This window comes from Paenibacillus sp. FSL A5-0031, assembly GCF_001956295.1.
Classification (GTDB): domain Bacteria; phylum Bacillota; class Bacilli; order Paenibacillales; family Paenibacillaceae; genus Pristimantibacillus.
Genome location: NZ_MRTD01000023.1, coordinates 1 through 105,256 on the forward strand (window position 1 = coordinate 1; position 105,256 = coordinate 105,256).

98 protein-coding genes and 2 pseudogenes are annotated in these 105,256 nt (G+C 45.2%); 76 read left to right on the forward strand and 24 right to left on the reverse strand.

Annotated elements, in window-relative coordinates; genetic code table 11:
• Positions 1-235 precede the first annotated feature (235 nt).
• The 11 genes from BK120_RS28915 (at position 236) to BK120_RS28965 (ending at position 12,784) form a co-directional block, all read left to right on the forward strand.
• On the forward strand, positions 236-1,192 hold the full coding sequence (locus BK120_RS28915; protein ID WP_083682591.1) for an ABC transporter ATP-binding protein: 957 nt from the start codon (positions 236-238) through the stop codon (positions 1,190-1,192).
• Complete coding sequence (locus tag BK120_RS28920) at positions 1,185-1,937, forward strand: ABC transporter permease (RefSeq protein ID WP_076270973.1); 753 nt, start codon at positions 1,185-1,187, stop codon at positions 1,935-1,937. Before BK120_RS28915 ends, BK120_RS28920 begins: the two co-directional genes overlap by 8 nt.
• A gap of 45 nt (positions 1,938-1,982) precedes the next feature.
• A complete protein-coding gene (locus BK120_RS28925; RefSeq protein WP_076270974.1) occupies positions 1,983-2,363 on the forward strand; it encodes a GntR family transcriptional regulator in 381 nt (126 codons plus the stop codon).
• A 7-nt stretch (positions 2,364-2,370) separates the two neighbouring features.
• The gene (locus BK120_RS28930) at positions 2,371-3,069 is read left to right on the forward strand and encodes an ABC transporter ATP-binding protein (RefSeq protein WP_076270975.1); all 699 of its coding nucleotides are present in this window, start codon (positions 2,371-2,373) and stop codon (positions 3,067-3,069) included.
• Entirely contained in the window at positions 3,066-3,821 is a 756-nt protein-coding gene (locus tag BK120_RS28935; RefSeq protein ID WP_076270976.1) for a hypothetical protein, read from the forward strand. Before BK120_RS28930 ends, BK120_RS28935 begins: the two co-directional genes overlap by 4 nt.
• Before the next feature lie 166 nt (positions 3,822-3,987).
• Positions 3,988-5,739 carry a sensor histidine kinase gene (locus BK120_RS28940; RefSeq protein WP_076270977.1) on the forward strand — a complete coding sequence of 584 codons (1,752 nt, stop codon included), beginning with the start codon at positions 3,988-3,990 and terminating at the stop codon, positions 5,737-5,739.
• A complete protein-coding gene (locus BK120_RS28945) occupies positions 5,732-7,345 on the forward strand; it encodes a helix-turn-helix domain-containing protein (RefSeq protein WP_076270978.1) in 1,614 nt (537 codons plus the stop codon). The genes BK120_RS28940 and BK120_RS28945 overlap by 8 nt, the downstream gene beginning before the upstream one ends.
• A 174-nt stretch (positions 7,346-7,519) precedes the next feature.
• Positions 7,520-8,443 carry an ABC transporter permease gene (locus BK120_RS28950; protein ID WP_076271054.1) on the forward strand — a complete coding sequence of 308 codons (924 nt, stop codon included), beginning with the start codon at positions 7,520-7,522 and terminating at the stop codon, positions 8,441-8,443.
• A 50-nt stretch (positions 8,444-8,493) separates the two neighbouring features.
• Positions 8,494-9,432 carry a carbohydrate ABC transporter permease gene (locus BK120_RS28955; protein ID WP_076270979.1) on the forward strand — a complete coding sequence of 313 codons (939 nt, stop codon included), beginning with the start codon at positions 8,494-8,496 and terminating at the stop codon, positions 9,430-9,432.
• Positions 9,433-9,518: 86 nt separating this feature from the next.
• Entirely contained in the window at positions 9,519-11,066 is a 1,548-nt protein-coding gene (locus tag BK120_RS28960) for an ABC transporter substrate-binding protein (protein WP_076270980.1), read from the forward strand.
• A gap of 134 nt (positions 11,067-11,200) precedes the next feature.
• Positions 11,201-12,784: an ABC transporter substrate-binding protein gene (locus BK120_RS28965; protein WP_076270981.1), complete on the forward strand. Its 1,584-nt coding sequence runs from the start codon at positions 11,201-11,203 to the stop codon at positions 12,782-12,784.
• Between the two features lie 75 nt (positions 12,785-12,859).
• On the opposite strand, the gene BK120_RS28970 is transcribed toward BK120_RS28965, so the two are convergent.
• Positions 12,860-13,408, reverse strand: a complete 549-nt coding sequence (locus BK120_RS28970; protein WP_076270982.1) for a C40 family peptidase — start codon at positions 13,406-13,408, stop codon at positions 12,860-12,862.
• Positions 13,409-13,670: 262 nt separating this feature from the next.
• Between BK120_RS28970 and BK120_RS28975 the strand changes: the two genes are divergently transcribed.
• The 6 genes from BK120_RS28975 (at position 13,671) to BK120_RS29000 (ending at position 17,724) form a co-directional block, all read left to right on the forward strand.
• Positions 13,671-13,967, forward strand: coding sequence for a LiaF transmembrane domain-containing protein (locus BK120_RS28975; protein ID WP_076271055.1), 297 nt, complete (start codon positions 13,671-13,673; stop codon positions 13,965-13,967).
• A gap of 75 nt (positions 13,968-14,042) precedes the next feature.
• A complete protein-coding gene (locus BK120_RS28980; RefSeq protein WP_076270983.1) occupies positions 14,043-14,729 on the forward strand; it encodes a PspA/IM30 family protein in 687 nt (228 codons plus the stop codon).
• Positions 14,717-15,196 carry a PspC domain-containing protein gene (locus tag BK120_RS28985; RefSeq protein ID WP_179089920.1) on the forward strand — a complete coding sequence of 160 codons (480 nt, stop codon included), beginning with the start codon at positions 14,717-14,719 and terminating at the stop codon, positions 15,194-15,196. Before BK120_RS28980 ends, BK120_RS28985 begins: the two co-directional genes overlap by 13 nt.
• 1 nt (position 15,197) lies before the next feature.
• Positions 15,198-15,905 carry a PspA/IM30 family protein gene (locus BK120_RS28990; protein ID WP_076270985.1) on the forward strand — a complete coding sequence of 236 codons (708 nt, stop codon included), beginning with the start codon at positions 15,198-15,200 and terminating at the stop codon, positions 15,903-15,905.
• A 101-nt stretch (positions 15,906-16,006) separates the two neighbouring features.
• Positions 16,007-16,993 (forward strand): sensor histidine kinase, encoded by a 987-nt coding sequence (locus BK120_RS28995; protein ID WP_076270986.1) that lies wholly within the window; start codon positions 16,007-16,009, stop codon positions 16,991-16,993.
• 80 nt (positions 16,994-17,073) lie between these two features.
• Positions 17,074-17,724 carry a response regulator transcription factor gene (locus tag BK120_RS29000; RefSeq protein ID WP_076271056.1) on the forward strand — a complete coding sequence of 217 codons (651 nt, stop codon included), beginning with the start codon at positions 17,074-17,076 and terminating at the stop codon, positions 17,722-17,724.
• Between the two features lie 8 nt (positions 17,725-17,732).
• On the opposite strand, the gene mobB is transcribed toward BK120_RS29000, so the two are convergent.
• Positions 17,733-18,233: a molybdopterin-guanine dinucleotide biosynthesis protein B gene (gene mobB / locus BK120_RS29005; protein ID WP_179089921.1), complete on the reverse strand. Its 501-nt coding sequence runs from the start codon at positions 18,231-18,233 to the stop codon at positions 17,733-17,735.
• Positions 18,234-18,354: 121 nt separating this feature from the next.
• Here mobB and BK120_RS29010 point away from each other — a divergent pair, with 121 nt between their 5' ends.
• On the forward strand, positions 18,355-19,746 hold the full coding sequence (locus BK120_RS29010; protein WP_256711057.1) for a molybdopterin molybdotransferase MoeA: 1,392 nt from the start codon (positions 18,355-18,357) through the stop codon (positions 19,744-19,746).
• Between the two features lie 135 nt (positions 19,747-19,881).
• On the opposite strand, the gene BK120_RS29015 is transcribed toward BK120_RS29010, so the two are convergent.
• Together BK120_RS29015 and BK120_RS29020 are read right to left on the reverse strand one after the other, a co-directional pair.
• Positions 19,882-20,658 (reverse strand): hypothetical protein, encoded by a 777-nt coding sequence (locus BK120_RS29015; RefSeq protein ID WP_076270988.1) that lies wholly within the window; start codon positions 20,656-20,658, stop codon positions 19,882-19,884.
• 139 nt (positions 20,659-20,797) lie between these two features.
• Positions 20,798-21,166: a hypothetical protein gene (locus BK120_RS29020; protein WP_076270989.1), complete on the reverse strand. Its 369-nt coding sequence runs from the start codon at positions 21,164-21,166 to the stop codon at positions 20,798-20,800.
• 180 nt (positions 21,167-21,346) lie between these two features.
• Here BK120_RS29020 and BK120_RS29025 point away from each other — a divergent pair, with 180 nt between their 5' ends.
• The 8 genes from BK120_RS29025 to BK120_RS29060 all read left to right on the forward strand — a co-directional run bounded on the left by BK120_RS29025 (position 21,347) and on the right by BK120_RS29060 (position 31,165).
• Positions 21,347-22,186, forward strand: coding sequence for a YwmB family TATA-box binding protein (locus BK120_RS29025; RefSeq protein ID WP_076270990.1), 840 nt, complete (start codon positions 21,347-21,349; stop codon positions 22,184-22,186).
• 140 nt (positions 22,187-22,326) lie between these two features.
• A complete protein-coding gene (gene zwf / locus BK120_RS29030) occupies positions 22,327-23,883 on the forward strand; it encodes a glucose-6-phosphate dehydrogenase (protein ID WP_076270991.1) in 1,557 nt (518 codons plus the stop codon).
• Between the two features lie 39 nt (positions 23,884-23,922).
• Positions 23,923-25,509 carry a peptide chain release factor 3 gene (locus tag BK120_RS29035; protein WP_076270992.1) on the forward strand — a complete coding sequence of 529 codons (1,587 nt, stop codon included), beginning with the start codon at positions 23,923-23,925 and terminating at the stop codon, positions 25,507-25,509.
• A 159-nt stretch (positions 25,510-25,668) separates the two neighbouring features.
• Positions 25,669-26,736 (forward strand): undecaprenyldiphospho-muramoylpentapeptide beta-N-acetylglucosaminyltransferase, encoded by a 1,068-nt coding sequence (locus BK120_RS29040; protein WP_076270993.1) that lies wholly within the window; start codon positions 25,669-25,671, stop codon positions 26,734-26,736.
• 194 nt (positions 26,737-26,930) lie between these two features.
• The gene (locus BK120_RS29045; RefSeq protein WP_076270994.1) at positions 26,931-27,965 is read left to right on the forward strand and encodes a LacI family DNA-binding transcriptional regulator; all 1,035 of its coding nucleotides are present in this window, start codon (positions 26,931-26,933) and stop codon (positions 27,963-27,965) included.
• Positions 27,966-28,070: 105 nt separating this feature from the next.
• Positions 28,071-29,234, forward strand: coding sequence for a Gfo/Idh/MocA family protein (locus tag BK120_RS29050; RefSeq protein ID WP_076270995.1), 1,164 nt, complete (start codon positions 28,071-28,073; stop codon positions 29,232-29,234).
• A gap of 60 nt (positions 29,235-29,294) precedes the next feature.
• A complete protein-coding gene (locus tag BK120_RS29055; protein ID WP_076270996.1) occupies positions 29,295-30,017 on the forward strand; it encodes a ThuA domain-containing protein in 723 nt (240 codons plus the stop codon).
• A gap of 47 nt (positions 30,018-30,064) precedes the next feature.
• Complete coding sequence (locus BK120_RS29060) at positions 30,065-31,165, forward strand: Gfo/Idh/MocA family protein (RefSeq protein ID WP_179089922.1); 1,101 nt, start codon at positions 30,065-30,067, stop codon at positions 31,163-31,165.
• A gap of 473 nt (positions 31,166-31,638) precedes the next feature.
• On the opposite strand, the gene BK120_RS29065 is transcribed toward BK120_RS29060, so the two are convergent.
• The 3 genes from BK120_RS29065 to BK120_RS29075 form a co-directional block, all read right to left on the reverse strand.
• A complete protein-coding gene (locus BK120_RS29065; protein WP_305953912.1) occupies positions 31,639-32,505 on the reverse strand; it encodes a glycine betaine ABC transporter substrate-binding protein in 867 nt (288 codons plus the stop codon).
• A gap of 105 nt (positions 32,506-32,610) precedes the next feature.
• Entirely contained in the window at positions 32,611-33,447 is an 837-nt protein-coding gene (locus tag BK120_RS29070) for an ABC transporter permease (protein WP_076270998.1), read from the reverse strand.
• A complete protein-coding gene (locus tag BK120_RS29075; protein ID WP_076270999.1) occupies positions 33,434-34,642 on the reverse strand; it encodes a quaternary amine ABC transporter ATP-binding protein in 1,209 nt (402 codons plus the stop codon). Before BK120_RS29075 ends, BK120_RS29070 begins: the two co-directional genes overlap by 14 nt.
• A gap of 240 nt (positions 34,643-34,882) precedes the next feature.
• Between BK120_RS29075 and BK120_RS29080 the strand changes: the two genes are divergently transcribed.
• Together BK120_RS29080 and BK120_RS29085 are read left to right on the forward strand one after the other, a co-directional pair.
• A complete protein-coding gene (locus BK120_RS29080) occupies positions 34,883-35,440 on the forward strand; it encodes a GbsR/MarR family transcriptional regulator (protein ID WP_076271000.1) in 558 nt (185 codons plus the stop codon).
• A gap of 233 nt (positions 35,441-35,673) precedes the next feature.
• The gene (locus BK120_RS29085) at positions 35,674-36,879 is read left to right on the forward strand and encodes an alpha-D-ribose 1-methylphosphonate 5-triphosphate diphosphatase (RefSeq protein ID WP_083682596.1); all 1,206 of its coding nucleotides are present in this window, start codon (positions 35,674-35,676) and stop codon (positions 36,877-36,879) included.
• On the opposite strand, the gene sspI is transcribed toward BK120_RS29085, so the two are convergent.
• On the reverse strand, positions 36,873-37,106 hold the full coding sequence (sspI, locus tag BK120_RS29090; protein WP_144376885.1) for a small acid-soluble spore protein SspI: 234 nt from the start codon (positions 37,104-37,106) through the stop codon (positions 36,873-36,875). The two genes, BK120_RS29085 and sspI, sit on opposite strands and share 7 nt — an antisense overlap.
• 79 nt (positions 37,107-37,185) lie before the next feature.
• On the opposite strand from sspI, the gene BK120_RS29095 reads away from it, so the two are divergent.
• Both BK120_RS29095 and BK120_RS29100 read left to right on the forward strand, forming a co-directional pair.
• The gene (locus BK120_RS29095; RefSeq protein ID WP_076271060.1) at positions 37,186-37,908 is read left to right on the forward strand and encodes a potassium channel family protein; all 723 of its coding nucleotides are present in this window, start codon (positions 37,186-37,188) and stop codon (positions 37,906-37,908) included.
• A gap of 8 nt (positions 37,909-37,916) precedes the next feature.
• A complete protein-coding gene (locus tag BK120_RS29100) occupies positions 37,917-38,741 on the forward strand; it encodes a TrmH family RNA methyltransferase (protein ID WP_076271002.1) in 825 nt (274 codons plus the stop codon).
• Between the two features lie 563 nt (positions 38,742-39,304).
• Here the strand turns inward: BK120_RS29100 and BK120_RS29105 are convergent.
• Positions 39,305-39,841, reverse strand: coding sequence for a superoxide dismutase family protein (locus BK120_RS29105; RefSeq protein WP_076271003.1), 537 nt, complete (start codon positions 39,839-39,841; stop codon positions 39,305-39,307).
• Positions 39,842-39,953: 112 nt separating this feature from the next.
• Between BK120_RS29105 and BK120_RS29110 the strand changes: the two genes are divergently transcribed.
• Complete coding sequence (locus BK120_RS29110) at positions 39,954-40,424, forward strand: GNAT family N-acetyltransferase (RefSeq protein WP_076271004.1); 471 nt, start codon at positions 39,954-39,956, stop codon at positions 40,422-40,424.
• 23 nt (positions 40,425-40,447) lie between these two features.
• On the opposite strand, the gene BK120_RS35580 is transcribed toward BK120_RS29110, so the two are convergent.
• Positions 40,448-40,606, reverse strand: coding sequence for a hypothetical protein (locus BK120_RS35580; protein WP_179089923.1), 159 nt, complete (start codon positions 40,604-40,606; stop codon positions 40,448-40,450).
• 40 nt (positions 40,607-40,646) lie between these two features.
• A complete protein-coding gene (locus BK120_RS29115) occupies positions 40,647-41,066 on the reverse strand; it encodes an NUDIX hydrolase (RefSeq protein ID WP_076271005.1) in 420 nt (139 codons plus the stop codon).
• Between the two features lie 138 nt (positions 41,067-41,204).
• Here BK120_RS29115 and BK120_RS35585 point away from each other — a divergent pair, with 138 nt between their 5' ends.
• The 9 genes from BK120_RS35585 to BK120_RS29155 all read left to right on the forward strand — a co-directional run bounded on the left by BK120_RS35585 (position 41,205) and on the right by BK120_RS29155 (position 52,505).
• Positions 41,205-41,348 carry a hypothetical protein gene (locus BK120_RS35585; protein WP_179089924.1) on the forward strand — a complete coding sequence of 48 codons (144 nt, stop codon included), beginning with the start codon at positions 41,205-41,207 and terminating at the stop codon, positions 41,346-41,348.
• Positions 41,349-41,454: 106 nt separating this feature from the next.
• Positions 41,455-43,371 (forward strand): ribosomal protection-like ABC-F family protein, encoded by a 1,917-nt coding sequence (gene abc-f, locus BK120_RS29120; protein WP_076271006.1) that lies wholly within the window; start codon positions 41,455-41,457, stop codon positions 43,369-43,371.
• A 269-nt stretch (positions 43,372-43,640) separates the two neighbouring features.
• Positions 43,641-44,513 (forward strand): alpha/beta hydrolase, encoded by an 873-nt coding sequence (locus BK120_RS29125; protein WP_256711058.1) that lies wholly within the window; start codon positions 43,641-43,643, stop codon positions 44,511-44,513.
• Between the two features lie 161 nt (positions 44,514-44,674).
• Positions 44,675-45,691, forward strand: a complete 1,017-nt coding sequence (locus BK120_RS29130; RefSeq protein WP_076271007.1) for an HD-GYP domain-containing protein — start codon at positions 44,675-44,677, stop codon at positions 45,689-45,691.
• Positions 45,692-45,866: 175 nt separating this feature from the next.
• A complete protein-coding gene (locus tag BK120_RS29135) occupies positions 45,867-47,669 on the forward strand; it encodes a sensor histidine kinase (protein ID WP_076271008.1) in 1,803 nt (600 codons plus the stop codon).
• A 30-nt stretch (positions 47,670-47,699) separates the two neighbouring features.
• Entirely contained in the window at positions 47,700-49,037 is a 1,338-nt protein-coding gene (locus tag BK120_RS29140) for a response regulator transcription factor (protein ID WP_076271009.1), read from the forward strand.
• A 106-nt stretch (positions 49,038-49,143) separates the two neighbouring features.
• The gene (locus BK120_RS29145; RefSeq protein WP_144376886.1) at positions 49,144-50,064 is read left to right on the forward strand and encodes a carbohydrate ABC transporter permease; all 921 of its coding nucleotides are present in this window, start codon (positions 49,144-49,146) and stop codon (positions 50,062-50,064) included.
• On the forward strand, positions 50,064-50,936 hold the full coding sequence (locus BK120_RS29150; protein ID WP_076271011.1) for a carbohydrate ABC transporter permease: 873 nt from the start codon (positions 50,064-50,066) through the stop codon (positions 50,934-50,936). The genes BK120_RS29145 and BK120_RS29150 overlap by 1 nt, the downstream gene beginning before the upstream one ends.
• A 111-nt stretch (positions 50,937-51,047) precedes the next feature.
• On the forward strand, positions 51,048-52,505 hold the full coding sequence (locus BK120_RS29155) for an ABC transporter substrate-binding protein (protein WP_076271012.1): 1,458 nt from the start codon (positions 51,048-51,050) through the stop codon (positions 52,503-52,505).
• 66 nt (positions 52,506-52,571) lie between these two features.
• On the opposite strand, the gene BK120_RS36170 is transcribed toward BK120_RS29155, so the two are convergent.
• The gene (locus BK120_RS36170; protein WP_256711064.1) at positions 52,572-52,769 is read right to left on the reverse strand and encodes a YiaA/YiaB family inner membrane protein; all 198 of its coding nucleotides are present in this window, start codon (positions 52,767-52,769) and stop codon (positions 52,572-52,574) included.
• Positions 52,770-52,853: 84 nt separating this feature from the next.
• Positions 52,854-53,069 (reverse strand): annotated as a pseudogene (locus BK120_RS36320) (YiaA/YiaB family inner membrane protein); the annotation flags it as partial.
• 427 nt (positions 53,070-53,496) lie between these two features.
• On the opposite strand from BK120_RS36320, the gene BK120_RS29165 reads away from it, so the two are divergent.
• The 3 genes from BK120_RS29165 (at position 53,497) to BK120_RS29175 (ending at position 63,584) form a co-directional block, all read left to right on the forward strand.
• The gene (locus BK120_RS29165; RefSeq protein WP_076271013.1) at positions 53,497-55,446 is read left to right on the forward strand and encodes an AraC family transcriptional regulator; all 1,950 of its coding nucleotides are present in this window, start codon (positions 53,497-53,499) and stop codon (positions 55,444-55,446) included.
• A 168-nt stretch (positions 55,447-55,614) separates the two neighbouring features.
• Positions 55,615-56,655, forward strand: a complete 1,041-nt coding sequence (locus BK120_RS29170) for an NAD(P)/FAD-dependent oxidoreductase (RefSeq protein WP_076271014.1) — start codon at positions 55,615-55,617, stop codon at positions 56,653-56,655.
• Positions 56,656-56,906: 251 nt separating this feature from the next.
• Positions 56,907-63,584, forward strand: coding sequence for an S-layer homology domain-containing protein (locus tag BK120_RS29175; protein WP_076271015.1), 6,678 nt, complete (start codon positions 56,907-56,909; stop codon positions 63,582-63,584).
• A 69-nt stretch (positions 63,585-63,653) separates the two neighbouring features.
• On the opposite strand, the gene BK120_RS29180 is transcribed toward BK120_RS29175, so the two are convergent.
• On the reverse strand, positions 63,654-63,869 hold the full coding sequence (locus BK120_RS29180) for a hypothetical protein (protein WP_076271016.1): 216 nt from the start codon (positions 63,867-63,869) through the stop codon (positions 63,654-63,656).
• 156 nt (positions 63,870-64,025) lie between these two features.
• On the opposite strand from BK120_RS29180, the gene BK120_RS29185 reads away from it, so the two are divergent.
• Positions 64,026-65,501, forward strand: a complete 1,476-nt coding sequence (locus tag BK120_RS29185; RefSeq protein WP_076271017.1) for a sensor histidine kinase — start codon at positions 64,026-64,028, stop codon at positions 65,499-65,501.
• The gene (locus BK120_RS29190) at positions 65,498-66,190 is read left to right on the forward strand and encodes a response regulator transcription factor (protein WP_076271018.1); all 693 of its coding nucleotides are present in this window, start codon (positions 65,498-65,500) and stop codon (positions 66,188-66,190) included. Before BK120_RS29185 ends, BK120_RS29190 begins: the two co-directional genes overlap by 4 nt.
• A gap of 14 nt (positions 66,191-66,204) precedes the next feature.
• Here BK120_RS29190 and BK120_RS29195 read toward each other — a convergent pair whose 3' ends face one another.
• Positions 66,205-66,588, reverse strand: coding sequence for a SpoIIAA family protein (locus BK120_RS29195; RefSeq protein ID WP_076271019.1), 384 nt, complete (start codon positions 66,586-66,588; stop codon positions 66,205-66,207).
• Positions 66,589-66,738: 150 nt separating this feature from the next.
• Here BK120_RS29195 and yunB point away from each other — a divergent pair, with 150 nt between their 5' ends.
• The gene (gene yunB, locus BK120_RS29200) at positions 66,739-67,869 is read left to right on the forward strand and encodes a sporulation protein YunB (RefSeq protein ID WP_305953913.1); all 1,131 of its coding nucleotides are present in this window, start codon (positions 66,739-66,741) and stop codon (positions 67,867-67,869) included.
• Positions 67,870-67,937: 68 nt separating this feature from the next.
• Here yunB and BK120_RS29205 read toward each other — a convergent pair whose 3' ends face one another.
• Entirely contained in the window at positions 67,938-68,993 is a 1,056-nt protein-coding gene (locus tag BK120_RS29205; protein ID WP_256711059.1) for a M23 family metallopeptidase, read from the reverse strand.
• 132 nt (positions 68,994-69,125) lie between these two features.
• Here BK120_RS29205 and lipA point away from each other — a divergent pair, with 132 nt between their 5' ends.
• On the forward strand, positions 69,126-70,061 hold the full coding sequence (gene lipA, locus BK120_RS29210; protein ID WP_076271021.1) for a lipoyl synthase: 936 nt from the start codon (positions 69,126-69,128) through the stop codon (positions 70,059-70,061).
• Between the two features lie 26 nt (positions 70,062-70,087).
• Complete coding sequence (locus BK120_RS34710) at positions 70,088-70,822, forward strand: YutD family protein (protein ID WP_256711060.1); 735 nt, start codon at positions 70,088-70,090, stop codon at positions 70,820-70,822.
• 45 nt (positions 70,823-70,867) lie between these two features.
• Here the strand turns inward: BK120_RS34710 and BK120_RS29220 are convergent, their stop codons facing one another.
• Positions 70,868-71,665: an NAD kinase gene (locus BK120_RS29220; RefSeq protein ID WP_076271022.1), complete on the reverse strand. Its 798-nt coding sequence runs from the start codon at positions 71,663-71,665 to the stop codon at positions 70,868-70,870.
• A 77-nt stretch (positions 71,666-71,742) separates the two neighbouring features.
• On the reverse strand, positions 71,743-72,753 hold the full coding sequence (ylbJ, locus tag BK120_RS29225; RefSeq protein WP_372239032.1) for a sporulation integral membrane protein YlbJ: 1,011 nt from the start codon (positions 72,751-72,753) through the stop codon (positions 71,743-71,745).
• A 497-nt stretch (positions 72,754-73,250) separates the two neighbouring features.
• On the opposite strand from ylbJ, the gene BK120_RS29230 reads away from it, so the two are divergent.
• Both BK120_RS29230 and BK120_RS29235 read left to right on the forward strand, forming a co-directional pair.
• On the forward strand, positions 73,251-73,640 hold the full coding sequence (locus BK120_RS29230) for a globin domain-containing protein (protein WP_076271024.1): 390 nt from the start codon (positions 73,251-73,253) through the stop codon (positions 73,638-73,640).
• A 4-nt stretch (positions 73,641-73,644) separates the two neighbouring features.
• Positions 73,645-74,385, forward strand: coding sequence for a DUF2225 domain-containing protein (locus BK120_RS29235; protein WP_076271025.1), 741 nt, complete (start codon positions 73,645-73,647; stop codon positions 74,383-74,385).
• Here BK120_RS29235 and BK120_RS29240 read toward each other — a convergent pair.
• Positions 74,382-74,624 (reverse strand): hypothetical protein, encoded by a 243-nt coding sequence (locus BK120_RS29240; RefSeq protein WP_076271026.1) that lies wholly within the window; start codon positions 74,622-74,624, stop codon positions 74,382-74,384. The two genes, BK120_RS29235 and BK120_RS29240, sit on opposite strands and share 4 nt — an antisense overlap.
• Complete coding sequence (locus BK120_RS29245; protein ID WP_076271027.1) at positions 74,621-74,785, reverse strand: YycC family protein; 165 nt, start codon at positions 74,783-74,785, stop codon at positions 74,621-74,623. Before BK120_RS29245 ends, BK120_RS29240 begins: the two co-directional genes overlap by 4 nt.
• 112 nt (positions 74,786-74,897) lie before the next feature.
• On the opposite strand from BK120_RS29245, the gene BK120_RS29250 reads away from it, so the two are divergent.
• The 15 genes from BK120_RS29250 (at position 74,898) to BK120_RS29315 (ending at position 90,485) form a co-directional block, all read left to right on the forward strand.
• Positions 74,898-76,682 (forward strand): M3 family oligoendopeptidase, encoded by a 1,785-nt coding sequence (locus BK120_RS29250; RefSeq protein ID WP_076271028.1) that lies wholly within the window; start codon positions 74,898-74,900, stop codon positions 76,680-76,682.
• A gap of 219 nt (positions 76,683-76,901) precedes the next feature.
• Complete coding sequence (locus BK120_RS29255; RefSeq protein WP_076271029.1) at positions 76,902-77,792, forward strand: NAD(P)-dependent oxidoreductase; 891 nt, start codon at positions 76,902-76,904, stop codon at positions 77,790-77,792.
• 125 nt (positions 77,793-77,917) lie between these two features.
• Positions 77,918-78,553 (forward strand): CBS domain-containing protein, encoded by a 636-nt coding sequence (locus tag BK120_RS29260; RefSeq protein ID WP_076271030.1) that lies wholly within the window; start codon positions 77,918-77,920, stop codon positions 78,551-78,553.
• Positions 78,550-79,350: a pyruvate, water dikinase regulatory protein gene (locus BK120_RS29265; RefSeq protein ID WP_076271031.1), complete on the forward strand. Its 801-nt coding sequence runs from the start codon at positions 78,550-78,552 to the stop codon at positions 79,348-79,350. Before BK120_RS29260 ends, BK120_RS29265 begins: the two co-directional genes overlap by 4 nt.
• A gap of 35 nt (positions 79,351-79,385) precedes the next feature.
• Complete coding sequence (ndk, locus tag BK120_RS29270) at positions 79,386-79,784, forward strand: nucleoside-diphosphate kinase (RefSeq protein ID WP_076271032.1); 399 nt, start codon at positions 79,386-79,388, stop codon at positions 79,782-79,784.
• A gap of 181 nt (positions 79,785-79,965) precedes the next feature.
• Complete coding sequence (locus BK120_RS34715) at positions 79,966-81,141, forward strand: P-loop NTPase family protein (RefSeq protein ID WP_083682602.1); 1,176 nt, start codon at positions 79,966-79,968, stop codon at positions 81,139-81,141.
• The gene (locus BK120_RS29275) at positions 81,131-82,366 is read left to right on the forward strand and encodes a TadA family conjugal transfer-associated ATPase (protein WP_076271064.1); all 1,236 of its coding nucleotides are present in this window, start codon (positions 81,131-81,133) and stop codon (positions 82,364-82,366) included. The genes BK120_RS34715 and BK120_RS29275 overlap by 11 nt, the downstream gene beginning before the upstream one ends.
• Positions 82,363-83,235 carry a type II secretion system F family protein gene (locus BK120_RS29280; protein WP_083682604.1) on the forward strand — a complete coding sequence of 291 codons (873 nt, stop codon included), beginning with the start codon at positions 82,363-82,365 and terminating at the stop codon, positions 83,233-83,235. The genes BK120_RS29275 and BK120_RS29280 overlap by 4 nt, the downstream gene beginning before the upstream one ends.
• An 18-nt stretch (positions 83,236-83,253) precedes the next feature.
• On the forward strand, positions 83,254-84,138 hold the full coding sequence (locus BK120_RS29285) for a type II secretion system F family protein (protein ID WP_076271033.1): 885 nt from the start codon (positions 83,254-83,256) through the stop codon (positions 84,136-84,138).
• Positions 84,139-84,163: 25 nt separating this feature from the next.
• Entirely contained in the window at positions 84,164-84,349 is a 186-nt protein-coding gene (locus tag BK120_RS29290) for a Flp1 family type IVb pilin (RefSeq protein ID WP_076271034.1), read from the forward strand.
• Between the two features lie 12 nt (positions 84,350-84,361).
• Complete coding sequence (locus BK120_RS29295; protein ID WP_076271035.1) at positions 84,362-85,087, forward strand: TadE/TadG family type IV pilus assembly protein; 726 nt, start codon at positions 84,362-84,364, stop codon at positions 85,085-85,087.
• A 52-nt stretch (positions 85,088-85,139) separates the two neighbouring features.
• Positions 85,140-87,404 (forward strand): hypothetical protein, encoded by a 2,265-nt coding sequence (locus BK120_RS29300; protein ID WP_076271036.1) that lies wholly within the window; start codon positions 85,140-85,142, stop codon positions 87,402-87,404.
• 55 nt (positions 87,405-87,459) lie between these two features.
• The gene (locus tag BK120_RS29305; RefSeq protein ID WP_076271037.1) at positions 87,460-88,341 is read left to right on the forward strand and encodes a hypothetical protein; all 882 of its coding nucleotides are present in this window, start codon (positions 87,460-87,462) and stop codon (positions 88,339-88,341) included.
• A gap of 33 nt (positions 88,342-88,374) precedes the next feature.
• On the forward strand, positions 88,375-88,887 hold the full coding sequence (locus tag BK120_RS29310; protein WP_076271038.1) for an A24 family peptidase: 513 nt from the start codon (positions 88,375-88,377) through the stop codon (positions 88,885-88,887).
• Positions 88,888-88,916: 29 nt separating this feature from the next.
• Positions 88,917-90,485: a DUF6382 and FHA domain-containing protein gene (locus tag BK120_RS29315; RefSeq protein ID WP_076271039.1), complete on the forward strand. Its 1,569-nt coding sequence runs from the start codon at positions 88,917-88,919 to the stop codon at positions 90,483-90,485.
• 9 nt (positions 90,486-90,494) lie between these two features.
• Here the strand turns inward: BK120_RS29315 and BK120_RS29320 are convergent, their stop codons facing one another.
• The 3 genes from BK120_RS29320 to BK120_RS29330 all read right to left on the reverse strand — a co-directional run bounded on the left by BK120_RS29320 (position 90,495) and on the right by BK120_RS29330 (position 92,520).
• A complete protein-coding gene (locus BK120_RS29320; RefSeq protein ID WP_076271040.1) occupies positions 90,495-91,397 on the reverse strand; it encodes a TIGR01777 family oxidoreductase in 903 nt (300 codons plus the stop codon).
• A 43-nt stretch (positions 91,398-91,440) separates the two neighbouring features.
• Positions 91,441-91,926 (reverse strand): hypothetical protein, encoded by a 486-nt coding sequence (locus BK120_RS29325; RefSeq protein ID WP_076271041.1) that lies wholly within the window; start codon positions 91,924-91,926, stop codon positions 91,441-91,443.
• Between the two features lie 156 nt (positions 91,927-92,082).
• Complete coding sequence (locus tag BK120_RS29330; protein WP_076271042.1) at positions 92,083-92,520, reverse strand: DUF2621 domain-containing protein; 438 nt, start codon at positions 92,518-92,520, stop codon at positions 92,083-92,085.
• 101 nt (positions 92,521-92,621) lie between these two features.
• Between BK120_RS29330 and BK120_RS29335 the strand changes: the two genes are divergently transcribed.
• The 5 genes from BK120_RS29335 (at position 92,622) to BK120_RS29355 (ending at position 97,978) form a co-directional block, all read left to right on the forward strand.
• On the forward strand, positions 92,622-93,752 hold the full coding sequence (locus BK120_RS29335) for a deoxyribonuclease IV (RefSeq protein ID WP_076271043.1): 1,131 nt from the start codon (positions 92,622-92,624) through the stop codon (positions 93,750-93,752).
• A 52-nt stretch (positions 93,753-93,804) separates the two neighbouring features.
• Positions 93,805-94,707 carry a formyltetrahydrofolate deformylase gene (gene purU / locus BK120_RS29340; RefSeq protein WP_076271044.1) on the forward strand — a complete coding sequence of 301 codons (903 nt, stop codon included), beginning with the start codon at positions 93,805-93,807 and terminating at the stop codon, positions 94,705-94,707.
• A 164-nt stretch (positions 94,708-94,871) separates the two neighbouring features.
• The gene (gene tkt, locus BK120_RS29345; protein ID WP_076271045.1) at positions 94,872-96,890 is read left to right on the forward strand and encodes a transketolase; all 2,019 of its coding nucleotides are present in this window, start codon (positions 94,872-94,874) and stop codon (positions 96,888-96,890) included.
• A gap of 62 nt (positions 96,891-96,952) precedes the next feature.
• Positions 96,953-97,270: a pyrimidine/purine nucleoside phosphorylase gene (gene ppnP / locus BK120_RS29350; protein ID WP_076271046.1), complete on the forward strand. Its 318-nt coding sequence runs from the start codon at positions 96,953-96,955 to the stop codon at positions 97,268-97,270.
• A gap of 186 nt (positions 97,271-97,456) precedes the next feature.
• The gene (locus BK120_RS29355; protein ID WP_076271047.1) at positions 97,457-97,978 is read left to right on the forward strand and encodes a DUF420 domain-containing protein; all 522 of its coding nucleotides are present in this window, start codon (positions 97,457-97,459) and stop codon (positions 97,976-97,978) included.
• 65 nt (positions 97,979-98,043) lie between these two features.
• Here the strand turns inward: BK120_RS29355 and BK120_RS29360 are convergent.
• Positions 98,044-98,955 (reverse strand): annotated as a pseudogene (locus tag BK120_RS29360) (NAD(P)-dependent oxidoreductase); the annotation flags it as partial.
• A 160-nt stretch (positions 98,956-99,115) separates the two neighbouring features.
• On the opposite strand from BK120_RS29360, the gene BK120_RS29365 reads away from it, so the two are divergent.
• The 6 genes from BK120_RS29365 (at position 99,116) to BK120_RS29390 (ending at position 105,154) form a co-directional block, all read left to right on the forward strand.
• A complete protein-coding gene (locus tag BK120_RS29365; protein WP_076271049.1) occupies positions 99,116-100,465 on the forward strand; it encodes a glucose-6-phosphate isomerase in 1,350 nt (449 codons plus the stop codon).
• Positions 100,466-100,501: 36 nt separating this feature from the next.
• Positions 100,502-101,134, forward strand: a complete 633-nt coding sequence (locus BK120_RS29370; RefSeq protein ID WP_076271050.1) for a YigZ family protein — start codon at positions 100,502-100,504, stop codon at positions 101,132-101,134.
• Positions 101,135-101,422: 288 nt separating this feature from the next.
• Positions 101,423-102,184 (forward strand): sulfate ABC transporter permease subunit CysT, encoded by a 762-nt coding sequence (cysT, locus tag BK120_RS29375; RefSeq protein WP_076271066.1) that lies wholly within the window; start codon positions 101,423-101,425, stop codon positions 102,182-102,184.
• The gene (locus tag BK120_RS29380; protein WP_076271067.1) at positions 102,184-102,981 is read left to right on the forward strand and encodes a sulfate ABC transporter permease; all 798 of its coding nucleotides are present in this window, start codon (positions 102,184-102,186) and stop codon (positions 102,979-102,981) included. Before cysT ends, BK120_RS29380 begins: the two co-directional genes overlap by 1 nt.
• Positions 102,982-102,984: 3 nt before the next feature.
• A complete protein-coding gene (locus BK120_RS29385) occupies positions 102,985-104,049 on the forward strand; it encodes a sulfate/molybdate ABC transporter ATP-binding protein (protein WP_076271051.1) in 1,065 nt (354 codons plus the stop codon).
• 34 nt (positions 104,050-104,083) lie between these two features.
• Positions 104,084-105,154, forward strand: coding sequence for a sulfate ABC transporter substrate-binding protein (locus BK120_RS29390; RefSeq protein ID WP_076271052.1), 1,071 nt, complete (start codon positions 104,084-104,086; stop codon positions 105,152-105,154).
• Positions 105,155-105,256: the final 102 nt, after the last annotated feature.

The window sequence follows — 105,256 nt, forward strand, 5'->3', positions numbered from 1 at the left end:
TGTGGCGGAATGGCAGACGCGCGCGACTCAAAATCGTGAGGGAAACCGTGGAGGTTCGAGTCCTCTCATCGGCACCAACTTTTCTAACACAAACTCTTAAGATCATAATGATCTTAAGAGTTTTTTTGTGTTTTAGTTTCATAATAGGTAAAATCGACCTGAAAATTGCCCCTTTACATCTGTTTAGACCTAGCGTACTATTTAACTAGAACACTAAGACGATGGAGGTAAGGAAATGATGAAATCATCTTCTGAAATAAAGGGAACAATCCCCGTACTTTCTTTAAAAAATGTAACCAAACGTATTGGAGGCAAGGCAATTGTAGATCGAATGTCATTTGATATTCACAAGGGAGAAATCGTAGGGTTGCTTGGGCCAAATGGTGCAGGTAAAACGACGACAATCCGAATGATTGTGGGTTTGATTCAAATGTCCGAGGGTGACGTGCTTATTCAAGGAAAAAGCATACGTAATGATTTTACAGGTGCCATAAGGCATATCGGAGCTATTATAGAAAATCCCGAGTTTTATCCATATATGACTGGGTATGATAATCTAAAGCAATATCAGAGAATGTCATCAGGCATTACGGAAGAACGGATAAAAGCAGTTACGGAGCTGGTAGGTTTAGAGGCAGCAATGAATAAGAAAGTAAAAGCATACTCTCTTGGAATGAGGCAGCGTCTAGGCATTGCACAAGCACTGTTAGACAATCCATCGTTATTAATACTGGATGAGCCAACTAATGGTTTAGATCCAGCAGGCATTCGCGAAATGAGACAATATTTGCAAAGAATAGCAGTCCAAGAAGGGATATCGATTCTTGTATCGAGTCATCTACTCTCAGAAATGGAGCTCATGTGCAGCAGAGTCGTTGTTATTCAGGAAGGCAAATATGTGACTCATCGTTCACTAAGCGATAAGGAAGAGCAATCCAAGCAACTATCCGTTGTTGTTCGTGTAGATGATATTGAGCGAGCAAGCCAGATTTCTACAAGTATAGATGGGGTTGAAGTTATTCAGCTTTTAAAAGATAGCAGCGAGCTTGTATTAGCTCTTCAGAATGAACTTATTCCTCAGGTTGTAAGCAAGCTAGGGGAAGACAATATTAAAATTTATCGAATCACTGAAACGAAGATATCACTGGAAGACGAGTTTTTGAAATGGACTGGAGGTAGTCGCATTGCTTAATTTTAACGGACTAGTATTAAACGAATGGTTGAAAATGTCAAAGAAACGAAGCTTCTTCATTGCATACGCAGTAATGCTCCTTACGATTGTAGGTTTCACCTATTTAGTTTGGAAAATGTCTGGCGATCAATATCCAACTATGCTAGAATTTGCTGGATCGATCATGGCAAATGGAGTCGGACAGATCGTAACGATTGTAGCCATTATTTTCACAGCTGGTATCGTTGCAAAGGAACATCAATTAGGAACCGTTAAGTTTTTGCTCATACGAGCTCATGGTAGAAGCAAAATTTTAGCATCAAAATATACAGCAGTTATATTGTTTGTTTGTTCGCTCATCATTTTCACAATAGCTACTGCTCTTGCAGCAGGAGGAATCGCATTTGGATTTGAAGTGACTGGGGAAGTATCCTGGTTGGATGTTGCGAAATCAATGTTATTTCAAACGGTTTATACAACCATCTATGTAACTTTAACGTTTATGTTCGGCATTTTAACAAGATCATCTGGAGCGACAATAGGAATAGGCATGACTGCTGTCTTATTGGAAGGCTTAATGAAAATGTTATTATCAAGCTACGATTTCTCCAAATATCTACTCTTTATGAATACAGATCTATCATTATTTACAGGTAATGAATCGTCATCTGGCGGAATGTTATTCCCGAGTGTTGTGTGTGCAGCATATGTGTGTTTGTTTTTGGTCATTAGCTTTGTTACGTTTAAAAAACGGGATATTGCCTAACATGCAACGTTTTCAAGTGGGCAGTTGAAGGGAGAAGGACATATTGTGAGCATAGAATTTGATAATAATTTGCCAATCTACTTGCAGATCATGAATTATATTAAGAAAGAAATTGTCATTGGCAAGTTGAAGGCTGGGGATAAAATACCAGCGGTACGAGAACTTGCATTAGAGCTACAAATCAACCCGAATACGATACAACGAACCTTTCAGGAGCTTGAGCGAGAACAAATCGTTGAAACGAAGCGCGGGCTTGGCCGATATGTCACTAGTGAGGAGTCGAAAATAATGGATATCAAAAAAGAAATGGCAGGAGATTTGCTAGGTCGCTTTATTCAAGGGATGCAGGAGCTGGGCTTTGCAAATAACGATATCATAACGATCGTTTCACAAGCGGTAAAAGAAGAAGATAAAGAAAAGGAGTGATAGGACTGTGGAAAGCATTTTGAAGCTGACAGAGGTATCAAAGTCATTCGCCGGCAAGAAGGCATTAGACCAAGTATCACTCACGTTGGCGCCTGGCAAGATTGTTGGTCTGTTAGGAAGCAATGGCAGTGGCAAAAGCACATTGATGAAAATAGCTGCAGGACTCATTCATCCAGGTTCAGGTACGGTAACGATTAACGGGCAGCTTGTAAGCAATGAGACAAAAGCAATTACATCTTTTATGCCAGATCAACCGCTCACAGAGAGCTGGATGCGCGTAGAGGACGCAATTGATTTTTATAAGGATTTTTATGCCGATTTTGATCATAAGAAAGCAGATGAAATGCTTGCTTTCATGAATTTGAATAAACGCGATCGGGTAAGCGCGTTATCTAAAGGGATGAATGAACGTCTTCAGCTTACACTCGTATTATCACGAAATGCGAGGCTGTATTTGCTTGATGAGCCAATCGGAGGCGTAGATCCAGTAGCAAGAACGAAAATTTTGGATGCGATTGTTAACTACTATAACGAAGAAAGCAGCTTAATCATTTCAACCCATCTTGTACGCGATATTGAGCGGATCTTCGATGAAGTTGTCTTCATACGCGAGGGTAAGATTGTATTGCAGGATGAGGTAGAAAATATACGACTGGCTCACGGTAAAAGCGTTGATGAAATGTTTAAGGCGGTGTTTGGGGAATGATTAAGCTGTTGAAATACGATTGGAAGCGAAGCAACGATGGTATCCTCAGCACGCTTGCAATCTTTATCATACTAGAAGCAGCGTTCAGTATCACGGGATTGACGCGCAACTGGGATGAAGGTCTTATTACAGCGTTTAGTATTTTCGGCTATGTAATGGTCTTTATCTTGTTGTTCATCCATTGCTGCCGGACGTATGAACGAAACATTAAATCCTACAGCCGGCGCTTACTGCCGCTGCACCCAATCAATGGAATAGGTGCTGCTATCCTTTTAGGCTGGATCATCATGCTGCTCGTTTTGATTATAGCAGCTATTCATATCGCGATCTTCATAGCATTTTCGGATATGGATATTCAATATTTCAAAGAACATATTTCTTTAGAGAACGGCGCTGTATTCGGAATGGTAATAAGCTATATTTGGATGTACACATCCTTTATGCTCTCGATTCTATGTTCCATTACAGTGGCGCGCAGCTTCCGAGTGAAGCATTCTACATGGATCGGGATCGTCTTTTTCTTTGGAGTACAAAGCATTGCTTCTTGGTTAACGTATCAGTTATTTGACCAAAAAGAAGGGATGATGGGTATAGTTTCAGTCAATGTACCTCAATCGAATAGCGGATCTGTTACCTTTGGTTCATCATTTAATGTAGATTTTTTATTCGGACCATTTTTACTGGATTTAGCGTTTACTTTAGGTTACTTGTTTCTAATGATTTATTTGTTAAAAAAGAAAGTCGAGATTTAATAAAGAATGACGATAGCGCATGTGGGGTGAAAATCCTATATGCGCTTTTTTATGTTTTAAATAGATTTGAAAAAAAGGGTCGGCGTATCGATTTTAAGTGATTTCAAGAAAACGCTTTAAATGGTAATATGATTATGATTCAATCGATATTAGGGGGAAGCGGAGCGTGAGGTTCGGTAAATCGATTAGAACTCGTCTTATTATTGGGTTTATGGCAGTTATGCTGCCGGTAGTTATTTATATGCTCATTAACAACAGTTACTCACGTGAGATCGTTCGAGAGAAAGTATCTGAGACCTATCGAAACACACTCGATATTTACGTGGGGCAAACGGATCAAAATCTATTGCAGATTAATGATTATCTTTATAAAATGTCAGTGCTTGATACCGACGTAGGCTTGCTAATGTCCTTTCCGATGGATAGTGACGGTTATACGTTAACGAAAATTAGAATTGATGGGAAGCTAAATCGCGACGTTGGTGTCTATAATCTGATTGATGCTGTATTTCTATATCACGATAAAGATATTATTTTTGGAACAAAAAGCGTATATAATGATACAAAAAAAATAATAAAAACGCATATGGATTCAATGACAAAGGAAGAAAATCTGCTTATGAATGATCAACATTTATGGGAGGTCAGAGCAGATGAGCGGTTGCCAGGGAAGTTTTTTTTGATCAATTTCATTAAGGTGTCAGATGATTTATACGTCGGCGCAATCATTAAAGTACAGGATATAAACAGAATGTTATCGATTCAATGGAGTGACGGTGATATCGGCCATAACGGCATTTATTTACGCGCTGGCGATCAACTTGTTCAGTCATTGACGGAAAACTTAGCGCCGCTGGAACTCAGCTATAAAATATCGAAGAAACCGTATGAATCGTTGACTGATCGAAATACAGGCGAAACCTATCTTGTTATGAATAGAATGAGCGAAATGGTGGATATCGCTTATCGAGTCGTTATACCTGAGCGGACGCTGCTGCGTAATTTATTATTTTTTAGAAATGCGACGTTGTTTGCTCCAATTGGGTTTCTAGCTATTTTGCTTATTTATTTGTTCTTTATGAGGAATATGCTGTTTAAGCCGCTGCATGAGCTTATTCTAGGAATGAAGAAAATCTCTTTAGGAATGCTGGATGTTAGATTGAAGAAAAACAAATCGCTTGAATTTGAGTTTCTAGGAAACACCTTCAACATCATGGCTGAACAAATTAAAACCTTGAAAATTGATGTTTACGAGGAGCAGCTCCGCGTGAAGCAAGGAGAGCTTAAGCAGCTCCAAGCGCAAATTAATCCGCATTTTTATATGAACAGCTTAAATATTATTTATAATTTAGCAGCATTAGGCGATACAGAGTCGGTGAAAAAGATGTCGCTGCATCTTGCTGATTATTTCCGCTTTATTATGAAAGCCAATCGGGATACGATCACACTTAAGGAAGAACTAATGCATATCGAAAACTATATGACGATTCAAAAAATTAGGTTCCCTGAGAAGCTGCAATGTACCTATGAGGGAATCGAAGACATTTTGCATTATCCTATTGCGGCATTAACCATTCAGCCTTTTGTAGAGAACTCCATCATTCATGGGTTCAAAAACAGGAGGCAGCTTTTCCAAATCAAAATATGTGCGGAAATGGACTCCGAGCATGGATTTACGTTATCGATCAGCGACAATGGTACGGGCTTTAGTCCTGAGGTGCTGGAGAAGCTGCAAAACAAAGAACCGCTGCAGGAAGGCGAATCGAGCAGCTTAGGCATTATGAATGTCATTCATAGACTACAGCTGCTGTATGGCGAACGGACATCAATTACTTTCCGCAATCAAGCGGAGGGCACCGGAGCAATTGTCGTTATCGTATTTCCTAAGCTTACAGAGGGAGTGAGAGCAGTTGTATAACTTATTGGTTGTAGATGATGAGGAGATAGCCATTCGAGGCATCGTGAATGGCATAGACTGGTCAACGCTGCCGATTGCGAGCATTTATACGGCTATAGATGCGGAAGAGGCTCAGGCTTTGCTGACTGAGCATACGATTCACATTATGATATCGGATATTGATATGCCAAATCAAAGCGGTATCGAATTGCTAGAGTGGGCGAATGAGCATTCCCCTTCCAGCGTAACAATCTTTTTGACCGGTCATGCGGATTTTAAATATGCGCAGCAGGCGGTTCAGCTTGACTGCTTCGATTATTTGCTCAAGCCAATTGATCATAACGCTCTAAAAGCATGTGTGAATGAGGCGCTGGAAAAAGCTCGTGATTTGGAGCAGCTGGCAAAAATTCGCGGGACATACAACTTATTTTATGAGCAATGGAGCAAGCAGCAGCCTATATTAATTGAGCGTTTCTGGCAAGATGTCATTCACTACCGTTTATCAGCGGCATCGCAACAGCTCAATTTCTCATTGCAAACCTATGGTTTACCGCTTGAAGCGGACAGCTTGATTCACGTCGTGCTTATTAGCATCGAGCAGTGGCGGGAGGAATGGTCGGCCCGTGATGAGGAGATCATGACATACGGAATTAAGAATGCAGCTGAAGAGATCGTGCTTCAAGGTGAATCTGGCCATATTGTGCAAGATGGCAGCGGGATTTTATATGCAATATTTTATAGTGGAGCGTTAGGTGACAAGCAAGGCAATAATGATCTGCATGCCAGATGCAAAACATTTATTGATCAATGCAAAACGCTGCTGAATTGCTCGTTATCCTGTTATATAAGCGAAGCAGCGGAGGTGAAGCAGCTCCGTACTACAATACAAACGCTGCTTACCTTAGAGAGAAGCAACGTCAGCAATACTTGTGCGATTATAATGGAGCGTGATTATACTCAGAAGCAAGGACTGAATACACTTCAGCAAGCCCCCTTCGCTGACTGGGCACTATTGCTGGAATCCGGCAAGCAGACGGAGTTGTCCTTGCGAATAGATGAATGCTTTGACCAAATGTTAGAGCTGAAAGTTGATTATACCTATATGGCATCGTTTTATTATGGGTATATGAATATGGTGTTCCAATGGTTGAATAAAAAGTCGGTTCAAATGACGGACGTGTTTGTACATAGAGAATGGGAGGTAGGCGAGAACATTCTCAAATCATTGCCGCGCATGCGAACATGGACACAGCAATTGAGCCAGCAGATTACGGACTATGCCAACCAGAACGGCAAGGACGTGTCACAAGTAGTGGAGAAGGTTCAGCGCTACATGGAAGAGCATATGGGAGAGGAATTCAGCCGTGAGCAAGCGGCCGAGTCTGTTTATTTGAATCCAGCTTATTTATCTCGTTTATTCCGTAGGGAAACGGGTTACTCGTTAACGGATTATTTGGTTCGAATGCGTATAGCCAAGGCGAGAATCGAGCTTGAAAAAACAAATAACCGAATAAGTGATGTTGCCATAAACGTAGGATATAGTAATTTCTCGCACTTTTCTAAGCTGTTTAAGAAAACGACGGGGCTTACACCGCAAGAGTATCGTAAAAACTTTCAGGATGTATGATTGAAAAGTCACTGTACCGTTAATATGGTCACGGCGCCGACAGATGTCGGCGTCTTTTTTTTATACAATTATACCTAGATGGAACACAAGAGTTTTAGAAAGAGGAGGGGGAAGGCGTTGGCGAAACATACGACGGAAGCGATAACAACAGCTGCCTATATTCCGAAGAGTTCAATGAAAAAAATGTCTCAGCTCCGTATTTTTCGCAAGTATTGGATGTTCTACCTAATGATGCTGCCAGCCATCGTATTGCTGCTGCTGAACAATTACATTCCGATGTTCGGAATCATAATTGCTTTCAAAAACATTAATTACGCGGATGGAATATTTGGAAGCGCCTGGAGCGGGTTGAGAAATTTTGAGTATTTGTTCAAAACATCAGACGCTTGGATCATTACAAGGAATACGCTGCTGTACAACTCAGGTTTTATCGTATTGAACTTGGTATTCCCGCTCTCTTTTGCGATCATGCTTAATGAAATCAGAAGCCGTTTTCTCGCAAAGCTTCATCAAACGATTATGTTTCTGCCCTACTTTTTATCGATGGTCGTCATTAGTTATTTGGTCTATGGCTTCTTGAGCGATCAGCATGGGTATCTGAACACTTCGCTGCTGCCGGCGCTTGGACTTGAACAGGTTCAATGGTATTTCACGCAGGAGGTATGGCCTTATATTTTGCCAATCGTTAACACCTGGAAAAGCATGGGGTACTTTACCGTCATTTATATGGCAGCCATCATTGGCATAGATGATGAGTATTACGAAGCTGCAACCATAGACGGAGCAAGCAAGTGGAAGCAAATGACGAGTATTACGATCCCGCTCATCATGCCGATCATTACGATTATGACACTGCTGCAAATCGGAAAAATATTTAACGCGGATTTCGGTTTGTTTTTCCAAGTGCCAAGAGAATCGGGTGTGTTGTTCCCGGTAACAAATGTTATCGACACCTATGTTTATCGCACATTCCTAACGGTTGGTGATATTGGTTTATCCTCAGCGGCAGGATTGCTGCAATCCGTAATCGGCTTCGCATTAGTATTTTTCTCGAATTGGGTGGTCCGCCGAATTAATAAAGATAATGCGTTATTTTAGAGTCTTGCTATCGAAGGATATTTACGAAAATTTTGTTTGGAGGTGATCCTATGGAAGCAGCTGAGATTGAGAAAATACCTTCCGGATCTAATATTAAAAACCAATTATCACTTCCGGCTTCTCTAGGCATCAATATATTTTTTATAGTGTATTCGTTGCTTTGTATCGTACCGCTCATTTTAATTATTATGGTTTCGATCTCCGATGAAAGTACAGTTGTCAGGGAAGGGTATCAATTTATTCCTTCAAAATTTGATTTGGCAGCGTACCAGTTCCTATTCAAAGATGCGACCCAGATTTTTCGATCCTATGGTATCTCTATCTTTGTAACGATTGTCGGAACTTCACTTAGCTTAATGATCATGGCGCTGTACGCTTATCCAATATCCAGATCAGATTTTCCTCATGCCAAGTTTTTTACCTTCTTCGTATTTTTTACGATGCTTTTCTCAGGGGGCTTAGTTCCTTGGTATCTCGTATATGTTCAAATGCTCGATTTGAAGGATACGATAATGGCTCTTATTGTACCGCTTTTAGTTGCTGCGTTTTTTGTTCTAATCATTCGAACGTTTTTCCAAACGACCATTCCTGTAGCCATACTGGAGTCTGCAAAAATTGATGGAGCGGGAGAGCTGACGATCTTTTTCAAAATCGTTTTGCCGTTATCGCTTCCGGTACTTGCCACAGTAGCACTCTTCCAGACGTTAACGTATTGGAATGATTGGTTTCTCAGCCTTGTGTTCATAACGAAGGAATCGAACATAACTGTTCAATACCTCATGTATAAGACGATGCTGAACATTCAGTTTTTAGCTAATAACAGTACGGCGGCGGCAGCTATTATTGCGGCTGGAGGAACCTTTAAGTTTCCGAGCGAGACAGTTCGTATGGCTATGGTTGTTGTTGGAATCGGTCCTATCATTTTTGCCTACCCGTTCTTTCAAAAATATTTTGTAAAAGGGCTGACTGTCGGCGCTGTAAAAGGTTGAACTCATGACTGTCAGCAATCATACGGCTGTAATCGGCAACGCCGATTTAGCATATAATCCAAATTTTTGAGGGAGGTCCACCCGCTATGAAGCAAGTTAAACAAAAAACATCGATGCTTCTTCTCATGCTGATGTCCATCGTACTGATTGTATCCGCATGTTCAGGAAACAACGGGAAAAACAACGCAGAGCCAACAAAAGCGCCAGCTGCCGAAACGGATAAACCAGTCACTACGGATGAAGAGCCGCCAGCATCAGATTTGAAGCCATATCAAGTTTCTCTCGTATATCCTGGCACACCGCAAACAGATGAGAAAAAAGTAGAAGAAGCACTCAATAAGCTGCTTACTGAAAAAATCAACGCAACGATTGATCTCAGGCCAATCGATTGGGGTGCATGGGATGATAAAATCAATTTGATGGTTGCTTCGAGGGAAGAAGTGGACATTGTGTTCACGGCGCAGTGGAATGGTCATGCTAAATATGTTGCCAAAGGCGCATTTCTGGATCTAGGTGACCTGATTGATAAATACGGTCAAGGCATTAAAGATTCATTAGACCCTGCGTTTCTGGAAGGGGCAAAAATTAGCGGCAAAAACTACGGTGTTCCAACGAACAAGGAGCTCGCAGCTGCTGGCGGAATCGTCTACCGCAAAGATGTTACCGATGAGCTTGGCATTGATATGAGCAATGTGAAAACACCAGAAGATCTTGATGCTGTATATGCCGTCGTTAAGGAGAAAAAGCCGGAATTAATTCCGCTGTATACAACGGCAGGCGCTTTCAACTCGCACTTCTTCGCCAATTACGACTTCTTGGGCGATTCAACGATTCCTGGCGCCATTCTTAAAGATAAAGACGATACTAAAGTGATGCCTATGGAGCAGCTTGACCGCTACAAGCAATATTTAAATCTGACTCGTGACTATTTCAAGAAAGGCTACATTAATGCAGATGCTGCGACTACACAAGTTGCTTCAGCAGACGCTTGGAAGGCAGGCAACGTATTCTCTACGATTGAGCCAATGAAACCAGGCAAGGACGCAGAGATTGCAAGCGCTTCTAACCTGACTGGGAAGCTTGCTCAAATCATGATGACAGAAAAAACAGTCGCCACATCTGAAACTGCTGGTTCGATGCTAGGTATCTCTTCCACTTCTAAGGACCCAGACCGTGCGATGATGTTGATTAATTTACTTCATACAGACAAGGAAATCAATAACTTGCTTAACTTCGGTATTGAAGGCGACCATTATACACGCAGTGGAGAAATCATAACAGCTACAGGAAATACAGCTAACTATAACCCAGGCTCGGCTTGGATGTTCGGCAGTCAGTTCTTGAACTATGTTTGGAATACAGAGGACCCAGATAAGTGGGCCAAATTTAAAGAGTTCAACCAAAATGCGAAGGTTTCTCCAGGCCTTGGTTTCGTATTCGACAGCGAGCCAGTGAAATCGGAAGTTGGAGCATTGGCAAACGTAATCCGTCAATATCAAAGAGCGCTTGAAACAGGCTCGGTCGACGTCGATAAAACGTTAGCTGAATATGATAAGAAATTGAAGGAAGCAGGCGTTGATAAAGTGGTTGCGGAGAAACAAAAGCAATTTGATGCGTTCCTAGCCAGCAAGTAAACAACCTGTGATTACGTACAATGAAACCCGCGCCTTCTAAAGGCGCGGGTTTTTCTTGCTTGCAATTTTTTGTGTATTCCTTACAATTAAGCTAACAAATGCAATTCATCCATGCAGTAGGGGGCTAAGCGGGTATGACTCGATCGAATTACCATTTGATGCGTGCAAGGATGCTCCTGCTGACCTGCTTCTTTCTAATCATAGCTTGTTCAAATGAGTCAGGCACAGAACCGGCATGGAACAACAGTGAAGCCAAGAGCCAACTTGAATTCAATAATGAAAGCGTTTCAATGGATTCAGGAGAAATGGATGAAGCCGACAACTCTGACATTCTTCAATTAAAAGCGTATACGCTAAAGTTTGTATATACAGGTGCACCGCAGAAAGATGAAGAAGAAATAGAAGCGGCCATGAATGACTACTTATTAACGAAAATAAATGCAAAAATAGACCTTATTCCAATTGACTGGGGACCGTGGGACGATAAAGTCAATCTGATGATCGCATCACGTGAAAAGATTGATATTTTATTTACAGCGCAATGGAATAAACACGCGATTAATGTGTCAAAAGGTGCTTTTTTAGTCGTTGATGAGCTTCTAGATCAGTATGGCCAAGGCATTTTGCAATCGCTTGACCCTGTATTTCTGGCAGGCGCCAAGATTGAGGGACATAATTATGCCGTTCCAACAAACAAGGAGCTTGCTGCGCAGGGAGGCATTATCTATCGGGCGGATATAGCTGAAGAGCTTGGAATAGATATGACTAAGGTGAAAAGTATAGAAGACTTAGATGAGGTTTATCAGATTGTCCGAGAGAAAAAGCCGGAGATCACACCCCTTTATCTGAAGATGGGGGAATCGTTTAATACACATTACATTGGGAATTTTGATGCATTAGGAGATACATCGATTCCTGGGGTCATTTTGAAGGATGGAGAAAGCACTAAGGTTTTGCCTGCCTATGAAGTGGGCCGTTATATAGATACACTTCATATCACACGCAAGTTTTTTCAGAAAGGGTACATTAATAAAGATGCGGCTACGAATCAGACGATGAACAGCGAGGCGCTGAGATCCGGAGATGTTTTTTCAATAACTGGCGCATTAAAGCCCGGCAAAAGTGAAGAGCTGGCGATTCAGACGGGGATGATCGGAAAGCTTGCGCAGCTGCCGTTAAATGTGAAGACGATAGCAACGTCAGAGACCGCGGGGTCCATGCTGGCTATCTCTTCGACCTCACAAGATCCAGCGCGAGCGATGATGTTTATTAATCTGCTGCATACAGATGTTTACTTAAACAATTTATTGAACTACGGGATTGAAGGCAGGCATTATATAAAGGTTAGTGAGAATGTGATCAGGCCTACCGAGTATACCCAAAATTATAATCCAGGAACCACGTGGATGTTCGGCAATCAGTTTTTAAATTATGTATGGGAAAGTGAAGACCCAATGAAGTGGAATAGCTTCAAGCAATTTAACCAAGAGGCAAAAATTTCACCAGGTCTTGGCTTCGTATTTAATGGGGATACGGTAAGGGCTGAAGTAGCTGCGGTCGGCAATGTGGATAGGCAGTACCAAACTGCGCTTGAAACAGGATCTGTAGATGTGGATAAAATACTGCCCGAGTATATCGAGAGGCTGAAAGCGGCAGGTATCGAGAAAATAATAGCGGAGAAGCAAAAGCAATTCGATCAATTTCTTGCAAGCAAATAAGCTTCAAAGCTTATAAGTTGTGCCGGCCATGCGCTTTCGTAGCTGGACCGGCACTTTTTAATGATAAGAAAACGGCTAGAGCGCGCTTCCGCCAAAAACAAAACGGTATTCCCAGTGTGTATTGTCGATGTTGTCGATTCGTACGCCGCCGCTTTCCTTCGAATAAGTATCGAGCATTTTTCCATTGCCTAAATAAACGCCTACGTGAGTTATCGTTTGTTTTGACTTCGTTAAACGCGAATAACCTGCCGTACTGCTGCCGTGATAGGACATAAAGAACATGAGGTCACCGCGCTTTAGGTTTTTCCAGTCTGTTTGAATCGCTGAATTTTTCTTAATATAAGCTGCTTGCAGAGCAGAGGTAGAAGGAAGCGTTACGCCCGCTGCTTTTTCAAATATGTGTTTGGTGAAATCTGAACAATCAAATGTTTTCGTTGTGCTTCGATCAGAGCCGAACTCATAGGGTGTCCCTAAGTATTTCATTCCTGTTGCAATTATTTTCTCCACCGATGATGATGCTGCATAGACATGTCCATTTGTTTGGAAAGGAATGGTTCCAGTATTTAATAATACGGTAGTCAAAAAGCCAGCTACAATGAGTTTCTTAATCGAATAGTTTTTCATTGGCAGCGTATACACCTCCTGTGTGATAATAACGTAACACAGGGATATTAGTAGTTTAAGCTGTAAAATATGGGTATTAACCCGCATTTGACCCTAGAGGCGGGCTGCCCACTCGACCTAAGTCTAGTGAGAAAACCGCCGAAAGTCCGTTTTATAAAAGGAGAAATTGATCTAAACTAAGTACATAAGCAAGAGCAACACACGTAAGGCAAGAAAAGAAAAATGAATAAATTCTAATAGTCGAAAGGAGTTGGAAATGGAGATGAATGGAAAAAGCGCTTTGGGCGTGTTGCTTGTCATCGTCGGCAGTATCGCGGTACTTAATTTTGTCGGAGTTCATTTTGGTGCAATATTCGGATTTTTGCTCCCGTTCATACTAATCGGATTGGGGGTTGTCGGTTGGTCGAACAATAAGAAATGGATTGGCGGAATACTTATTGCAATCGGCGGCATGATGATTTTCGGTAAACTCGGCGGTATCATCTTACTGCTTCTAGCAATCGGCTTAATCGTTGCTGGTGTGAGCCTCTTTAAGAAAGACAAACGCAGAGCATTTTAGTTGCTGCGAATCATTATAAAATGTAAAGATAGATGAAGCTGGTTTTGCACCGCAAAACGTTAAGGAGGACATTGAATGAGCATTATGAAGCGAGTTCGCGACATTACTGTCGCTACATTAAATGAACGGCTTGAAAAATCAGAGGATCCAGTACGGTTGATTGATCAATTCCTCTGGTCGACAAGAGAAGATATTATCCAAGCTGAGAAATTATATCAGCAGTATGCAGGACATAGCAATCACTTGAAAGCACAATGGCTGCAAGCTGAAGAGCAAAAGGAACGCCGTGAGAATCAAGCGTTGACAGCTCTGAAGGCTGGCGAGGAGCAAATGGCAAGAATCGCATTGCATGAGAAAGCTAGCTGCGAAGAGCGTTCAATTCAATACCGTGAGCTGTTCGAGCAAAGCCGTCAAAACACGCTTGATCTTGAAGAACAGCTGCGCGAGATGCGCAGCGAATACCAATCGGTATATGACAAGCGTGAATATTATGCAGCTCGTATGGAATCACTAAGGCTTCAACAACGAATGAACGCTCGATATACGAGCGGCTTCGGTGATCAAGGCATTCAATCGGGTTCTGTGTTTAGAAAGCTGGAGGATCGTATAAGCGGCATGGAGCATGAAGCAAAGAGTCTTCGCGACATTCGCAAAATGGGTCAAGAATTCGTATCCGAAGCGGGCAACACATTGCAATCGGTTATTGAACGAGAGCTTGAGCAGCTGAAACGTAAGCTTGAGAAAGAGGGATGGTCGTCTTGAAAAAACTGTATCGATCTTCTCGAGACAAAAAATTATTCGGTCTTTGCGGTGGATTAGCGGAAATGTTAAATGTGGATGCGACGCTGCTGCGGATTCTACTTATAGTCGTTACGATCTTCACAAGCGGAGCTGTTATTCTGATCTATATTATTGCAGGCATGGTTGTTCCTAAAGAACCGCCTGTCTACTCCGGCTTCGGTCCAAACGGCTTTGGTAACGGAAACGGAAACGGTTATGGCGGAGGTTATAACCCAGGATTCGATCAACATACAAATTCGCCTTTCGGTGGTCCTTACAAAAACCCGCCGCAAGCGCCAGGCTCTTGGAGTGCACCGGCACCTTCATCCCAGCCTACAACATCGTCACAGTTCGATAGCATGATGGATGATTTGGAGAAAAAAGCACTACGTCGTGAAATTGAAGAATTGAAAGCCAAAATTGCTAAATACGAGAAGGGGGATTTTTAATATGGGAATTTTCAAACGCATGAAAGACATGACTAAGGCATCGGTAAATGAGGCATTGGACAAAATTGAAGATCCGATTATTATGTTAAATCAATACTTGCGTGACATGGAATCTGAAATTCATCAAGCTGAGGTTACAGTAGCTAAACAAATGGCGAATGAGCGCCGGATGAAGCAGCGCTTGGAAGAAACAGTACGCAGCGCGGCAGATCGTGAATCAAAAGCAGAAGCGGCTCTAAGAGCTGGACAAGAAGAACATACGCGCAAGCTGCTTGAAGAGAAGCTTTATTTTGACCAAAAGGTAACAGAATATACTGATTTGCACGCACAATCGAAGACACAGGCTGAGGAATTGATGCAACAGCTGCACGCAATGAAAGAAGAGTTCTACCAGCTTCGCAACAAGCGCAATGAGCTTGCTTCCCGTGCACAAGTAGCAAAAGCTCAAAAGCAAATGGCGCAATTGACTACTAACAACACGATTGATAGCGGTTCGGCATCACGCGGCTTCTACCGGATGGAAGAGAAAATTATGCAGCTAGAGGCTGAAGCAGATGTTTTGCGCACGCCTTACTCCTATAACAGCTCTTCGAACAGCTTTAATGCAGCAGATGCTGAGAAAAAAAATAAAGTGGATGAGCAGCTGCAAGCACTTAAAAACAAGCTAAACCCAACAACTTCATTAACAAAGGCTCCGACTGAGGAATAAGACTATAGGCTATGAAGGAAGCGGACCGTTTTGCGGTCTGCTCTTTCATATGTTTTTTGCTTCATCGTGGTTAAAATAGCGAAGAGAAGGAAGTGAGCCGTATGGAGCAAGGCAATAAGAGCGACCATTCGAATCATGCGGCCCGCAAGCGTCTTGTAACGGAAACCATATTGTGGCTGCTGATCATTGTCAGCTTGGTTGTTATCATATTGCAAGGAATCGGTTATGTTGATCTCTTCACGCTTCAAGGGAAATGGGCAATTATCGGACTAGCTTTCGTTGGTGCAGGTTTAGCGGCTGCTACATTAAACGGTTATTTGCAAAACTCCAAACTAAAGGAATCGCTGAAGCGGCTGACCGAGCAGCAAAAAAAACGTCGATTTACAGTTACGCTAAGCAATGGGGAGACGACGGAAAACGAAATTTCAGAACAAGAGCAGGTTGATCCTAACTGGGCGAAGAAGGTCAAGTTCACCGCAGTAATCGAAGAGCGCCAGCGGCTTGCACGCGAGCTGCATGATGCAGTAAGCCAGCAGTTATTCGCCATATCGATGACAGCGACTGCAGTTAGTCGAACGATTGAGCGAGATTGGGAGCGAGCCAAACGTCAGGTACAGCTTATTGAGGAAATGGCTGCTGTTGCTCAATCAGAAATGCGCGCGTTGCTGCTACATCTTCGGCCCGTCCACTTGGACGGAAAAAATCTGGGGCAGGCGCTTACTGTTCTAGTGGATGAGCTGAAGCAGAAAGTACCGATGAAGATTACACTTGAGGTTGATGATACGATCCTGCTTCCTCCTAATGCTGAGGATCATCTGTTCCGCATCGCTCAGGAGGCATTATCGAATACGCTCAGGCATTCGAAAGCGGAAAGCATGGATATCAAATTGCTTCAATTCGGCAACCAAGTACACATGAGTCTAAAGGACAGCGGCGTTGGATTTGATCTTGAGGCGAAGAAGCAAACGTCCTATGGCTTGCTGACTATGGAAGAGCGGGTAATTGAAATTGGCGGCTCCCTGCAGATGATTTCGAGACCTGGCGAGGGAACTGTCATTGAAATTTGGGTGCCCACTGATGTTTCATAAGAGAATGTAATATAATTAGAGATAATGATGAGCTTTACGAAAAAATGAGGGCGGTGTAAGGTGTGGAAGCAACCCAGCAATTGAGTCGGCCTATAAAGGTTCTGCTTGTAGATGATCATGAAATGGTGCGCATCGGACTTGCAGCGGTGCTTGATACCGAGGATGGAATTGAGGTTGTCGGTGAAGCGAGCAACGGCATGGACGGCATTCGATTAGCACAGGCATACAGACCGGACGTTGTACTTATGGATTTAGTTATGGATGGCATGGATGGAGTCGAGACGACAGCCAAGCTGCTCGAGCTGTACCCGGAATGCAAGGTAATTGTATTGACGAGCTATTTGGATGATAGCAAGCTCTACCCTGTTATTGAAGCAGGCGCATTCAGCTATTTGCTGAAGACGTCGCGAGCGACCGAGATCGCGGATGCGATAAGGGCCGCTGCTCGCGGACAATCGGTACTGGAGTCGCAGGTAGCAGCTAAAATGATGAATCGCTTCCGGCAGCCAAAGCAGCAAGAGCAAGCTCCGCTGCATGATGAGCTGACTGAGCGCGAGATGGATGTATTGAAGCGGGTTGCACAGGGACGCTCCAATCAAGAAATTGCCGATGAGCTGTTCATTGGAGTTAAAACAGTAAAATTTCATATTACGAATATTTTTAATAAGCTTGATGTGGATGATCGTACGCAAGCAGCCATTTATGCTCATAGACAAGGAATTGCCGAATAAGTGTAGGGCTACTGCTTAGCGGATATCGATAATACTTTTTGGTGTAGCTGTTCAATATCATCCACATCGATTAGTGGGATGGATGGGTGAACTATTGTTCCACGGTTGGGATCATTCCAAACTGCGGCTGCAAGAGGGTTGGGTACGCTGTGGAGCAGTTCGGAATCAACTGCAGTTCGAATCATAATGATTTTTGGGTATGAGGCATCTTTGAAACCTTCGATAAGAATAACGTCGGCCTCGGTCATTTGTGAAATTAACAGCTGAAGCGGTTCAGCATGCTGTTTCATAATTGCTGTGCGCTTTGAGGATGTGATAGCTGTTATATCAGCTCCTGCCTCTTGATGTCTCCATGTATCCGTCCCTGGTGTATCGATCTGAAAATCATGCGCGTCGCGTTTGATTGTCCCAACTTTATATCCTGCTTGTTTGAAGCGTTCTGTTAGCCGGCAAACCAATGTGGTTTTGCCGGTATTTTTGTATCCAACGATTTGAACGATTAATGGCATGGGCTTCTCCTTCATGGCGCTTGATGACCGTAATTGCCAATAGTTTAACATACATTGTAAAATGGATGCTGAACAAGCTGCCGAAGGTTATGTAAGGCGGCGAGATGAGCGGAGGGTGAATATGACTGAGAGTGGCGGGGCGAGCGGAAGTAGGGATAAGGCCGATCGCGTTGAGGTGAGCGGGAGTAGAGATATGGCTAATCGCGGTGAGGCGAGTGAGAGGAAACAGATAAGCCGGTTCAAACGGCAGGCTGTGAAGGTGGAAGAAGCGCAGCAGCGGCTGCTTGCTGCTGCGGATGGGCTAGCTCTCGGCAGCGAGCTTGTGCCGCTGCGGGCTAGCGGCGGCCGATGGCTTGCGCAGACGGTAGCTGCGACAAGCGACTGGCCGCCCTTCGCGCGCTCGGGCCTCGACGGCTACGCCGTGCGCGCGGCAGATATCGCGTCAGCGTCGCCAGGTACGCCGGCGACGCTGCGCGTGGTTGATTCGGTTGCAGCGGGCGAGCTCGCCCTTGCGACCGTGCAGAAGGGCACTGCCGTGCGCATCATGACTGGCGCGGCTGTGCCTATGGGGGCTGACGCGGTCGTCATGCTTGAGCAGACCGCGGAAGCGATGCTGGCCGACGGCGCGCCGGCGGTGCTGATTAAGCACGCCGGCGCGGCAGGCCAGCACATTGCGCCCCAAGGCGAGGAGTTTCGCCTTGGGGGCGCTTTGGCATGTCCCGGGACGCTTGTGCGACCGGGACATATTGCGCTGCTAGCCACCTTCGGCTATGCCGAGGTGGCGGTTGGCAAGCGCCCGCGCGTAGCGATATTTGCAACCGGCAGCGAATTGCTGGCGGTCGAGGCTCCGCTGGCGGCAGGACAGATCCGCGACAGCAACAGCTTTATGGTCGCTGCTATGGTGGAGCAGAGCGGCGGAGTAGCGGTTATGTGCGGATCATTGGAAGACAAGCCTGATGCCGTTGAGGCTGCTTTGGCGAGTGTATGGGATGATGTTGATTTGATTGTCACAACAGGCGGTGTATCTGTAGGGGACTTTGATGTCATGTCAGACATCATAAGGACGATAAAGAACAATAGGGTATCTGGCAGCGAAGATGGAAACCGGGTGCTCTTCGACAAAGTTGCGATGAGGCCGGGCAGTCCAACGTCAGCAGCAATGTTTAACGGCAAGCTGCTGCTCGCCTTGTCGGGCAATCCCGGTGCTTGTTTTGTCGGATTTGAATTATTCGTTCGTCCGGTGCTGCTGCGATTGCAGGGAGCAAGTAAAGCATTGCCTCGTAAAGTAAAAGCAAACCTGCGGACAGCTGTGAATAAGCCAAGTCCCCATGATCGTTTTGTGCGCACAACACTCATCAGCACGGAAGATGGAAGCCTGCATGCTGACCCGCTAGCCTTTTCCAAATCGAGTATGATGGCTTCCATTGCGGATGCAGAAGGATTAGCAATCATTCCATCAGGCTCGAGAGGAGCGGAAGCGGGTGATATCATTGAGGTCATTCTTATCCCTTAACATGGAATTTGATGAAAATAAAGGTTTTTATTATATAAAACGGGAGGATATAGCCGGAACGGAGCCGAATATATCACTTACATAGAGTGGCAAACAGCAGCTTTGCTAACGTAGCATGCTCCTTCGGATTTAACTTTAAAGAAACCGATTCAAGACTAATCCAACATATGGAATTGGCGAATAGGTTTGCATAGAACTGTAGTAAGCAGCGTAAGGAAGAGTTGATGTAAGAGGTGACTGGAGCAGATCAACGGCCTTATGCTGCTCGGCATAAGTAAGTGCATATTTTATGCCAGTAAGCATACCTTCTGATCCAAGCATTAGCCTCTGCATACGGCTGGAAGAGTACGACAGCTCTTGTTTTTGCTCCATATGGATGGTAGTTGGCAGCAAACTCTTGCTGATTTCGTTCTGAACAGAAATAAGGCTAGCTGTTCGATCTCTATTTTCTGAAGAAATGGTATAGGTAGAATCCGCAATCCACTTGCCGTTTGTTGTACTGCGTCGCAGTCCGATCTCCTCCGCTGCGGGATGCCTCAAAGCCAGCTCAATACTCTCCCACAGCTCTGGTTTCAAATCATCAGCATGTGCTCTGTAATGATCCTCCAACTGATTGAGCACCGCAGTAAGGCGATGCAAGCTGCCTGCAATTGGCTTGTCCGTGTACAATTCGTTACTTAATTGCTTGTTTATCTGCTCAATGTCGGACTGCGCCTTTTTAGCCTTACTAAGCCAAGAAGCAGCACTGTTTGCAGCTTGCTGGAAATCGCGCGTTAAGCTTTTGTTATATTCTGGGGCTTGCTGAGCCTCGCCATCCCGATAAGGATAATAAGCATAAGGGCTAACGGCTTGTACGGTGGAGTATGCATAGGATCGTTCTATGCCTCGAATGGAACGTATCGATGTGCTCATTAGAAAACCCCTTTCTCACTCCATTGGTATATGTTGTGTCAGCGTACTATAAGGTGATTAAAAAGACTGGCGAAAGCTGTCAGCAGCATCAATTAAATAAAAAAGCGGCGCATCTCCGCTGAGCTCGCCGCTTTGCCATTTACAGCAATAGAAACAAGAATGCGATTGATGCCAAATCAAGAGCGAGCGCTTCGCCCCATGGATAATAAGGCCGTTCTCCATAATAATAAGGATCATAAGGGTAAGCCTGTGTTTGAACTTGCGTTGAAGATGATTTATGAGCCATCTCTTTTTTACCTTTACCGCCTTTTTTGTTTTTTGAAACTTGCGGCTTTGCATTTGCGGTCGCGGCTTCCGTTTCGCCGGAACCTGCGTTTAAATGCAATCTGCCGCTCTCGCAGGAGCTAAGTATGCCAAAGTGGCGCATGCCGTCATTCATAATCACACATACTGGATACCCGCAAAAACGACTGACGACTTCTTCGTGCAATGGATAAATGCGTTCCATTTGCTGATGACACCTCCAAAGTGTAATTGGAATAAAGCGCTTGAGCGTGTTGTATTGGCATTTTGCTATAGAGGCTAGACTCAAAGCATTTATTCCAGCATTCCTGCAACCAGTGTATTCACCTACAGGCAAACGTGTATGGATGTTTACCCATTTGGAAGAGGACAGGAGTGAATAATAATGTATATTCCGAAAAACACACCTCCCGCTCGCCACCGTAAGTCAGCAAAGCAGCGAGCCAAACAAACGAAGGTTGGGATCATGCTAGCGATGCTCGTGATTTTGATATGTGCAGCATGGGCGATGTGGCAGGCCGACAGGGAACCGAAGGAAGCAACTTCAGCGGAACAGCTTCTTCAGCATGATTTGGGAGAGCTTTGGTTATGGAGCGACGACCAAATGAAAAGCAGCTCTGAGGAAGCGCAGTGGTCGATTCGATGGAATGTAACGGGCAAGGAAGGAGCCATGGAGGAGCTTACTCAGCAAATGTTTTCACAGGAACCGGGAAAAGCTAGCAGCATACTGGTGCAGAACCAGAATGAGGGCAAAACAGTCACTGGCGTTATCCCGTCATACGGCGGACAAGTTTCAATTAGTCTCACGCAGATAGACAGCAATGGCGAGCAGCTTATGGTTATATTAGAAACTAATCCAACTGAAATGACCAAAAAAAATAAGCTGTTGCAAGTGACAGCAGAAATTTCCGCGCAGATCGCACGTATTTCCCCTGCGTTTACGACGAGTATGAAAGTACAAGGTTATACGAAAAATAGTCAAGCCATTCAGCGTTTGGTTAGGCTCACAGATGCCAAAGCAGTGGATCATTATGAAGATAAAGGCACGACAAGCGACATGTTTTATACCCGAATGCTGCATTCAGCCATCACCGTTGAAAATGGGAAAACAGCCAATCTTCAAATCGCTTTGCATAAAGAGACAAATTCGGATCAAACGGCATTGACGATCGGTGTGCCTGTCATTACGGGTGAATACAGTGCCAATGCGACAGCGAGCCCATAGATGGGTATACTTTGATTAGAATTAGTAACGGATCTTATCAGTATTTTTTATGACATGTTGAATAGCGAATTAAAGTTGAATATGCTAAACTACATATCATGTAAAGTTGTATAAAAATACATAGGGAAAGAATGAGGCAAATGACATATAATAATAATCTTGAATCCGTCTCTGCAGAAGGTGCTGTATATTACCTCTTCGGAGCAACGGGCGATTTGGCTCGGCGCAAGCTGTTTCCAGCCCTTTTCAGTTTATATAAAGAAGGCAAGCTCACGGAAAACTTTGCCGTCGTTGGTCTAGCAAGACGTCCTCGTACGAATGAACAATTTCGTGCTGACCTTTATGAATCTATTGTAGAGTTTTGTCGTTACAAAGCGGACGATGCTGAGCTTTGGAATCGTTTTGCAGAACATTTCGTATATATGTCACTCGATATTAACGATGTAGAAGGCTTCCGCGAGCTTAGCAAATTGTCTGAGCAGCTTGACGTGAAGTTCAACATTCCGGGCAACCGTCTTTTTTACTTGGCCCTTGCGCCTTCACTTTTCGGTCCGGTATCATTCAATTTGCGCGACGGCGGATTGCTTGAATCAAACGGTTGGCATCGCGTTGTAATCGAGAAGCCATTTGGCTACGATCTTCCATCGGCTCAGAAGCTGAATGAGCAGATTAACCAAGTGTTTAAGGAAGAAGAAATATACCGTATCGATCATTATCTAGGCAAGGAAATGGTTCAAAACATTCAAGTTATTCGTTTTGCTAATGCTTTTTTTGAGCCTTTGTGGAATAATAACCATATTGCCAATGTTCAGATTACATTATCCGAAACGGTTGGCGTTGAGGATCGCGGAGGCTATTACGACAAATCGGGAGCTTTGCGCGACATGGGTCAGAACCATATGCTGCAAATGCTAACGATGATTGCTATGGAGCCGCCAAGCCGCTTGCACGGAGAAGATATTCGTGACGAGAAGGTAAAGGTGCTTCGTTCACTGCGCAATTATACGTCAAGTGATGAGGTTCGCTCGCACGTCGTACGCGGTCAATACAGCGAAGGCAGCCATCATGGCAAAGAACTTCCGGGATACCGCCAAGAGGATTCTGTTGGCGAGGACTCCACGACTGAAACTTATTTTGCTGCCAAAGTATTAGTGGACAACTTCCGCTGGGCTGGCGTGCCTTTCTATATTAGAACGGGCAAACGTCTACCTGTAAAAACAACGGAGGTCGTCATCGAGTTTAAATCGATGCCGCAAAATGTTCTATTTGCCCAGCGTCATGATTTGGCGCCGAATTTGCTCGTTATTCGCGTAAACCCGCTTGAGGGCATATATATTAAAGTAAACGCAAAGACACCTGGTCAAAACAATTCGGTACAGCCAGTTGCCATGGAGTTCTGCCAAAGCTGCCAAATCGGCTTAAATACGCCTGAAGCGTATGAGCGCCTCATTCATGATGCGGCACGCGGCGACTCTACTTACTTCACGCGCTGGGATGAAGTATCCCAAGCATGGGCTTTCGTGGATCGTATTGCACAAGCTTGGCGTGAAGAGAAAAGTGATTTGAAGCTGTATCCAGCGGGATCATGGGGTCCAGAAGCTGCGGATGAAATGCTAAAAGAAGATGGTTTCCATTGGTGGCCGGTTAACGGACAAGAGGAAGATAACGTCATTTGGGTTTCGAACAGCGGAAAATAATCGCTGCCGCATACCTTACGTAATGAAGGGAAGACAAGCATGAGCCAATCGTTAAGTGAAGAAATTAAACAGGAAGTAGATAAGCGCCGTACATTCGCGATTATCTCTCACCCGGATGCAGGAAAAACGACCCTCACTGAGAAGCTCCTCCTATTCGGAGGAGCCATTCGGCTTGCAGGGTCAGTTAAGGCGCGCAAAGCGAGCCGTCATGCAACATCCGACTGGATGGAAATTGAGAAACAACGTGGTATCTCGGTAACGTCCAGCGTAATGCAGTTCGATTATCTAGGACATCGCGTTAACATTCTTGATACGCCTGGTCACCAAGATTTCAGTGAGGACACGTATCGTACGCTTACCGCAGCCGACAGCGCCGTCATGCTTATTGACGTTGCCAAAGGTGTCGAGGCACAAACGATCAAGCTGTTCCAGGTTTGCCGCAAACGCGGCATTCCGATTTTTACTTTTATTAACAAGCTAGACCGTGAAGGGCAAAGTCCATTTGAATTAATGGAGGAGCTTGAGCGTGTCTTAGGCATTCGCGCTGTTCCAATGAACTGGCCAATCGGCATGGGACGTGAGCTTTGCGGTGTTTATGACCGAATGAAAACACAGGTCGAGCTATTCCAAGGAAATGACCACTCGACAATCGAGGTTCGTCCCGTTAGCGATTATAATGATCCTGTCATTCGTGAGATGGCTGGAGATTATTTAACAGATCAGCTTATTGGTGATCTTGAGCTGCTGGATGTCGCTGGTGATCAATTTGATTTTGAGAAAGTGCAAGCGGGTGAACTGACGCCTCTTTTCTTCGGAAGCGCGGTTAATAACTTTGGCGTGCAAACTTTTCTAGAAAACTTCCTTCAGCTGGCTCCTAAGCCGACCTCGCGCAACAGCACGACAGGTCAGGTTGATCCGACGAATGAGAAATTTACAGGATATGTTTTCAAAATTCAAGCGAATATGAACCCGGCCCATCGTGACCGAATTGCTTTCCTTCGGATTTGCTCCGGCAAATTCGAGCGCGGAATGAGCGTTCGTCATGTGCGTAATGGCAAGGACATTAAGCTTGCGCAACCGCAGCAGTTTCTAGCGCAAGACCGTGATATCGTGGATACGGCGTATCCGGGCGATATTATCGGTTTGTTTGATCCAGGCATTTTCCGAATCGGCGATTCATTATCACAAGGCGGCGAAGTTGTGTTCGATGAGCTTCCAACGTTCTCGCCTGAAATTTTTGCTAAAGTAACCGTTAAAAATGCGTTGAAGCACAAGCAGTACCAAAAAGGCATTGATCAGCTCACGGAGGAAGGCACGATTCAAGTGTTCCACTCCACAGGCAACTTCGATGAGACAATTCTCGGCGTTGTTGGTCATTTGCAATTTGAGGTATTTGAGCATCGAATGAAAGCGGAGTACGGCGTAGATATTCAATTGCACCGGATGCAGTTCCAATTTGCCCGCTGGATCGTTGATGATAATATTGACCCTAGCAAATTCCGAATCAATACGACGCTCGTAAAGGACAAGAAGGGCAACTATGTCGTCTTGTTCGAGAACGAATATGCGATGCGTACGGCAGTAGACAAGAATCCAACGTCTAAGTTTCTGGAAACTGCGCCTTAAGGGTAGGGATATAGGCACGTTTAAAGCATCCTCGGCCAATCGCGCAGCAGCGCTTGCGGCTGGGGATGCTTTTTATATCCATCTCCTTGAATTTCAGTGCTAAAATGAATCTTTACCCGTATAATAAATGGATAAAAAACGATAGGTGGCTAGTCATTCATGAAAACAATCATGTTCACCGGGGGAGGCTCAGCCGGACACGTTACCGTTAATATGGCCTTGATCCCGCATTTTTTGGAAGAGGGCTGGTCAGTCCAATATATCGGATCGGAGAGCGGTATTGAAAGGCAGCTTATCGCAACGATTCCAGAGGTTAAGTATTTTCCGATATCGACGGGAAAGCTGAGAAGGTACATGGATATTCAGAACATTAAGGACCCGTTCAAGGTAGTAAAAGGTCTTTATCAAGCTTATCGCCTCATTAAGCAAAATAAACCGAACGTCATTTTCTCCAAAGGCGGATTTGTATCCGTACCTGTCGTTATTGGCGCATGGCTAAACAAGGTGCCGCTGCTTATTCATGAATCCGATCTGACGCCGGGTCTCGCCAATCGGCTATCGATTCCTTTTGCTACAGGAGTATGTACGACTTTTCCTGAGACGGGCAGCATGCTGAAGGCAGATAAAAGCAGGCATGTAGGGGCAGTTATACGTGAGGAAGTGAAGCAGGGCAACGCGGATAGAGGCAGAACCTTTTGCGAATTTACTAAAAACAAACCTGTCATCTTAATTATGGGTGGAAGCTTGGGTGCACGCAAAATTAATCAGGCGGTCAGACAGTCATTAACAAGCCTTACCAAAAGCTTTCAAATCGTTCATCTCTGCGGTAAAAATCAAGTTGACCCGTCGCTTGCTATGCCTGGCTATAAGCAATTCGAATTTGTGAATGAGCAATTGCCGGATGTTTTGGCGATGACGGACCTTGTGATTTCACGAGCAGGCTCTAATTCCATATTTGAATTTTTATCTTTAAAGAAGCCGATGCTGCTTATTCCTCTAACACGGGAACAGAGCCGAGGCGATCAAATTTTGAATGCTCAGTCATTTGAGAAATCTGGTTATGCCGACGTTTTGTATGAAGAGAAGCTGACGGCAAGCACGCTTGTTGAGAGCGTCGAGCGTTTGTACCAAAACCGTAAATCCTATATCGATAGGATGAACATGAGTGAGGAAGCAAATGCGCTGTCCGCTGTTTTTGAATGGATTAATGAAATAGCGAAGAAGTAAGTAACTGTAAGAGACAACGAGAAAAAACGATCTGGGACGCCGATGCAAGCGTTCTGGATCGTTTTTTTGTAAAGAGGGCAACGATAGAAAAATATGCAAAAAGTTTATTGACGCTAAAACGTTTTCATGCAATAATGTACGCGTGTACATTGAAATGAAATGACAACTTAGCATATTAGTTTTTCAGGAGGAAAATGATTATTAGCAGGAAAGAAGTTGCGAAACTAGCTGGTGTTTCAGAGGCGACTGTTTCGAGAGTGATGAACAGCGTCGGCCCTATCAAAGAGGAAACGCGTGAACGTGTATTACAAGCCGCGGCTGAGCTTGGATACGTACCGAATGCGCTTGCTCAGCAATTTGCTCGAAGGAAGAGCGGGAATATTGGCGTCATATTGCCATTCGTGCCAAAGGTTCATTTATTTTCCACTTACTATTTTTCGGAAATATTAAGTGGAATCGGTGAAACAGCGAAACGCTGCGGCTATGACCTGCTTCTTATTTTTAGAGAACCGGATGGGGCGAGAGATTACGCTAAGCTATTTCGCACGCATAAGATTGATGCTTGCATCGTTTTAGGCTCACAAAATGTGCCTGAGGAAAGAGCCGCCCTTGCTGAGCTGAAGGCTGAGAACTTTCCTTTCTGCCTCGTGAATCAGCGGTTTGATGCGGAGCATTATCGTACTGTCGATGCTGACCATGTTTCAGGCAGCAAGGCAGCCGTATCGCATTTGTTGAGTCAGGGCAGCCGCAGAATTGCTTTTGTTAACGGCCCGCTGCAATATTCCAATAGTGCCGATAGGCAGGAAGGCTACAAAGCGGCTCTAATGGAAGCGGGACTTGCTTATGAGCCGAGTCTAATCTATCACGGTAATTACAGCCGGAAGAGCGGAGCGGAGCTCGCTGAGCAATTGGCGGAACAAATTAAAGAAGGCAATATCGATGCGGTATTTGCGGCTAATGATCGAATGGCAATCGGCCTGATGCAGCGCTTGCGGGAACTGGGAGTTGAAGCTGGCGAGCATTATGCGCTAGTTGGATATGATGACTCAGACGGCTCGCGCATCATTAGTCCAAGGCTTTCAACCGTTGCTGTTCCTTTCTATGAAATGGGTAAGCTTGCAGCTGCTAGATTGCTGGACCCGGATCAGAAAACGGAAACGACAGATTCACAAACAGATGTTTTACCGGTCAGCCTGATCACAAGAGAAACGTCAAGACTCAAACGTTAAATCCTGAATACGAGTTTTTCTGCTCCATTCTATTTCAATTGCGGGACGCGATCTTATTGCTTAGAGGCAGCATAAGGCGTTTACGCTTAAGAGAGGCGGATTTTTATGGATAAAGTAAGAGTTGGCATGGTTGGTTATAAGTTTATGGGGAAGGCACATAGCAACGCATACCGCGCGCTTCCGATGTTTTTCCCGAATGCGATTAAGCCGGAGATGACTGCCATTTGTGGTCGCGATCCAGAAGGCGTTGAGCAAGCACGGTCACAATTCGGCTGGGAAAGTGCTGAAACGGACTGGAAAGCACTCGTTAACCGTGAGGATATTGATCTGATCGATATTAATGCACCAAGTGATGCACATAAGGCTATCGCTCTAGCAGCAGCGGCAGCTGGCAAACATATCTTTTGTGAAAAGCCGCTGGCGCTTACTCTCGAAGACTCCCGTGAAATGCTTGATGCTGCAGAAAAAGCAGGCGTGAAGCATATGGTAGGTTTTAATTATCGATTTGCACCTGCTGTACAGCTTGCCAAAAAATTAGTGTCTGATGGCAGGCTCGGTGAAATCTATCATTTCCGTGCTGTGTTTTTGCAAGATTGGATTATCGATCCGAGCTTCCCGCTCGTATGGCGTCTTCAGAAGGAAATTGCAGGCTCCGGCTCCCATGGTGATTTAGGAGCACATTTGATAGATATGGCGCGTTTTCTCGTTGGAGAATTCAATGAGGTTATCGGCATGAGCGAAACTTTCGTTAAAGAGCGTCCGATTGCTTCAGCTATGACAGGCCTCAGCGCAAAGGGAAGCGAGGGTGGACCGCTCGGAGAAGTAACAGTGGATGATGCAACCATGTTTATGACACGCTTTGCTAACGGAGCGCTGGGCAGCTTTGAGGCGACTCGCTTCGCAGCCGGCCATCGCTGTACGAACGCTTTTGAAATTAACGGCAGTAAAGGAAGCATCAAGTTTGATTTTGAGCGGATGAATGAGCTTCAAGTTTATTTCACCGATGATGCTGAGGATGTTCAAGGCTTCCGCCGCGTACTCGCAACCGATCCATCGCATGCGTATATGGACGCTTGGTGGCCAGCTGGACATACCATTGGGTACGAGCATACGTTTACACATGAAGTGCATGAGCTGATGCAAGCTTTTGCTGAAGATCGTCAGCCTGTACCGAACTTTGTAGATGGCGTGAAATGCCAAGAGGTTCTGGAGGCGGTAGATCGTTCGATTGCAGAACGCCGCTGGGTAGCAATTAGCGAATTATCGTAAGCCATATAGGGTTATTAGTTAGGAGATTACTTAGCGCTTGGAGAGAGGCAGGAGAAGGTAATGAAAAAAGCACTAATCGTATGGGGCGGCTGGGATGGACATCAGCCGAAAGAGGTAGCAGAAATTTTTCGTGAGGTGCTTGCAGCTGAGGACTTCGAGGTAGAGGTGTCCGACACATTGGAAGCATTTGCGGATGCAGAAAAACTGTTGGGACTTGATCTTATCGTACCCGTTTGGACGATGGCACGGATCGAGCAGAAGCTTGTCGATAATGTATCCGCAGCTGTTCAAAGCGGCGTAGGTTTGGCAGGATGCCATGGCGGAATGTGCGATGCGTTCCGTGAAAATGTAGACTGGCAGTTTATGACCGGCGGACAATGGGTAGCTCACCCAGGCAATGACGGGGTTGAATATACGGTTAATATTAATAATTCATCCAGTCAGCTGACAGAAGGCATTGAAGATTTTGTTGTAAGCTCTGAGCAATATTATTTGCATGTGGATCCGGCGGTTGAAGTGCTGGCGACAACACGTTTTCCGCTGACACCGGGACCGCATTCCCTTAACAAGGCAGTCGATATGCCGGTTGTATGGACGAAGCGCTGGGGTGTTGGACGCGTATATTACAATTCGCTTGGCCATCAAGCTAATATTATCGAGATTGAAGCGGTGAAAGAGCTTATGAGACGCGGCTTCTTGTGGTGTGCTGAAGGTAAAGCAAATGCGCTGGCAGCAGGCAAAACAGCTTCTGCTTATAGCGGTATGGCAGATAATCAATTGTAAATCGCAATCATAATAATCTTAGGATATGAGAAGAGGGACTAGAGATTATGGAAAAGATCAAAGCAGGCATTATAGGAACAGGCAATATTAGCGGTATCTATTTTGAAAACGGCAACCGTTTTGATGCTTTGCAGGTTGTAGCTTGCGCAGACTTAGATGTGGAGAGAGCCAAAGCAAAAGGCGAGCAGTTTGGCGTTCGCGGTTGTTCGGTTGAGGAGCTGCTTGCTGATCCAGAAGTTCAGATGATAATCAATTTGACGATCCCGCAAGCGCATGCATCGGTATGCTTGCAAGCTCTTGAAGCAGGCAAACATGTTTATGTTGAGAAGCCTTTTGCAGTTACTCGTGAAGAAGCGCAGCAGGTACTTGAGCTTGCTGAGAAAAAAGGTCTCTATGTAGGAAGCGCGCCTGATACATTCCTTGGCGGCGGCATCCAAACGAGCATTAAGCTGCTTGAGGATGGTTGGATTGGTACGCCAATTGGCGCGACTGCATTCATGGTGTGCGGCGGGCATGAATCATGGCATCCGGCTCCTGAATTTTATTATCAAAAGGGCGGCGGCCCGATGTTTGATATGGGACCATACTATTTAACCGCGCTTGTAGCGCTGCTTGGACCTATCACTCGTGTAACGGGTTCGGCACGTATCTCCTTCCCAGAGAGAACGATTACAAGCAAGCCGAAATACGGTCAGCAGGTAGAGGTTGAAGTACCAACTCATATCGCTGGAGTGATGGACTTTGCATCGGGTCCTATCGGAACATTGCTCACAAGCTTTGATGTGAAAGGCGGCTCAACGCTTCCTCGAATCGAAATATATGGCAGCGCGGGCACACTTCTTGTCCCAGATCCAAACGGGTTTGGCGGTCAAATTAAAATTTGGCGTGCGGGCTCAAACGAATGGTCAGATATTCCGCTCGCTTACGGATACACAGAGAACGCTCGTGGTGTCGGTGCAGCAGACATGGCCAAAGCGATTCAAACCGGCCGTAAGCATCGCGCTAATGGCGAGCTTGCTTATCATGTACTCGAAGCTATGCATGGTTTCCATGACGCGTCGGAACAAGGCGTGCATTATGTTATGAAAAGCACTTGTGAGCGCCCAGCGCCATTGCCGCTTGGTTTGCAGCCATTCTGTTTGGATTAATAAAGGTTGAAGAGCATTAACGGCTAGAATGTAAAGCCATTAATAAATAACTTTAAAAAAGAGCTGTCCCAAAAGTAGATGTATCTACGATTGGAACAGCTCTTTTTGATGGAGCTAAGGCAGAACGATGTTCTTACCTTATCAAACCTATAGCTAACGAACCCAGCAGGTCTTATTTAAACGATTCGTAATGGAATTAAATTTTAACGAACTCCAGAATCGTTATTTCGAGAAAACTAGCGCGGAACACCATGTAAAACATGATATAACGTTTATCAGGTTCGTTAAAATGAAAGAAGAGTCGTTTTCTTCACGATAAGCATGATACAGTTCGTTAGAGAAATGATTAAGGTATTATGCAATGTCGGTGAGAGCAATAATTGAATCCGCCGGGAATAGCTTTTGATGCGCTATTTTTTCATGCTCTCCAACATTTTGTCCAAAGTGACCTATTGATCCATCGAAGTTGACTATTATTTTATCCAAGCTGCAACCTTGTCAGGATTTTGCTCAACCCATGCTTTGGCAGCTGCTTCTGGCGTCTCGCCTTCTTGGATTTTGATCATAACGGAAGCCATATCATCTGGCGTCCAATTAAACTGATCGAGGAATGCATAAGCTTCAGGCAAATCATCCTTTAGGCCTTGACGGGCGATTGTATGAATTTGTTCGTCTCCGCCATATACATTTTTAGGATCTGCCAAATATTTCAGCTCCATCTTTGCGAACATCCAGTGCGGTGTCCAGCCTGTCACAACAATCGGCTCTTTGTTTGCATAAGCCTTCTCGAGCTGCTGAGTCATTGCTGCGGAGGAGCTCTCAAGCAGCTTCCATTTATCTCGCAGATTATATTGATCTAATACTTTTTCTGTCGACATCATAAGACCGGCACCCGGCTCAATACCGATAATCGTATGATCTACTTCAGCGCCAACGGCATCGTTAAGCTCGTCAATGCTGTTAACATCCATATATTTAGGAACGACTAGACCAATTTTTGTTCCTTCTAGATTTGGTCCTAGATCATCAAATTTACCGTTATATTTTTCGATGTACGATGCATGTGTTGTAGGAAGCCATGCAGCTACCATCGCATCTGCACTGCCGTCAGAAATACCAGCCCACATAGGCCCCGCATCAACTTGCATCATATCAACTTTGTAATTAAGCTTCTGCTCAAGTACTTCCTTCACAACATACGTGCTCGCTATCTCAGAATCCCAAGCCACGTAAGCAAGCGTTACTTTTTTCTTAGCGCCTTCATTGTTTGAAGAGCATCCAGCGACTAAAGCCATGGTCATAACAGCAGCAACAATTACACTCATTTTATTAAATTTCAAAAAATCACTCCTCAAATTTTGCGCAGCAAAATACTTCGTAAGCATACGCTCAAATTTTGCGCAGCAAACTAACATCGAGCATGCGCTTAACGTTTATAAATTAGTTTAGGTGGTTTTGCTTTTACGAATAATTTGTTGGGTCAGTCGGTCTAAAATAATGGCTAATATAACAATGGCAAGACCAGCTTCAAATCCAACGCCGGTATTTCCTTGCGTGACTGCACGATATACATAAGCTCCTACGCCTTGAGCACCAATCATGGATGCAATGACGACCATCGATAGTGACAACATAATGGTCTGGTTAATGCCGGCCATAATGGTTGGCATGGCAATAGGAAGCTGCAGCTTGAACAATTTTTGCGTTGGCGTAGAGCCGAAGGCATCTGCTGCTTCTACTAATTCGGCAGGGACTTGGCGAATGCCAAGATTCGTTAATCGTATCGTTGGCGGGATTGCAAAAATAATCGAAGAGATCACGCCAGGAACAACACCCAAGGAGAAAAACGTTACAGCTGGGAGCAAATAAACGAAGGCTGGCATCGTCTGCATAAGATCAAGCAGTGGTGTAATGATTTTTTGGAAATTGGTGTAGCGAGCACACAAAATTCCAATAGGAACGCCAATCAGCACGGATATGAAGGCTGCAGTCAAAACGAGAGCTAGTGTCTGCATCGTTTGGCTCCATAAGCCGAGGTTTTCTATGATTAACAATCCGATAAGTGTGAATATTCCCATTTTCCACTTGCCGATGAGCCAAGCCAAAATAGTGAATATCAAAATAAGCACTAGCGCTGGAAACCAATTGAGAGCGACATCCAAGCCATTTACAGTTTCGCCGACAACTGTGCGTATTAATTTGAAAAAAGGGTCGAAATGAGCTTCAAACCAAGCTTCCAGCCATTCGATCCAGTCAGCTAATGGGATTTTAGGTAGATTCAATACGTTCACCAGCCTCTAATACGGAATTTCCAGCTAATGCGGCTAGAACCGCGCCCTTGATGACGATGCCTTTAAGGCGCCCGTTTGCATCAATAATGGAAATGGGGAATTTCGAATTACTCATTAATTCAAACAACTCATTAAGCAGCGTATCCGGCTGTGCGAATGGCGCTTCTCGCTCCATTGCATCTTCAAGCTTTTGGCCGTTTTTAATTGCATTCGCTGCTTCTTCTGCCGTTATAACGCCAAGCAGGCGCATACCTTTGTCGACAACGTAAAGGCTCGATACTCCGCGGTCACGCATAAATTGCAAAGCAACACGCGGACCTTTCTCGATCGTTATCGTTTCAGGTTTAATCATGACATGTGATGCTGTAAATACTTTGGATAAATCAACGTCCTCGACGAAACGCTCAACATATTTGTTCGCTGGCTGCATCAATATTTCTTCAGGTGATCCAATTTGGACGATGCTTCCATCCTTCATCAAAGCGATTTGATCACCGATCCGCAGTGCTTCGTTTAAGTCATGGGTAATGAAAACAATTGTTTTTTTCATTTTGGATTGAAGCTCAAGCAGCTCATCCTGCATATCCTTCCGAATTAAAGGATCGAGTGCGCCAAATGCTTCATCCATAAGCAGAACATCCGGATCGTTGGCAAGTCCTCTTGCGAGTCCAACGCGCTGCTGCATACCGCCGCTTAATTGGTCAGGATAGCTGTCTGCCCATCCTTTTAATCCAACAAGCTCTAGCGAATGCATCGCCATTTCTCTGCGTTTTTTCTTATCGATGCCCTGTACCTCTAGTCCGTATTCAATGTTTTGAATAACGGTGCGATGCGGAAACAGTGCGAACTTCTGAAATACCATACCTACATTTTTTCTTCTAAATTGCCGCAGACGCTCTGGTGACATCTTAAGCACATCTGTCCCGTTAAACAGGACTTGACCTAGAGTAGGTTCAATTAATCGATTGAGAAGACGTATAAGTGTCGACTTGCCGCTACCGGACAAGCCCATAATAACAAATATTTGTCCCTCTTCAATCGAGAAATTTGCTTGGTTCACCCCAACCGTAAGCTTTGTTTCTGCAAAAATTTTCTCTTTAGACCATCCTTTATCCAGCAGCGGGATCGCCTTTTTCGGATCTGTCCCGAAAATTTTGGTCAGCCTCTTGGCTTCTATAATCGCCATGTTGTGCCCCCTTTGGAATATTTCGACTCCCATAAGTTTAGTTGGTTATGTTTGTTATGGTCAAAAGGCGTGAGACTCTGTATACTACGTACAGTTATAACTTTACGAACTTTACATACTGTATACTCTGGATAACTCCCTTTTTCGTATCAAACGTGTTCTTTACATATGGATGGTCATTTGATTACAATAATTGATGTAAGAATGATAGGGGGAAAGACACTCCTCAGGAGGAACGACATGAATGAGCTTGCAGCATTAACAGATGAGCAGCTAACCAAGCTGCATAAAGCAAGGCGCCGCGTCATTGAATCAATAGGTGAAAACATGGATTTGTACGGCATTACGTTATCCATTGGTCATTTGTACGGCAATATGTACTTTAATCGTGAGCCAGTTACACTTGATGAGATGAGCCAGACGATGGGCATGAGCAAGACTTCAATGAGTACTGGCATGCGTACGCTGCATGATCTGAAGATGATAAATAAAGTATGGGGTAAAGGCTCAAGAAAAGACTTATATGAAGTAGAGCCAAACTGGCATCAAAACTTTACTGACTACTTCTCCATTAAATGGAGAAAAGCTGTCGAGCAAAATATGAGTGCTCTAAACCGATCAATGAAGGAAATTGATGCTCTAAAGCTTCAATACGAAAGCGAACAATCTTTCCTTGATGTGCTTGATAATGATACACAAAAGATTGATGAGGCTTTAAAATATTACAAATGGCTGGATCGTTTAATCGATTCTTTTGAAAATGGAGATATTTACAAGCTAATACCTCTTGAAGAATAAAATGAGAAACGAAAGGCAACGCTTCTTGCCTTTATTATGCTTCAAAGCCGCGAGGAATTATTCTTGCGGTTTTTTTGATTGTTTCGAGCATAATATAGAAGCTTTAGATCTGTATAAAAGAGGAATTAATGTCTTTTTTACAAATATCAAGGATCTAACTCCTAGGTATGTTTTTCTAAGTAAAATATGGTAAAATCATTACAATCATTTTAGAGCGGGGGAAGTGTATATCGATGGATAATCGCTTGAGAGCCAGCACTGAGCCTATGATCATTACGAACGGAAAGATCGTTTTGCCTGGCCAAATGGCTGAAGGGGCAATTGCTATTATCGATGGACGAATAACTGCTGTGCTGCACGATGAACTCGCAATCAGCAATTGGATAAAGCTGCACCCCCAGTCTATAAACATAGATGCGAAGCAGCAATACATCCTTCCAGGTCTAATTGACATTCATTGCGATGCGATTGAGAAAGAAGTGCAGCCGCGTCCCAATACATTGTTTCCTTTGGATATGGCATTGCTGGAGTTTGAACGGAAGCTTCCGGTGCATGGCATAACTACGATGTATCATTCATTATCGCTTGGCGTAGGGCTTAGTTTGCGAGGAGATCATTTGCTAACGGGGATGATTGAGTATATTAACAGCTACCGCAATAAACGATCGATGATTCGCAATCGTATACATTTGCGCTTTGAGATATCACATTTGGCAGGTATGCCAATAGTTGAACGGTTTTTGAATGAGAAAGCGATTGATTATTTATCGTTTATGGATCATTCACCTGGGCAAGGCCAATATCGTGAGCCCGGCTCTTTTGAGCGTTATGTAATGAAGAATCAGGGTGTAGGCGTCGTAGAGGTACGTGCAATTGTTGATAATCTCATTCAGCAAAGGCAACTGGTAAACGGTGACCATTTGAAGAATCTGAGCAAACTAGCAGCTAAAGCTGGCATAGCCGTTGCCTCACATGACGATGATTCGGTGGAGAAGGTAGATGAGTCGCTTGATTATGGGGTTTCTGTCTGTGAGTTTCCAATTAATATGGTTACGGCAAAATATGCTTCTAAGCGAGGGCTTCGTGTTTGTGTAGGTGCTCCTAATGTTGTTAGAGGTGCGTCTCATGATAACAATTTAAAGGCGGTCGACGCAATTGCTGCTGGTGCTGCCCATATTTTATGCTCAGACTATCATCCATCTTCTATGCTGGCAGCTGTGTTTAAGCTTGCAGATGAAGGGATTGCCGCTTTGCCAGCTGCGGTACGGATGGTCTCATTACATCCAGCGCAGGCATTGGGCGTGGATGGTGACATTGGTTCCATAGAGCTTGGCAAAGCAGCGGATTTAATTATTGTGGATCGTTATGATGGCCTGCCTTGGGTAACAGCTACCATTATCGGAGGCCAAATTGTTTATTCTGCAGCTGTGCGTTACTGAGACGGATTAGCATGCTCAGAATGATGAAGATGCCTATATAAGGAATCAACCATTCGCTCTTGCTCTAGCTCAGTGGATTGCTGCCAGATCATCTCAAAAAGTACACCAAGCCCTGGCAAAGCACGCTCATCCGCGCCAATTGAGTCTTCAATGACTTCCGATAGATCTTTCGCAGAGTTATCCTGCACACGCATAACGATTGCTTGACGCAGATCAATTTCTTTCAAACTAAACAGCCTCCTGCCCATTGGGATTTACTTATTTACTATGTCCAGTGTATGCTTCTTTCATCCGAATGAGCAAGCTATGGTATACTGTCTAAATAACTGCAGCAATCATCCGCGTAAGGAGGATTATGTATCGATGGCAAAGAAGCAATACGCAGTAATTGGAATGGGGCGTTTTGGCTCGAGCATTGCAAAAGCTTTGACAGATATGGGCTTTGAGGTATTAGCTATTGACTCGAACGAACAGCGAGTACAAGAAGTCGTTAATTTTGTAACTCATGCAGTATCCGCTGATTCTACGGATGAGGAAGCGCTTCGAGCGCTCGGTATTCGGAATTTTGATGTTGTTGTCGTAGCGATAGGACAAGACATTCAGTCAAGCATTTTGACGACGCTCATTTTGAAGGATCTAGGAGTAAAAACGTTAATCGTCAAAGCTCAAAACGAGCTTCATGGTAAAGTTGTAGGCAAAATTGGTGCCGATAAGGTCGTTTTCCCCGAACGGGATATGGGCCTGCGCGTTGCGCATCATCTTGTGTCGCCTAACATTCTTGATTATATCGAGATATCAGACGATTACAGCATCATTGAAATTAAAGCTCCCGAGCCAATGATTGGACAAAGCTTAAAGAAGCTCGATATTAGGGCGAAGTATAAATGTAATGTTATGGCTATCAAAACAGGGTCTACCATGAACATCGCTCCATATGCGGACGATTTAATTGGCAGGGACGATATTCTTGTTATTGTAGGTAAAAACTCAGATCTAACAAATTTAGAAATTGCATATTCGGAAGGTTAAATCAAACTATGAATGAAAATTTTGATTCTTTGCTATCATCTGTACAAAATGACAGAGTCAAGCAGTGGGCATCGCTGCTAGACAAAAAATACCGTGATCGCAGCGGCCAATTCCTAATAGAAGGCGTTCATCTCGTATTGGAAGCGCTGAGAGGTACAGCAAAAGTTACGACGATAGTTTATGATGCAGAACGTGGTATTCCCGGAGAGCTTAAGCTGGAGCGAGAAACGAATGATACGGATGCGACACTCGGTTTAGAGTGGGTTCAAGCTTCTCGATCGGTCATGTCAAAATGCACAGGAACGGATACGCCTCCACCTGTATTTGCTATTTTGTCAAAGCTGTCTGTACATAAAGAGGCATTATATCGCAAAAACGGGCTTGTCGTTGTGCTTGACGGCGTACGAGATCCTGGAAATGCAGGAACGATCATCCGCAGCGCGGATGCGGTTGGCGCAGATGCTGTTATTTTGGGCAAAGGCTGCGTGGACCTCTACAATCCGAAAACCGTAAGATCTACGATGGGTTCTTTATTCCATCTGCCTATTATAGAAGCGGATTTAAAAGAACTTCTGCCCGAAGCGAAAGAAAAAGGCATGAAGCTTATTGGGACAAGCCTGCAAGCAGAGCATACCTGCTATGGCTACGACTGGACACAGTCAACATGGCTGCTGATGGGAAGCGAATCAGAAGGACTGTCTCCTGAAGTTCGCGCGCTCGTGGACGAATCGGTCATTATTCCGATGGTTGGACAAGCAGAGTCGTTAAATGTTGCGATGGCAGCTACGGTTTTGCTCTATGAAAGCTTGCGTCAGCGGGCTTATAACAAATAAATAATTCCTGTCCAAATTTCAAATTTATCGTCCCTAACTAAAATTAACTGTCCCAAACCACCAAAGGCTGGAACCTGGTTGACGATTGCCCCAACCATTTCTCCAGTCTTTTTCTCTCCTCTTAAAACATCACAGCAGGGATTTCCTATTCAAATCCCGAATAGGTAATCAAGTAGAAACCCAGTCTACTCAAGGCTTTTGGAGTAAGCTGGGACGGTTTTACTCAGACATTCCCAGACTTTTATCCATGCGATTTAACTGCTGATACCTTCTTTTCTCAAGCATTTCTCTGCCCATTTAGGGACACGAATTATTATTCGTTTTCGATCACAATTGAGCCAGTCCTCTTCCAGTTTTCAGGTCTTTTCCCCCTCATTTTTGGGACAGGAATTTTTATCTCAGAATTGGCGGTGAGACCTTGTGGGGTAAGGGATTGGGGGCTGGTGTTTTGGGGACAGTTATTTTTAGTTTTCTACAGGGCTTATAACAAATAAATATCGAAATCAAAAAAAGGCTGCTACAAGGTTATTTCCTTGTGACAGCCTCTCGTTTTTCACGCTAGCTTATTGGATAACTCCGCAAGCGATACGATTACCAGAATTTCCGGATGGATCGGTAACATAATCATCTTCTTTTTCATGGATGATAATGGATGTGCCGCCGTCCTTTAATAAGGAATTTGGTTTGCCTTTCAAGAGCGTCACATCGCTGCTTACGATATCAGCCTTCACTTTGCCATCGGCATCTACCGTAATATTGGGGAGGTCACCGTTATGGTAGCCTTTTGGATTGTTAAAGCCATGCTGCTTATTCACTGGATTGAAATGAGCTTCAGCTGTTTTGAAATCAGGAGTATCGCATTTGCCCACGCTGTGAAAGTGAATACCATGCTTGCCTGGAGCAAGCTTCTCCGCTTCAATGTGCAAATATACTTTGTCAGCTTTTTGGGTGAGCTGAGCTGATCCAATATGTTGGCCTTCGCTGTTAATTATAGTGACAAGTACTCCAGCAGGTTCAGCATTTGGATTTGGATGTGCTAATACAATTCCAAATGTTTGGGTCAGGAATAGCAAACAGACTAACATAGATATTTTTCTCATCGTATTCTCCCATTCATCATGTTTTTGTTTTGGCCGCATAGAAAACGGCAATATGCTTATAGTGTGCAAAACGATTACTTTTATACATAAAAATCCAGCTGGAGGAATGAGTATGAATATTAGAAGGTTCCTTAAAGAGGATATTAGTGAGGTTGTTTCCTTATTCTATGAAACGGTGCATGAAGTAAACAAACAACATTATTCACAAGATCAGCTTAACGCTTGGGCTCCACAAGATGAGACAGACCAAAAAATCGAAGCTTGGAAGGAATCCATGGTTCGAAATATTACTTTTATCGCTGAGAACAGCGGTCAAATTGTAGGATTTGCTGACATAACCTATGGAGGGGAACTGGATCGAATGTATGTCCATAAGGATTATCAGAGAAGAGGCGTAGCTTCAGCCCTATTGAAAAAACTTGAAGCTGAAGCTGGTCGACTAGGGGTAAATGAGATAAAAACAGATGCGAGCATAACAGCAAAACCATTTTTTGAACGTCATGAATACCGGGAAGTTGAGTCACAAGTCGTGGAACGGAGAGGTGTGAAATTAAACAATTTTAAAATGATCAAAAAGCTTTAAGAATACTCATACGAAGAAGAATACTATGTAGCCGCTGTGTTTGTCGCTTCGTTCTGAATGCTATGAACACCCATCACAACTGCAATAAGCTCAAAGTCTATAGTTCCAGCAGAGGCTCCATTTGCATCCATAATCGTTGTTTCACCAGCACTAAAGAAGTTGTCTTTAAAATAAAGCTCCACTTGAATACCACCTTTCCGTTTAAGAATAAGGAATGTCCGGCTAGCCAAATATATTTTTTACAAACGGAGTTACGGGCATATCTATTAAATCACGCATAGGAATCCACTTTGCGCCTAACGAGTCTTGGCCATCGCCATCCGTTTTTAGATTGAATGTTTCATCTACTAGGTTTACATCATAAATAATGCCGATATGATGCATCTCTTCTAATTTATCCGTTTTAAATGGCCAGATCAGCGTATATGACATTGTCGTTTTGATGGTGCCAGTTAACGCTGTAATTCCTGTCTCTTCTTCAAACTCTCTAATGAGTGTTTGATCAGGCTCTTCTCCAAATTCAATTGACCCTCCCGGGAAATCCCACTTCCCTGTATGCGGCCCTCTGCCTTTTTTGATGAGCAATACTTTATCGTCTTTCCTCAAGACGCCGTACACCCCAAGATGTGTAAATCTATCCATATATAAGCCTCCTTCACAATATCATCTTCGACATCATATATGCTCACTCCTTGTAAATACAAAAATTGGTTTGGCTATTGCAATAACACTTGCCCTTATGTTATTTTAAAAAGAATGAATGAAAGGGAGGTGAAGTAGGTGAATCACGAAATGGTTAATAACCGTATTAGCCAGCTGCCGATTGCTATGGCTGGCATTGTTCATACATTTTCCGCGAACGGGAGAGGTCTGTCCAATTATGCTCATACGATTAAACCATTCGCGAGAAGACGCCTACTTTAACCACTACGGATAGCTTTACCATCCGAAGGGTCGCAGGCTTGTTGCTGCGGCTCTTTTTTTGTTGTGTTTGAGAGTCAGGGTCTTCATCTAACAGGAGGCTCTTCACATGATTATTGTTAATATACAGGAAATAAAGAAATACCACGCCGCAAATCTGATATTTGATGGACTAACGCTGCAAATACAAGCAGGCGAGAAGATCGGGTTGATTGGCCGCAACGGAAGCGGAAAATCGACATTGCTTCGCCTAATTTCAGGTCATGATCAGGTAGATGAGGGAATGCTTACGGTACAGAAGGAGCTGGCAATCGGATATTTGCCGCAGACACCTGCCGAATTTGATAAGCTGACCGTGTATGAAGTTTTGGCTTATGGCTATCAAGACTTAATGGCGTGCAAGCATCAGATGACGCAGATGGAAACAGAGATGTCGAGTCCGCAAATGCTTGCTGATTCAGCTGCTTTGGAGCGTTTGCTGAAAACATACTCGCTGGCTCAGGAAAGATTCGAGAGAAGCGGCGGTTATGAGATGGATACGGCAATTGAGCAGGTCGCAACGGGTTTGCGTATCGATCGAGCTGTTTATTCACGAGGCTTTGGCAGCCTGTCCGGCGGTGAGAAAACGCGAATTGCACTTGCCTCCCAGTTGATTGTCCGACCGGCTTTGCTGCTGCTTGATGAACCTACGAACCATCTGGATTTGCGGGGGATGGAGTGGCTGGAGCAATTTATTCAGCAATATGATGGCGCATGTGTCATCGTATCGCATGATCGTTATTTTCTTGATGAGGTGTGCTCCAAAATAATCGAGCTTGAGGACGGTACAGCACAAACCTTTCTTACAAACTATAGCGGATATGTGAAGGAGAAAGAGGAGCTTCTCTTGCAGCAGTTTGCGAATTTTCAAGAGCAGCAGAAGCAGATAAAGAAGATGAAGGAAACGATTAAGCGCTTGGAGGAATGGGGGCGTATCGGCGACAATGAGAAGTTTTTTAAACGCGCCGCTTCCATGCGCAAAGCTTTGGAAAAGCTGGAAATGATTAAACGACCGGTTCTTGATCCGAAGACCGCTGATTTCGAGCTTACAGCGCTTGATCGCTCTGGTCGTAAGGCAATTACCTTTGAGAATGTAACTAAACAATTCGGTGATCGGGTTATTTTGGAAAAAGCAGAGGGCAGCTTGTTCTATGGTGAGAAGGTTGTGCTGGTTGGGGACAATGGCTCAGGCAAAACGACGTTGTTTAAGATGCTGCTTGGCGAGCTTCAGCCAGATGATGGACAGCTAGTCCTTGGAGCTCGCCTTCATATCGGCTATTTGGCTCAAGAAGAGAAGGTTGACGATAAGCAGCTCAGCGTACTTGAATTTTTTAAAACGGAGGGCGGTTTAGAGGAAGGCGAGGCAAGGAATATACTGGCTAGCTATTTGTTTTATGGAACGGATGTATTTAAACCACTTCATTTGCTGTCAGGCGGGGAATGGTCACGCCTTCGCCTCGCGCTGCTTATTCGTAAAAAACCGAATTTATTGCTGCTGGATGAGCCAACGAATCATCTTGATGTCAGCTCCCGCGAGGCGCTGGAGGAAGCTTTGGAAAACTATGATGGAACGGTGCTGGCAATCTCGCATGATCGGTATTTTATCAATCGGCTGGCTAAACGAGTTTGGGAGCTTAATGAGGGAGCCATTCACACTTACTTGGGCAATTACGATGACTTTAAGTCAAAGCGGAAGCCTTATAAAACGAACGAGAACATTGTTACCGTTAAAACGGAGCAGGTTGTGCGAGATCCGAAGCAATTAGCTATCCATTCAAAGACAAAACAAGGTGGAAGACTGGAGCGTACGAAGGAGCAATTGGAACAAGAGATTGCGAGGCTTGAAGCAAGTCTGCTAGAGGGCAATATGGAAATGGAGCAAATCGCGACAATGGGTGATCCAGCTGCGCTTGAATCCATTTGGAATATGCAGGAGGAACGGCAAAAGCAGCTGGATCAGCTAATGGAAGTATGGTTGGAACTATAATTTATAAAATGTTTCTACGCTAAATATAACATGCTGTTATGTGTAACCCATGGTGAGATTCTCGTTTTGTAATGGTTGTAGTACATTGTAGTTAACCATTTTATGAGAATCTCCCTTGGGTTATTTCTTTTTTTTATGTGCAGCTAGCTGCGTTCACGATTTCAGTCGCTAGACGTATTGTTAATTAAAATTACAGGATGTATGATTATTTTGCTATATAAATAAGGTTAAGCAGGTGGAAAATGGTAATAAAGGTAAGGAGGTTTATTTTGAATATATTTCTTGTGAGTATGATATTGTGCAGTGTTTTAACGAATTCCGGTTGTACTGCAGCCACTAGCGAAAATAATGCCGTGTCCTCGAAAGCTCTTCCAGCAGCACGTGTGGAGAAAAGGACGATGAACAGTGAAGCATTACATAAAGATATGAAACTGCAAGTTTATTTACCTGCTGGATATACGGAAACCGTTGACTATCCTGTCCTTTATTTGCTGCATGGTCGAGGTGGTAATGAGAAAACGTGGAATAAAGATATGAATGTGTCCGATAAGGCGACACAATTGATCAAGCTTCAGAAAATCAAGCCATTAATTATAGTGATGCCTCAGTATGACAACAGTTATGGCACGAATTACGCTGATCAAACGTATTCCAAGGATGGACGTCAATACGGACGATATGAGGATTACTTGATCAAGGATTTGATCGGATATGTGGATTCCCATTACAGTACGATCGCCGATAGAGAAAGTCGATATATTGGAGGACTCTCCATGGGCGGCTTTGCAGCGTTGTTTTTAGCATTTACGCACCCGGACTTATTCAGCAAAAGTGGTGGACATAGTCCAGCCATGTTTATGGATTCTACGGAGAAGTTGGGCTGGTTATTCAAGGATGAAGAAATGAGAAAGCGGACAGATCCGCTTTATCTTGTAGACCAGCTGGAATTGAAAAATTTAAATATTTATTTGGATTATGGTAATAAAGATATGATACATGTTATTAATTCTACTGATCAATTGTATGCAAAGCTTAAAGCAAAGGGCATCGATGTACAGTTCCAAACCTCATCTGGCGGCCATGACCGTAATTACTGGAAAGCGAATACAGATCAATATTTAATGTTTTATGCTGGATTTTAAGATAGCTGTACAGGTCTTGATTCTGAAAAAGCCAACGGATTAGTTTTCCTAATCCGTTGGCTTTTTCTAGATATTCTCATCTTTCTAATTTTAATAGACCCTTCCTAAATAAGATATGGTAAACTAAAAGTTGGAAACGTCAAGTCCGAGGGAGTGAAGTCATGGAACAGTTGATCGGGAAAAAAATGAAATATGATATTTTGAACGCTTATGGCGTTACGATTGTACCTGCTGACTCTGTTCTGACTCGTGAATCAATACAAATATTAATAAACCATCGGATAGATTTATCATCGATTGCCCTTGCTTATGAGGATAAGCCGATTCAGCAATCAAGCATTCAAATTGGTGAGCTTGTTCAGCAAACGGTTAATATCTCAAAAGAGCTCTTTGAATCGATATTAGTATCACGTAAGGTCCCGTTAATGGAGATTCGCAATGAGGTGCTGCCAGCTATTTTGCAGCTATCCAAAAATCAGGATATTTTCGAATTATTCGAAGCGGTGAAAGCCAAGGATGATTATGTATATGAGCATAACGTAGGTGTGGGCGTCATATCGACGCTTATCGGAAGATGGATGAATCTGGACAATTCAGAGCTTTCGATTTTGTCGCTTGCTGCTACCCTGCATGATGTTGGCAAAGTAAAGCTTCCGTTAGAGGTTTTAAACAAGCCGGGCAAGCTGAATGAAGTTGAATTCCAATTAATTAAGAAGCACACCATTTACGGTTATGAACTGCTCAAGGGTACGACGGGCTTAAGCCTCCGAATCGCTCGTGTTGCGCTTCAGCATCATGAACGCGAGGACGGGAACGGCTATCCACTCGGACTGAAAAAGGAAAATATTGATTTATTCAGCTCTATCGTAGCAGTTGCGGATATTTTTCATGCGATGTCCTCCAAGCGTCCTTATCACGAGCCATTATCCTTTCATGAAATTGTTAATCAGATGACAGATGGGAAGTTTGGCGTTCTTAACCCGCAAATTATCTCGGTATTTATTGAAAACCTGATGAAGCGATTAGTCGGCAAACAAGTGCTTCTGACCGATGGCCGAGAAGGCGAGGTCGTGTACATCAATCCGCACAATATTGAGACGCCTCTTATCAAGCTGGCAGATTATTTCTTGGATTTAAGCCAGGAGAGAAATATACATATCAAATCTATTATCGCTTAAAATATACCATCCTAAGTGCTGCTAACCAACATCTGTTGACTAGCAGCATTTTTTTGTATGAAGTATGTGTATTTCTACGATTATGCTCCATTGCCTCTTTTGAAAAGGGTAGATCTAGCCACTCTGTTTGGCTGTTTTTTTTGCTATAGTACAATTATTAACCGGAGGTGCCTGCATGCAATCGGGTCTTAGCAATCCTTTGACAAAATTGAACATAAAGCAGCAATTGATACTTTTGTTTCTCGTGATGGTGAGTCCGATTTTTCTACTGCATTGGTACGGCAATATGAAAGCAGAGCATTTGCTTAAAAACCATGTGACGAGCGCATATGTGGAGCTCATTAAACAAAACGATACCGTCATTAATCGTGACATGGATACGATCAGCAAAATAACGACGACGATTATTCAAAATCCAATTACGCAGCAGCTTGTCCCTACAGGGGCAGAAACGGTGATTGAAAGAGTAAGGAAATACGATAAGGTCGACAAGCTGCTTGCGAGTAATTCGATTCCCCTTAATGGAGGAGAAGCCGTATATTATTCGCTGTATATTTATGACCCGAATGATTACTATTTTTTTGCACCGAAGCGTCAGTTGACACAAACCGGGGTTTATTTTTTCTCCGATGCAGAGAAGCCAAGCTGGTACGATGATGCGGTCAGTTATAAGAGCAAAGGTTACATGGAAATTATTGATTCAAATGTAGGGTTATCGCAGATCAGCACGCTTGCTTATATTCGTGCCGTCAGCAATGTATCTATTGGAAACGGTATCATTGGCGTTTTGGTCGCAACAAAGATGGATATGAAAATTAGCGAATCGCTGAAATCCGTTTCACTGCCAGACGGCAAGATCATGTTTATGGATTGGTCGAACCGCGTGCTCGCAGCAACTGATTCAAGTCTGATGGGGAAGACGTATGTACTGCCGCCTGCAACAGAGATTAAGGATGGGATGGAAGCGGTGGGCACTTTTGATGTCATGACCTCTGATTACATCTATGTGGTCAATTATAACCGCAACTTGAACAATAAACTTGTCTATCAAATTCCGATCAGCTCGTTATTAAAGCAGCAAAGCGAGCTCAAGCATGTCATTCAGCTCATTTCTATTGCTTATATATTGTTCGGCTGCGTTGTTGTTGTTTATTTCTGGCGCTCGCTTATGACGCCTCTTCAGAAGCTGGCGCAGTTTGTTCGCACCTATGAGCCAGGCAGGCTAGTGCCGGAGACGCCGGGAAAAGGCCGGAATGACGAGGTCGGCGTACTCTTTGCCGCTTTGTATGACATGGCCCGCAGGCTGAATGTGCTTATTCATTATAAATACCATATGGACATCAAGCAGAAGGAGTCGCAGCTTCAGCTGCTTTACCAGCAAATTAATCCACATCTACTGTACAACACGCTTGAGAGTATTTACTGGAAGAGCTCGCTTGAAGGAAATACGGAATCCGCAGAAATGATTAAGGACTTATCGAAGCTGATGAAAATTGGCCTAAGCAGAGGGAGAGAGCTCATTCCGCTGGATGAGGAGCTTGAGCATGCATCCGCTTACGTCAGCTTGCAGCAGAAGCGATACAAATATGAGTTTCAAGTGCACTGGAACATTTCCGATGCCGCAAGAATGATTATGATTCCGAAAATATCGCTGCAGCCGCTTATCGAAAATGCGATTATCCATGGCGTTAAATTTATGGGCGAGGATGGCGAAATCCAAATTTCGGCCGTAGTTGAGGGCGAGCGAGTTACGATCAAGGTGGAGGACAACGGACATAAGGAAGTTGATTATGCCTCAATTGAGCGTTTATTAAGCAATGACAAGTCGGATCATAGTTTAGGTTATGGGATTCGTAACATCCAACAACGAATTCAGCTTCATTTTGGCAATGGATATGGAATGAGCTACAAGCGCGGGGACAACGGCGGCACGACGGTGACGATTATTTTGCCAACGAGCTATGATGAGACAAAGTGAGTATTGGAATGCTGACGGGGAGGATTATAAATGTACAATATATTGATCGTAGATGACGAGCCTTTAATATGTGAGGGTTTATGCAGTTTATTGTCTGCTTCCGGCATTAGTTTAGCAAATGTTTATATGGCACACAGCGGATATGAAGCGCTCGATTATTTGAGAATTGAAGAAATTGACCTGCTGATCACAGATATTCAAATGGGTTCGATGAATGGAATTGAGCTAATGCATCAGGCTAAGCTGCTGAAGCCTTGGGTTCAGACGATCATCATTTCCGCTTATGAAACGTTTCAATATGCTCAAATGGCGATTCGACTCGGTGCAAAGGATTATATGATTAAACCGCTTAATAATGATCAATTTCTGGATTCCGTCCGAAATGTGCTGCTCAAAATGAATAAGCCTGCGGCAACGGAGGATCAGTTCTTATCCAAGCTGCAAGAGCATTTCCATATGGAGGAACCGCTCCCGAAGCGAACGGAGCTGTTTAATCAGCTGCTGTCAAGCTCCGAGGAGACACCCGAGGAAATTGCGAAGAAGCTGTATGAGCGCTACGCTATCAAGCTGACCGGGCCTTATTATGCGGTCATTAAGCTGCGCCTGAATTTATCGGATAAGGATCGGCAGATCCAAAGTAGGGATGCACTGCTGCTGCAATATGCTGCATTGAACATTGCGAACGAACTGCTTGATAAGGAATGGAATCATGTGGCCTTTTATTCCCCCAATCAGGAGATTAGTGTACTTATTCAATGGGATGAGAACGAGTTTGGAGAAGCAAGTGTCAACAAAATTAATCAATTGGATATGATCGGGCGCAGCCTCTATTACAACATTCATAAATTTATCGGGCTGCACTGTGTCATTGGCATTAGTCAAATTGTGCGGGGCATTGGTTTCGTGGGCATGCTCAGCGAACAAGCGCGCAAGGCGATCATGTGGAACCGTGAGCATCGTGATCATTATGTGTTTTATTACGGTGATTTTAATTGGAGCACCTATACGCAGGACCCTACTGCCGAAGAGCTAAGCGAACAGAATAGCCTCATTGTAGAGAAATCGAAGGCATATATCGATCGCAACTTTGCTCAGAAGGGACTGACGCTGCATGAGGTCGCCCAAAAAAATCATGTCAGCCCGAATTACTTAAGCTATTTATTCAAGAAGGATACAGGCTATAACTTATGGGAGTATGTAATCAAGCTTCGAATGGAGGAGAGTCGGAAGCTTATTTTGTTTACCGATTTGCGAAGATACGAGATTTCGGAGCGCGTCGGCTACGAATCTCCTGAGCATTTTAGCAAAATATTTAAAAAATATTATGGGATGAGCCCAAGCGAGCTTAAGAAGGACGACAAGAAATAAGATGAAGTAAAAATAGCTATCATTGTCTTAGATTTGCACATTACCAGTTAGCCGCCTTGCTTCTAGAATGGTATAGAGCAATAGAAAAGAAATGAGGGAAACTCAGATGGAACAATCCGTTGTAGTAGGCGAGCCGCTCGATAGCAAGGTGCAGAGGAAGGCTGGCAGGTGGAAAAGACATATTTCGGGCTATTTGTTTCTGCTGCCCGCGGCTATCATTTTTATTTTATTTTTGTGGGTGCCAATAACGAAAGGCATTATTTACAGCTTTTACACGATCGATTTTGTAAAGGGAAATACGTTCGTGGGGTTTGATAACTACAAGACGATTTTTAACGATCCTGATGTATGGATTGGTGTGAAAAATACGCTGTACTACATGTTTTTATGTATGGTTATCGGCTTTTGGGTTCCTATTCTGTTTGCAATCGCAATATCAGAGCTGCGTCGCTTTCAAGGCTTCGTTCGCGTGGCGGCATATTTGCCGAACGTCGTGCCTGCTGTTGTGTTATACGGCTTATGGAGATGGTTCTATGATCCGGTAGGTCCGATTAACGGATTGCTGACGGAAGCGGGGCTTGACCAAATAGCCTTCCTAACGAATAGAAGCTGGTCAATGATTTCGCTTGTCGTCATGGAAACATGGCAGCAGTTCGGTTCAGGCATGCTCATTTATTTGGCTGCTGTTCTTAGTATCCCGCGGGACTGGTATGAGGCGGCAGAAATTGATGGCGCAGGCATATTCCGCCGTATCTGGCATATTACGCTTCCGTCGATTCGCGGCTTGATTCTGCTTCTGTTCCTCTTGCAGTTGATTGCAACGACGCAAGGTTTCCAATCTCAGCTGGCCTTGCTTGACGGCGGTCCGAACAAAGCAACGCTCACTTACTCGCTGTTTATCGTCAAATATGCATTTACGAAGCTTGATTACGGGGTAGCCTCTGCGCTGGGTGTACTTATGTTCGTCGTCCTTGGCGGATTGGCACTTTTACAATTCAGGCTGAACAACAGGGGGGCGAGCAAGTGATGAAGAGCTTAGACAGAGGGATATTATCCAGTCACGATTTGCGCAGAAATAAAAACAAGGTAGGGTTTCTGCTTATTATTCTTGTCATTATTGCAATGGTTGCCTCGATGCTTTATCCCATTGCTACTGCATTGTTTAACGGTTTGAAAGCAAACACCGAAGTGAACTCGTTTCCGCCGCACTTTTTGCCATCGGAGTGGCATTTCGACAACTACCGAACAGGCTGGAATTTTATTAATCTGCCGCAGTTTTTGAAAAACACGCTTATGATTTTTGGCGGCAACATGATTATGACCATCGTCGTGCTTGGTTTAGCAGCCTTTAGCCTCTCCAAGCTTAATGTTCCGTATCAGAAGGGAATCTACTTTTTTTTCATGATTACACTTTTTATACCGCCGAGCACTTATATCATTCCGAACTTTCTTAATCTGAAGGATCTTGGGTTGCTTAATACGTATGCGGCTTTCTGGCTGCCTGCCAGTGCGAGTGCATTCTATCTGCTGCTGCTTAAAAATTTCTTCGATGGTATCCATCATGAAATGATTGAAGCGGCTCGAATCGACGGTGCGTCAGATTGGAAATGCTTCAGCCTTATCGCAATTCCGCTTTCCATTCCTATTTTCTCCACGCTCGCAATATTTGTTTTCTCAACGGCATGGAACGATTGGTTCTGGCCTTCGCTTGTGATGCACAGCGATAAGAAATATCCGCTTGCGACAGCCGTATATAAATACGTCATCAGTGCGCAAAGGCTCAATCTGAACATTCGTTTCGCGATCCTTACGATGGTGATGCTGCCGCCGATTCTCGTGTTTCTGGCGTTCCAAAAGTTCATTATGCGCGGACTTCATCTTGGCGGGGTTAAGGGATAAGCAGTTCGTAGACATACACATGATCGGAATAAGAATACACCTCGCCCAAATGAAAACGTCTCCTTTATGATGAGGATGTAGTGAAAATACGAATGGTGAAGGGGAATATCGATGCTAAAGAAAAACGTGGCAGTGTTGATTTGTTTGGTCATGATATGCTCAATTCTTGCGGCTTGCAGCGGTGGGAGCAAGGAGACCAACGATCCAAAAGAAACTGATAAACCAACGAATGCAGCGACAAACAATGCAGGCAGCAAGGAAACAGACCCTCCGAAGGAAGATATTAAAGACAAAAAAATTACGATCAGCATTTATTATCCATTGCCGGATCAGGTGGAGAACCGCAAGCTGGAAGATGACAAAATCAAACGTTTTAACGAGGTTTATCCTAACGTGGAAATCGTAAAAAGCGACTGGCACTACAACCCAAGCGAAATCGGCATCAAAATGGCAGCAAACGAAGCGCCGACATTTTTCAACACTTGGGCAACAGAAGCTAAGTTTTTGCAGGAGCGCGGCTGGGTAGCCGATATTACGGAGCTGTGGGACAGTTATCCATTCAAGGATCAAATCAACCCTGTGCTGCAAAGCCAATTTATCATTGATGGCAAGGTATTCGGAGTATCTCAGAAAGCCTATGTTACAACTACGGTTGTAAACAAGAAGCTGCTTGACGAGAAAGGTGTACCGATTCCATCGTATGACTGGACATGGGACGATATGTACAATACTGCGAAAGCAGTAGCTGATCCGAAGAAAGGTATTGCAGGTATTGCGCCGATGGGCAAAGGTACAGAAGCAGGCTGGAACTGGACCAACTTCTTGTTTGAGGCAGGCGGCGATGTTCAGACGATCGCTGACGGCAAAGTAACAGCAGCCTTTAATTCTGCGGCAGGCTTGAAGGCGCTAGAGTTTTACAACAAGCTTAGATGGGAAGCAAATGCAATTCCGCAGGACTGGGCACTTGGATGGGGCGATGCTGTCGGCGCTTTCGGACAAAGCCGTACGGCTATGGTTATAGCGGGAGCTGAGGGTGTACTTGAGCAAGCGCTCAACCAAGGCGGCTTGAAGCCAGAGGATGTATTGACATTCCCGATGCCGGCAGCGGAGAAAGGCGGCAAGCATACAGGCGTACTTGGCGGCGATTACCTCGTGATCAACCCAAATGCGACGAAGGACGAACAAGAAATTGCTTTCCGCTATATTACATTCGATTACTTTACCGATAAAGGTCTAGAGTCGCTTGAAACCGATATCCAAAAACGTCAAGCAGAAGGCAAATACTATATTCCGCCGCAAATGAACTACTACAGCCCTTCATCGGAATACGGTCAAAAAGCACAGGCTATATTTGATAAATACGATAACGTCTACAAATATAACGCTGAATCCGATTCCTTGCTTGACGGCAAACCTGAAGCGCAATACAACACGCAGGATTACTACGGCGAAGTAACGAATGTGCTGCAAGAGGTTTTCTCCAAAAAAGGTTCAGATCTTCAAGGCTTGCTCGACAAGTCTGCCAAGGTCGTGCAAGAGAAGTTTTTTGATTCTATTAAAGTCGAATAGCTAAACGGATTGATCGAAAGAAAGCCTCCCCAATTCATCTTTAAAGGGGAGGGTTTTTATTATTTTCTAACTTTCTAAATCTTCTGTTTTCGTATGCACGCTGTCTTCTTCATTATCCCGAATGGTCTTTTGCAAAACGAGGCAAGAAACGATTAAGAAAGCACCGGCAATCGCGTAGTAGCCTTTGACATAAAGCGGCTCCTCTAGCGTGTAAATACCTATATATTGAGCGAGAATGGCAATGATAAAGCCGGCCCAAGCCATGAACGAAAAAGCGGGTGTATTGCGGCTTCTGTAGCCGGGATTGTAGTCTTTGAGAAACTTATCCTCATCATTGTCGCGCGCAACCTTCTGCAGAAGAAATGAAGTGATAATTAATAGTATGCCGGTTACCGCGTAATACCCTTGCACAGACATTGGCTGTTTAAGCGTGTAAATACCGATGAATTCGAAGCCGCATGCTATAAGAAAAGCTGCCCAAGCCATGAAGGTATATGTTGGGGTATTGCGGCGGCGATAAAAATTTGCTGGTTTGCGTACTTGCATCGTTTCCATTTTTTCCATTTGAGAAAGCCTCCCGAATCGATTTGTTGTTCATGTCTTTAGTTTACATCATATGCCAAAACGCAAAAGTACCAACTTATTGTAGTACCAGGTACTAGGGCGTGACTGAAAACCCGTTCAGTGGCACCTTTCACCGCCTTTTCGCCCCCTGCTTCGTTCCGTCTGCTTGAAGTACCCCGGTACGCCTTCACAAACGCGCCTTGCATGGAACGAAAATTCAGCAAAATTTGCTGTCTACAGAGTTCTAAGACATGCCCTAGTAAGAAAGGAATTGACAATGAGAATGGTTATCATTAGAATGCTTGTTAATATGCTCTGCAAGGAACCATACATAAAAGGCTGAACCATCATAATCAAATAGTCGGCTTTTTCTTCGGTCGATCTGTGAGCAGCACAAAGTAAACGCTAGAGGAGCTGAACTCGGAAAGTGGAGTGGAATGATCTTATTAGGCTTTGGAACCATGCCTCTATTAAGGTGTTGGATGTTCGTCACCATAAGATGAAACTTGGCGATAGGCTGCAATCCTACCGTCTTCCAGCAAGCGGATTTTTATATACGACAATGGGCAGCGCAAATGTATGTTTGGACGGTCATCTATATAAGGCGGAGCGATTTCATGTGCTGCATGGGGGCAAAGGAATGTGCTTGGATATAGACAGGCTGGAGGAGGATTTTGATTATTACTTAATCTTCTATAAAGCACTTATTCCGCATCCTTGCAGGCAGGAGATTTTATCACTTATTGAAACAAACAACCCGTTCCATATGCAATATGGCTTCGCCCCGCAATACCCGATCTCACTATTTCGAATTGTTAACGTAATGGCACAAGAGTGGCAAATATCGCATTCTTTGGAGAGGTTTCATGTCAATACGTTATTTCATCAATTTGTTTATGAGGTATTCATTCAGCTGCAAAAGCAAGATGTATCTCTATCGAAGCTCGACCTAGCAGCTCAAGCGCTTCGATATATTCATAATCATTATATGGAGCCGATTACGCTTGAGCAGTTGGCGCAGACCTTAAGCTATAGCGCCAAAAACTTGTCCAAGGTGTTTAAAAAGGAAACAGGGCATAGTCTCATTGATTATGTCATTCAGGTGAGAATTGATCATGCGAAGGAGCTAATGAAAAATACAAGCGCGACCATTCAGGAAATTGCGGAAAGCGTTGGTTATTCCGATCGCTTATATTTCACACGGATATTCAAAAAGGTTGCTGGCGTTTCGCCAGGCAGGTATAAAGACAGTTTGAAAAATGCTAGAAGCGGGGCAAATCGTCTATATAGATCGAGCCGATTGTCCATTGTTCCAGGGAGGCTCCGGCGTTACAATGTGTATCGTTATGATAATCATTATCAATACAAAGGAGAGAGTCAATTGCCCATGTACAAAGGATTAAAATTATCAATGGCGGCAACCCTGTTGTTTTGTTTTGCTTTATTTATGAGTGCATGTTCTACGGGGACGTTAAATACTAATACGACAACCGTGGAATCAAAATTAACGACGAAGGGGGAAGCAGCTCCCTCCAATAAGCCGCAAACGGAGGCTCAGACTAGAGTAATCACAACGATAAAAGGTGATATCGAAATTCCTTCGCATCCCGAACGGATCGTTGTAGATCTGTACTTGGGCAGCTTTATTGCACTTAATGTCAAACCAATCGGAACGCCAGAATTGAATTTGAAAAATCCGTATTTTTCAGAGGCGCTTGCAGGTGTAGAGAATATTGGAGAATACGAGAGTGTATCGCTAGAGAAAATAATAGACTTGCAGCCGGATATGATCGTTACAGGAAATGAAGCAGCTTATGAGCAGTATAGCAAAATTGCACCGACGATCGTTGTTCCTTATGGCGAACTAAAAAATACGCATGAAGAATTGACCTATTTCGGCAAATTGTTAGGGAAAGAGGCAGAAGCGGAAGCATGGTTAGCTGATTACGACCAGCGTATTGCAGCAGCCAAAGCAAAGGTTGAAAATGCCATTCCTAGCGATGCTGTGTTTTCAGTCATGCAGGATTGGGGAGGGAATACGGGCGTATTCGGCGATAATTTCGGCAGGGGCGGACAAGCAGTCTATCAAGCACTTGGACTTAAGCCGCCAGCTAAAGTAGCGGAGCAGCTGATGAAGGAGCAAATTGTTGAGGTTTCTGGAGAGAAGCTGTCTGACTTTGCTGGCGATTATATTATATTAACGTCTGATACGCTAACGCTTGCAGATTTGAAAACCGAGCCGATTTGGAAGCTGATTGATGCAGTTAAAAATGATCGCGTCTATATTTGGAGTAAGGAGCGCTCATGGTATTTTGATCCGATTGCTACGCTATCACAGACAGAGGAACTAGCTAATTGGCTCGCAGGTGCGAAATAAACGAATCGTCGAAAGCATGGATAGAGATAACAAAAGTCAGTTTTGTACAAAAAAATGGTGACTTTTGTCCATTGTCACAATGAGGATGGTATCCTAAACTTTAATAAGTGATAGTGATAATCAATATCAAAAAATAAATGGATCATGACTGACGTTTGGAGGCAAACGATGAACGAACAATTGGAACTCTATGATGTAACGATAATTGGTGGTGGCCCAGGTGGGTTATATACCACTTTCTATAGCGGCATGCGCGATTTAAAAACGAAATTAATTGAAGCGCAGGATCAACTCGGCGGGCGAATGCTCACTTATCCTGAGAAAATTATTTGGGATGTAGGCGGGGTAACACCGATTCGCTGCGAGCAATTAATTGCGCAATTGATCCAACAAGCCAAAACCTTTGACCCGACGATCGTGCTCGGACAGCAAATTACGGACTATGAACGATTGGCTGATGGAACTTTTATGCTGACTTCATTAACCGGCGAGAAGCATCATACAAGAACGGTCATTATGGCAATAGGTTACGGAATAAAAAAATTAGCGAAGCTGGAGATTGAAGGGGCTGACCGCTATGAAGTAACGAACTTGTACTATACCGTACAGGAGCTGGAAAAATTCCGCGATAAGCGAGTGCTCATTTCCGGCGGTGGCGATTCCGCGGTAGACTGGGCTAATGAGCTGGAATCCATTGCAGCCAGCGTTACCGTCGTGCATCGCCGTGACAGCTTCGGCGGGCATGAGAGAAATGTTTCCAGGATGAAACAATCCTCTGTAAATGTTCTTACGCCATATCAAGTGCTTGCGCTTCATAGCAGTAATGGGGAAAGTATCGAGAAGGTAACGATTGCACATATGGAAACGGAGGAAAGCAAGCAGATTGAAGTCGATGCTGTCATCGTCAATCATGGAATGAAAAGTGATTTTGGACCCATCCGTGATTGGGGTCTTGATATGGGAGTATGGAATGCGAACGTTGGGGAGCGGATGGCTACTAATATTCCGGGCATCTTCGGTGCAGGCGATTTCGCGAGCTTTGGCAGCAAGGTTGGACTTATTGCAGGAACGTTCACGGACGGCGTCTTGGCACTCAACAGCGCGAAGCTGTATATGGATCCAGAAGCTCCAGAGATGGCTTATGTTTCTTCTCATAACGAGCGTTTTAAGGAGAAAAATCGGGAGCTTGGCGTAGTAGAAGAAGAATAGTATACCGTTTAATCAGAAAGCATGAGCTTCATAGCCATCAGTAGGTTACCCATATGAGTATAGAAACCCTCTGTCTAAGACAGGGGGTTTTTGCATGCCTATACACTTCGTAATATAACACCTATTATTTCTAGAAATGCACATCGATATGTAAGCGATTCCAAATTATGATGAAAGAGAATGAAGGATTTACATAAGCGAGTGCTTTCGAGATGCGTTTGCACTTGTATACCTTTGGGGAGGTTTGTGCAATGAAACGTGCAAGGTCTATATTGGCATTCATGCTGGCGCTGCTGCTTATGCTTATGGCGGTTCCGGTCTATGCGGATGAGACGGCAGTAGTATCGGAAGGCGGGGGCCAGCCCGAGGCGGCCGTGTCATCCGTAACGGAATCAACCTACGTTCGCATCCAGAACAAATGGCAAAGCAATTATTTGTATGAGGATGAAAATGGTATCGTACGGTACGGTTTTCCAAGCTATGAAGATGAGTCCTCGCAATGGCTCATCGAGGACCATGATGGCAATAAGCGAATTCAAAACCGTGCAACCGGACATTACATTACGGTCTCAGAGGTTGGGAAGCGGCGTGATGCACTGACCAGCCGCGAGATAACGGAGAGTACGCTTGCAGACCAATGGACCATTCATGCGTCCAGCCGCGAGGGTTATGTGGTCATTAAAAGTGCAACTGTGCCGGAGAATGCCAATCTCGTTATTCATCAAGAGGATTTGCTCGGCTTTGCGGAAGTAAGCAATGACATCAATATAACGTTCGAGAGTCCGCAGTGGGCACTTGAGCCGGTGGAGTCTGCTGCTCCAATTCGCCTTGCCAACAAGTTCCGAGCAGGACAATATTTGTACGAGGGAGCAAATGGTTTCGTTGATTTTGGCGAGGTGCCTGCTGCGGATCGCAAATCTCATTGGGTGCTTGTCCCGGGAGCAACGCCGGATTCCTATCGGATTAAAAACCGTGCAACCGGTCATTACATTACGCAAGGAATAGACTATGAGCCTATTAAAGCTATCGGACTGGACAACACGAATAAAAGCGAGTGGCTGGTAGCTGACACAGCGGGTGGAGATTTTATCACCTTCCAAAACGTTGCAGCTTATCAGGCAGTTCCTTCGACCATTTACGTATTGAATACGCAGTTTTCTGATGACAAACATGTACGCTCAAACAGTTGGTCCGTCCTGGATCGAGATAATGCACACTGGCGAATAGAGCTGGCGCCGGATACGCAGCCATACCGTATCGTGAATTTTACAAATGAGAAGGTAGGTACTGCTTATTTGTATGAAGATGCTGGGCTGGCAAAGGTTGGCGCACTGACAACACAGGCAGGCCAGAAGTCATTTTACCAGTGGGTAAGGGAAGATTTTAACGGCAAAAAACGTCTGCGCAACCTAGCAACTGGTCATTATGTTACGCGTGCTGGAGTTAATGAGATCAGTGATCCGCTTAAGGTATCTTCATTAACGGAAAGCTCTGCAGAGGATCAATGGTCCTTTAGCAAATCAGCCATTTATGATGACTATCAAAGCATTCAGAGCTATGTTGGTCAAGGCGAATATTTGCATATTCAAGACAATACGGGCGCAGCCCAAGCAAGTACAATTCAGCCAAATGAGAATGCGGCGCAATGGTTGTTTGAAGACCCGGCATTTAGCGGGGATGGCTCGCCGCAATATATTCGAATTCAGAATGAATGGCAAAATTTCTTCTTATACGAGGATGCAGCAGGACAACTGAAATATGGCAATGTCTCCGAAGGCGATTATAAGGGACAATGGTTAGTTGAACGTTTTAACGGTCGCAAACGTATCCAGAATAGAGCAACAGGCCACTACATTAATTTGCAAAATATGAAGGATGGACGCATTGATGTGACTGAGGTGGCTGATGACTGGACGAGTGCGATTTGGGTCATCGAAGATGCCGGCGGCTCAAAGCTCATTCACAGCTTGCAGGATGCTAATGATGTTATTGGACAACAAAAGTATATTAGCTTGCAAAATCTGACGAAATACGCGGAATACGGCGTTATTAATCCAGGATGGGGAAGCCCCAAATGGAAGTTTATACCCGTGACAGACGCGGCGTTGACGAATGTAAGACTTAAGAACAAGCAAACCGGCAGTTATTTGTATGAAGTTACCGCTGAAGGTGATGATCAAGGCAAGGTTAAGTATGGTGAGCTTCCAGAAACGGATCTTAGCTCAGTTTGGTTTTTGGAGCGCACGGGCGATGGACCGACCTCGGTGCGGCTGAAAAACCTCAAGACTGGCCACTATGTGTCAATGGAGCACGTAGGCGGGGATGTTGAAAAGGATGCCCCGACTCAGCAAATTATTGCACAAGGCGGCATTCACGAGAGTTGGGGCAGCGTGAAGTGGAACATGGAGCCTGGAACTTCTGATAATTTTGTAGTGCTGCGGAGTGGTTGGGCTCGTCATTTTCTATATTCAGATGGTGAGGGATATACGAAAGTGAACAAGCTTGTTGCTGATTCGGATAGCGCACAATATGCAGTTGAGCCGCTAGCACTTCCACCGAAGCCTTTGCCAGAGGCACCGATTCGTATAAAAAATAAGGCAAACGGCCAATTCTTATATGAAAACAATGGTGGAATTGTCCTTTACGGCAACTTGGCAGAGAACAACGGCTACAGTCATTGGATTATAGAGTCAGAGGGCGGGAAACAAAGGTTGAAAAACCGTGCTACAGGACATTACATGACAATGACCGGGGATTATGCCTTTATTGAGAGCAAGCAAGCCATTCAAGGCGATGCATTCTTAGAGTGGGCAGTTGAAAGCACTCCGAGCGGTGCGGAATATATGATTCGCAGCTTGAATGGGAAATACGATGATGAGCTCATTCATGTTCAAAATAATGCAGGCTACGCAGAGCGTGGATTGTACCCAGCATCATTTGGATCGGTGCAGTGGACGTTTGAGAATGCGCCGGAGCAATTCGAGACGCCGCCAATGGGCGAGGAGAAGACGAATGACACGGCTACCCCAATATTTGACGACACGAACTATATTCGTATTAAAGAAAAGTCAGGCACAGGCTATTTATATGAAAACAGCGGCAAGGTGCTCAGCGGCTCAGTGGGGGCAGATAACGCGAGCTCCCAATGGCTGCTTCAGGATTTCAACGGCCGGAGGCTGTTGAAAAACAAAGCTACCGGACATCTGTTGACGCTACAAGCAGATGGCCTGGCGGCAATTGCGGGTGAGGCTAGAGGCATTGATGCGGCACAATGGACGATTGAGGATCGTACTGGTTATAAACGGATTATAAATGCTACGCAGAAAGACGGATTGCTGCTGCTAACGGCTGGCAAGCTGCAATACGGTACGCCAAGTCAAGCAGATGAGGCACTTTGGCAGTTTGAGCCCGTTGCCTCCAATCAGCGATATGAAGCAGAGAACGCTTTTATGTCTGGCGGCATTAAGGTAAGTAAGGAGTTAACAGGCTTTAAAGGTGCAGGGTACGCTGGAAACTTCACTGAAACGGGAGATAAAATCAGCTTTACCGTTCATGCTGGGGCAGCAGGCAGCTATTTAACGGTGCTTCGTTCCTTGAACGTCTCCGATGCGCCAAGCCAGCTTAGCCTTTATGTGAATGGCATACGTATCAAACAAGTGGCGTTTAATGCAGCTGGAGAAAAACAAAGCTGGTCCGAAGCGGTTATTGAAATGCAGCTTCGCAGCGGTATTAATACGATTACGCTGCAAAAGGATTCAGCGGATTCAGGGCAAGTATGGCTCGATAGCCTTCTAGTCAGACAAAGCATCGGCATTGCTTACCGCGGAGCGACAGTTCCGTACATTACCTATGAAGCGGAACATGGATTAACGAACGGTGAGCTGATTGGACCGTCGCGCAGCTATCGCGAAATCGTTTCTGAGGCATCGGGCAGGCAGGCGGTTAAGCTGGTAGATGAAGGTGATTATGTACAATTTACATTAGCAAAGGCGGCTAATTCACTTGTGCTGCGTTATGTCATCCCAGACAGCGCAGACGGGGCTGGTCGAAACGAAACGTTAGGCCTGTACGTAAACGGAGAATTTAAGCAAAATTTAGAGCTTAGCTCGAAGCATGGCTGGGAGTACGGCAGCTATCCATGGTCTAATGATCCAAAGCAGGGCAATGCACATCGTTTCTTCGATGAAATACATGCTTTGATCGGTGATATTCCCGCAGGAGCTACAATCCGTCTGCAGAAGGATGCGGAAAATGCGGCAGATTATTATGTTATTGACCTTGTCGATATGGAGCAGGTGGAAGGTCCGTTTGCAAAGCCTGATGGATTCCTGTCAGTTGCTGAATACGGAGCTGTACCTAGCGATGGCATTGATGATTCGGCAGCGTTCCATTCTGCAATGAATGCAGCGAAAGAACAAGGGAAAGGCGTATGGTTCCCTCAAGGGGTATTTGAGCTTAAGACTGATGTGATTGAATTGGATCAAATCACGATACGCGGTGCAGGGATGTGGTATACATCGCTGATCGGTGCGAGGTTTATTGGCAAAGGCGCTAATATTGGCGTATATGATCTACTCATCGACGGCGACCTGAATATTCGTGATGATGAAGCGCTGACCCATGCTTTTTATGGCGGCTTCGGCAAAGGCTCGGTCATTCAGAATGTTTGGGTCGAGCATTCAAAAACAGGGCTATGGCTGTCCAAGGTAAGGGGCAGCGACGAAATAACGGATGGCCTGCATATGGTTGGCCTTCGTTTGCGCAATTTGATGGCCGACGGCATCAACTTCTCCGTAGGCACGAGCAATAGTGTGATGGAGCAATCGGATATCCGATATCCAGGCGATGATGGTTTGGCGATGTGGTCGGCGGAAGGACGCGCAAGCATCAACAATACGGCGCGTTTTAATACGGTGGCTTTGCCTTGGCTGGCCGATAACTTCGTTATTTTTGGCGGGCAAGACAATAAGCTTCAAGATAACATCGGTACGGATACAATTACGAACGGAGCGGGCATTGCCGTGTCGACACGCTTTAATCCTGTGGCATTCAGCGGCACAACGGTTGTGGAGCGCAATACACTGGTTCGTACGGGCAGCGCCGACTCTGCGTACAACATTAATTTAGGTGCGATCTGGATTTTTGCTGGCGAGAAGGATTTGAACGGCGAGGTCATTGTACGGGACAACGTCGCACTCGACAGTACGTATGCCGGTTTAATTGTTCACGGCGGCGGATTCAGCATTGATCATGTGAAGCTGCAAAATATCGTGCTCGACGGAATGGGAACAAACGGAATTGACGTGACAAGCGGTGTTTCGGGCAATATTCAGGTGGACAATGTCATTGTGCGTGGCGAGCGGATAGCGACACTAGCAAGCTCAAATGATCAATTATCGTTCACCGAGCAAAATGAAGGTTTTGCCAATCGTCCGAAGCCATTCCGCATAGCTCTTGAGAATGGCAATAGAGGACCGCTGTCGTTGACTGTGGGTGATACAAAAGCTATAAAGGTGTTTGATCAAGCAGGCGTCGATGTCACAGCGGATGCGATCATAACGATTGCGCAAGCAGACATTGCAGCTATTAATGATGATAGACAGCTTCGCGCACTAAAGATCGGCCATACCGCACTTACCGTGTCACATGGCTCGCAAAGTAGAGTGTATACGGTGGAAGTGAAGGCGGTCGTTGTGCCAGAGGAAGGAAATGAAGGCAGCAGTGGCGGTTCAGGTTCAGGCCAAATCGGCGGCGCGATGAATACAGCGCAAAATGACAGCAAGCTAAAGACAGATGCCGCAAGCAAGCTTGAGCGGATTATCTTCGCCAAAGGTACGTTAACATCAAATGGAGAAATCTCCTTCTCCGCACAAGCTCTTCTTGAAGCGCTTAAGAGCAGTCCAAAAGCGATTGTCATCATGGAGCAGGGTACAGCTTCGTATGAATTCCCGTTGGCGCTTGTAAACGGCGTTCTGGAGGAGGCAAAGCTTTCGAATAACGGTAAGCTAATTGTTACTTTCTCAATCAAGCCTGTTAGTCAACTAGTGCTTGATAACATTAGGGCGAAAACCAAAGCCGCAGGCTTTGAGCTTGCAGGTGATCCTGTTGATTTTATTATTTCCGTCACGGATGGAAGCACATCAGCAGAAGTACACAGCCTTGGCGGCAAATATGTGATGCGTACGATGACAGTAGACCGTGAACTGGATGCCAAAACAGCAACAGCGCTCGTATTTGATCCGGCAACGGGAGCTTTCCGTTACGTTCCGGCTTTGTTCCGATCAGCTGAAGGGAAAACCACTGTCACCATTTGGAGTACTAGCAACAGCAGCTACGTAGTCGTTTTAAATCCCAAAACTTTTGCAGACATTAGCAGCCACTGGGCAAAATCGAATATTGAGCTGCTCGCTTCCAAACAAATTGTGAGCGGTGCAACGGCGTCGAGCTTTGCTCCTAACCGTACAGTTACGCGCGCTGAGTTTGCGGCAATGCTTGTAAGAGCGCTTGGACTCCAAAATAGTGGAGGCAAGCAGGCGTCAGTGTTCAGCGATGTTGCGCCGGGCGCTTGGTATGCGGATGCGATTGCAACAGCTGCAAGATTTGAACTGATTAAAGGCTTCGAGGACGGAACCTTCCGTCCGAATACGACCATTACGCGCGAGCAAATGGCAGTAATGGCAGCAAGCGCATTAAAATTTGCAGAAGCAGCAGGAGCTAACGTCAAGAAAGAAGTTAATGAGGCTGCCAGCTTTAAAGACGAAGCAGCTATACATGGCTGGGCGCTTGATGCGGTTACTCGGGTTGCAGCAGCAGGTATTTTGGAGGGCAAAGGAAATCAATCATTCTTGCCTCTAGATCTAGCAAGCCGTGCCGAAGCAGCAACGATGATTACTCGGTTATTGCAATTCGTAGAGCTGCTGGATAAGTAATATGCAATGAAAAACGGTGTCAACCTGTCCCGCGAGGGCTAACAGGTCGACACCGTTTTTTTGTATAACTTAACGTTTTCTAAGTAGAAAAAACTCGCATTCTTTTCGGTTATGATAGGCAATATCGCTTACCCCCGATTGGGTCACAATCGTGCTATCATCAAACCGCACAACCAGCGAGCTGGCATCGATGAGCTGATTGTCTTGAAACACGCGAATGCGCTGCTGCAGTTCGATAACCTCTTCAAAGTCCTGATCGGTGCTGAGTCGTAGAGTAATGGCCATATATACTCCTTTAATACGGAAAATGATTTCTTATAGTCTATCCCATGTTAGATCGTGTTGCAAAGTTGTCTTTGTTTCTCTTTGTCCCCTCAGGGCAACCTATGTTACATTGTATTCACGAAAAACGAATTGTCAAAAGGAGAAGGAGATACGAGCATGTCCATCCGCGTTCGGCTGCTATTGTCCTACAGCTGTATTCTTATCGTTACGATCGTATTGTTTCTTGCCGCTGCTCTGCTCTTTGTAGTAGCGATAACAGGCGATGTGCGAAGCGTAAAGGACTTTTACAATATTCATTATTCCGTTAATCCATTGTCTGAGCAGGAGGAAACGATTTTCCTTGATCTAAAGTATTTGGCGAAAAATGAACCCGACTCGCTTCTTGATCATACACTGCTCAATCAATATAATTACAAGCTTCGTTCGGTACAAGCGGAGCTGGTTATAAGAAAAGGCAACGAGGCGATTTATTCATCCTTGTCCGTAAAACAGCCCCAATTCATCACGTTTTTGCCTGACTATGAGATGGAAAACAATGCAATCCGCAACACCCTGCAAATAGGGGACCATTTTTATGCTTATGCGAAATTTGATTTTCGTTTTCCAGACCAATCCAAGGGAAGCGTGCTCGTTGTAAGGGAGCGCAGTCCATTTGCAGAGGTTGTTCGTACACTCTTGCCAATTATATTAGGCGTGCTGTTTATCGTGCTTTTGCTCATGAATATGCTGCTTTATTATTTTTTGACGCGCAGTATTATTAAGCCGCTTGATCTGCTTCGGAAGTCGACAGAGCGCATTAAGGAAGGCGATTTGGAGTTTGAGCTGCAAGCGGTAGGCAGCGATGAGATTGCAAGGTTAAGCGAAGCCTTTGAAGATATGAGAATGAAGCTGAAGCAATCGGTAGAGAAGCAGCTGCAATATGAGCAAAATCGCAAGGAGCTTGTCGCGAACATTACACATGATCTGAAAACGCCGATTACTTCGATTAAAGCAAGCATTGAAGGCATTCGGGACGGTGTACCGGATACAAAGCAAAAGATGGAGCGTTATGTGAATACGATTTTGACCAAGGCCGAGCATATGGATCAACTGATTGACGAGCTTTTTCTATACTCGAAGCTTGATTTGAAGCAGCTGCCGTTTACATTCGAGGAAATCAGCTTGGGGCAATTCATAGAGGACTATGCCGAGGATTTGCAATTTGATTTGCAAGATAAAGGCGTTGCGCTGACGTGGGACATTGTTCATTCGGAATCTACTAATGTGCTTGCCGACCGAGATAAGCTGAAGCGAGTTCTAACCAACATTATGGACAACGCCATGAAATTTATGTTGGACGAGCCAAAGCAAATAGGGATATCGCTAAGTGTGGAGACTGATTTCGTTAGATTAATGATTAGCGACAGCGGCTCAGGAATATCGGAGGAAGCTCTCCCGTTTATTTTTGAACGTTTTTTCCGCGAGGATCTCTCACGCAGCCAGCAGACCGGTGGCAGCGGCCTAGGACTTGCGATTACGAAACAAATTATCGAAGGGCATAACGGCAGCATTTATGCTGAGAGCAAGCTTGGAGCGGGAACTAGTATGATCATCAAGCTGCCGCTCGCGAGAAGCATAGGAGGACGAACATGACGAGAATTCTCATTATTGAAGATGAAGTGTCGATAGCTGAGGTGGAAAAGGATTATTTTGAGCTGCATGGTTTTTCTGCGGACATATGTTTAACAGGAACAGAGGGGCTCCGCGCTGCTGTAGAAGGTGAATATGATCTGATCGTACTAGATTTGCAGCTGCCAGGCATGGATGGATATGAGATTTGTCGTCAAATCCGTGCGGTAAAGGAGGTTCCTATCCTTATCGTATCTGCCAAAAAAGAAGAGATCGATAAAATTCGCGGGTTAAGCTTAGGGGCGGATGATTATATAACGAAGCCGTTTAGTCCAAGTGAGCTGGTCGCCCGCGCGAAAGCACATTTGCAGCGCTACAAGCGATTGATGGGAAACCGCGATACCAAAGCCTCAAATAAGATCCAAATACGCGGCTTGCAGATTGATGCCTCTTCCCGGCGCGTGTACGTCAACGACCAAGAGGTGCAGTTCACGACAAAGGAATTTGATCTGCTCTCTTTTCTAGCATTGAACCCTAATCATGTATTCAGCAAGCAAGAGCTGTTTGAACAGCTGTGGGGGATGGATTCACTGGGCGAGATTGCGACGGTAACCGTTCATATACGCAGGTTAAGAGAAAAAATAGAAGCGGATCCTTCGAATCCGCAATATATTGAAACCATTTGGGGCGCAGGGTATCGGCTCACGATTTAGACGGATAAAATAGACTATTCCGGTACGCTATAGTTATTTAACCAGTGGAAGGCTTGTTCAGCATCGCTAAAAAAATGTACAGATGGTTTGGTATTGGTTTGCTGCAAGTGATTCAGAATTTCACCATCTTCCAATAGGAATGCGATGGCTTTGCTATGACTCAAAAGGCTTTCATTAAAAAATTTATCTTTCCATGCTTTTTGAACCGAAAAATGGTCGGGTGTATAGCCTTTTCGATCTACTAACAAACGGTATTTTCGCCCCTCTGCCATGAATGGCTGACACGCCTGCTCGAAACCATTTAACCAGTCATTAACATCATCTATGCTTATATTTCCAATCAGACGAGTAACAATTAAATCTCCTGAAACGGTTGTGCTAATATTGCGTTCACTCAACTAAATTCAACTCCCTTAGTTACAATTATGTATAACGTTTCCATAATGTCAATAAGGCTGCAACTTGCTGAGGTCGTCTTCTTTTTTGACCAAGTTCTGCATAAGTATGGGTAACAAAGAGTGTGCAGCTTGGTGCGGGAGGGGATCGGATTGGCGAAATGGGGAAGGCGAGGCTGGCATTTTCGAGGATTTGGCGGCAGCCGTATGCAGCTTTGGTCTGGCCGTCCATTCTCTAAAGTAAAATCAGTCACTTGGGGCAGTCGTGGGAGTTCAGCTTCATCAAGGCCGGCACCAAAGAAATGGGGTTCGGGAGCTCGTTCAAGCGCAAGCAGCGGAAAATGGGGCATAAGGCGTCCAGCTGTAAAATACAGCAGCAGTCGAAGCAGCGGCAATGGCGGTTCAGGCGGCATTTGGGGCTCTCGCCCAGCTAAGCCGCGTATAAGACGACGCACTATTTTTATTATAGCCCTGCTTGTTTTTATGGTTTTTTCGATTCAATCCTTCGTCTATATTGAGAAAAATTTGCGGCCGCCGCTGATGAATATAGCGAAGATCAGAGTAAAGCAAATCGCTACGCAGGCTATCAATAAAGCGATAACCGAGCAAGTAGCGAGCCGATCGGACAGCAGCAATCTTATTGACTGGAAGATGAACAGCAATGGGAAAATATCTGGTTTCATGCTTAATTACGCGGAGCATATGAAAATTACCTCGCAAACGATAAACACCGTACAAAATACATTAAATGAAATGAAGGATATACCGGAGCATATTCCGATTGGGCATGCGCTGGGTAGTGCGATCATTTCCTCATACGGACCTAGAGTACCCGTCAAATTCGAGCCGGTTGGGGCTGTTAAGGTAGATCTTAGCACGCGTCAGAAGGATGCCGGCATCAATATGATTTTGGTTGAGGTTTACATTCGCATAATAGCGGAGGTTACGATCATTATTCCGTTTGACACCGAGCCGGAGCTGGTGGAAACGGATATCCCGATTTCATATTTGCTAGTAGTCGGCGACGTGCCGATGTACTATTACGACAATACGGGCAAACCTGTAGGCGAGTCGGCTGCGCAGGCGCCAAACATTTCGGTTCCGCTCGGCGAAGGTGCGGGAGGCGGAGTTACATCCAGTCCGCAAAACAACAATAATGGAGAGTCTTCAGGCACTGGAGCAACTAATACAGGACCGTCAACAGAAGCAACGAACGAAGGCTCTAATCATTCTAAAGGTTCTAACCAAGGATCAAATAGTTCGGGAAATTCATCTTCTGAATAGCATACATATAAAAACGACTTTATTGTCTTCTGCAAAGATGACGATAAAGTCGTTTTATATTTTTTGCTTTAATTTCCGGAACGCAATCGTTTACGCTCGGCTTGCTCCCAGCGGCGCAGCATCGGATATGGATCAAACGACCATTCAATTAAACCGCGGTCGCTGTATACGCCATAATGCAGGTGAGGAGGAAACTTTCCCTGCGTCCCGGGTTTGCCGTAACCAGAGCTTCCTACCCATCCAACGACCTGTCCAGGCTTTACGACATCGCCTATATTAACGGTTTTGTCAAAGCCGGACAAATGTGCGTAATAGTGGTAAAAATTGTTTAGATCACGAATGCCAATTCTCCAGCCGCCGTATGGATTCCAGCCCTGCACCTCAACAATGCCATAACAGGTGCTCCGAACAGGGACGCCATGCCTTACGAAAATGTCGGTACCTTCATGGGTACGCCTGCCGCCCCAGCTTCGCCCGGTTCCCCAGGTGCTGTTATAGGCATAATGAGTGCTGATAGGCAGCGGGAATGCATGCTCGAACAAATCAAGCTGGCCAAATGCTTCATAGATTCGGGCGAACTGCTGGATGCGCTGCACTGAACGATTATTTTGATAATACTCCCAAAGTCCGATTGCGAAATCATCATTGGAGATACCGTATGCGGCAACGCGGCTAACAAGTGAATAGAGAAGATCGATGTCGCTTGTTCGTTCCGCTTGTCCATTCCCGTCACCATCGCGGCCAATCCCGTTAAAAAAGTTGATCGATACCGGCGAGCTGTCATCCGTATTCGGATTGAGCGGGCCAACCCAGCGTTCCTGGTCGATAAACACGCCAACGGTGTTCCCAAGCATTGGACGTGCCTTTGGACGCACTTTAGACATGGATCGCTCATACTGATCGATGGCTGCGATCCAGAACCAAGGCACTTCGGTAAATAAGCTTAATTTGTCATACAAGCCTCTTCGAACGGAAAAGGGATCGGTCTCAGCATCGACTGTTTGCTCATGGGCCTTATCAGTTTTTTGTTTGACAGCAGGAGCTGCTCTTACAGAACTGACGGGCGTGACAATGAGCAGAGATGCTGCGGTTATTGCTGCAACAATAGGAATAGTCAGTTTCAAACGTCTCACCCTTCCAAAAGCATGACGGTTATAACGTTATGTTTTGCAAATCATTGGTTTTTATGCGAAACATGTTATAATAAACGCATGAGTTTAGGAATTATAAATGAACTTGAAAGCAGGTAATCCCTAATGAAACAACAAGAAACACTCAAAAAGCCTGATTGGCTTCGAATAAAATTAGCGACAGACGGTAACTTTGCCGAAATTAAAAATATGATGCGCTCAAAAACGCTACATACGGTTTGTGAGGAAGCACGTTGCCCAAACATTTATGAATGCTGGTCGAATCGAACAGCCACATTTATGATATTGGGTGATATTTGCACGCGCGCTTGCCGTTTTTGTGCTGTTAAGACAGGTATGCCGACTGAACTGGATTTGGACGAACCAGAACGGGTAGCAGAGGCAGCAGAGCAAATGAATCTTCAGCACTGTGTTGTTACTTCGGTTGCTCGCGATGATCTTAAGGATGGCGGCGCATCCATATTTGCAGCTACTGTACATGCGATTCGCAAACGTATGCCGTTTTGCCGAGTTGAAGTGCTTATTCCCGACTTCTTGGGAAATAAAGATGCGCTTCAAATTGTAATGGATGCAAATCCGGATATTCTAAATCATAACGTCGAAACGGTGGAGCGGCTTTCGGATCGTGTTCGTGCCAAAGCCAAATACAGCCGTACGATGGAGCTGTTGAAGCGCGCCAAAGAAATGAAGCCTAAAATTCCAACCAAATCGAGCATTATGCTTGGCGTGGGTGAGGAATGGGATGAAATTTTGCAGACGATGGATGATCTTCGCGCAAACGATGTAAATATTTTGACATTAGGTCAATACTTGCAGCCAACGCCGAAACATTTAAAGGTCGTACGTTATGTCCACCCAGACGAATTTGCAAAACTAAAAGAAGAAGGGCTGAAGCGCGGTTTTAGGCATGTAGAATCCGCACCATTAGTACGCAGCTCTTATCATGCACATGAGCAGACCGATTCGGCGCACGCAGCAATGGCAGCGGAAGCCGAAGCGAGCCGTGAGATTTCTTCCGGTGCTTGCTCGAGCAGCTTGTAACTGACGCTCAAGATGAGGTGGAAAATATGGCTTTGATTCATATCGGCGGAAAATCTTATGAAATTGTGCTTGAAAATAGGAATGGCTGGAATCCTGAAGCGTTTCGTGATCGATACAGCGAAGTACTTGAGCGCTACGATTATATTGTTGGTGACTGGGGCTATAGCCAGCTGCGGCTGAAAGGTTTTTTTCGTGACAGCCATCAGAAAGCTACGAAGGAAAGCAATCTATCTGGCATGCCGGATTACATCAATGAGTATTGCAACTTTGGCTGCGCTTATTTTATTTTAGAAAAAACAAACAGTACCGTTCGTGAGCCAGACGACTATGACTTGGATGCAGACGATGAGCGTCCGCGTATAGAAGCAGCTGATCTTCTTGCAGCAGCAGCCGGTTTTGTGGATATTTCTGAAGGTCTTGAACATGATGAGGTTGCGAGTGCAAAGGAAGAAAGCGCCGCTCCAACACATGAAAGGCATACACGCAATCACACAAGGGAAAATCGCCATAGAAGCTCCAATCGCAATAAAAACGACGCGGATAAAGGCAACGACAGCGCGAATAATGCTGGCGAAGGCAAAAATAGCAGCGAGCAGCAGCAGGGCAGCGGGAAACGTGAGCAGCAACAGCAGCGTAAAGGCGGCTATAAAGGCAATAACGATAACCGCTCCAAGAAACCGTTCCGCCTTGCAGCCAATGAAACCGCGGCTTCATCTGCAGAAACGAATCGACCAAACAAAAAAGACACAGAGCGCGTATAATACGCTCTGTGTCTTTTTTTTGGTTTTAGATAATGGTAACAGATCTTATCGGACGTCGTAACCAAGGAATGCTTCACGTACTCGGTTCCAGAAAGGAAACGGTCGATATCGTGCAAAGCTAACTTTACGGCTGGATACACTGCAGCGGATGGAACGAATATCGCTGCTCATGATGCTGATGTGATCAATTGCGAGCTGCAGCCGCTGCTCTTTCTTAGAGATAATATCGCAGTGATGATGCTGCGGCAGCAGCACAGATGATCCAAGTGTACGATATACACGATTATTGATCGAAGCGATTTCCGCAATTTGCAGCGATTCTATCGATGGATGGACAATCGCTCCGCCTAAGCTTTTGTTATACGCGGTGCTTCCCGAAGGGGTCGAAATGACAATGCCGTCACCGCGGAACATTTCAAACATCTCATCATTTATATTGATTTGGGCGACGAGCGTTCCGTCAACGCCTTTTAATGTGAATTCATTTAATGATAAGTAATGACGGGTCTCGCTTGGTGTCTCAACTTCAATCTCGGCAAGCGGATACCTAACGATTCGTGGTGTTTCCTCTGCCATCATTGCGACAAGATCTTCAAGCTCGTCTGCCTTCCAGTCGGCATAAAATCCAAGATGGCCGGTGTGAATGCCGACAAATGCAACATTCGTAATTTGATCTACATATTTATGAAAAGCAAGGAGTAGTGTACCGTCACCTCCGATGGAAATAACGATTTCCGGTGATTCATCATTCCGAGTGAAGCCTCGCTCCCCGGCTAGTTTATGAAATTTTTCTGCTAACGATTTAGATAGATCATCGCCTCGATCAATTACCGCATACTTCAAAAGTAAATCTCCTTCCGATCTCCATAGTACTTAAGATGATAAAGGAAATTGTGTTTAAATTCAATGAGCGGCTCTAATCATGGCCCAAGCCACCCCCATAACAAGTAAACGAGAGTCATTGCAATTAATCCATGAACCATTCTAGCTATAAAAAAAGGACGATAGCGTAAATCTGTTTTGCTGAGCAGGCTTGCTACTTGGGCATGGACTGATAAGCCGCCCCAAGAGAGCACCCAAGCAGCGATTGCAGCTTGATGCATGAGTCCAGTACCAGCTGTACCTGCCGAACGAGAGCCTAATGTGACCTCGAACAATCCGAATATCCCAGCGTCTGCAAGCGGCTTAGGCAGGCCGATTAAACCAAACAAAAATCGTAGAGCTTCAGCCATCGCTTCAATGATGCCTGCATGCGTCAGCATCTCCATTACGACGGAGAAAAAAACGACAAGTCCGCCAACGACGATCATTAGTCGCAGCGCCGATTGAATAGAGTCCTGCAGCAGTCGTCCTAGTCCGCGCCCATCCAGCAATCGTGCCTCATGCATCGCCTTGAGTGCTTCGGAGATACGGGAGGGACGTCGTTTTCTGAACCCATCCCTTGCAATCGCCGTTTTTTTGATTCCAGAAGAAGGGGCATGTCTATCGTGAAAGCGCATGAGAAGACCGATAAGAAGACCGCCTCCGTAATGCGCAGCAGCGAGAATAGGAGCAATCGCTACATTTTGGAAGAAACCAACGGATACGGCACCAATTAGGAAAATAGGATCAGAAGTGGTCGTAAAGGCAACAAGCCGCTCACCCTCTGCTCGATTGACGAGCCGCTGCTCAAAGAGCTGTGCTGTTAGCTTTGCGCCTACCGGATAACCGGAAATGTAACCCATCGTCACGACAAAACCTCCGATGCCGGGAAGGCGAAATATAGGTCTCATGAGCGGATCAAGCAGCTTACCGAAAAAATGTACAATACCGAAGCCGAGCAGCAATTCCGATATAACGAAGAAAGGGAACAACGCTGGAAAAAGCACCTCCCACCAAATAGAAAGCCCACGGAGCGAGGAGTGAAGGGTTTCTGTAGGAAAGACAGTCATTAAAAGCACGATTATAATTGCGCCAAGCGCGGTTATAGATAAGGGATGAATGATCGTTCGCAGCAGATAGACCGCCTCCTCAAATAATTAGAAAGGGAGCTGAGCAGATGCCATAAGATGCTGTACAACCCCTCCTAAACGTATATGTAGGAATAAGGATATCCATCACTGGATATGCTTTAAAAATAAATAAGTTTGACAAAGAAAACGCTTGCAAAACGCTGGATTCCTGTTTTTTTTATGGTACAATGGAATTACCTTTGAAACGGTTGGAGTGATGGGTATGAGTATAATCGCTGGCATCTTGGTCTGTGCTTTCGTCTATGTCATTCGAGAATCTCTTACAGCACCAGGGGAAGAGGACTATGAAGGTTGATGGGTAATACGCACTATATGATGAGCCCCGGATAAGCATCCCGCGGGCTTTTTTTTGTTAAGTCCGTACTTTTATTTGTGATATAATACTAAATACCTACACAATGGAGATGATTTTGACGATGAATAGGAATATAAGCCTTTATGAGGCTTTAGGCGGATCTGAGACTTTAAGGCTGATTGTTAACTCTTTTTATCCTAAGGTACAAGCCCATCCGTTAATTGGGCCTTTGTTCCCGCAAGATATTGATCCTGTTATAGAAAAACAATATTTATTTTTGACGCAATTTTTTGGCGGGCCTTCATTATATTCTGATGAATATGGACATCCAATGATGAGAGCAAGACATATGCATTTTCCAATAACCCCTGAACATGCTGGCGCATGGCTTGACTGCATGCAAAGAGCATTGCAAGAGGTAGGCATAAATGACGAGCTGCAAGAGATCGTTATCAACAGACTATCCGGACCTGCACACCACTTTGTAAACACATCTGAAGAGGAGACGTGATTGTATGGAACCGCTCTACCTATCCAAAATCATATGCATTTGCTGTGAAAAGACTTTTATGACTTCGCGCGTTAGACCGAGCTTCAAAAGAGCAGCTAGAATGGACTCTGACTTTTGCGGATATTATAAAACGGACGTAAACCCTGATTTTTATGTTGTACGGGTTTGTCCTAATTGCGGCTTTGCCTCAACTGAGAACGGGATGGAGCGGTTGAATGATCGGCAAAAAAAGAAATATCATGATGAAATCGGAATGCATTGGAATAATCAAGATTATGGCGGGGAGCGCGATCTGAAGAAGGCGATGGCCAGCTACAAGCTAGCGCTTTTATCAGCCCAAGCCATTGACGAGAAGGATCGCGTGCTTGCTGGTATTTTGCATCACATTGCTTGGCTGTATCGTTATGAAGACAATCAGAAAGACGAGAAACGGTTTCTTACGTTTGCACTTCAAGCCTATATTCGTGTATATGAGGCAGAAGGTGTTGCGCTTAACAATGCGAAGCTAATGTTTTTAATAGGGGAGCTGAATCGTCGTATCGGACAATTAAACGATGCTGTACGTTGGTTTTCCCGCGTGGTGAATGATAAAAAAATTGTGGATGCAGCAATGATTCGTGCGAGCCGCGAACAGTGGCAGCTTATACGCGAGGAGATGGAAGCCAGATCGAAACATGCATCCGGCAACCCTTCTCCTGACGACGGAACAGATTTATTGAAGCAGTCGGTCTCTTCTTCCGCTTAGCGGAGCGCCTTTTTTAGAACACGGTTAGTCAGCAAATAATCGCGGTCTGCATCAACAATAGTCACTTTATTATGGCAGCAAGGGAAAACGAGCAATCGTTTCGTACCATCCTGTATGTCTTGGAGCTCTTCTGGTTTTACTGGAAGCAGCACGTTTTCTGCATGGCAGAAGGGACAGCTCGATACATAAAGGTCGCCCATAATAATGTCATAAGGCCAGGCTTTTTCGAACGGAATCATGATTTGTTTTCGCTCTCAGGTGCAGCGTTAGGCTTAGCAAGCTCGGCGAGCTTTTGCAATAATATATGGCGCGGCATATGCATTAAGTGCTCTATTGGGACGCCAAGCTGCTCGGAAAGCTTAACAGCTGTATCAGCAGAAATCTGCAACGGTTTAGACATGGTGTAATTCCTCCAATCTGGATATAATTAAGTTATACACTGCCGAGAAGGTTTGCGCAAATAAAAACGCGGCCGCATCTTGGCTTTTTTTATGGAAGAGAGGATGAGATCAATGAATAAGGGATATCCGCAAAGCTGGGATTTGGAAGTTTTTTATGAAGGTGGCTCAAGCTCAGCAGCGTTCTTGCAGGAGCTGAAGGGCATGGGTGAGGACATTGAGAAGCTCGATGCCGCACTTTTAACGGAAGCAAGCATTGGAGCTTCTGAAATTGCGACGATGACGGAGCTTCTGCAAAGCATCATCATTAGGCTGCGTGAAACAGAGTCGTTTGTTTCTTGCTTGCTCGCTCAGAATATGCGGGACACAGCCGCGAACTCACAAAGCGATCGCGTAAAGACGCTTGCTGCGAAGTTTCTAGGGGTGCTTACACGCTTTGACAACGTACTGCGAGGTCTTGATGATAGTGAGTGGGAAAAGCTGCTTACGCACCCACAGCTCGCTGAGGTAGCATTTAGCTTGACTGAACGCCGCGAGCTTGCGAAGCAAAAAATGGCTCCTGAGCTGGAAGCGCTGGCTGGAGATTTAGCGGTAGACGGTTACCATGGCTGGGGCGATTATTATAACGTCATTGTATCCAGAGCGAAATTTAACGATGTAGGAAAAGATGGGGAGAAAAAAGTTTTATCCGCTGGTCAAATGCATAACCGTTTATCCGATGGAGACCGAGATGTTCGGAAGGCTGCATTCACAGAGTGGGAGCGGGAATGGGCAGAGCAGGCGGATTTATGTGCAGAGACGTTAAACCGGATTTCAGGCTTTCGTTTAAAGCTGTACGACAAGCGCGGCTGGGATTCGGTGCTGCAGGAGCCGCTGCAAATGAACCGGATGAGCGAAGCTACACTGCAAGCAATGTGGTCTGCAATCCAAGAAAGCAAACATGTACTCGTTCGTTATTTAGATCGTAAAGCGAAGCTGCTCGGTGTGGAGAAGCTGGACTGGCATGATGTAGAAGCGCCAATCGGAGCTGCGACAAAAACAATTCCTTATGACGAAGCAGCAGCTTTTATTATCGAGCAGTTCAAGACGTTTAGTCCCGATCTTGCGGAATTCTCGGAGCTTGCCTTCAAAGATGGCTGGATTGAGGCTGAGGATCGTCCAGGGAAGCGTCCAGGCGGCTTCTGCACCGCTTTTCCAAAGAGCGGTCAAACTCGTGTATTTATGACATATTCAGGTACGGCTTCGAATATCTCGACGCTTGCGCATGAGCTGGGTCATGCTTACCACCAGCATGTCATGAACGATCTGCCAGCGTTGTCGCAAGAATACGCGATGAATGTAGCTGAGACCGCTTCGACGTTTGCGGAGCTGATCGTTTCGGATCAAGCACTTAAAACAGCAACGGAGGACGAGGAGAAGCTTGGATTGCTTGAAGATAAAATTCAGCGGTCTGTTGCATTTTTTATGAACATTCATGCACGCTTTTTATTCGAAACTCGTTTCTATGCGCGTCGCAGCGAAGGTTTAGTATCCGTTGAAGAGCTTAATTCCTTAATGGAAGATGCGCAGCGGGAAGCTTATTGCGATACGCTAGGTGAGGTGCATCCTCATTTCTGGGCATCGAAGCTGCATTTTTACTTAACGGATGTTCCTTTCTACAACTTCCCTTATACATTCGGCTATCTATTCAGCGCGGGTATTTATGCAAGGGCACTGAAGGAAGGTTCAGATTTCAAAGACAAGTATGTTGCATTGCTTCGTGACACTGGCCGCATGACCGTAGAGCAGCTTGCTAAAGAGCATCTTGGCGTAAATGTGGAAGAGATGGACTTCTGGCGCGAGGCGGTTGCATTGACAGCTGTTGATGTAGATCAGTTTATCGAAATGACAAACAAGTAAAGCGCTTCTTCAGAGGGGCATTTGTAGCAGTAGCATTAGCCGTAGGCATGGGAAACCATTGGTCTACGGCTTTTTTATATGGAATTGGGATGGATAGTATTCTAGCTACTGCAAAAAACTCTGCAAAAACAGGAGTGCATTTCTTTGATTTGCGGGAAGCAAGGCAGATTATATTATAATAAGATTATGTTCGACTATTGAGAAACACAGAGAGGCGGAATGGAATTGAAAGAGCAAGCAAACAAAAAAGTTGTCGGATTTATTGGAACGGGTATTATGGGCGCAAGCATGGCGGGCCATTTGCTTTATCACGGATATGAAGTGAATGTGTTTAACCGAACGAAATCAAGAGCAGACCTCTTGGTATCAAAGGGCGCTGTTTGGCAGGATTCGCCGAAGTTGGTTGCGGAGCAATCGGATATTATTATTACGATGTTAGGTTATCCGGCCGACGTGGAAGAGGTTTATTTTGGAGCGGATGGTTTATTGCAAAATGCTAGGTCCAATGCGGTGCTTATTGATATGACTACCTCAAGTCCTGCTCTTGCTAAACGAATTGAGGCAGAGGCTGGCAACAGAGGACTTATGGCGCTGGATGCCCCAGTCTCCGGCGGCGATGTAGGTGCGAGGGAGGCTAGACTGTCAATCATGGTCGGAGGCTCGGAGCAAGCCTATAATGCGATATTGCCATTGTTTATGCTCATAGGTAAAAACATCGTTCATCAAGGTGAGGCAGGAGCGGGTCAATTCACAAAGATGTGTAATCAAATCGCGATTGCATCCAATATGATTGGCGTGAGCGAAGCTCTTGCCTATGCCAAAAAAGCGGGACTCGAGCCTAGCAAAGTATTGAAAAGCATTGAAGCCGGCGCTGCGGGAAGCTGGTCCTTATCCAATTTAGGACCTCGCATTATCAACGGAGATTTTGCTCCTGGCTTTTACGTAAAACATTTCGTAAAAGATATTAAAATCGCCATCGAGTCAGCTGATGAGATGGGTCTTCCTTTGCCAGGACTAGCATTAGCACGATCTTTATATGAGCAACTTATTTCACTTGGTGAAGAAAATAGCGGCACACAGGCGTTATATAAAGTTATTTTTAAAGAGTAGTACGATCATATATTGTACATTATTTGTTAATATGATATATTATTTTTAAATAATAGTACTATATAATACAAGTATGACTCATATAGAGGACGGGGGAGAGTACGATTCAATTATCTTCGCGGCAATTGGAGCTTCTTGAGCTTGTGAAGAGGCATGCGCCGATTACCGGTGAGCAGTTGGCAGAATCTCTAGGTGTCAGCAGGCCCACACTGCGCTCGGACTTATCGCTTCTCGTCATGCTTGGATTGCTTGATGCGAAGCCTAAAGTAGGTTATTTCTTAGGCAACACCTATCGCTCAAGCAGCGAGCCTTTGCAGCAATTGAACAATATGAAGGTGAGAGAAGTACAAGGTGTTCCCGTTAATGTTCCGGACTCGTTGTCCGTGCATGACGCTGTTATTACGTTATTTACTGAAAATGCAGATACTCTTCTGATCGTTAATGAGCAGAAACGGTTTGTTGGAATCGTAACACCGAAGGATTTGCTGAAAATAACGCTTGGCAACGCTGGTGCTGCATCTATTCCTATCAGTATGGTGATGACCCGTTATCCTAATATTGTGACGCTAATGCCCGACGAATCTGTGATGGAAGCGATTCGCAAAATGTCGCTTCATCAAGTAGATTGTTTACCAGTTATCATTCCGCGCGAGGATCAGGTGACTGATCCAGAGGTTACTGGCTGGGTATCGAAGTCGAACATTATACGTCTTATGGCGGACATCGCGATGGATGGGAAATTGGGGGAGCCAGAGTTATGAAACAGCAGATCATTTATGTATGCTCCGATGCTGTTGGAGAAACGGCGGAAGCAGTTGCAAAGGCGACTTTACGCCAATTCTCCTCAGAACAAGTGAAAATAAAGCGTTACGGCCATATTAAATCCGAGGATGAAATTATTCGCATCGTGGCTGAGGCCGCTAGTACTGGCGGTTTTATAAGCTACACGCTCGTCCAGCCGGAGCTTCGGGAGCAAATGAAAGAAGAGGCTTTTAGAGCTGGAGTTAGAGCCGTTGATGTCATGGGACCGATGATGCAAGCATACGTTGATACGTTTGGGAGTTTCCCGAAGCGTGAGCCGGGGCTGCTGCACTCCATTGACGATGCTTACCATCGCCGAATGGATGCTATTGAGTTCGCTGTGAAATATGATGACGGCAAGGATGCTCGAGGTTTTGTACAAGCACAGGTCGTCCTGATTGGCGTATCTCGAACGTCGAAGACGCCGCTGAGCATCTTTTTGTCCCATAAAGGAATTAAGACGGCTAACCTGCCGCTAATGCCCGAGGTTAATCCTCCCGAAGAATTGAAGCCTGCACCTGGCAGGCTCATTATAGGTTTAACGATGCAAGCTGAGCATCTTCTGGAGATCCGCTCTGAACGGCTTAAGACGCTGGGACTTCCGGCATCTGCGCAGTATGCGACAACCGAGCGCATTCAAGAAGAGCTTGATTATGCAGAGTCCGTCATGAAATCATTGAATTGTCCTGTTATAGATGTTACAAATCGTGCTATTGAAGAGACTGCAGGTATTATTACTGAATGGCTTAACAAATAAATGGCTATACCGATAGAGACAAAGGGGGATTCAACATGGATAAAACGTTTGTAATGGTAAAGCCAGATGGTTACGCGCGTGGTTTAGTAGGTCGTATTGTTGCTCGATTTGAAGAGAAGGGCTTTAAACTAGTAGATGCAAGGGTAATGCGCCTTTCAAGAGAGCAAGCCGAGACACATTATGAGCATTTGCGCTCAAAGGTGTTTTTTGACGAGTTGGTCGATTTTATCGTTTCGGGGCCTGTATTTGCTATGATATGGGAAGGCAAAGACGCTATTAAAAACGCAAGGAGTCTTATTGGCGCAACGAATCCATCTGAAGCCCTTGCAGGTACAATCCGTGGAGACTTTGCAATCGATGTAGCTAGCAATATTATTCATGGATCTGACTCTATCGAAAGCGCAGAGCGCGAGATCAAAAACTTTTTCCAATAGTCAATGGAATTGTAAGTTAAAGAAATAAGATAAACAGCAGAAAATTCCTTAGTTGACGAATGGAATATGGGTATGGTAAATTTTAAACAAAGTTAATGATCAAACACGGAAGCACCGTATAAGGACGCAGATATCTGCGCCTTCTACGGTGCTTTTTTTGTGTATTCTAAGCGGAAGGAAGGTGAAAAGGCTGAATAAATATCAACTTGCTGTGGCGGTAAGGGAGCCGGAATACTTGAAGCGGCTGGCTGATTATATGCAAGGCAGCAAGCTTGGCGAGCAATGGCAGATTATCGCGTTCACGCACGCAGATTCTTGGAAGCTCTATGTGAAGCAAGGCTACAAGATTGACTTATTGGCTGCTCAGCCTGAGCTGCTTGCAGAAATGGATGCAGAGCAAGCGGGTATTCCTGTAATTGCTCTAGTGCTACAGCTGGGAGAGAGCAAGGAGAAGCATGAGCTTTTGCAATATCAACCCATTCCCCAGCTGCTAAAGCGTTTTTCGGAGATTCATTCCCAAGCGATAGGACATGCTGCCGCTTCGTCAGGCGCTTATGAGAGGCCGTCTGGCATGAATATTATATCTGTTTATTCGGCATCGGGGGGAGTGGGAAAGACGGTATTGGCGCTGCATTTGGTACATGCTGCAAGTGTGCATCAATGTCGTACCTTTTATCTGAACCTTGAGCGGTGGAACTCTTCTGAAGCTTGGCTGCGCAACCAGCAATATACAGATGACCTCAGTGAAGGAGAAGTGAGAGAGGAGGGTTTGTCAGAACTGCTTTATGGACTCAAGGCACAGCCGGAGCAGTCGGTCAATTGGCTTATGGAGCATCGAAAACGGGATTCGCAGCTTAAGGGTGATTATTTAGCCCCGTGCACCAATTTGGAAGATCGATTGACGCTTAATGAGGAAGATGCGGCTGTAATAGTGAGTACGATTGCTCGAAGCGGGCAGTATGATCTCATTGTCGTTGATTTGGAGGGCGGTCTGGATGAGCTGCACCTTGCTATTTTTGAACGATCAAATCATGTGCTTTGGGTTGCAAGCGATAATCCGTCTGTGAGGGATAAACAAAAAATGGCCCTGCGTTATGGAGCGCAAAAGTGGAGTGATCGCTTTAGCTCTTTGTCCAATAAATTCAAATGCGTAAAAAACCATGTGGTTAATCCGAAGCATACCGTTGATAACGAGATTGATGGCATGGCATGCGCCAAGGTGGGGCTGCCGGAAATTCCAGAATGGCGAGGAGCAAGCCACGTTGCTCTGCTGTCATCGCCGTTATACCGAGCAGCTGCAGACCAATTATTCAAGCAGCTTTATTTGGAAGGAGGCGGATTGATTGCTGAGCGATGAAACGGTGCTTGAGCTGCGCAACAAGGTACGAGCCAAAATTGATTTTAGCGGATCGCTGTCAGATGAAAGCCTGATGAGAATAGCAGAAGAGATCGTTTTCGAATGGTGCGATCTTCATCCTCTTACCGCAACCGAGAAAGTGAAGCTTGTACGGAGGCTGTTCCATTCGTTTCGAGGTCTTGATATTTTGCAGCCGCTAATGGAGGATGCCTCCATTAGTGAAATTATGATTAATCATCATGCGGAAATATTTGTGGAACGAAGAGGGCGAATGTCATTATTGCCGGTTTCTTTTGAAAGCAGAGAACGGCTCGAGGATCTAATCCAGACCGTTGTTGCGAGTGTGAATCGTGTCGTTAACGAGTCTACGCCGATTGTTGACGCCCGTCTTAAGGATGGATCTAGGGTGCATGTCGTATTGCCGCCGGTTGCGCTCAAAGGACCATGTATGACCATTCGGAAGTTTCCTGATCAGCCTCTAACAATGGAGGAGCTAGTAGCATTCCACTCGCTCTCGCAGGAAGCGGCATCGTTTTTGAAAGAGCTTGTCGGGGCTCAATACAATATGTTTATAAGCGGCGGAACAGGAACAGGCAAGACAACTTTTTTAAATGCATTGTCGCAGTTTATCCAGCCGGATGAGCGGATTGTTACGATCGAGGATTCTGCTGAGCTGCAAATTCGCTCCATTCCTAACTTAGTGGCGATGGAAACGCGCAATGCGAATACGGAAGGGAAAGGGGAGATTACGATTCGCGACCTCATACGTGCCTCGCTTCGGATGCGTCCTAATCGCATTATCGTCGGTGAGGTGCGGGGAGGAGAGGCTCTTGATATGCTGCAGGCATTAAATACCGGCCATGCCGGAAGCATGTCAACGGGCCATAGTAATGGAGCGAAGGATATGATGGCTCGGCTGGAGTCGATGGTGCTAAGTGCAGCAGAATTGCCTGTGATCGTTATTCGCCAGCAAATCGCCTCAGCCATCGATATTGTTATCCATCTATCAAGATTCCGTGATCGCACCCGCAAAGTGACGGAGATATGCGAGGTCATTGGCGTTGAAGATGGAGAAATATTGCTTAATCCACTGTTTATTTTTGAGGAGGAGGGAGAGCGGAATGGCAGAGTGCTTGGCGGGCTAAAACGTACAGCGAATTCGGTAATGAGAATGGACAAATTGACGCTTGCTGGGAAAAGAATGGTCGAAGGAGTGGCGATATGAACAATTCAAGCGGCGTGAATAAAAGCAGCAGCCTTCATCGTCAACTTGGGGGACGGATAGAGAGAATGCTCTTATGGTGCGGCTGGGAAAGCGATGCGACGATAGCGAACCTCAGAGCAGGCCGAACCCTTACCAATTATGAGCAATACCCGCTTAATCGAAACCAGTTTATTGCTACGTCCTTAATCGCAGCTGTGATTTTCTATGGTGCTGTCTTCTTATTTTATCATTCTGTGTTCCTTTCATTTGCAGCGGCAAGTTTGGGTATACTCGCTCCTAGAATTAGACGTAAATTTCTTCTGGAACAGCGCAAGGAGAGACTGAAGCTGCAATTTAAAGAAGCTTTATTTTCACTGACCTCCTCGCTTGCAGCAGGACGCTCTCTTGAAAATGCATTTTTATCTACTCACGATGATTTGAAGCTAATTTATCCTGATGCTCGAACGGAGCTGCTGCTGGAGTTTCAAATCATTCGCTTTCGTCTAGATAACGGCGAGCCCTTAGAATACGCGCTGCGCAACTTTGCTAATCGTGCAGGAATTGATGAGATTACTCAGTTCGTCGATGCACTAGCTGCTTGCAAGCGCTCTGGAGGAGATTTGCTTGAAGTGATGAAACAAACCTCGATCATCATTGGAGAGAAACTTGAAATTGAGCAGGAAATTGCAGTTATGGTTGCTCAAAAAAAATTCGAAGGTCGAATTATGATGGCGGTGCCTTTTGTTTTTTTAGCGTTTTTAAGCCTAGCTGCACCTGACTATATGGCTCCTTTATATGGAGGAATCGGATATTTGCTATTGACGGGAGCGCTGCTGCTTTTGCTTCTCTGCTTTTGGTTGATGGCAAAGATGATGAGTATCCGAATGTAGGACGAAAGGAGACAAAGCATGCTCGCGGCAATTGCGCCGGTTGCTTTAACGGCGATTTGGGTGTACTTGGCAGGAAAAGGAGCATTGTATGCCATATGGCGTCAGCTAATGGGTAGAAAACAAACGAATGACCAAACGCGGCAGCAGCTTATGCAGCTAAGTTTGATTAATCCATTTATGCATGTGCTAGAACGGTTCAAGCTTTTTGATACGCTGCATCTGCCTATGGGCAGCTACCATATGAAGCTCCTCTTATTGAAGGATAGCAGCTGGTCAATCGAGCGGACAAAAGGTGAAGCAACTGCTGCTCTAGGTATGGGATATGCTGCTTTAACAGGTTGTGCTTGGATGAGTTTACTTGGACAGGAGCCTACCTTGTTAGTCATAGGGGGAGTATTCGGCATCGTGCTAACGATACGCCCTTTCGTAGATGCAAAGCGGCAGGTTGAGGAACGAAAGCAACAAATCATTATGGAGCTTCCCGTTATGCTCAGCAAGTTAATGCTGCTGGTTGGCGCCGGTGAGACAGTACAGCAAGCGCTAGCAAGATGCTTGGAGGGAAAGGAGGCTGTGCAGCATCCTCTTTACAAGGAATGGGGAGAGACGGTATCTATGCTTCGCAACGGTCAATCGTTCAGTACGGTAATGGAGCGGTTTAATAGAAGATGCGCGGTGCAGGAGGTTTCGATCTTTACAACGGTGCTCTTATTAAATTATCGCCGCGGAGGAGAGCATTTTATTCTTGCATTGCGAGAGCTCTCTTACACTTTATGGGAGAAGCGCAAGGCAATCGCTAGATCGCGTGGGGAGCAAGCCTCCTCAAAGCTTGTATTTCCGCTTGTAGGTATTTTGCTAGTACTCATGATTTTGGTAGCAGCACCCGCAGTACTGCTCATGTCTTAACTTAAATTAGAGAGGAAGATGAAGGATGAGAAAAATAGGCCAATCGCTACGTTCATTTTGGAAAGAGGAAGATGGTTTAGGGACGCTCGAAATTATTTTGATTATTGCGGTTGTCATCATTATTGCATTGTTGTTTAAAGACTGGATTATTGAGCTAATTGAACGTTTGATGGGCAAAGCAGATGACGAGGCGGACAAAATTTTTAGTTAGCGGGTGAGGCTTTTGAACAGATTGCGAATAAATGCACGGCTGCTTCGCTTGCTTAAGAAGGAGCAAGGCAGCTTTACGCTGGAGTCTACGATCGTTTTTCCAATGCTGTTCGGGCTTATATTGTTGTTTATTTTGTTTGGAATGTACATGTACGAGAAGGTCATTGTCTATTATGCAGCGTCTTCAACAGCAGAGCGTGCGGCCTTCAGCTGGGATAACAGTAATCGAGACGCAAGGAGCGGCATGCTCAATGAGCCAAGCTATGATGGTTTATATTGGCGTATTGGCGAGGATGGCGTGCTCAGCAGCTTGTTTGGACTGAGAGGAGAAAATGATGCAGCGAAAGTCGTGCTCCCACTTGCTAAGACGGGTGATGGAGACAAGAATGCTTTAGCTATTCGGAAAATAGAGCAGTCTGCTAGATGGTTGGGACAAGCAGGCCTAACATACGAAGGAGAAATCAGCTATTCAAGCAGCATTCTGAGAAGAGTGATCAAAGTCAAACTGAAGGAGCCTTTATCGGCTGAATCCATTGAGAAAAGCTGGTTGAAGCGTGAACCCAAAAGTGCAGCCTCTTCCACGGTTGTTGATCCAACTGAGTTTATTCGGAGTGTTGATCTCGTACGTTATTATTCATCAAGGTTTGCAAATCGGGCTGGAGGAGCGGGGCAAGCAAAGTCTCAGGCCGGTCAAGTGCTGGATACTTATAAAGGTAAGGGGAAGGCGACAAAGCCATAATGTAGCGAAACAGAAAAGGCTTGAAAGGTAACGATGGAGGTGCAAGGCAGCAGTGAGCATAAAAATAGATTCGAAGCATCGTTATCGGCAGTTTATTTGCAAGCTTTTCTTTCGAGAAAATGGGGCAGTGACCGTGTTTTCGGTTATTGTTTTATCCTCGCTGCTTTTGTTTTTCTCTTTGCTTATTGATTATGCCCGAATTGCGGCTCTGCATAAGTTAACAGAGGATGCTGTAAGGTCAAGCGTAAGATCTGTACTCTCTGCTTATGATGATGCTCTTTATAAGCGATATGGTCTATTTGGCCGTGGTGGTACAGACGGTCAAATCATATTCGAGGAAATGATGAAGGCAAATACAGAAACAGCAGATGACTTGGGTCGATCAGGGATGAAGCTGGTTCGCGCTAAGTCAGATGCTGCCGCACTGCATGCAGCGACGTTTCTAGGCAGCCATAACGTATTTTCAAGACAGGTGCTCGAAGAGATGAAGTATAAGGCGCCAGTAGATTTCACATTGGATATCGCAGCAAGGTTTATACCAATGGCAGATGCAATGAAGGAGGCATCGATTGCAATAAGTTTGCTGGAGAGCATGCGGAAGCTGTATGAGAAACGGGAAATTCATCTAGCGAATGTACTTCAAATGCAAAAGCAGATGGCTTCGACGATAAGTGGAAGCAGTCTTTCTATGTTAATTCCTGTCCAGCCAGGTGTAGTAGCAATAGAGGGTAATTCTGCTCTGGGCATCGCAGGGGAATACAGCTCATATGCGGCCAAAGTTATATATAATCAATCGCTAACTGCCGGGGAGAAAAAGTTGAATACAGCGGAAATAGAAGCATACGAGGAGAAAGTGACAGCTTTTGCTATGGAGCTGCGCAAAGTGAGTGATGACATACATAGACAGCATGTGAAGCTTCAGGGAGAAGCAATACAGGAGCTGGAAGCTGCAAGGGCATTAAATGACGATATGCTGAGAATTGTTCAACAAGCCAATCAACAGCCTCAGCATAGTGGATATGATACGGTGTCCAAGCATAAGTCAGCAAATACTGAACAGCATCAGGTTCCCGCTGATGCTGCTTCCGACATTGAGCAGGTAAGGAAAGCTGCGGATGAGCTTGTAAAGACGGATGGATGGTTCACAGAGTACCGTCAGGAGGTGGAGGCGCAGGGCTCGTCTGCTGCTTCACTCGATATGGAAGCAGGGGCTTATCAGTCCAGCAGCCTTGCCGCTATAGTTAAGCCGGTTAAGAGCATAACTGCTGATACATTGCTTGAAAGCGTAACAAGCCTGCGTCTTGCTTATGGGGCATATGAACAGAAATATATTCGACCTGCTAGTGTCATCGTTGATCGACAGAAAGCACTCGATCAGGGTCAGATATCGAAACAGCTTAAACAGCAAAAGGAGCAAGCTGGTTCTCTCTGGAATCAGGCACGCAGCTTGCTGCATGGACTGACAAGTATCCCGCAAATGGAAGAACATCAAAAGGTGTTCGAACAGGTCCAGCTGCGTTATAACGATAACCTATTATTCAATGAGCAGCCTGATGAAGCAACAGAGATTGTCGACATGGAGAAGGCAAGTGATGCGCATATGGCAGCTGAGCAGTCTAATACGCTTATGGGTGGATTGTTCTCAGGTATGTCCGGGATGCTGGAGAAAACGAGAGATTCATTATACTTTGGTGAATACGTTATTCAACGCTTCACTTCATTTGCTCCTCAGCATTTACGTTCGATGATGACTGGAGGAGATATATCAGAGTTGTCACATGCCATTTCATTTCATAATCAGGAAGCGGAATATATTATTTATGGCTTCAACAATCCAGTAGGGAATATAGCCGCTGCATATGGTGAATTGTTTGCGGCTCGACTGGCTGTGAGAACGATGGAGGGGCTGCTTGAAAGCAAATCATTAGGCCATCCATTGCTTATCTTATCAGCTGCGCTTATTTATGGATTAGAGAAATCGATCGAGGATATGCTTGCTTTCTCTGAACGAGGAACTGCTCCACTTTCCAAATACATAAAAGTAGAGCTTTCATATACGGATTATTTACGACTTTTTATTCTGATGCATGGTGCCGATGATGGGGCAAGTCTGGCCCGGATGATTGCAGCCATCGAACTAAACAGTGGGACGATTCTCTCTGCAGTCCCGAGCGGAGTGACAGGTGAAGCAGCCGTTTCGATGGAGCTTTGGTTCATTCCCGGATTAATTCGGACGCTGGGAGCAGTCGGACTTCTGGAAGGAAAGGTTGTAGGGAACCGTTATGAGACGACACAAACGATGGGCTGGTCTTATTAAATGTCGACGCCTTAAGCAGGAACAAGGTTCAATAGTCGTAGAAGCTGCGTTAGTTATGCCTATGGTTATAGTTATGCTGCTAGTCTTCGTCATGCTCATTCGTTTATGTGCGGTACAGTTGGCACTGCATTCTGCTGCTTCTCAGACCGTAAGGCAAATGGCGGCACATATCTATCCAGTAGAACTTGCCTGGCAGCAGGCATCAGCCGTCGTTCCGCTGCCTTCCAAAGGGAAAATTCCTTTGTCTTCATGGAGTGAGATTGCCGCAGAAGCGGCTGAATGGCTGCCTTCACCCGCAGGAGCTTTGGTTTCATCTACATTGCGAGGAGATTTTCGTCCGATTCAAAATATGGCTGCTACTGAAATAGGCAGATCTGTTATTCAGCCGTTAATAAGTGAACTTTCTGATGCAGCCATTATTGATCCCCAGAAGATTAGGCTGAGCTGGCTAGCTCTTCCGGATCTAAATAAGGAGCATGAGCCGTATTTAGCTATCGAGGTGGAATATGACTTTCCGTTAAAGCTGCCTTTTTACGGTAAACCGATTGTCCTTAAAGAGCAAGCCTCCGAACGTGTTTGGATAAGTGACGCCGCACCAGCAAGATATGGTGAAAACAAAAATGATCAAGAAAACATTCCGATTCAAATTGTTTCCATTGAGCCAAATCCGCTCCGGCCTGGCAAGAAAGCTGCCGTTACAGTGAAAACGCTGCCGGGTGCTGCGATTTCTTTGGGTGTTACTTATAAAAGCGGATCAAGTAAAGCGAAACATCTTGGTGAAGCAGTTGCCGATGCAGATGGATATATCAAATGGACCTGGCATGTATCCGGAAATACAACTCCTGGCACATGGGAGCTTAAAGCTTCAGAGGTGAATAAGGAAAACAATCAAGTGTCGATGCATTTTGTCGTTGAAAAGAGCAGCGATAAAAAGTAAGAAAAGACTTAGCCGCCTTGGAGGGGAGTCGCCATGGAGTTTATTGTGACAGCTGTTGTTGCAGTGTTTTTAGTGATCGCTCTCTATACGGATTTAAAGGCTCAAATTATACCGAATTGGCTGAACGTGACTTTTTTCTCCGCTGCATTTATATATCATACTGCTATCAGCGGGTTGGAAGGAGCTGCAATTGCAGCAGTTGGCGCCTTAACCGGATTTATTCCTTTGCTGCTGCTTCATCTTGCCCGAGGAATAGGTGCTGGCGACGTAAAGCTGTTTGGCGCATTGGGAGCTTGGGTGGGAGTATGGTTGGTGCTGCAGATGATGTTTTATGCCATCTTATATGCTGGTGCAATTGGCGTGTGTCTTGTCATTGTAAATCGTGCATTCGGGAAAAAAATGGCTGCTGACGTAACCGCATTTGTCGTGACAGTGGCAGGGGATAGGAAGCTTCAGTGGCTGCAATGGGCGGAATCAGGCAAAAAGTTTCCGTTTATGCTGGCGGTTGCACCCGCTGCTGTTACGGTATGGTCCATTTTCAGCTAAGTTTTCATGTTACAAGGGGGAATTGAGAAATGAAAAGCTTTCGGATTGATTTTGCTATGAATCAGTCGCATGAGATGATTATTGATCGAGAGAGCGGCTTGTATAGAAGCGAGCTTGATGAAATTGAGCTTCATATGCTTCATAGCGAGCGAATTCCCTATCTGCTGCCTATTGATTGGTTCGAGCTGGATAGTAAGGTTACATTCCGGTACAAGCTTTCAGGAATGAGAATGCTTTTGCACAGGCTGCAGCAGCAACAGCTCTCGATGGAGCAATACTACACGCTAATATTAGGCGTAGCGGATGCGTTATTCGAATGCAGGCATTATATGCTGCGGCCAGAGGGCTGTCTGCTTGATGAACAATATATTTTTATTGGAGAGAAGCTTCATGATATACGGCTTGCTTATATTCCAATAATGGAGGGGACTGCTGAACAAACAAAAGGAGCGGGCGATCTCTTGGCGTTAATTGTGCGTTTCACCTCTTATGTAGACCGCATTGATGGGGAAGGATTAAAGCGTGTGCTTCAGCATTTCGGCAAGAGATGGCCTCTTGAAGAGCTGCGGGCGACGCTGTTGGAATTAATAGGGGAAGCTTCATCTTCATCGAATCAGCGATACGAGGCAATAGAGAAGCCAGAGATGCAGCAAGCAGCAAAACCTGCTCCAACGCAAAAAAATCCACTATTAGATTGGCAGCAGCGATCTGAGTTAGCGAATAGCGATGAAAAAGGGCGGATTCAAATACCAAACCCTTCATTGCGTTCGTACTCTTCCCCGATAATGGAAGAGTTTAAGGACCATGAATTATTTTCAAAACATTATGCTGACCCTTTGGATAGGGAAGCGGATGAGCCGGAAACAAAGAAAAAATGGATTGGAACAGCTATTATTGTCATCGCACTTACATGTGTTTGGAGATTTGTTTATTTTGAAGCTGCTGGTAGGCAGAGCTTATTGATCAGCTCGGGTATTTCTTTGCTGTTACTAGCAGCAGTTATGCTTGTTTGGAAAAAGAAAACAGATGACGAAGCAGACTACGACGAATCGGAAAAAATGATAGAAGAGTCATCGTTCCACTCTGGACTATTTCCAGGGCTTAATCGTGCTCATGCAAATGATGATTCTGTCGAGACGCCAGCTATTAATCCGCCAGAGGATCAGAGCGAATTATTCGAGTCTCAGTCGGCTGCCTCGCTGCATGTTGTAGCAGCAAATCCCATTTCTCATATAGCAGAACCAACAGTATTGCTAGGAAATAATCAATCAATGGAGGGTTTAGGTGATTCGTCAGTATGGCTCCAAAGGAGATGGAAGAGTCAGGAGAACAGGATAGAATTAACAGAAGGAAGCTTTAAAATTGGGCGTTCGGGAGAGCAGGTGAGTTATGCAGAGGGGGCAAGCGGTATATCGCGGCTTCATTTGGAAATTGAAATCTTAGCGGGTGAATATAAAGCGAAGGACTTAGGTTCCCGTAATGGGAGCCTGCTAAATGGACAAATGATGATCCCTTATAAAAGCTATAAGCTATCGATAGGAGATGTCATCCATCTTGCAGGCGAGCAAGGACCAACGTATGTGCTGAAATCGGAATAAGAAACGAAGCTAACCTTGCCCTACAAGTTCTTCCATTGCACTATTAACCGTTGGATAAAGGAACACGAACCCGTTTTCAAGCGCTCTGCTTGGCAAAGCTCGCTGTCCGTCCAAAAGAAGTGTGGACATTTCACCAAATAAAGTTCGCATCACAAAAGCTGGAACCGGGAACCAATGAGGCCGGCTCATTGCTTTGCCAATGGCTCGACCAAATGAATCATTTGTTACAGGTTCAGGTGAAGAAGCATTTATGGGTCCTTCAATAAAGTTGTTGTCCAATATAAATAGGATTAGTCGAATCATATCCTCGAGATGAATCCAAGACAGCCATTGTTTGCCGCTGCCGATCTTACCTCCGCCGAACAATCGATAAGGCATAGCCATTAAAGGAAAAGCGCCTTCCTTTTTGTCTAGCACAACGCCCACACGAAGCTTAACAAGCCGCTCAGCTGGTATGCTGTCTGCGGCCTGTTCCCATTTCTGAACGACTTCGGATAAAAAATCGGTAACTTTAGTTGGGCTTGATTCATCAAAAATACCGTCTGCTGATATGCCATACGCAGAAATGCCGGAAGCATTAATGACAAGCGGCGGCTTGCGCTCGAGCGATTGTACAAGCTTTGAGATGCGGGCGGCGGCTGTTAGTCTTGATTCCATGACACGCTTCTTGGCAGCTTGATTCCATCTTTGATTAATGGATTCGCCTGTGAGATTGACTATGGCATCTATGCCTTCCAGCAAAGCTGGAGCAGCTTCGAGTTCATCCCAAGTTAATTGGGTAAACCCGTTGCGATTGGATTGATTTTTAGAACTAGATCTGGAAATAATCCATACTTCATCATTTCTCTCAAGCAAAGCCTTGGTAAGCGCCCTTCCGATAAACCCAGTTCCTCCAGCTATCGCAACCCGCATCCTCGTTCGCTCCTTCAATTCACCCATTACTTCATTTCATTCATTACTTTATTTCTTCAATTTTAACTAACCAATTTTGTTTGAGGGTTGCATCACCTTCAATGGCTTTTTCCGAATACTCAAATTTCACTTTTGCATCGTCCGGCAATGCTTCTAACGTGCTTTTTTGATCATCTGTTACTTGAAGTGCAATTGCGCCGGCAGCTGTTTCTATTTCTATAGAGTGCGAGTCGCTTAGACCGCTATAAATACCTTCATTCACTTTGTTTGGCGCTGCTGGATCCTCGATCGTACCGTTGTTGTTTGTTGCAGTATCTGTCGGTTCCGGTGAAGAAAGACCAGGATCAATGACACCATTATCTTCTGGCAACTGAGTAATAACTGGTCCGTCGGTTGCAGTGCCTTGCTGTTCGTTTCCTGCATTAGTATTGCCACCGCCACATGCGGATGTTGCGAGCATAACAGCGAGAAGAACGGCTCCTGCTGTAGCTGCTTTTTTGTTTCTTCTTCGCTTCGATGAGTTCATCATGAGAACCACCTCCTGTAATTAATAACGAAATAGATGAGTATTAGGTTACATTTTTATATATAACCATAAAATACGAGTATGAAGCATGTATATAAGGGGGTCATTAATTGATGATTAAATATAAATAAGTTTAAGCCGCACTGATGCGGCTTAAACTTATTTATTAAGTAGATGCTTATAGGGAGTATAGTCGATTCCTTGACGGTCAAGAAAAGTAACAAGACTACGGTAATCACGTTTTGGTGTTGCTCGTATGTAACCTTCGATACAATGCTCGCGCGTAACGGATGATGCGCCATGTTCAATCGCCACTTGACCAATCTTGGCTGCGATAGAATGTTTAGCTATATCACGAAAAGCGCTTGGCACTGGGGAAACAAGCTCGTCCAGCAAACTTTTGGAATCATCATTCCACATGCTGCGACTGCGATCTACCCAGTAGTTTTGCCAATCGAGCTTAGACTTGCCGTCTCGCATCGGAAGCACCTTGAGAAATTTTCGAAACATGAAAAATCCGCCAATCGACATAGCCGCAACCATGACGACCGCCCAAAAAACGATAAAATACATAAACCAGTCGGGGGCAACTTTCATACGTGTCTTTCACCTCAATAATGAATTATACCGTATTCCTAGATTTATTTCGACATTCCTTGTAAAATAAGGTTTGATCAACCGAAAGGGGCGTAATATTTATGTTGAAAATAGGTTCCCATGTATCATTTTCGGACAAGGGGCTGCTCACTGCAGCACAAGAAGCAGTATCGTATGGCTCAAGTACATTTATGATCTACACCGGCGCACCTCAGAATACAAGAAGGAAGCCGATCGATTCGTTATATATTGAAGAAGGAAAAGCGCTTATGGAGCAATCCGGTATTAATGAGATCGTAGTTCACGCGCCTTATATTGTGAATCTTGGCTCATATAAGGACTCTACGTACGAGCTTGCGGTTTCTTTTTTACAAGAAGAAATTCGCCGTACCGATTACATCGGTGTACGTAATATTGTTCTTCATCCAGGTGCCTATACGGACAAGGATGCAGAATATGGCATCGCTCGTATAGCTGAAGGCTTGAATGAAGTGCTTGCAGGCACAAAAGAAACGAATGTTAACATCGCCCTTGAGACGATGGCAGGCAAAGGCACAGAAATTGGTCGCAGCTTTGAAGAGATTGCGGCGATTATTGACAAAGTTCAAGATAACGAACGGTTAACTGTATGTATGGATACTTGCCACATGCACGATGCTGGTTACGACCTTGTTCATGATCTGGACGGCGTTCTTGAGCAGTTCGATCGTGTTGTTGGATTAAACCGCGTTGCCGTTGTTCACGTGAACGATAGCAAGAACTCACGAGGTGCTGGTAAAGACCGACATGCTCCAGTTGGCGCAGGCTGGCTTGGTCACGATGCCATTCAAAGAATCGTTGAACATGAAGGCCTTAAGGGGCGTCCATTTATACTGGAAACGCCTTGGATTGGCAAGGAAGACAAGACTGAACGTCCGATGTATGAAGCGGAGATCGCTTTGCTCAGCGGCAATGGCAGAGCTCGCTTAGGTGAAAGCTTCTTTGAAGATGTGGAGCGCTTGCATCATTTCTTCGGGAAGCAAGAAATTGATTCCAGAGGTTTTGTACTCTCTACTTGGGATTTGTTAAAAAATGACGCAAAAGCAAAAAAAGCAGATCCGCGCGAGCCGATGGAGCGTCTGTACGATCTTGTAATGGCAGGCGAAGCATTGCCGGCAGGACTAACAGAAGAACAAATCAATCAGCGTATTACGGCTTGGTTTGGCGGCAAAGAGCTGCTTGCTAGACTTTAATTAAAGTTAACATTAATTCATATAGATCATTGCGAAAGGAAGTTTGAAGTCCATGTCATCACCATCCACCCCATCTGAAATAACCGTTGAAGCAGGTGGAAAGAGCGGGCGTGCGCGCATGCTTATTTCTTGTCCGGACCGCCCGGGCATCGTAGCTGCTGTTTCTCATTTCTTATATGAGCACGGGGCTAACATCGTTCAATCGGATCAATATACGATGGACCCGGAAGGCGGAATGTTTTTCATCCGTTTTGAATTTGATCTAGTTGATCTGGACAAGGAGCTTCCACTTCTTATGGAGGACTTCACCAGAGTAGCCGATCGATTTGATATGAAATGGCATACATTCCGTGCCAGCCGCAAGAAACGTCTTGCTGTGTTCGTTTCGAAAGAGGATCACTGCTTGCTAGAGCTGCTTTGGCAGTGGAAGGCAGGGGATCTTGATGCAGACATTTCAATGGTTATAAGCAACCACTCTGATATGCGCGAACTGGTCGAATCCTTTGGCATTCCGTATTACCATATCCCAGTTACAGCGACTACAAAAGAAGAAGCCGAGCGCAAGCAAATGGAAGTTGTTGCAGATAAAGCGGATATCATTGTATTGGCGCGTTACATGCAAATCATTTCGCCTAAGTTCATTGAACAATTTCCAAATCGGATCATTAATATTCACCACTCATTCCTACCCGCTTTCGTTGGGGGCAAGCCTTATGCGCAGGCATATACACGCGGCGTAAAAATTATCGGCGCGACAGCGCATTATGTAACAGAAGAATTAGACGGCGGGCCGATTATCGAGCAGGATGTTCAACGCGTCAGCCACCGTGACAACGTCGATGATTTGAAAAGAATCGGTCGGACAATTGAACGGGTCGTTCTCGCAAGAGCTGTGAAATGGCATATTGAAGATCGTGTAATCGTGCATAATAATAAAACTGTTGTATTCAACTAACTGTATTTTTATGCGAATTATCTATTTTTTTTGATGGAAAACGAGCATGCAGAGTGATACAATATTCAAAGTTATTGCGTACTGGTATGACGCTGTATCGTTGTTTTTAGAAACCATATAACGAGATGAAATTAGACAAGCTTAGACCATAGGAGGAAATTGTAATGTCAGTCACACAAAAGTCGGTTGAACAGCTTTCTATCGATACGATCCGTACACTTGCGATCGATTCCATCGAGAAAGCGAAATCAGGTCACCCTGGTATGCCAATGGGCGCTGCTCCAATGGGCTATCAATTATTTGCAAAAAATATGAAGCATAATCCATCGAACCCTACTTGGGTAAACCGTGATCGTTTTGTTTTGTCTGCGGGTCATGGCTCTATGCTGCTTTACAGCTTGCTTCACCTCTCCGGCTATGATTTGCCTATGGAAGAATTGAAAAACTTCCGTCAATGGGGCTCCCTAACACCAGGACACCCTGAGTTTGGCCACACGGCTGGCGTTGATGCAACAACGGGTCCACTTGGACAAGGTATCGCTATGGCGGTTGGCATGGCAATTGCGGAAGCACAGCTGGGCGCTACTTACAATAAAGAGGGCCACGAGCTTATTAACCACTTTACCTACTCCATTTGCGGCGACGGCGACTTGATGGAAGGCGTCTCTCATGAGGCTGCATCCTTCGCAGGCCACCTGCAGCTCGGCAAATTGGTCGTTCTATATGATTCCAACGATATTTCGCTTGATGGCGAATTGAGCCTTTCTTATTCCGAGAGCGTTCAAAAACGTTTTGAAGGCTACGGTTGGCAAGTGCTTCGCGTAGAAGATGGAAACGATCTAGATGCTTTGTCCAAAGCCGTTGCTGAGGCGCAAGCAAATCTATCCAAACCAACTTTAATCGAAGTAAAAACAGTAATCGGCTACGGCAGCCCGAACAAAGGCGGCAAAGGCGGACATGCTGGTCCTCACGGATCACCGCTTGGTGCTGATGAGACAAAATTGACGAAACAAGCTTACGGTTGGTCTGAAGAGCTTCAGTTCCACGTGCCTGACGAAGTTCGCGCTCACTTTGCAGATGTGAAAAGCAGCGGCGAGCAAGCAAATGCACAGTGGGATGCAAGCCTCGCAGCTTATAAAGAAGCTTTCCCTGAGCTTGCAGCTCAGTTCGAGCTTGCTATCTCTGGCGCAATGCCTGAGGGCTGGGACGCTGACCTTCCAGCATACACAACTGCGGACAACGCGGTTTCAACTCGTGTAGCTTCAGGAAATGCACTTAACGGCCTTGCGAAAAACGTTCCGACTATTTTCGGAGGATCTGCTGACCTTGAGAGCTCGACAATGACTCATCTGAAAGGTTTGACACAATTCAAACCAGGCAGCTACGATGGCCGCAATCTTTATTATGGCGTACGTGAATTCGGTATGGCTGCTGCCATGAACGGTATTGCTCTTCACAGTGGTTTGAAAGTATTCGGCGGTACGTTCTTCGTATTCACAGATTACCTTCGTCCTGCTGTTCGTCTTGCTGCATTGATGAAGCTGCCTGTTGTTTATGTATTGACGCATGACAGTATCGCAGTTGGCGAAGACGGTCCTACACATGAGCCGATTGAACAGCTTGCTTCGATCCGCATTATTCCTGATCTAACGGTTATCCGTCCAGCTGATGGCAACGAGACTTCCGCAGCATGGGCTTATGCTGTAGAGAACACTGGCAGCCCGGTAGCGCTTGTTCTTACTCGCCAAAACTTGCCGATTCTTGAAGGCACAGTGAACGGTGTTCATGAGAACCTGCGCCGCGGCGCATACGTTGTATCTGATGCAGCAGATGGCAAGCCGCAAGCACAAATTCTTGCAACGGGCTCCGAGGTTCAACTTGCTGTAGCAGCTCAAAAAGCTCTTGCAGAAGAGGGCATTCAAGTACGTGTTGTCAGCATGCCAAGCTGGGATTTGTTCGAGAAGCAATCGAAGGAATACAAAAATTCCGTCATTCTTCCTGAAGTTAAAGCCCGCCTTGCGATTGAAATGGCTCATCCATTTGGCTGGGAGCGTTACACAGGAGATCAAGGCGATATTCTTGCTATCGACCGTTTCGGCGCATCAGCACCTGGCGATCGCGTAATCAAAGAGTATGGCTTTACGGTCGAAAACGTTGTTAGCAAAGTGAAAGCATTGCTGTAATAGCTTGTTCAACAGATCATCAAAGCTTTAGCATCCGATATATAAGGGAGATTACGTCTACGATGTCTCAATTCGAAAATGTATCGATCGTCAAGAAGGCAAATGTTTACTTCGACGGTAAAGTAACAAGCCGTGCTGTATTGTTCGCTGACGGCACCAAAAAAACACTCGGCATCATGCTGCCGGGTGACTATGAGTTTGGAACAGACTGCGTTGAAATCATGGAAATTTTGGCTGGCGATTTGAAGGTGCTTCTGCCTGGTGAAACCGAGTGGCTGCACATTCAAGGCGAAGGCGAATTCACTGTGCCTGCGAACACAAAATTCAAGCTTCAGGTTGCTGAAGTTTCGGACTATTGCTGCTCGTATATTTACGAGTAAGCACTAAATATTGAAAAAAGGCTTCTTCGCTTCGGCGAAGAAGCCCTTTTTTTGTTCGTTCGCAGCATTGACTTATAATATTCGTTATTTCGTGACAAAACTTGTTCAAAGCGAATTGTTTTGAGGTGTAGAATCGGATAAAGTTAATTTATATGCACCGTATTCCATGACTGGAGGATTTTTTGGATGAAAGAAAGAAACTATACACCGCTCATATCGATCTTAACCATCGTCCTTGTCGGGCTGATAGCTGTTTTGTTTTTTCTGCCTGCGTACGAGGGAGAAATTCACTTTGACGTAACGATTTTGCCATTGCTGAATGCGATTTTTAACTGCTTTACTTTTATTGCACTCTGCATAGCGCTAACGGCGATTATGAAAAAAAATGTTCGGATGCACCGTGCGTTCATCGGCGCTGCATTTGTCTCCACAACGTTGTTCCTAGTTTCCTATGTAGCGTATCATTATTTAACGGAATCAACGAAATACGGAGGAGAAGGCATTCTTCGCTCGATTTATTTCTTCATCCTCATTACACACATCTTGCTAGCGATTGTTGTCGTTCCGCTGGCCTTAATATCGGTTGTACGCGGGCTGCAGATGAAAGTAGAGAAGCATCGTAAAATTGCAAGATGGACGATGCCGATTTGGCTGTATGTAAGTCTTACTGGCGTAATTGTTTACTTAATGATCTCGCCATATTATTAAGCAGTATTTCAAAGAAAAAGGGGTTGTCCGCAGTGATTGATACACGCGGACAACCCCTATTTAAATTAATCCCGTCCGCTAAGCTTGCGGCCGATCCATTGCTCGTAAGCTTGGCCTACGCTCGACATATCAAGCTGGCTAAGTCCCATTGCATCACCAATTTGGAATAGGCTCTTCGTTGCTTCCAGCAGAGGAGTCGGCACATGCAGACTGTCCGAGAGGGCAGAGGATAACCTTAAATCCTTTAACATCAGCTCGAGCGAAAATTGAACGTCGTAATTGCCTTCAAGCAGCTTTGGTCCCTTCATTTCAGCTGCCCTGCTTGCTGCACCGCCAGATTGAACGAGCTCGACGAACGAGCTGCCGTCAATGCCGCCGCTCGCTGCTATCGCCATGCCTTCTGCAAGTGCCACAACGTTGATGCCAACAATCGTATTGTGGGCGAGCTTGGCAATGGAGCCGCTGCCGCTTGGGCCCATTGGAATGACTTTACGTCCCATAGCGAGCAAAACGTCTTGGACTTCTTCGATCTTGCCTGCATCGCCGCCAGCCATAAATACGAGTGTACCGCCTTCAGCGGCTGGCTTGCTGCCTGTAACCGGCGCATCTAGGAATACTGCTCCAATAGTATCCGCTGCTGCGGCAAGCTCCTTAGCAAGCGTTGGAGATATCGTGCTGCTGTCAATTAGCGTAATGCCTGCGCGAGCACCTGCAAAAATACCGTTTTCGCCAAAGTATACTTCACGGATTGCAGCATCATTACTAATCATTGTAATGACGATTTGTGCAGCACGCGCAACGTCAGCCGGTGACTCAAGCTCGGAGGCACCTAAGGCGAGCAAGGACTCTGCTTTGCCAGGAGTTCGATTATAAACGACAACTTCAAATCCTTTATGCAATAAATTAGCTGCCATTCCCATTCCCATTACGCCTAACCCGATAAATCCGATCTTCTTCATCATCATATCCTCCACTTTGAATCGATTTTTGTTTAATTATACAGACACTTCATTAATTTTTCATCGTTTGTTGCTTGTTTTTATAAGGCAAATCCGATATTGTAGATGCTAAGTTGAAAAGCATTTTCAGGTGTAGAAGCCACATTGGTTTACAACATTCTAGGAGGTTTCCATTTACATGAGCAAAACAGTTCAGTTTGACTACAGCAAGGCTTTAGCATTCGTTGGCCAGCATGAAATCGATTATTTGACAGAATCCGTTCGTCTCGCACACGAGCAATTACATAACGGAACAGGTACAGGATCAGATTACCTTGGTTGGATCGATCTTCCGACTAACTACGATAAAGAAGAGTTCGCTCGCATTCAAAAGGCTGCTGAGAAGATCAAATCAGATTCCGAAGTTCTAATTGTTATCGGTATCGGTGGATCTTACCTTGGTGCACGTGCAGCAATTGAGGCGCTGTCGCACTCGTTCTATAATATTTTGCCAAAAGAACAACGTAAAACACCGCAAGTTTTGTTTGCCGGCAACAACATCAGCTCGACCTATGTGACTCACCTTTTGCAATTGGTTGAAGGCCGCGACTGGTCGATTAATGTAATTTCGAAGTCAGGCACGACAACTGAGCCTGCGATTGCATTCCGCGTATTCCGTGCTGCACTTGAGAAACAATACGGCAAAGAAGAAGCGCGTAAACGCATTTACGCAACGACAGACAGCGAGAAGGGCGCACTGAAGAAGCTTTCCTCTGAGGAAGGTTATGAATCGTTTATTATTCCTGACGATGTTGGCGGTCGCTACTCCGTGCTTACAGCAGTAGGCTTGCTGCCAATTGCAGCTGCAGGCATCAATATCGAATCCATTATGCAAGGTGCAGCAGACGCATCCAAAGAATACAGCAACCCTAATCTTGCAGAAAACGAAGCTTACCAGTATGCAGCAGCACGCAACGCGCTGTACCGCAAAGGTAAAGTGACTGAAATTCTCGTTAACTACGAGCCATCGCTTCACTTCGTTTCCGAGTGGTGGAAACAGCTGTTTGGCGAAAGCGAAGGCAAAGACTTCAAAGGAATCTTCCCAGCAGCTGTAGATTTCTCGACAGATTTGCACTCGATGGGGCAGTTTATCCAAGAGGGTAACCGCAATATTTTTGAAACGGTTATTCAAGTTCAAGAAGTGTCTGAGCATATCGCTATCGAACACGATGCAGCGGATCTTGATGGCCTCAACTTCTTGACAGGCAAAACGATGGATTTCGTTAACAAGAAGGCTTTTGAAGGAACGCTTCTTGCTCATACGGATGGACAAGTTCCGAACTTTATCGTCAACATCAAAGACATGACGCCATACACATTCGGCTATCTTGTGTATTTCTTCGAAAAAGCATGCGGAATCAGCGGTTACTTGATGGGTGTTAATCCATTTGACCAACCGGGTGTTGAAGCATACAAAAAGAACATGTTCGCTTTGCTTGGCAAACCGGGCTTCGAGAAAGAAAAAGCCGAGCTGGAAGCAAGGCTGTAATCAACCGGCTTGAACGGTATACGGGAGTCATAGCCTATGCTTGAGAAGTATAGAACAGTCAGGTCGCAGGCTAGCGCAGAAATCGTCATCAAAAAATCGCGGTTCATCGGGTATGCGAAGCCAGTGGAATCCGAAGAGGAAGCTGTAGCATTCATCAATGAGATTAAGCAGCTGCATAAGCAGGCGACCCATAACTGCTCGGCTTATATCGTGGGTGAGCGAGACCAGTTCCAGAAGGCATCGGATGATGGTGAGCCAAGCGGTACAGCGGGCAAGCCGATTCTCGAGGTTATCAAGCATAAGGGGCTAAAAAATGTCGCTGTCGTTGTGACGCGATATTTTGGAGGCATTATGCTCGGAGCAGGCGGTCTCGTTAGAGCTTATACGGATGGTGCTGTGGCTGGCATTGAAGCAGCAGACGAAATCGTCAATGTGCTTCACCGCGAAGTATTTGTTGATGTGGACTACACTTGGTATGGCAAGCTGGAAAATGAGCTGCATACGAAAGGTACACGCGTTGGCGGGACGGATTTTACCGATCGTGTCATCGTGCGCTGCCTGCCGGAAGAGCCTGAAGCAGATGCTTTTATCGCTTGGGTAACCGATCTAACACAAGGACAAGCGATCCTCTCCGAAGGAGAAAAGGTCTATTATATTGAAGGCGAATAAGAAGAAGAGGAGTATCGGCTTAGGCTGATACTCCTCTTCTTTGTACTCAGAAGCTTGCGTAACGAACAATCATAAGAAAAAGCTATAAAAGCGATAAGATTTTCCAAATTTATTATTGACTTAATCCCAGTTTGGATGCTACATTATCAATACCTAGTATCTTAATAGGAATTATGTTTTTAATTGTGTTGTTACACCTACGGCACGAGCCGATGGTCTGGAGGTAAAGTCACAGTGAATGCTTTGTTTCGTGGTAAAGGGTGGAGTTTTGGTTTTCGAAGCACCATAATGCTTTATTTTGTCATCTTAATTATTTTACCAATCGTTGGCATTTACACGCAATCATTTTCGCTTGGATGGACCCCTTTCTGGGAAAGCGTATCCGATCCACTGGCTTGGAAAGCGGTGCTGCTTACAGTAAAGTTGGCAGTTATCGCAACGGTACTCAATATGTTTTTGGGGACGATGATCGGATGGGTGCTTATTCGTTACCGTTTTCCCGGCCGTCGCTTGCTCAACAGTCTAGTTGACTTGCCGTTTGCATTACCTACAGCAGTAGGCGGACTTATGATCTTGCTCCTGCTAGGGCCTAATAGTCTAGTAGGCGGCCTAGCCCAAAAGATTGGCATCGAAATCGTATTCCATGAGCCGGCAATTGTTGTCGCTATGCTGTTCGTTACCTTTCCTTTTGTTATTCGTGCCATTCAGCCTTTGCTTGAGGAAATGGATAAATCAGAGGAAGAAGCAGCCTATACGCTAGGCGCAACGCGCGCGAAAACGTTTTTTAGCGTTATTTTTCCTACGATGCTGCCAGGAATTTTGAGCGGCGCGATGCTGGCTTTCTCTCGCGGAATTGCGGAGTTTGGCGCAGTCGTACTCGTTGCAGGCAATATTCCAGGCAAGACGTTAATTGCCTCCGTTTATATTTTTGGAGAAATTGAAAGCAGTAATCCGCAAGGAGCCGCCGCTGTATCGGTGCTGCTGCTCACGCTGTCCTTCCTCATCTTATGGACGGTCAACCTCATTCAAGGCAGGAGGGGCGACCTATGATGAGAAGATTGTGGATTACATTAACTTATATTATTTTTGGATTGCTGCTCATCGCGCCATTGATTAAAATCTTTACAGGCTCTTGGGCAGATGGCTGGAGCGGCTTTGTAGAAGGCATTACTAGGCCGCAGTCGCTGCATGCTCTTATGATGACGGGAATTATCGTTGTTGTCGTTACAGCCTTAAATACGTTGTTTGGCATTATGCTTGCGATGTATCTCGTCCGGGCCGAATGGATTGGGAAGAGGATGAAGCGGCTGCTTAATAGCTTAGTCGATTTGCCCTTTGCGGTATCACCAGTTATCGGCGGTTTGATGATCGTTCTTATTTTGGGACCTAATACAATAATCGGTGCATTATTTGAGGATGCGGGCTTCAAAATCGTCTATGCGCTGCCAGGGATGATCTTAGCGACTTTGTTCGTCACATTCCCGCTAATGGTACGCGAGGTCATGCCCGTGCTGCAGGAGATTGGAGCACAGCAGGAGGAAGCGGCATCAACGCTCGGCGCTTATTCCTGGTACACGTTTTGGAAAGTAACTTGGCCATCAATTCGGTGGGGTGTTATCTACGGCGTAGTATTGACTGTTGCACGATCACTGGGAGAATTCGGAGCTGTGCTCGTCGTCTCAGGCAATATTATGAATAAAACACAAACAGCCACTACACTCGTTTATCAAGATGTTGAAAATTTTAACGTTGTTGCCGCCAATGGCGTGGCTCTAGTTCTTGCGGCATTTTCAGTTGGACTTCTGCTGCTAATGGAATGGGCGAAAAAACGAAAGGAAGTGCATTAAGCCATGCATATTGAAGTACGGAACTTAAATAAAAACTTTGGCGATTTTCATGCAGTGAAGGATGTAAGCTTTGAAATCGAAAAAGGTCATCTGATCGGCTTGCTCGGACCGAGCGGCGGTGGTAAAACGTCCATACTTCGAATGCTGGCGGGGCTCGAGTCTCCTTCCTCAGGCGATATTCTGTTCCACGGCAAACGTGTGAATGATCTTCCGCCGCAGGAGCGCGGCATCGGTTTCGTATTTCAAAACTATGCGCTCTTCAAGCATATGACCGTATATGACAATATCGCATTTGGCTTAAAGGTGAAGAAGCAATCGAAGGAGCAAATTCGCGAGCGCGTTATGTACTTGGTAGAGCTTACGGGGCTAAAAGGCTTCGAGCATCGTTACGCCCATCAGCTGTCAGGCGGACAACGCCAACGTGTTGCTTTCGCTAGAGCGCTCGCGCCTGAGCCGCAGCTGCTGCTCCTTGATGAGCCTTTTGCTGCTATCGATGCGAAGATCCGGACCGAGCTTCGCACATGGCTTAAAGAAATGATTGAGCGTGTCGGCATCACATCGATTTTCGTTACGCATGATCAAGAGGAAGCGATTGAAGTTGCCGATGAGATCATGATTATAAGCAAAGGCAAGCTAGAGCAAAAGGGCAGCCCGTGGGACATTTACAAAAATCCAGAGACACCGTTTGTTGCAAGCTTTATTGGCGAATCTACTATCGTAGACAATATCGCGGAGCTTAAAGGTTTTGAGGATGCAGCGAGCCGTCCGGGCACCAAGGCGCTTATCCGGCCTGAATATATCGAGATTGGCAAACCGGGCGAGATCAAGCTGGCTTCAGCTACGCTTGCCGGTAAAGTAAAACAGCTGCATTTCCGCGGCAGCGAGTGGATGGTTGAGCTGCTTGTTGGCGATACGAAGCTGATTACTTACCGTTCGCTGGAGCAAGAAGTGCTTCATCCCGGAGATGAGGTAAGGGTACTCGTCCATCGTGCTTATTTATTCAATGACAACGAAAGCTGGATTGCGGAAAATAAGTTGAAGGTTGACCCCATGCCTATTCATATTTAACCAATATGCTACGTAGAAAGAGTTGTATGCGAATATGAAAATCAATCTGGTAACAAGTCAGCGCATACTTGTACTGCTGCTTGCTGCGGTTATGCTGATCGTATCGGCAGGCTGCAGTAAAGAGGAGCAGACGAGCAACAATGCGGCTGGGTCTACCGTACAGGACGGCGATGTTACACTTGTAATCGGTGCGTATTCGGTAGTGAAGGATGCTTTCGCGGATTTGCTGCCTGTATTCCAAAAGTATTGGCTGCAGGAGACCGGGCAAAAGGTAGTATTTCAGGAATCGTATGAGGCTTCAGGCACGCAGGCCAGGGCGATCGCTGGAGGTTTTGAAGCCGACGTTGCCGTGTTAGCTATGGAAGGTGATCTCGACAAAATAGCGAAGGCGGGTTTCATTACGCATGACTGGAAGGCGCAGAGCAATAATGGCATGATCACGAACTCCATCGTTGTATTGGGGACTCGTACCGGCAATCCGCTCGGAATTAAGGATTGGAATGATTTAACACGCGAAGGTGTGAAGGTGCTGTATCCGAATCCGAAAACTTCCGGCGGCGCACAGTGGGACATTAACGCCATATATGGCGCTGGCCTAAAGCAGTCAGAGGAGCAGACGGGTACAAAGGATGCCGAATATGCGAAGCATTTTCTTAAAGCAGTCCATGCCAATGTGGAATCGCTTGATAAGAGCGGTCGCGCATCGATGGCAGCCTTCGAATATGGTGTAGGCGATGTCATCGTCACTTACGAGAACGAGCTGCTCGCTCGAATTAAGAAAGGCGTCAATTATGACATCGTTGTTCCAAAAGACACGATATTGATCGAGAATCCAGCAGCGATCGTGGATAAAAATGCGGATAAGCATGGCGTTCGCAAGGTTGCCGAGGCTTTTATTGCCTTTTTGCAAACGGAGCAGGCACAGCGGCTTTTTGTGGATCATGGATTCCGCTCCGTAGACAAGAAGGTAGCTGCGGATACGAAAGACCGTTATGTGGTGCCGGAAGGATTGTTTGACATTTCATACCTAGGCGGCTGGTCTGAGGTTAGAGAAAACCTTTATTCCAAAAAAGGTGTCTGGTATCAAGTGCTCGCTGATCTTTAATACGATGTGTGAGGGAAGCTTTTAATAAGGGGCTGTCTCAAAAGTAGTAAGTACGCTAGACAGAGGGCTCACTTTGAACAAAAATGTTAGAAAACATGGAAA

What these genes read in the sequence shown, in the direction of transcription:
- BK120_RS28935 (WP_076270976.1), top strand. Translation starts at nt 3,066, where the DNA reads ATGATTAAGCTGTTGAAATACGATTGGAAGCGAAGCAACGATGGTATC.
- BK120_RS29385 (WP_076271051.1), top strand. Translation starts at nt 102,985, where the DNA reads ATGCATATTGAAGTACGGAACTTAAATAAAAACTTTGGCGATTTTCAT.
- BK120_RS29045 (WP_076270994.1), top strand. Translation starts at nt 26,931, where the DNA reads ATGATTATTAGCAGGAAAGAAGTTGCGAAACTAGCTGGTGTTTCAGAG.
- BK120_RS29170 (WP_076271014.1), top strand. Translation starts at nt 55,615, where the DNA reads ATGAACGAACAATTGGAACTCTATGATGTAACGATAATTGGTGGTGGC.
- BK120_RS29150 (WP_076271011.1), top strand. Translation starts at nt 50,064, where the DNA reads ATGAAGAGCTTAGACAGAGGGATATTATCCAGTCACGATTTGCGCAGA.
- BK120_RS28950 (WP_076271054.1), top strand. Translation starts at nt 7,520, where the DNA reads ATGAAAAAAATGTCTCAGCTCCGTATTTTTCGCAAGTATTGGATGTTC.
- BK120_RS29265 (WP_076271031.1), top strand. Translation starts at nt 78,550, where the DNA reads ATGAAACAGCAGATCATTTATGTATGCTCCGATGCTGTTGGAGAAACG.
- BK120_RS29185 (WP_076271017.1), top strand. Translation starts at nt 64,026, where the DNA reads ATGTCCATCCGCGTTCGGCTGCTATTGTCCTACAGCTGTATTCTTATC.
- BK120_RS29330 (WP_076271042.1), bottom strand. Translation starts at nt 92,520, where the DNA reads ATGAAAGTTGCCCCCGACTGGTTTATGTATTTTATCGTTTTTTGGGCG.
- BK120_RS29190 (WP_076271018.1), top strand. Translation starts at nt 65,498, where the DNA reads ATGACGAGAATTCTCATTATTGAAGATGAAGTGTCGATAGCTGAGGTG.
- BK120_RS29010 (WP_256711057.1), top strand. Translation starts at nt 18,355, where the DNA reads ATGACTGAGAGTGGCGGGGCGAGCGGAAGTAGGGATAAGGCCGATCGC.
- tkt (WP_076271045.1), top strand. Translation starts at nt 94,872, where the DNA reads ATGTCAGTCACACAAAAGTCGGTTGAACAGCTTTCTATCGATACGATC.
- BK120_RS28970 (WP_076270982.1), bottom strand. Translation starts at nt 13,408, where the DNA reads ATGAAAAACTATTCGATTAAGAAACTCATTGTAGCTGGCTTTTTGACT.
- BK120_RS28975 (WP_076271055.1), top strand. Translation starts at nt 13,671, where the DNA reads ATGAATGGAAAAAGCGCTTTGGGCGTGTTGCTTGTCATCGTCGGCAGT.
- BK120_RS28995 (WP_076270986.1), top strand. Translation starts at nt 16,007, where the DNA reads ATGGAGCAAGGCAATAAGAGCGACCATTCGAATCATGCGGCCCGCAAG.
- BK120_RS29075 (WP_076270999.1), bottom strand. Translation starts at nt 34,642, where the DNA reads ATGGCGATTATAGAAGCCAAGAGGCTGACCAAAATTTTCGGGACAGAT.
- BK120_RS28915 (WP_083682591.1), top strand. Translation starts at nt 236, where the DNA reads ATGATGAAATCATCTTCTGAAATAAAGGGAACAATCCCCGTACTTTCT.
- BK120_RS29040 (WP_076270993.1), top strand. Translation starts at nt 25,669, where the DNA reads ATGAAAACAATCATGTTCACCGGGGGAGGCTCAGCCGGACACGTTACC.
- BK120_RS28980 (WP_076270983.1), top strand. Translation starts at nt 14,043, where the DNA reads ATGAGCATTATGAAGCGAGTTCGCGACATTACTGTCGCTACATTAAAT.
- BK120_RS29135 (WP_076271008.1), top strand. Translation starts at nt 45,867, where the DNA reads ATGCAATCGGGTCTTAGCAATCCTTTGACAAAATTGAACATAAAGCAG.
- BK120_RS29380 (WP_076271067.1), top strand. Translation starts at nt 102,184, where the DNA reads ATGAGAAGATTGTGGATTACATTAACTTATATTATTTTTGGATTGCTG.
- BK120_RS28990 (WP_076270985.1), top strand. Translation starts at nt 15,198, where the DNA reads ATGGGAATTTTCAAACGCATGAAAGACATGACTAAGGCATCGGTAAAT.
- BK120_RS29285 (WP_076271033.1), top strand. Translation starts at nt 83,254, where the DNA reads ATGCTCGCGGCAATTGCGCCGGTTGCTTTAACGGCGATTTGGGTGTAC.
- BK120_RS29100 (WP_076271002.1), top strand. Translation starts at nt 37,917, where the DNA reads ATGAATGAAAATTTTGATTCTTTGCTATCATCTGTACAAAATGACAGA.
- BK120_RS28955 (WP_076270979.1), top strand. Translation starts at nt 8,494, where the DNA reads ATGGAAGCAGCTGAGATTGAGAAAATACCTTCCGGATCTAATATTAAA.
- zwf (WP_076270991.1), top strand. Translation starts at nt 22,327, where the DNA reads ATGACATATAATAATAATCTTGAATCCGTCTCTGCAGAAGGTGCTGTA.
- BK120_RS29370 (WP_076271050.1), top strand. Translation starts at nt 100,502, where the DNA reads ATGCTTGAGAAGTATAGAACAGTCAGGTCGCAGGCTAGCGCAGAAATC.
- BK120_RS29140 (WP_076271009.1), top strand. Translation starts at nt 47,700, where the DNA reads ATGTACAATATATTGATCGTAGATGACGAGCCTTTAATATGTGAGGGT.
- ndk (WP_076271032.1), top strand. Translation starts at nt 79,386, where the DNA reads ATGGATAAAACGTTTGTAATGGTAAAGCCAGATGGTTACGCGCGTGGT.
- BK120_RS29290 (WP_076271034.1), top strand. Translation starts at nt 84,164, where the DNA reads ATGAGAAAAATAGGCCAATCGCTACGTTCATTTTGGAAAGAGGAAGAT.
- ppnP (WP_076271046.1), top strand. Translation starts at nt 96,953, where the DNA reads ATGTCTCAATTCGAAAATGTATCGATCGTCAAGAAGGCAAATGTTTAC.
- BK120_RS29305 (WP_076271037.1), top strand. Translation starts at nt 87,460, where the DNA reads ATGCCTATGGTTATAGTTATGCTGCTAGTCTTCGTCATGCTCATTCGT.
- BK120_RS29175 (WP_076271015.1), top strand. Translation starts at nt 56,907, where the DNA reads ATGAAACGTGCAAGGTCTATATTGGCATTCATGCTGGCGCTGCTGCTT.
- BK120_RS29240 (WP_076271026.1), bottom strand. Translation starts at nt 74,624, where the DNA reads ATGATTCCGTTCGAAAAAGCCTGGCCTTATGACATTATTATGGGCGAC.
- BK120_RS29055 (WP_076270996.1), top strand. Translation starts at nt 29,295, where the DNA reads ATGAAAAAAGCACTAATCGTATGGGGCGGCTGGGATGGACATCAGCCG.
- mobB (WP_179089921.1), bottom strand. Translation starts at nt 18,233, where the DNA reads ATGCCATTAATCGTTCAAATCGTTGGATACAAAAATACCGGCAAAACC.
- BK120_RS29095 (WP_076271060.1), top strand. Translation starts at nt 37,186, where the DNA reads ATGGTATACTGTCTAAATAACTGCAGCAATCATCCGCGTAAGGAGGAT.
- BK120_RS29155 (WP_076271012.1), top strand. Translation starts at nt 51,048, where the DNA reads ATGCTAAAGAAAAACGTGGCAGTGTTGATTTGTTTGGTCATGATATGC.
- BK120_RS29355 (WP_076271047.1), top strand. Translation starts at nt 97,457, where the DNA reads ATGAAAGAAAGAAACTATACACCGCTCATATCGATCTTAACCATCGTC.
- BK120_RS29390 (WP_076271052.1), top strand. Translation starts at nt 104,084, where the DNA reads ATGAAAATCAATCTGGTAACAAGTCAGCGCATACTTGTACTGCTGCTT.
- BK120_RS29050 (WP_076270995.1), top strand. Translation starts at nt 28,071, where the DNA reads ATGGATAAAGTAAGAGTTGGCATGGTTGGTTATAAGTTTATGGGGAAG.
- BK120_RS29365 (WP_076271049.1), top strand. Translation starts at nt 99,116, where the DNA reads ATGAGCAAAACAGTTCAGTTTGACTACAGCAAGGCTTTAGCATTCGTT.
- BK120_RS29230 (WP_076271024.1), top strand. Translation starts at nt 73,251, where the DNA reads ATGAATAGGAATATAAGCCTTTATGAGGCTTTAGGCGGATCTGAGACT.
- BK120_RS29180 (WP_076271016.1), bottom strand. Translation starts at nt 63,869, where the DNA reads ATGGCCATTACTCTACGACTCAGCACCGATCAGGACTTTGAAGAGGTT.
- ylbJ (WP_372239032.1), bottom strand. Translation starts at nt 72,753, where the DNA reads ATGACTGTCTTTCCTACAGAAACCCTTCACTCCTCGCTCCGTGGGCTT.
- BK120_RS29115 (WP_076271005.1), bottom strand. Translation starts at nt 41,066, where the DNA reads ATGGATAGATTTACACATCTTGGGGTGTACGGCGTCTTGAGGAAAGAC.
- BK120_RS29015 (WP_076270988.1), bottom strand. Translation starts at nt 20,658, where the DNA reads ATGAGCACATCGATACGTTCCATTCGAGGCATAGAACGATCCTATGCA.
- BK120_RS29325 (WP_076271041.1), bottom strand. Translation starts at nt 91,926, where the DNA reads ATGATGAACTCATCGAAGCGAAGAAGAAACAAAAAAGCAGCTACAGCA.
- BK120_RS36170 (WP_256711064.1), bottom strand. Translation starts at nt 52,769, where the DNA reads ATGGCTTGGGCCGGCTTTATCATTGCCATTCTCGCTCAATATATAGGT.
- purU (WP_076271044.1), top strand. Translation starts at nt 93,805, where the DNA reads ATGTCATCACCATCCACCCCATCTGAAATAACCGTTGAAGCAGGTGGA.
- BK120_RS29315 (WP_076271039.1), top strand. Translation starts at nt 88,917, where the DNA reads ATGAAAAGCTTTCGGATTGATTTTGCTATGAATCAGTCGCATGAGATG.
- BK120_RS29020 (WP_076270989.1), bottom strand. Translation starts at nt 21,166, where the DNA reads ATGGAACGCATTTATCCATTGCACGAAGAAGTCGTCAGTCGTTTTTGC.
- BK120_RS29105 (WP_076271003.1), bottom strand. Translation starts at nt 39,841, where the DNA reads ATGAGAAAAATATCTATGTTAGTCTGTTTGCTATTCCTGACCCAAACA.
- BK120_RS29335 (WP_076271043.1), top strand. Translation starts at nt 92,622, where the DNA reads ATGTTGAAAATAGGTTCCCATGTATCATTTTCGGACAAGGGGCTGCTC.
- BK120_RS29035 (WP_076270992.1), top strand. Translation starts at nt 23,923, where the DNA reads ATGAGCCAATCGTTAAGTGAAGAAATTAAACAGGAAGTAGATAAGCGC.
- abc-f (WP_076271006.1), top strand. Translation starts at nt 41,455, where the DNA reads ATGATTATTGTTAATATACAGGAAATAAAGAAATACCACGCCGCAAAT.
- BK120_RS29310 (WP_076271038.1), top strand. Translation starts at nt 88,375, where the DNA reads ATGGAGTTTATTGTGACAGCTGTTGTTGCAGTGTTTTTAGTGATCGCT.
- BK120_RS29250 (WP_076271028.1), top strand. Translation starts at nt 74,898, where the DNA reads ATGAATAAGGGATATCCGCAAAGCTGGGATTTGGAAGTTTTTTATGAA.
- BK120_RS29245 (WP_076271027.1), bottom strand. Translation starts at nt 74,785, where the DNA reads ATGTCTAAACCGTTGCAGATTTCTGCTGATACAGCTGTTAAGCTTTCC.
- BK120_RS28965 (WP_076270981.1), top strand. Translation starts at nt 11,201, where the DNA reads ATGACTCGATCGAATTACCATTTGATGCGTGCAAGGATGCTCCTGCTG.
- BK120_RS29255 (WP_076271029.1), top strand. Translation starts at nt 76,902, where the DNA reads ATGGAATTGAAAGAGCAAGCAAACAAAAAAGTTGTCGGATTTATTGGA.
- BK120_RS29025 (WP_076270990.1), top strand. Translation starts at nt 21,347, where the DNA reads ATGTATATTCCGAAAAACACACCTCCCGCTCGCCACCGTAAGTCAGCA.
- BK120_RS29130 (WP_076271007.1), top strand. Translation starts at nt 44,675, where the DNA reads ATGGAACAGTTGATCGGGAAAAAAATGAAATATGATATTTTGAACGCT.
- BK120_RS29320 (WP_076271040.1), bottom strand. Translation starts at nt 91,397, where the DNA reads ATGCGGGTTGCGATAGCTGGAGGAACTGGGTTTATCGGAAGGGCGCTT.
- BK120_RS29085 (WP_083682596.1), top strand. Translation starts at nt 35,674, where the DNA reads ATGGATAATCGCTTGAGAGCCAGCACTGAGCCTATGATCATTACGAAC.
- BK120_RS29280 (WP_083682604.1), top strand. Translation starts at nt 82,363, where the DNA reads ATGAACAATTCAAGCGGCGTGAATAAAAGCAGCAGCCTTCATCGTCAA.
- BK120_RS28985 (WP_179089920.1), top strand. Translation starts at nt 14,717, where the DNA reads ATGGTCGTCTTGAAAAAACTGTATCGATCTTCTCGAGACAAAAAATTA.
- BK120_RS29060 (WP_179089922.1), top strand. Translation starts at nt 30,065, where the DNA reads ATGGAAAAGATCAAAGCAGGCATTATAGGAACAGGCAATATTAGCGGT.
- BK120_RS29080 (WP_076271000.1), top strand. Translation starts at nt 34,883, where the DNA reads ATGAATGAGCTTGCAGCATTAACAGATGAGCAGCTAACCAAGCTGCAT.
- cysT (WP_076271066.1), top strand. Translation starts at nt 101,423, where the DNA reads ATGCTTTATTTTGTCATCTTAATTATTTTACCAATCGTTGGCATTTAC.
- BK120_RS29145 (WP_144376886.1), top strand. Translation starts at nt 49,144, where the DNA reads ATGGAACAATCCGTTGTAGTAGGCGAGCCGCTCGATAGCAAGGTGCAG.
- BK120_RS34710 (WP_256711060.1), top strand. Translation starts at nt 70,088, where the DNA reads ATGGCTTTGATTCATATCGGCGGAAAATCTTATGAAATTGTGCTTGAA.
- BK120_RS29110 (WP_076271004.1), top strand. Translation starts at nt 39,954, where the DNA reads ATGAATATTAGAAGGTTCCTTAAAGAGGATATTAGTGAGGTTGTTTCC.
- lipA (WP_076271021.1), top strand. Translation starts at nt 69,126, where the DNA reads ATGAAACAACAAGAAACACTCAAAAAGCCTGATTGGCTTCGAATAAAA.
- BK120_RS28960 (WP_076270980.1), top strand. Translation starts at nt 9,519, where the DNA reads ATGAAGCAAGTTAAACAAAAAACATCGATGCTTCTTCTCATGCTGATG.
- BK120_RS29235 (WP_076271025.1), top strand. Translation starts at nt 73,645, where the DNA reads ATGGAACCGCTCTACCTATCCAAAATCATATGCATTTGCTGTGAAAAG.